The sequence below is a fragment of the Xylanimonas oleitrophica genome (genome assembly GCF_003244315.1).
GTDB lineage: Bacteria > Actinomycetota > Actinomycetes > Actinomycetales > Cellulomonadaceae > Xylanimonas_A > Xylanimonas_A oleitrophica.
Window position 1 is genome coordinate 228,902 of record NZ_QKWH01000003.1, and the last position, 115,343, is coordinate 344,244.

Annotated in this window: 97 protein-coding genes, 6 tRNA genes and 3 pseudogenes (2 of these 106 running past the window's edge); 54 read left to right on the forward strand and 52 right to left on the reverse strand. The window is 73.6% G+C overall.

Annotated features, from left to right (window positions below; genetic code table 11):
- From DNL40_RS06720 to DNL40_RS06740, 5 genes are all read left to right on the forward strand, one after another.
- A protein-coding gene (locus tag DNL40_RS06720) for an S-ribosylhomocysteine lyase (protein WP_111250572.1) crosses the window boundary here: on the forward strand, positions 1-420 show its 3' portion. It extends 33 nt beyond the left edge of the window; 420 of the gene's 453 nt are visible here — the last part of the coding sequence; its start codon lies beyond the left edge, outside the window; the stop codon is at positions 418-420.
- The gene (gene mtnN / locus DNL40_RS06725) at positions 417-1,163 is read left to right on the forward strand and encodes a 5'-methylthioadenosine/S-adenosylhomocysteine nucleosidase (protein WP_245885725.1); all 747 of its coding nucleotides are present in this window, start codon (positions 417-419) and stop codon (positions 1,161-1,163) included. The genes DNL40_RS06720 and mtnN overlap by 4 nt, the downstream gene beginning before the upstream one ends.
- A 115-nt stretch (positions 1,164-1,278) precedes the next feature.
- Positions 1,279-1,647 carry a DUF2200 domain-containing protein gene (locus DNL40_RS06730; RefSeq protein WP_111250474.1) on the forward strand — a complete coding sequence of 123 codons (369 nt, stop codon included), beginning with the start codon at positions 1,279-1,281 and terminating at the stop codon, positions 1,645-1,647.
- A gap of 96 nt (positions 1,648-1,743) precedes the next feature.
- Positions 1,744-2,871 (forward strand): GNAT family N-acetyltransferase, encoded by a 1,128-nt coding sequence (locus DNL40_RS06735; RefSeq protein ID WP_111250475.1) that lies wholly within the window; start codon positions 1,744-1,746, stop codon positions 2,869-2,871.
- Between the two features lie 74 nt (positions 2,872-2,945).
- On the forward strand, positions 2,946-3,695 hold the full coding sequence (locus DNL40_RS06740; RefSeq protein WP_111250574.1) for an alpha/beta fold hydrolase: 750 nt from the start codon (positions 2,946-2,948) through the stop codon (positions 3,693-3,695).
- 122 nt (positions 3,696-3,817) lie between these two features.
- Here the strand turns inward: DNL40_RS06740 and DNL40_RS06745 are convergent, their stop codons facing one another.
- Positions 3,818-6,304 (reverse strand): DNA gyrase/topoisomerase IV subunit A, encoded by a 2,487-nt coding sequence (locus tag DNL40_RS06745; RefSeq protein WP_111250476.1) that lies wholly within the window; start codon positions 6,302-6,304, stop codon positions 3,818-3,820.
- Between the two features lie 109 nt (positions 6,305-6,413).
- Here DNL40_RS06745 and DNL40_RS06750 point away from each other — a divergent pair, with 109 nt between their 5' ends.
- From DNL40_RS06750 to DNL40_RS06765, 4 genes are read left to right on the forward strand one after another with little or no spacing between them, the layout of a single operon-like run.
- Complete coding sequence (locus tag DNL40_RS06750) at positions 6,414-9,179, forward strand: bifunctional acetate--CoA ligase family protein/GNAT family N-acetyltransferase (protein ID WP_245885726.1); 2,766 nt, start codon at positions 6,414-6,416, stop codon at positions 9,177-9,179.
- A 23-nt stretch (positions 9,180-9,202) separates the two neighbouring features.
- Entirely contained in the window at positions 9,203-9,820 is a 618-nt protein-coding gene (locus DNL40_RS06755; protein ID WP_111250478.1) for a DUF5998 family protein, read from the forward strand.
- On the forward strand, positions 9,817-11,040 hold the full coding sequence (locus tag DNL40_RS06760; RefSeq protein WP_111250479.1) for an alkaline phosphatase family protein: 1,224 nt from the start codon (positions 9,817-9,819) through the stop codon (positions 11,038-11,040). The genes DNL40_RS06755 and DNL40_RS06760 overlap by 4 nt, the downstream gene beginning before the upstream one ends.
- Before the next feature lie 9 nt (positions 11,041-11,049).
- A complete protein-coding gene (locus DNL40_RS06765) occupies positions 11,050-11,691 on the forward strand; it encodes a thymidine kinase (RefSeq protein WP_111250480.1) in 642 nt (213 codons plus the stop codon).
- A gap of 28 nt (positions 11,692-11,719) precedes the next feature.
- Here DNL40_RS06765 and sepH read toward each other — a convergent pair whose 3' ends face one another.
- On the reverse strand, positions 11,720-13,078 hold the full coding sequence (sepH, locus tag DNL40_RS06770) for a septation protein SepH (protein WP_179950977.1): 1,359 nt from the start codon (positions 13,076-13,078) through the stop codon (positions 11,720-11,722).
- 132 nt (positions 13,079-13,210) lie between these two features.
- Here sepH and DNL40_RS06775 point away from each other — a divergent pair, with 132 nt between their 5' ends.
- The 3 genes from DNL40_RS06775 (at position 13,211) to DNL40_RS06785 (ending at position 15,289) form a co-directional block, all read left to right on the forward strand.
- Positions 13,211-13,879, forward strand: a complete 669-nt coding sequence (locus DNL40_RS06775) for a trimeric intracellular cation channel family protein (protein ID WP_111250482.1) — start codon at positions 13,211-13,213, stop codon at positions 13,877-13,879.
- A complete protein-coding gene (locus DNL40_RS06780; protein WP_425450766.1) occupies positions 13,876-14,799 on the forward strand; it encodes an inositol monophosphatase family protein in 924 nt (307 codons plus the stop codon). The genes DNL40_RS06775 and DNL40_RS06780 overlap by 4 nt, the downstream gene beginning before the upstream one ends.
- 190 nt (positions 14,800-14,989) lie before the next feature.
- Positions 14,990-15,289, forward strand: a complete 300-nt coding sequence (locus DNL40_RS06785; protein WP_111250483.1) for a DUF4193 domain-containing protein — start codon at positions 14,990-14,992, stop codon at positions 15,287-15,289.
- An 82-nt stretch (positions 15,290-15,371) separates the two neighbouring features.
- On the opposite strand, the gene DNL40_RS06790 is transcribed toward DNL40_RS06785, so the two are convergent.
- Positions 15,372-15,857 (reverse strand): DUF3093 domain-containing protein, encoded by a 486-nt coding sequence (locus DNL40_RS06790; protein ID WP_111250484.1) that lies wholly within the window; start codon positions 15,855-15,857, stop codon positions 15,372-15,374.
- Between the two features lie 128 nt (positions 15,858-15,985).
- Between DNL40_RS06790 and dut the strand changes: the two genes are divergently transcribed.
- The 5 genes from dut to DNL40_RS06815 all read left to right on the forward strand — a co-directional run bounded on the left by dut (position 15,986) and on the right by DNL40_RS06815 (position 19,092).
- Positions 15,986-16,429, forward strand: coding sequence for a dUTP diphosphatase (gene dut / locus DNL40_RS06795; RefSeq protein ID WP_111250576.1), 444 nt, complete (start codon positions 15,986-15,988; stop codon positions 16,427-16,429).
- Positions 16,430-16,577: 148 nt separating this feature from the next.
- Positions 16,578-17,318, forward strand: coding sequence for a DUF3710 domain-containing protein (locus DNL40_RS06800; protein WP_111250485.1), 741 nt, complete (start codon positions 16,578-16,580; stop codon positions 17,316-17,318).
- Between the two features lie 13 nt (positions 17,319-17,331).
- Complete coding sequence (locus DNL40_RS06805; protein ID WP_111250486.1) at positions 17,332-17,700, forward strand: OB-fold nucleic acid binding domain-containing protein; 369 nt, start codon at positions 17,332-17,334, stop codon at positions 17,698-17,700.
- A 38-nt stretch (positions 17,701-17,738) separates the two neighbouring features.
- Complete coding sequence (locus DNL40_RS06810; protein WP_111250577.1) at positions 17,739-18,530, forward strand: DUF3159 domain-containing protein; 792 nt, start codon at positions 17,739-17,741, stop codon at positions 18,528-18,530.
- A gap of 115 nt (positions 18,531-18,645) precedes the next feature.
- A complete protein-coding gene (locus DNL40_RS06815) occupies positions 18,646-19,092 on the forward strand; it encodes a YkvA family protein (RefSeq protein ID WP_111250487.1) in 447 nt (148 codons plus the stop codon).
- Positions 19,093-19,165: 73 nt separating this feature from the next.
- On the opposite strand, the gene DNL40_RS06820 is transcribed toward DNL40_RS06815, so the two are convergent.
- Together DNL40_RS06820 and DNL40_RS06825 are read right to left on the reverse strand one after the other, a co-directional pair.
- Positions 19,166-19,849: a potassium channel family protein gene (locus DNL40_RS06820; RefSeq protein WP_111250488.1), complete on the reverse strand. Its 684-nt coding sequence runs from the start codon at positions 19,847-19,849 to the stop codon at positions 19,166-19,168.
- Between the two features lie 88 nt (positions 19,850-19,937).
- Positions 19,938-20,591 carry a potassium channel family protein gene (locus tag DNL40_RS06825; protein ID WP_111250578.1) on the reverse strand — a complete coding sequence of 218 codons (654 nt, stop codon included), beginning with the start codon at positions 20,589-20,591 and terminating at the stop codon, positions 19,938-19,940.
- A 110-nt stretch (positions 20,592-20,701) separates the two neighbouring features.
- On the opposite strand from DNL40_RS06825, the gene DNL40_RS06830 reads away from it, so the two are divergent.
- Both DNL40_RS06830 and DNL40_RS06835 read left to right on the forward strand, forming a co-directional pair.
- Complete coding sequence (locus tag DNL40_RS06830; RefSeq protein WP_111250579.1) at positions 20,702-22,705, forward strand: APC family permease; 2,004 nt, start codon at positions 20,702-20,704, stop codon at positions 22,703-22,705.
- Between the two features lie 58 nt (positions 22,706-22,763).
- A complete protein-coding gene (locus DNL40_RS06835; protein ID WP_425450767.1) occupies positions 22,764-24,080 on the forward strand; it encodes a class I SAM-dependent RNA methyltransferase in 1,317 nt (438 codons plus the stop codon).
- A gap of 47 nt (positions 24,081-24,127) precedes the next feature.
- Here the strand turns inward: DNL40_RS06835 and DNL40_RS06840 are convergent, their stop codons facing one another.
- The 3 genes from DNL40_RS06840 to DNL40_RS06850 form a co-directional block, all read right to left on the reverse strand.
- Entirely contained in the window at positions 24,128-24,592 is a 465-nt protein-coding gene (locus tag DNL40_RS06840; RefSeq protein ID WP_111250490.1) for a DUF6941 family protein, read from the reverse strand.
- 175 nt (positions 24,593-24,767) lie between these two features.
- Positions 24,768-25,451, reverse strand: coding sequence for a hypothetical protein (locus tag DNL40_RS06845; protein WP_146252037.1), 684 nt, complete (start codon positions 25,449-25,451; stop codon positions 24,768-24,770).
- Complete coding sequence (locus DNL40_RS06850; protein WP_218926007.1) at positions 25,448-26,185, reverse strand: DUF5701 family protein; 738 nt, start codon at positions 26,183-26,185, stop codon at positions 25,448-25,450. Before DNL40_RS06850 ends, DNL40_RS06845 begins: the two co-directional genes overlap by 4 nt.
- A 249-nt stretch (positions 26,186-26,434) precedes the next feature.
- Here DNL40_RS06850 and DNL40_RS06855 point away from each other — a divergent pair, with 249 nt between their 5' ends.
- On the forward strand, positions 26,435-29,251 hold the full coding sequence (locus DNL40_RS06855) for an aconitate hydratase (RefSeq protein ID WP_111250492.1): 2,817 nt from the start codon (positions 26,435-26,437) through the stop codon (positions 29,249-29,251).
- Positions 29,252-29,372: 121 nt separating this feature from the next.
- On the opposite strand, the gene DNL40_RS06860 is transcribed toward DNL40_RS06855, so the two are convergent.
- The 3 genes from DNL40_RS06860 to guaB1 form a co-directional block, all read right to left on the reverse strand.
- Positions 29,373-30,311 (reverse strand): aminoglycoside phosphotransferase family protein, encoded by a 939-nt coding sequence (locus tag DNL40_RS06860; protein ID WP_111250493.1) that lies wholly within the window; start codon positions 30,309-30,311, stop codon positions 29,373-29,375.
- Positions 30,308-31,042: an NUDIX hydrolase gene (locus tag DNL40_RS06865; protein ID WP_111250494.1), complete on the reverse strand. Its 735-nt coding sequence runs from the start codon at positions 31,040-31,042 to the stop codon at positions 30,308-30,310. Before DNL40_RS06865 ends, DNL40_RS06860 begins: the two co-directional genes overlap by 4 nt.
- Positions 31,043-31,141: 99 nt before the next feature.
- Entirely contained in the window at positions 31,142-32,590 is a 1,449-nt protein-coding gene (guaB1, locus tag DNL40_RS06870; RefSeq protein ID WP_111250495.1) for a GMP reductase, read from the reverse strand.
- 303 nt (positions 32,591-32,893) lie between these two features.
- Here guaB1 and dxs point away from each other — a divergent pair, with 303 nt between their 5' ends.
- A complete protein-coding gene (dxs, locus tag DNL40_RS06875) occupies positions 32,894-34,774 on the forward strand; it encodes a 1-deoxy-D-xylulose-5-phosphate synthase (RefSeq protein WP_111250496.1) in 1,881 nt (626 codons plus the stop codon).
- A 97-nt stretch (positions 34,775-34,871) separates the two neighbouring features.
- Here dxs and DNL40_RS06880 read toward each other — a convergent pair whose 3' ends face one another.
- Positions 34,872-35,942 (reverse strand): carboxylate-amine ligase, encoded by a 1,071-nt coding sequence (locus tag DNL40_RS06880; RefSeq protein WP_111250497.1) that lies wholly within the window; start codon positions 35,940-35,942, stop codon positions 34,872-34,874.
- Between the two features lie 185 nt (positions 35,943-36,127).
- Here DNL40_RS06880 and pflB point away from each other — a divergent pair, with 185 nt between their 5' ends.
- Both pflB and pflA read left to right on the forward strand, forming a co-directional pair.
- Positions 36,128-38,401, forward strand: a complete 2,274-nt coding sequence (gene pflB / locus DNL40_RS06885; protein ID WP_111250498.1) for a formate C-acetyltransferase — start codon at positions 36,128-36,130, stop codon at positions 38,399-38,401.
- 133 nt (positions 38,402-38,534) lie between these two features.
- Complete coding sequence (gene pflA / locus DNL40_RS06890; protein ID WP_245885739.1) at positions 38,535-39,440, forward strand: pyruvate formate-lyase-activating protein; 906 nt, start codon at positions 38,535-38,537, stop codon at positions 39,438-39,440.
- Positions 39,441-39,451: 11 nt separating this feature from the next.
- Here pflA and DNL40_RS06895 read toward each other — a convergent pair whose 3' ends face one another.
- The 5 genes from DNL40_RS06895 to DNL40_RS06915 all read right to left on the reverse strand — a co-directional run bounded on the left by DNL40_RS06895 (position 39,452) and on the right by DNL40_RS06915 (position 45,343).
- Positions 39,452-39,664 carry a hypothetical protein gene (locus tag DNL40_RS06895; RefSeq protein WP_111250500.1) on the reverse strand — a complete coding sequence of 71 codons (213 nt, stop codon included), beginning with the start codon at positions 39,662-39,664 and terminating at the stop codon, positions 39,452-39,454.
- Between the two features lie 122 nt (positions 39,665-39,786).
- Positions 39,787-41,925, reverse strand: coding sequence for a 3-hydroxyacyl-CoA dehydrogenase NAD-binding domain-containing protein (locus DNL40_RS06900; RefSeq protein WP_111250501.1), 2,139 nt, complete (start codon positions 41,923-41,925; stop codon positions 39,787-39,789).
- A gap of 6 nt (positions 41,926-41,931) precedes the next feature.
- Positions 41,932-43,236, reverse strand: coding sequence for a thiolase family protein (locus tag DNL40_RS06905; protein WP_111250502.1), 1,305 nt, complete (start codon positions 43,234-43,236; stop codon positions 41,932-41,934).
- A gap of 227 nt (positions 43,237-43,463) precedes the next feature.
- On the reverse strand, positions 43,464-44,651 hold the full coding sequence (locus tag DNL40_RS06910; RefSeq protein WP_245885740.1) for an HRDC domain-containing protein: 1,188 nt from the start codon (positions 44,649-44,651) through the stop codon (positions 43,464-43,466).
- Between the two features lie 110 nt (positions 44,652-44,761).
- Complete coding sequence (locus tag DNL40_RS06915) at positions 44,762-45,343, reverse strand: DUF3000 domain-containing protein (protein ID WP_111250503.1); 582 nt, start codon at positions 45,341-45,343, stop codon at positions 44,762-44,764.
- 172 nt (positions 45,344-45,515) lie between these two features.
- Here DNL40_RS06915 and gndA point away from each other — a divergent pair, with 172 nt between their 5' ends.
- From gndA to DNL40_RS06930, 3 genes are read left to right on the forward strand one after another with little or no spacing between them, the layout of a single operon-like run.
- A complete protein-coding gene (gene gndA, locus DNL40_RS06920) occupies positions 45,516-46,979 on the forward strand; it encodes an NADP-dependent phosphogluconate dehydrogenase (protein WP_111250504.1) in 1,464 nt (487 codons plus the stop codon).
- On the forward strand, positions 46,976-48,319 hold the full coding sequence (locus DNL40_RS06925; protein ID WP_245885729.1) for a carboxylate--amine ligase: 1,344 nt from the start codon (positions 46,976-46,978) through the stop codon (positions 48,317-48,319). The genes gndA and DNL40_RS06925 overlap by 4 nt, the downstream gene beginning before the upstream one ends.
- Positions 48,316-49,584 carry a carboxylate--amine ligase gene (locus DNL40_RS06930; RefSeq protein ID WP_111250506.1) on the forward strand — a complete coding sequence of 423 codons (1,269 nt, stop codon included), beginning with the start codon at positions 48,316-48,318 and terminating at the stop codon, positions 49,582-49,584. Before DNL40_RS06925 ends, DNL40_RS06930 begins: the two co-directional genes overlap by 4 nt.
- A gap of 135 nt (positions 49,585-49,719) precedes the next feature.
- Here the strand turns inward: DNL40_RS06930 and DNL40_RS06935 are convergent, their stop codons facing one another.
- Positions 49,720-50,265 (reverse strand): hypothetical protein, encoded by a 546-nt coding sequence (locus tag DNL40_RS06935; protein WP_111250507.1) that lies wholly within the window; start codon positions 50,263-50,265, stop codon positions 49,720-49,722.
- A gap of 9 nt (positions 50,266-50,274) precedes the next feature.
- Positions 50,275-51,057, reverse strand: a complete 783-nt coding sequence (locus DNL40_RS06940) for a dihydrofolate reductase family protein (RefSeq protein WP_111250508.1) — start codon at positions 51,055-51,057, stop codon at positions 50,275-50,277.
- Between the two features lie 148 nt (positions 51,058-51,205).
- On the opposite strand from DNL40_RS06940, the gene zapE reads away from it, so the two are divergent.
- The gene (gene zapE, locus DNL40_RS06945) at positions 51,206-52,270 is read left to right on the forward strand and encodes a cell division protein ZapE (RefSeq protein ID WP_111250509.1); all 1,065 of its coding nucleotides are present in this window, start codon (positions 51,206-51,208) and stop codon (positions 52,268-52,270) included.
- Positions 52,271-52,276: 6 nt separating this feature from the next.
- Here the strand turns inward: zapE and DNL40_RS06950 are convergent, their stop codons facing one another.
- Positions 52,277-53,902 (reverse strand): alpha-amylase family protein, encoded by a 1,626-nt coding sequence (locus DNL40_RS06950; RefSeq protein ID WP_146252038.1) that lies wholly within the window; start codon positions 53,900-53,902, stop codon positions 52,277-52,279.
- 8 nt (positions 53,903-53,910) lie between these two features.
- Positions 53,911-56,283, reverse strand: coding sequence for a glycogen debranching protein GlgX (gene glgX / locus DNL40_RS06955; RefSeq protein ID WP_111250582.1), 2,373 nt, complete (start codon positions 56,281-56,283; stop codon positions 53,911-53,913).
- Positions 56,284-56,416: 133 nt separating this feature from the next.
- On the opposite strand from glgX, the gene DNL40_RS06960 reads away from it, so the two are divergent.
- Positions 56,417-56,671 (forward strand): hypothetical protein, encoded by a 255-nt coding sequence (locus DNL40_RS06960; protein ID WP_111250511.1) that lies wholly within the window; start codon positions 56,417-56,419, stop codon positions 56,669-56,671.
- Positions 56,672-56,673: 2 nt separating this feature from the next.
- Here DNL40_RS06960 and DNL40_RS06965 read toward each other — a convergent pair whose 3' ends face one another.
- The 6 genes from DNL40_RS06965 to DNL40_RS06990 form a co-directional block, all read right to left on the reverse strand.
- Positions 56,674-56,952 (reverse strand): hypothetical protein, encoded by a 279-nt coding sequence (locus tag DNL40_RS06965; protein WP_179950978.1) that lies wholly within the window; start codon positions 56,950-56,952, stop codon positions 56,674-56,676.
- Positions 56,953-57,076: 124 nt separating this feature from the next.
- Positions 57,077-57,151, reverse strand: a tRNA-Val gene (locus tag DNL40_RS06970).
- 48 nt (positions 57,152-57,199) lie between these two features.
- Positions 57,200-57,272: transfer RNA gene (locus DNL40_RS06975), tRNA-Gly, on the reverse strand.
- A gap of 170 nt (positions 57,273-57,442) precedes the next feature.
- Positions 57,443-57,517: transfer RNA gene (locus DNL40_RS06980), tRNA-Val, on the reverse strand.
- A 22-nt stretch (positions 57,518-57,539) separates the two neighbouring features.
- Positions 57,540-57,610: transfer RNA gene (locus DNL40_RS06985), tRNA-Cys, on the reverse strand.
- A gap of 41 nt (positions 57,611-57,651) precedes the next feature.
- Positions 57,652-57,724 (reverse strand) — tRNA-Gly (locus tag DNL40_RS06990).
- 104 nt (positions 57,725-57,828) lie between these two features.
- On the opposite strand from DNL40_RS06990, the gene DNL40_RS06995 reads away from it, so the two are divergent.
- From DNL40_RS06995 to DNL40_RS07005, 3 genes are all read left to right on the forward strand, one after another.
- Complete coding sequence (locus DNL40_RS06995) at positions 57,829-58,983, forward strand: chorismate-binding protein (protein ID WP_146252039.1); 1,155 nt, start codon at positions 57,829-57,831, stop codon at positions 58,981-58,983.
- 22 nt (positions 58,984-59,005) lie between these two features.
- Positions 59,006-59,860, forward strand: coding sequence for an aminotransferase class IV (locus DNL40_RS07000; protein ID WP_111250514.1), 855 nt, complete (start codon positions 59,006-59,008; stop codon positions 59,858-59,860).
- A 120-nt stretch (positions 59,861-59,980) separates the two neighbouring features.
- Positions 59,981-60,052 (forward strand) — tRNA-Val (locus tag DNL40_RS07005).
- A gap of 34 nt (positions 60,053-60,086) precedes the next feature.
- Here DNL40_RS07005 and DNL40_RS17000 read toward each other — a convergent pair.
- From DNL40_RS17000 to DNL40_RS07025, 5 genes and pseudogenes are all read right to left on the reverse strand, one after another.
- Positions 60,087-60,323 (reverse strand): annotated as a pseudogene (locus tag DNL40_RS17000) (tyrosine-type recombinase/integrase); the annotation flags it as partial.
- Positions 60,314-60,469 (reverse strand): annotated as a pseudogene (locus DNL40_RS17005) (hypothetical protein); the annotation flags it as partial. The pseudogenes DNL40_RS17005 and DNL40_RS17000, both read right to left, overlap by 10 nt.
- 18 nt (positions 60,470-60,487) lie before the next feature.
- Positions 60,488-60,700, reverse strand: a complete 213-nt coding sequence (locus tag DNL40_RS07015; RefSeq protein ID WP_146252040.1) for a hypothetical protein — start codon at positions 60,698-60,700, stop codon at positions 60,488-60,490.
- Positions 60,701-61,395: 695 nt separating this feature from the next.
- Positions 61,396-62,151, reverse strand: a complete 756-nt coding sequence (locus tag DNL40_RS07020) for a PaeR7I family type II restriction endonuclease (RefSeq protein WP_179950979.1) — start codon at positions 62,149-62,151, stop codon at positions 61,396-61,398.
- A 91-nt stretch (positions 62,152-62,242) separates the two neighbouring features.
- The gene (locus tag DNL40_RS07025; RefSeq protein ID WP_218926008.1) at positions 62,243-63,922 is read right to left on the reverse strand and encodes an Eco57I restriction-modification methylase domain-containing protein; all 1,680 of its coding nucleotides are present in this window, start codon (positions 63,920-63,922) and stop codon (positions 62,243-62,245) included.
- A gap of 669 nt (positions 63,923-64,591) precedes the next feature.
- Here DNL40_RS07025 and DNL40_RS07030 point away from each other — a divergent pair.
- Positions 64,592-65,047, forward strand: coding sequence for a hypothetical protein (locus DNL40_RS07030; protein WP_146252041.1), 456 nt, complete (start codon positions 64,592-64,594; stop codon positions 65,045-65,047).
- A 3-nt stretch (positions 65,048-65,050) separates the two neighbouring features.
- Here the strand turns inward: DNL40_RS07030 and DNL40_RS07035 are convergent, their stop codons facing one another.
- Positions 65,051-65,875, reverse strand: a complete 825-nt coding sequence (locus tag DNL40_RS07035; RefSeq protein WP_111250519.1) for a GIY-YIG nuclease family protein — start codon at positions 65,873-65,875, stop codon at positions 65,051-65,053.
- An 856-nt stretch (positions 65,876-66,731) separates the two neighbouring features.
- Here DNL40_RS07035 and DNL40_RS07040 point away from each other — a divergent pair.
- Positions 66,732-68,066, forward strand: a complete 1,335-nt coding sequence (locus DNL40_RS07040; protein WP_111250520.1) for a cytochrome P450 — start codon at positions 66,732-66,734, stop codon at positions 68,064-68,066.
- A gap of 117 nt (positions 68,067-68,183) precedes the next feature.
- Positions 68,184-69,074 carry an SDR family oxidoreductase gene (locus DNL40_RS07045; protein WP_111250521.1) on the forward strand — a complete coding sequence of 297 codons (891 nt, stop codon included), beginning with the start codon at positions 68,184-68,186 and terminating at the stop codon, positions 69,072-69,074.
- 90 nt (positions 69,075-69,164) lie between these two features.
- Here DNL40_RS07045 and DNL40_RS07050 read toward each other — a convergent pair whose 3' ends face one another.
- Positions 69,165-70,529, reverse strand: a complete 1,365-nt coding sequence (locus DNL40_RS07050; RefSeq protein WP_218926009.1) for an MFS transporter — start codon at positions 70,527-70,529, stop codon at positions 69,165-69,167.
- Positions 70,530-70,727: 198 nt separating this feature from the next.
- Between DNL40_RS07050 and DNL40_RS07055 the strand changes: the two genes are divergently transcribed.
- The gene (locus DNL40_RS07055) at positions 70,728-71,135 is read left to right on the forward strand and encodes a hypothetical protein (protein ID WP_111250523.1); all 408 of its coding nucleotides are present in this window, start codon (positions 70,728-70,730) and stop codon (positions 71,133-71,135) included.
- Positions 71,125-71,784, forward strand: a complete 660-nt coding sequence (locus DNL40_RS07060; protein WP_111250524.1) for a hypothetical protein — start codon at positions 71,125-71,127, stop codon at positions 71,782-71,784. Before DNL40_RS07055 ends, DNL40_RS07060 begins: the two co-directional genes overlap by 11 nt.
- A 25-nt stretch (positions 71,785-71,809) precedes the next feature.
- On the opposite strand, the gene DNL40_RS07065 is transcribed toward DNL40_RS07060, so the two are convergent.
- Positions 71,810-72,406: a hypothetical protein gene (locus DNL40_RS07065; RefSeq protein ID WP_111250525.1), complete on the reverse strand. Its 597-nt coding sequence runs from the start codon at positions 72,404-72,406 to the stop codon at positions 71,810-71,812.
- 96 nt (positions 72,407-72,502) lie between these two features.
- On the opposite strand from DNL40_RS07065, the gene DNL40_RS07070 reads away from it, so the two are divergent.
- The 3 genes from DNL40_RS07070 (at position 72,503) to DNL40_RS07080 (ending at position 74,862) form a co-directional block, all read left to right on the forward strand.
- Positions 72,503-72,685, forward strand: coding sequence for a hypothetical protein (locus DNL40_RS07070; protein ID WP_111250526.1), 183 nt, complete (start codon positions 72,503-72,505; stop codon positions 72,683-72,685).
- 111 nt (positions 72,686-72,796) lie between these two features.
- Positions 72,797-73,519, forward strand: a complete 723-nt coding sequence (locus tag DNL40_RS07075; protein ID WP_245885731.1) for a LytR/AlgR family response regulator transcription factor — start codon at positions 72,797-72,799, stop codon at positions 73,517-73,519.
- The gene (locus DNL40_RS07080; protein WP_111250527.1) at positions 73,516-74,862 is read left to right on the forward strand and encodes an ATP-binding protein; all 1,347 of its coding nucleotides are present in this window, start codon (positions 73,516-73,518) and stop codon (positions 74,860-74,862) included. Before DNL40_RS07075 ends, DNL40_RS07080 begins: the two co-directional genes overlap by 4 nt.
- Before the next feature lie 3 nt (positions 74,863-74,865).
- On the opposite strand, the gene DNL40_RS07085 is transcribed toward DNL40_RS07080, so the two are convergent.
- From DNL40_RS07085 to DNL40_RS07100, 4 genes are all read right to left on the reverse strand, one after another.
- Positions 74,866-75,909 carry a glycosyltransferase family 2 protein gene (locus tag DNL40_RS07085; protein WP_111250528.1) on the reverse strand — a complete coding sequence of 348 codons (1,044 nt, stop codon included), beginning with the start codon at positions 75,907-75,909 and terminating at the stop codon, positions 74,866-74,868.
- Positions 75,910-75,915: 6 nt separating this feature from the next.
- Positions 75,916-76,560 carry a hypothetical protein gene (locus DNL40_RS07090; protein WP_111250529.1) on the reverse strand — a complete coding sequence of 215 codons (645 nt, stop codon included), beginning with the start codon at positions 76,558-76,560 and terminating at the stop codon, positions 75,916-75,918.
- An 88-nt stretch (positions 76,561-76,648) separates the two neighbouring features.
- Positions 76,649-79,066 (reverse strand): glycoside hydrolase family 3 C-terminal domain-containing protein, encoded by a 2,418-nt coding sequence (locus tag DNL40_RS07095; protein ID WP_111250530.1) that lies wholly within the window; start codon positions 79,064-79,066, stop codon positions 76,649-76,651.
- A 67-nt stretch (positions 79,067-79,133) separates the two neighbouring features.
- Positions 79,134-82,169 carry a glycoside hydrolase family 3 protein gene (locus tag DNL40_RS07100; protein WP_111250531.1) on the reverse strand — a complete coding sequence of 1,012 codons (3,036 nt, stop codon included), beginning with the start codon at positions 82,167-82,169 and terminating at the stop codon, positions 79,134-79,136.
- A 402-nt stretch (positions 82,170-82,571) separates the two neighbouring features.
- Between DNL40_RS07100 and DNL40_RS07105 the strand changes: the two genes are divergently transcribed.
- On the forward strand, positions 82,572-83,369 hold the full coding sequence (locus DNL40_RS07105; protein WP_111250532.1) for an ABC transporter ATP-binding protein: 798 nt from the start codon (positions 82,572-82,574) through the stop codon (positions 83,367-83,369).
- Complete coding sequence (locus DNL40_RS07110) at positions 83,369-85,969, forward strand: ABC transporter permease (protein WP_111250533.1); 2,601 nt, start codon at positions 83,369-83,371, stop codon at positions 85,967-85,969. The genes DNL40_RS07105 and DNL40_RS07110 overlap by 1 nt, the downstream gene beginning before the upstream one ends.
- A 77-nt stretch (positions 85,970-86,046) precedes the next feature.
- On the opposite strand, the pseudogene DNL40_RS16730 reads toward DNL40_RS07110, so the two are convergent.
- Positions 86,047-86,964: pseudogene (locus DNL40_RS16730) on the reverse strand (cytochrome c oxidase assembly protein); the annotation flags it as partial.
- Positions 86,865-87,347 (reverse strand): DUF2243 domain-containing protein, encoded by a 483-nt coding sequence (locus DNL40_RS07120; protein WP_245885732.1) that lies wholly within the window; start codon positions 87,345-87,347, stop codon positions 86,865-86,867. The pseudogene DNL40_RS16730 and the gene DNL40_RS07120, both read right to left, overlap by 100 nt.
- A 53-nt stretch (positions 87,348-87,400) precedes the next feature.
- Between DNL40_RS07120 and DNL40_RS07125 the strand changes: the two genes are divergently transcribed.
- The gene (locus DNL40_RS07125) at positions 87,401-87,904 is read left to right on the forward strand and encodes a metallophosphoesterase family protein (protein WP_111250534.1); all 504 of its coding nucleotides are present in this window, start codon (positions 87,401-87,403) and stop codon (positions 87,902-87,904) included.
- Positions 87,905-87,909: 5 nt separating this feature from the next.
- Here DNL40_RS07125 and DNL40_RS07130 read toward each other — a convergent pair whose 3' ends face one another.
- The 7 genes from DNL40_RS07130 to DNL40_RS07160 form a co-directional block, all read right to left on the reverse strand.
- Complete coding sequence (locus DNL40_RS07130) at positions 87,910-88,143, reverse strand: CDGSH iron-sulfur domain-containing protein (RefSeq protein ID WP_111250535.1); 234 nt, start codon at positions 88,141-88,143, stop codon at positions 87,910-87,912.
- Entirely contained in the window at positions 88,140-89,240 is a 1,101-nt protein-coding gene (locus tag DNL40_RS07135; RefSeq protein WP_111250536.1) for a glycosyltransferase family 2 protein, read from the reverse strand. Before DNL40_RS07135 ends, DNL40_RS07130 begins: the two co-directional genes overlap by 4 nt.
- Before the next feature lie 10 nt (positions 89,241-89,250).
- Positions 89,251-90,288: an iron-containing redox enzyme family protein gene (locus tag DNL40_RS07140; RefSeq protein ID WP_111250587.1), complete on the reverse strand. Its 1,038-nt coding sequence runs from the start codon at positions 90,286-90,288 to the stop codon at positions 89,251-89,253.
- Positions 90,289-90,538: 250 nt separating this feature from the next.
- Positions 90,539-90,790 carry a DUF2188 domain-containing protein gene (locus DNL40_RS07145; RefSeq protein ID WP_179950981.1) on the reverse strand — a complete coding sequence of 84 codons (252 nt, stop codon included), beginning with the start codon at positions 90,788-90,790 and terminating at the stop codon, positions 90,539-90,541.
- Positions 90,787-91,215: a ChaB family protein gene (locus DNL40_RS07150; protein ID WP_111250537.1), complete on the reverse strand. Its 429-nt coding sequence runs from the start codon at positions 91,213-91,215 to the stop codon at positions 90,787-90,789. The genes DNL40_RS07145 and DNL40_RS07150 overlap by 4 nt, the downstream gene beginning before the upstream one ends.
- Before the next feature lie 127 nt (positions 91,216-91,342).
- Complete coding sequence (locus DNL40_RS07155) at positions 91,343-91,780, reverse strand: ScoMcrA-related endonuclease (protein WP_111250538.1); 438 nt, start codon at positions 91,778-91,780, stop codon at positions 91,343-91,345.
- Positions 91,781-91,894: 114 nt separating this feature from the next.
- Positions 91,895-92,236 (reverse strand): cupin domain-containing protein, encoded by a 342-nt coding sequence (locus tag DNL40_RS07160; protein ID WP_111250539.1) that lies wholly within the window; start codon positions 92,234-92,236, stop codon positions 91,895-91,897.
- Positions 92,237-92,395: 159 nt separating this feature from the next.
- Here DNL40_RS07160 and DNL40_RS07165 point away from each other — a divergent pair, with 159 nt between their 5' ends.
- Positions 92,396-93,142 (forward strand): ZIP family metal transporter, encoded by a 747-nt coding sequence (locus DNL40_RS07165; RefSeq protein ID WP_111250540.1) that lies wholly within the window; start codon positions 92,396-92,398, stop codon positions 93,140-93,142.
- A 46-nt stretch (positions 93,143-93,188) separates the two neighbouring features.
- Here DNL40_RS07165 and DNL40_RS07170 read toward each other — a convergent pair whose 3' ends face one another.
- Together DNL40_RS07170 and DNL40_RS07175 are read right to left on the reverse strand one after the other, a co-directional pair.
- Positions 93,189-93,866 carry an esterase/lipase family protein gene (locus DNL40_RS07170; protein WP_179950982.1) on the reverse strand — a complete coding sequence of 226 codons (678 nt, stop codon included), beginning with the start codon at positions 93,864-93,866 and terminating at the stop codon, positions 93,189-93,191.
- Entirely contained in the window at positions 93,863-94,696 is an 834-nt protein-coding gene (locus tag DNL40_RS07175; RefSeq protein WP_111250542.1) for an alpha/beta fold hydrolase, read from the reverse strand. Before DNL40_RS07175 ends, DNL40_RS07170 begins: the two co-directional genes overlap by 4 nt.
- 141 nt (positions 94,697-94,837) lie before the next feature.
- On the opposite strand from DNL40_RS07175, the gene DNL40_RS07180 reads away from it, so the two are divergent.
- Both DNL40_RS07180 and DNL40_RS07185 read left to right on the forward strand, forming a co-directional pair.
- Positions 94,838-96,178 carry a mannitol dehydrogenase family protein gene (locus DNL40_RS07180; protein WP_245885733.1) on the forward strand — a complete coding sequence of 447 codons (1,341 nt, stop codon included), beginning with the start codon at positions 94,838-94,840 and terminating at the stop codon, positions 96,176-96,178.
- 145 nt (positions 96,179-96,323) lie between these two features.
- Complete coding sequence (locus DNL40_RS07185) at positions 96,324-97,232, forward strand: phosphotransferase (RefSeq protein WP_179950983.1); 909 nt, start codon at positions 96,324-96,326, stop codon at positions 97,230-97,232.
- Between the two features lie 6 nt (positions 97,233-97,238).
- Here the strand turns inward: DNL40_RS07185 and DNL40_RS07190 are convergent, their stop codons facing one another.
- Positions 97,239-98,027 carry a uracil-DNA glycosylase gene (locus tag DNL40_RS07190; RefSeq protein WP_111250544.1) on the reverse strand — a complete coding sequence of 263 codons (789 nt, stop codon included), beginning with the start codon at positions 98,025-98,027 and terminating at the stop codon, positions 97,239-97,241.
- Between the two features lie 151 nt (positions 98,028-98,178).
- The gene (locus tag DNL40_RS07195; protein WP_111250545.1) at positions 98,179-98,655 is read right to left on the reverse strand and encodes an aromatic ring-opening dioxygenase LigA; all 477 of its coding nucleotides are present in this window, start codon (positions 98,653-98,655) and stop codon (positions 98,179-98,181) included.
- A gap of 416 nt (positions 98,656-99,071) precedes the next feature.
- Between DNL40_RS07195 and thrS the strand changes: the two genes are divergently transcribed.
- The 9 genes from thrS to DNL40_RS07240 form a co-directional block, all read left to right on the forward strand.
- Positions 99,072-101,120, forward strand: coding sequence for a threonine--tRNA ligase (thrS, locus tag DNL40_RS07200; RefSeq protein ID WP_218926010.1), 2,049 nt, complete (start codon positions 99,072-99,074; stop codon positions 101,118-101,120).
- A 2-nt stretch (positions 101,121-101,122) separates the two neighbouring features.
- Positions 101,123-101,713 carry an HIT family protein gene (locus DNL40_RS07205; protein ID WP_425450768.1) on the forward strand — a complete coding sequence of 197 codons (591 nt, stop codon included), beginning with the start codon at positions 101,123-101,125 and terminating at the stop codon, positions 101,711-101,713.
- A complete protein-coding gene (gene pgsA, locus DNL40_RS07210) occupies positions 101,713-102,387 on the forward strand; it encodes a phosphatidylinositol phosphate synthase (RefSeq protein WP_111250546.1) in 675 nt (224 codons plus the stop codon). Before DNL40_RS07205 ends, pgsA begins: the two co-directional genes overlap by 1 nt.
- A complete protein-coding gene (locus tag DNL40_RS07215; protein WP_111250547.1) occupies positions 102,377-103,360 on the forward strand; it encodes a phosphatidylinositol mannoside acyltransferase in 984 nt (327 codons plus the stop codon). Before pgsA ends, DNL40_RS07215 begins: the two co-directional genes overlap by 11 nt.
- Before the next feature lie 8 nt (positions 103,361-103,368).
- Complete coding sequence (locus DNL40_RS07220; RefSeq protein WP_111250591.1) at positions 103,369-104,565, forward strand: glycosyltransferase family 4 protein; 1,197 nt, start codon at positions 103,369-103,371, stop codon at positions 104,563-104,565.
- The gene (locus DNL40_RS07225; RefSeq protein WP_111250548.1) at positions 104,562-105,158 is read left to right on the forward strand and encodes a hypothetical protein; all 597 of its coding nucleotides are present in this window, start codon (positions 104,562-104,564) and stop codon (positions 105,156-105,158) included. Before DNL40_RS07220 ends, DNL40_RS07225 begins: the two co-directional genes overlap by 4 nt.
- Before the next feature lie 9 nt (positions 105,159-105,167).
- Positions 105,168-106,073: a pyridoxal 5'-phosphate synthase lyase subunit PdxS gene (pdxS, locus tag DNL40_RS07230; RefSeq protein ID WP_111250549.1), complete on the forward strand. Its 906-nt coding sequence runs from the start codon at positions 105,168-105,170 to the stop codon at positions 106,071-106,073.
- Between the two features lie 38 nt (positions 106,074-106,111).
- Positions 106,112-106,672, forward strand: coding sequence for an NUDIX hydrolase (locus tag DNL40_RS07235; protein ID WP_111250550.1), 561 nt, complete (start codon positions 106,112-106,114; stop codon positions 106,670-106,672).
- Positions 106,673-106,932: 260 nt separating this feature from the next.
- Positions 106,933-115,343, forward strand: part of the annotated coding region (locus tag DNL40_RS07240; protein WP_179950985.1) for a DUF7933 domain-containing protein (this coding region is incomplete at its 3' end). The annotated region continues 3,998 nt past the right edge of the window; 8,411 of its 12,409 annotated nt are in view.

Sequence of the window (115,343 nt, forward strand, 5' to 3'; positions counted from 1 at the left end):
ACCGTCAAGGCGCCGTACATCCGCCTCGCCGACCGCAAGCAGCTGCCGCACGGTGACGTCATCGTCAAGTACGACGTGCGCTTCACGCAGCCCAACTCCGGCCACCTCGACATGAAGACGATCCACTCGGTGGAGCACCTCTTCGCCGAGAAGAGCCGCAACCACAGCGCGCAGGTCATCGACTTCTCGCCGATGGGCTGCCAGACGGGCTTCTACCTCATCCTCCAGGGCGAGCCCGCCTACGACGAGGTGCTCGACCTGGTCGAGAAGACCCTGACGGACATCACCGCCGCCGACGAGGTCCCCGCCGCCAACGAGGTGCAGTGCGGCTGGGGTGCGAACCACTCGCTCGAGGGGGCCCAGGAGGCCGCCGCGCAGTTCCTGGCGCAGCGGGACGAGTGGTCGCAGGTCACGGCGTGAGCGAGGCGCTCCGGCCTCGTGCGGCGGTGCTCGTCGCGATGGACGAGGAGGCCGCGCCGTTCCTCGCCCGGGCCGAGCACGTCGGTGACGAGGTGGCCCGAGGGGGCGGCCTCGCCGTCCGGCGCGACATCGTGCTGGGCGGGGTGCCTGTCGCTCTGGTCCGCGGGGGTATCGGGTTCGCCAACGCCACCGCGGCGGCGGCGTACGCCTTCTACACGCTCGACGGCGCCGTCCCCCTCATCAGCGCCGGCACCGCCGGTGGCCTGGCCCGCGGTGTCGAGGTGGGCCAGGTGGTGGTGGGCCGGCAGTACGTGAACATGAACGCGGACGCCACCGCGTTCGGCTACACGCTCGGTCAGGTGCCCGGCATGCCGGAGCGGTACGACGGCGACGAGGACCTGGTGGCTCTCGCGGTCGACGGCGCACCGGAGGGTGTGAGCACCGGCGTGATCGGCTCTGGCGAGGTGTTCGTCACCGCGGACCACGCGCTGCGCATGCGCGAGGCGTTCCCCGACGTGGTCGCGGTGGACATGGAGTCGGCGGCCGTCGCGCAGTTCGCCCACACGCACGGGCAGCGGTTCGTGTCCGTCCGGGCGATCAGCGATCTGTGCGCCCCCGACGGGACGGAGTTCCTGACGCACCTCGACGGGGCGGCCGACCGGTCGGCGGACGCCGTCGTGCGTCTGCTCGAGCGGCTGACCGGCTCGGAGCCGCGCCAGCCCGAGCTCGCCGCGCAGGCGTAGCCGGCCCATCACCGCGCGTTCGCACGGCCAGGGCCGCCCGCACGTCGTGTGCGGGCGGCCCTGGCCGTCCGGGTGCGAGACTGGTCGGACGACGGTCACCACGACAGGGGGAAACATGGCGGGACACCGCGTCTTCGGGATGAGCTTCGCGAGCATCTACCCGCTCTACCTGCAGAAGGTGGAGCGCAAGGGCCGCACCCGCGAGGACGTCGACCGGGTCATCACCTGGCTGACCGGTTACGACGAGGCCGGCCTCGCGAAGGCGATCGCGGACGAGGTCGACCTCGAGACCTTCTTCGCGCAGGCTCCCGCCCTCAACCCGAACGTCACGCTGATCACGGGTGTGATCTGCGGGTATCGGGTCGAGGAGATCGAGGACCCGTTGATGCAGAAGATCCGCTACATGGACAAGCTCGTCGACGAGGTCGCGCGCGGCAAGAAGATGGAGTCGATCCTGCGCGGGAGCGGCGGAGCAGCGGCCTAGGCCCGCGGGTCCGGAACCTCTCGGGTCTCGTCGCCGGCGTCCTGCACCGTGGGAAATCCGTGGCCGCGCCATGGGGCGTCTGCTTAGCGTGGTCGCATGACCGCCACCGACGACGCCCCCGCCGCCCTCGCCCCGATCGCCGAGCGTGCGGCCGCGCCGGCCACGCTGCCCGCGATCACCGCCGGGGGGCTGAGCTGGCGCGCGGCCACCCGCGACGACGCTCCGGTGGTCTGCGACCTCCTCAACGCCGTTCTTGCCGCGGACCGCGCCACCTACCGCATGACGCCGCAGGAGGTGGCGGAGTCGTTCGACTCGCCGATGCGCGACGACGCCACCGACACGCTGCTCGGGCTCGACGGCGACGGCGTGCCCCGGGCCTTCGGCAGCATCGTCGCCCCGCCCGGCGACACCACCCTCGTGCGCACCTACCTGGAAGGTGGCGTACACCCGGAGCGCCGCGGGGAGGGGATCGGGCGCGAGCTGCTCGCGTGGCAGGTGGCCCGTGCCCGGCAGGTGCTCGCCGCGTCAGGCAAGGACGCCCCCGCCCGGATCGCGGGCTTCGCCGACGACCACGCTCCGGAGTCGAGACACCGCCTGTTCGCCCGCGCGGGCTTCCGTGAGGCGCGGTTCTACCACGATCTGCGCCGGGACCTCACGGGGCCCGACGCCACGCCCGTGCCGGAGGTCTCTCTCGACGCCCCGCTGCGCCTCGTGCCGTGGTCGGCTGACCTCGACGAGGCGACGCGCCTGGCCCACAACGACGCCTTCCGCGACCACTGGGGCAGCCAGCCGCAGTCCCGCGAGCAGTGGGCGCACGGACGCAGCGAGTTCGCCCCGCAGTGGTCGTTCCTCGTCGTCGACGACGCCCCCGACGTGGAGGCGCTGCTGGCCGACCCGCACACCGACGCCGAGACGGCGGCGGCCCTGCGCGCCGGGGAGCCGCTCGTGGTCGGGTACGAGATCGCGGGCCGGTACGACGAGGACTTCCCGGTGCAGGGGTACACCTTCGGCTACACGGAGATCCTCGGGGTGCGTCGCGCCTATCGCGGGCGGCGTGTGGCGGTGGCGGCGCTCGCCGCCGGGATGCGTGCGTTCGCCGCGGACGGCATGCGGTACGCGTGCCTCGACGTCGACACGGCGAACCCGAGCGGTGCGCACGGCCTCTACGCGAGCCTGGGCTACGAGAAGACGACGGGGTCGAGGCTGTACGCCATCGACCTGTGACGGCTCTGGGGCGTGACGGGCGCCGCAGGCGCCCTGGCAGGGGAGTGTCGTAGGTCACGTCTAGCCTCGTGGGCATGAACATCGTGCTGATCCCCGGGGCGTGGCTGGACGCCTCCGCGTGGGACGGTGTGCGCCCGGCGCTCGAGGCTGCCGGCCACACCGTCCACGCGCTGACCCTGCCCGGCAAGGAGTCGGCCGACGCCGACCGCACGGGCATCGGGCTGGCCGACCACGTCGACGCCGTCGTGTCCGTGGTGGACCGGCTCACCGCCGACGGCGGCCAGGTGGTGCTCGTGGGCCACTCCGCGGGCGGCGCCGTCGCGTACGCCGCCAGCGACCGCCGGCCGGAGCGGATCGCCCGCGTCGTCTACGTCGACGCCGGCCCGCTCGCGGACGGCGGCGTGGTCAACGACGAGCTGCCGGTGGTAGGCGACGAGGTGCCGCTGCCCGACTGGTCGGTCTTCGACCCGCCCGACCTGGTGGACCTCACCGACGAGCTCCGTGCCGCCTTCGAGGCCCGCGCGGTCCCCGAGCCGCGGGGCGTCTTGCAGGACCCGGTGCGGCTGACCGACGAGCGGCGGCGCGACGTGCCCAGCACGATCGTCGCCTGCGAGTTCTACGCCGACCGGTACGAGAGCCCCTCGCAGATGTACCAGGCGCTGCTCGACCAGGGCGCCCCGTGGGTGGCCGAGCTCGCGAGCCTGCGCGACCGCGAGATCGTCGACCTGCCCACCGGCCACTGGCCGATGTTCACCCGCCCGGACGACCTCGCCGCGGTGATCCTGGCGGCCGTCGAGCGCACGGGTGGACGTCCGGGCGCTTGACGAGGCACGACGCCCGCCAGCACCCCGGAGGTCCCGTGCCCCGGTGGGAAGGCGACGACGGCCCAGTGGGAGACCTCCCGCCGGGCCGTCGTCGTGCCGGTCGCGACCGTCAGCCGCGACCGTCAGCCGAGGGCGGCGAGCGGTCCGGCGAGCGGCGTACCGGAGCCGTCCCGGCGCTCGTCCACGGGGGGCAGCTCGACAGGCTGCCCGCCGGTGCCGACGGCGCGGGCGGGACCCTCGCCCACCCAGGCCAGGACGAGGGAGTCCTCGCCCTTGAGGAAGCGGTGCGAGCGCACGCCGCCCGTGCCACGCCCCTTGCCGGGGTACAGCTCGTAGGGGGTCACCTTGACGGACCCGCCGCCCACGCCGGGCAGCTGGCCGGCCGACCCGGCCACCGTGACGACGGCGTGCTCCGGGCGTGTGCCCGCACGAGCCACGCCGAAGAACACGACCCGCTGGCCCGCGGCCAGCTTGATGCCCGCCATGCCTCCGGCAGCCCTGCCCTGCGGGCGCACCGCGGAGGCGTCGAAGTGCAGCAGGCTCGCGTCGGACGAGACGAAGACGAGCTCGTCCTCGTCGGTGGCCGGTGCGGCCCCCACGACGCTGTCGCCGTCCTTGAGCGCGATGACGTCCCACTCGTCCTTGTTGCTGGGGGCGTCGCCCGGCGCCACGCGCTTGACCACGCCGTTCGCCGTGCCCAGCGCCAGCGTCGGGGCGTCCGGTGCGAGCGACACGACGGCCAGCACCTCCTCGCCGGGGGCGAGCTCCACCAGCTCGGTCACCGGAACGCCGCCGGACAGCGACGGTGCCCCGTCGGTCACGGGGATGCCCGGCATCTCCAGCACGGACACGCGCAGCAGCCGGCCCGCCGTGGTCACGAGCCCCACGTGGCTGCGGGTGGTGGTCGCGACGTCGCCGCGCAGCGCGTCGTGCGCGTGGCGGCGCCCGGCCCGGCTGACCGGGGCGTCGGCGCCCTCGCCCGACGTGCGTGCCAGCAGGCCCGTGGCCGACAGCAGCACCCGGGTGGGGGAGTCGGCGATCTCGAGGCTGATCGCCTCCGCCTTGCGGCCGCGCGCGGCCGACGCGGAGGCGGCCGACGTCGTCGTGCCGCCCGCGGAGTCCAGCAGCACGGTGCGACGCGGGGTGCCGTACGTGGCGGCGACCTCGCCCATCTCGGTGGACACGACGCGGCGCAGCACCTCGTCGGACCCCAGGATCTCCTGCAGCTCGGCGATCTCCTTCTCCAGCTGCGACTGCTCCTTCTCCAGCTCGATGCGGGAGAACTTGGTCAGTCGGCGCAGCTGCAGGTCGAGGATGTAGTTCGCCTGCGGCTCGCTCAGCTCGAACACGCCCATGAGGCGCTCGCGGGCGGTGCCGGCGTCGTCGGAGGAGCGGATGACCTGGATGACCTCGTCGATGTCGACGATGGCCAGCAGCAGGCCCTCGACCAGGTGCAGGCGCTCCTGCCGCTTGGCGAGCCGGAACGCGGACCGGCGGCGCACCACGTCGATGCGGTGGTCCACCCACACCCGCAGCAGCTCGAGCAGGCCGAGCGTGCGCGGCTGGCCGCCCACGAGAGCCACGTTGTTGATGCCGAAGGAGTCCTCGAGCGGCGTGGTGCGGTACAGCTGCTCCAGCACGGCGTCCGGGTCGAAGCCCGTCTTGACCTCCACCACGAGGCGCAGCCCGTGGGCGCGGTCGGTGAGGTCCTGGACGTTGGAGACGCCCTGGATCTTCTTGTTCTTGACGCCCTCGGCGATCTTCTCGACCACCTTCTCGGGGCCGACGACGTAGGGCAGCTCGGTGATGACGATGCCCCTGCGGCGGGGGGTGAGGTTCTCGACCCGGGCGGTGGCCCGGGTGCGGAACGAGCCGCGGCCCGTGCGGTAGGCGTCACGGATGCCCTCGAGGCCGACGATCTTGCCGCCCGAGGGCAGGTCCGGGCCGGGCACGTACCGCATGACGTCCTCGAGCGTGGCGTCCGGGTTGGCCAGCAGGTGCTGCGCCGCGGCGACCACCTCGACCAGGTTGTGCGGCGGCATGTTGGTGGCCATGCCGACGGCGATGCCCGACGCGCCGTTGACCAGCAGGTTGGGGATCGCGGACGGCAGCACCTCGGGCTGGGTCAGCTTGTTGTCGTAGTTGGGGACGAAGTCGACGACGTCCTCGTCCAGCCCGGCGGTCATCGCGATCGACGACGGCGCCAGCCGGGCCTCGGTGTACCGGGGGGCGGCGGGGCCGTCGTCCAGGGAGCCGAAGTTGCCGTGCCCGTCCACCAGCGGCAGGCGCAGCGAGAAGTCCTGCGCGAGGCGCACCAGGGCGTCGTAGATCGCCGCGTCGCCGTGCGGGTGCAGCTTGCCCATGACCTCGCCCACGACGCGCGAGGACTTCACGTGGGGGCGCTCGGGCCGCAGGCCCATGTCGGCCATCATGTACAGGATCCGGCGCTGCACCGGCTTGAGGCCGTCCCGGGCGTCGGGCAGCGCGCGCGCGTAGATGACGGAGTACGCGTACTCGAGGAACGACGTCTCCATCTCCGACGCGACGTCGATGTCGACGATCTTCTCGTCGATCGGCTCGGGCGGGAGGGCGGCGGGCTTGCGCGCCATGTTCTCTGGGACTCCTGCGGGGTGGCTCGGACGGGCGTTCGAGCCGAACTCTAGCCGTCGCCGCCCACCCTCCCGACGGGCGCGCGCCGAGCGTGGCTACCCTGGGCCTGTGACTGGTGAGGCGACGACGGCGTACCCGGTCGCGTGGGAGGCCGACGTCGTCCTGCGCGACGGCACCACCACGCACGTGCGCCCGATCCGTCCCGAGGACGCCGACGCCCTCCAGCGCTTCCAGATGCGGCAGTCGGAGCGCTCCGCCTACTTCCGGTTCTTCGCACCGGTGCGGCGCCTGACCGACCGCGAGCTGGAGCTGTTCACCCACGTCGACCACGTGCGCCGCGTCGCGCTCGTGGCCGTGCGGCCCAGCACCGAGCCCGACGCCGGCCCGGGGGACGAGGACATCATCGGCGTGGCCCGCTACGACGTCGTCGAGCCCGGGCTGGCCGAGGTCGCCTTCAACATCGGCGACGCGTTCCAGGGGATGGGCCTGGGATCGGTGCTCCTGGAGCACCTGGCCGCCGCGGCGCGCGAGCGCGGCGTGCGCCGCTTCACCGCCGACGTGCTGCCGCAGAACGGCTCCATGCTGGCTGTCTTCCGCGACGCCGGCTACGCCGTGCGCCAGCAGCTCGACGACGGCGTGGTGACCGTCTCCGTGGACCTCGACCCCACCGACCGCTCCCGCGAGGTGATGGCCGACCGCGAGCACCGCGCCGAGGCCCGCAGCATGCAGGGCCTGCTCTCGGCCCGCCGGGTGCTGCTCGTGGGTCCCGGGCACCGGGAGGCCGGCGCCGCCCCCGCCGCAGAGGCGCTCCTGGTCGCCCGGGTGCTGGAGGCCGCCGTCACCGACCCGGGGGACACCGAGCTGTTCGTGCTCGACGCCCCCGGGGGCGTCCCCGACGCCCCGGCCGTGCAGGCCGTCGGCTCCTGGGCCGAGGTGCCCGACGTCGACCTGGCGCTGCTCGCGCTGCCCGCGGCCGACGCCGTCGCCGCCGTGCGCCGCCTGGCCGGCAAGGGCTGCCGCGGCGTCGTCGTCCTCTCGGCAGGGTTCGCCGAGACCGGCCCCGAGGGGCTCGCCCGCCAGCGCGAGCTGCTGCGCGCAGCCCACGGGCTCGGCATGCGCGTCGTCGGGCCCGCGTCCTACGGGCTGCTCACCACCGCGCCCGGCGCCCGCCTGCACGCCAGCCTCGCCGAGCGGCCGCCAGCGGCGGGCGTCGTCGGCGTCTTCTGCCAGTCGGCCCCCGCCGCGGTCACGCTCGGCGCCACCCTCGAGCGGCGCGGCCTCGGCGTCTCCGCCCTCGTCTCCGCCGGGCACCGCGCCGACGTCTCCGGCAACGACCTCATGCAGCACTGGCTCCAGGACGACGCCACCCAGGTGGTGTGCCTCTACCTGGAGTCGATCGGCAACCCGCGCAAGTTCTCCCGCGTGGCCCGACGCCTCGCCGCCGAGAAGCCCGTGGTCGTGGTCGTCGCCGGCCGCTCCGGCCAGGTCGTCCCACCCGGCCACGCCGTGCGCGCCACCCGGGCCCCGCGCGCCATGCTCGACGAGATGCTGCGCCAGTCCGGCGTCATCCGGGCCGACAACACCCACCAGCTCATGGACGTGGCCCAGGTGCTGGCCCACCAGCCGCTGCCCGCCGGCGGGCGCGTCGGCATCCTGGCGAGCTCGGCGGCGCTCGCCGCCCTGGTGGCCGAGGCCGCCGCCGCCCACGGCCTGGTGGTCGCCGCGTCGAGCGACTATCTCTCGGCCGACCGCTCGGCGCAGGAGGTGGTGCGCACCGTCGAGGGCCTGTACGCCGACGGCGCGTGCGACGCCGTCGTCGTCGTGGACGTGCCCGTGGTCATGCCGCGCGGGGACACCCTCGCCCGCGCCGTGGCCGAGGCAGCCGCCCGCACCGGGCGCACCACCGTCGTGTCCATGCTCGGCCTGCACGGCATGCCCGACGAGCTCGCCGCCACCGCGCCCGACGGCGCCGCGGTGCGGGTGCCGGCGTTCTCCACGCCCGAGGACGCCGTCGCGGCGCTCGGAAAGGTCGTCGCCTACGCGGGCTGGCGCACGCGCGAGCGCGGCGCCCCCGTGCGCCCGTCGGGCGTCGACCGCGTGCGGGCCCGCCGCCTCGTCGAGCAGCACCTGCGCGCCGCGAGCTCCGGCAGCGCCGGCAGCGGCGCCCTGGCTCCCGACGGCGAGAACGGCGTCCTGCTCGACGAGGACGCCGTCTCCGAGCTGCTCGCCTGCTACGGCGTCACCGTGTGGCCGGCACGGCGCGTGGCCACCCCCGAGGAGGCCGTGGCCGCGGCCGACGAGCTCGGCTGGCCCGTCGCCCTCAAGAGCGCCAGCCAGGTGCTGCGGCACCGCACCGACCTCGGCGGCGTGCGCCTCGACCTCGGCGACGCCGAGGACCTGCGCGAGAGCGTCGAGCGGATGAGCGCGGTGTCGCGGGCCGCGGGGCTCGAGCCGGCCTTCGAGGTGCAGTCGATGGCACCGCCCGGTGTCGCCTGCGTGGTGCGCTCCGTCGAGGACCCCCTGTTCGGTCCCATCGTCTCCTTCGGCCTCGCCGGCGACGCCGTCGAGCTGCTCGGTGACGTCGCCTACGGCGTGCCGCCCCTGACCGACGTCGACGTCCACGACCTCGTGCGCTCCGTGCGCGCCGCGCCCCGCCTGTTCGGATACCAGGGCGCCCCGCACGCCGACGTCGGCGCCCTCGAGGACGTCGCCGCCCGCGTCTCCGTCCTGGCCGACGACCTGCCCGAGCTCGCCGCCCTCGAGCTCTACCCCGTCGTCGCCGCCGAGCACGGGGCCACCGTGCTGCACGCCACGGCCAGGCTCCGCCCCGCCACCGAGCGGCGCGACCCGCTGCGCCGGGTGCTGCCGGCATGACCGGGCGGTGGAACAATGTCCGGGTGCCGCACGCCGACCGCCCCGACCTCACCGCCGACACGACCCTGCCCGCCGCCCTGCACGAGGAGATCGTGCGCGCCGGGTACTACCCGCAGCTCGTCGAGGACGTGCTCGACGTGGCGCTCGCGGGCGAGACCGTGCAAGCGCACCTCGTGCAGGCCGAGACCACGTTCGACTCCGAGGTGCGCCGCCACCTCACCGTCCTGGTGCTGACGCCCACCCGCCTGGTCACCGCGCACGTGGACGACCACGAGGGCGACCACGCCAACCCGTCCTCCGCCGCGGCGACCACCGAGGCCGTGCCGCTGGAGGAGATCCGCTCGGTGACCCTCACGCACGTGGTCGCGGAGCCGGCGGCCTACGAGTCGGGGCGGGGTGGCAGCGGCCCCAGCGAGCTCAACCTCGTCGTGGGCTGGGGCGCCGTCTCCCGCATCGAGCTCGAGCCCGCCGCGTGCGGGGACCCGCAGTGCGACGCCGACCACGGGCTCACCGGGCAGATGCTGCCCGACGACGTCGTCGTGCGCGTCTCCAGCGCCGCCGAGGGCCGTGACGCCGTCCGGCGCGCCGTCGCGTTCGCGCGCGAGCTGTCCGCGGCCACCACGCGACGGGCGCCGCGGTGACCGCCTCCGCGCTGGCTCTCCCGGAGGACCTCCTCGCCCCCACCTACGGCACGGACTCCCTGGCGGCCGTGCTGCCGGGGGCGGCCGGCGCCCTGGGCGTGGACCTCACGACGGCCACCGGCCTGACGTCGTCGGGGTGCGCGAGCGCGCTCGGGCTGCCCGCCGCCGAGCGTGTCGTCGTGGTGCTGTGCGACGGGCTCGGCCTGCTCAACCTCGCCGAGCGCGCGGGGCACGCGCCCTTCCTGCGCTCGGCTCTGCCCGGTGCCCTGGCGCTGCGCACCACGTTCCCGTCCACGACCGCGGCCGCCGTCAGCACCTTCGGCACCGGCACGGCCCCGGGCCGGACCGGGATGCTCGGCTACACGCAGCGCAATCCCGTCACCGGCGGGCTGGCCAACATGGTGTCGTGGACCGAGCAGTCGGAGCCGTACCGACGCGGACCCGCGATGGCCGGCGTGCTGCCCGTCCCCGCGCACGAGCTCCAGCGTGAGCCCACGGTGTTCGAGGGCCTCGTCGCCGCCGGGACGCGGGTGACCTCCGTCGGTCCCGCCCGCTTCACGGGCTCCGGGATGACGCTGGCCGCGCTGCGCGGCAGCGCGTACGTGGCCGCCGAGTCGCTCGCCCAGCGCGTCGACGGCGTGCTGGGTGTGCTGCGCCAGCCCGGCCTGGCCTACCTCTACTGGGGCGACGTCGACAAGACCGGCCACCACCACGGCTGGCAGTCGTGGCAGTGGGGGGACGAGCTCGAGGCGTTCGACCGGGAGATCGCCCGCCTGGTGCGGTCCCTGCCCGCGGGCACGCTCGTGCTCCTCACCGCCGACCACGGCCAGGTCGAGGTCGACCTCGCCGACCGGGTGGACGTGGCCACCATGCCCGCGCTCGACGAGGGCGTGGCGCTGGTGGGCGGCGAGCCCCGGGCCGTGCACGTCTACGCCGACGACCCGGCGCAGGCACCCGCCGTCGCCGCCCGCTGGCAGGACGTGCTGGGCGAGCGGGCCGTGGTGGCGCTGCGGGACGACGCCGTCGCCGCCGGCTGGCTCGGGCCGGTCGCGGAGCACGTGGCCCCGTGGGTCGGCGACGTGCTCGTGGCGCCCCGCGGCCGGTTCACCGTCGTGGACTCGCGCACGCAGACGCCCGCGTCTCTGCAGCTGCTCGGCGTGCACGGCTCGTTCACGCCCGAGGAGATGACCGTGCCGCTCGTCGCCGCCGTGGCCGGCTGAGGGGATCACGTGGCCGAGCTCGTCTTCTTCAGCGGCACCATGGACTCCGGCAAGTCCACCCTGGCGCTCCAGACCGACTACAACCACGCCGCCCGCGGCCGCACGGGCCTGGTGTTCACGCGTCACGACCGTGCCGGCGCCGCGCGCATCTCCTCCCGCCTGGGGCTGGAGGTCGGAGCCCTCGAGGCCGACGAGTCCACCGACTTCTGGGAGGTGGTCGACGCCGAGCGCCGCCGCGGGCGCCTCGTCGACTACGTGGTGTGCGACGAGGCGCAGTTCTACTCGCCGCAGCAGGTGGAGCAGCTCGCGCGCCTGGTGGACGAGGTCGAGATCGACGTCTTCGCGTTCGGCATCACCACCGACTTCCGCACCCGGCTCTTCCCCGGCTCCGCCCGCCTGCTGGAGCTCGCGGACCGCACCGAGATCCTCCAGGTGCCCGCCCTGTGCTGGTGCGGGCGTCGCGCCACCCACAACGCGCGCACCGTCGACGGAGTCATGGTGGTCGAGGGGGAGCAGGTGGTGGTGGGTGACACCGGGGCGGACGCCGTCGTGGCGTACGAGGTGCTGTGCCGCCGTCACCACATGCGCCGCATGACGGCGACCGCAGCCCGGCAGCACGCCGTGGCGGGGGAGTCGATGCTGGACCTGTGACCCCCGCCCGCCGGCGGGCGGGGCGGGTTCAGTGCTCTGGGCGGGCCCCGAAGACGATCTCGTCCCAGCTCGGCACCTGCGCGCGCCCCTTGCGGCTGCGGCGCGCAGGGACCTCCCTGGTGCCGGAGCGCGACGGCAGGCCGGCGCCCGTGGACGGGTGCGCGGCGGCGGGGTCGTGAGGCCGGTCACCAGCGGGCCCCGGCGTCTCCTCGGAGTGGGAGGTCTGCGCCTCGGTCTGCGACGGGGCCATGTGCCGGCCCTCCACCTCGGGCTGGCTGAGCAAGGTCGGCTGGAGCGCTCCGACCCCTGCGCCGGGGCTCACGGAGCGGTCACGGGTGCGGCGCGGGTTCCAGCGGCCCAGGTCCACGACGCTCGCGCCGGGGCTGTCGTCCGCCTGGGCCACCGGCTCCGGCTCGGGCACCGGCGGGGTGGGCAGGGTGCGGTCCGGCAGGCTGCGCTGGGGCGCGGCTCGCTCGGGCTGCGCGCCGGCGTCGTCCCCGTGGCCCGGGGTGCGCTCGCGGACCGGCAGGTCGCCGAGCGGCGCGGGACCCAGCGTGCCGTCCTCCGTGGTCGGCAGCTGCGGCGGGACGGCGGGCGTGGCACCGGTGACGGGCGCGTCGCCGGCCGCCCCGACGACCGGGGTGGCGCTCGTCGGGGTCGGCTGCCGGCGGGCGCGCGCCGGTCGCTGCCCGCGCCGCCCGGCCAGGTCGTCCAGGAGCAGCGCCGTCTCGTCGTCGGCCGCCGGCGCGGGGCGCCGTGCCGCGAGCGAGGGGACGCCGTGCATCTCCGGGCTCAACGGGTCGTCCGGCTGCCCGAGCCAGCGGGCCTCGTCGTCGAGCGGGGTCACCACGCGCCCGCGCAGGTCGAACGTCCAGCGCGCACGCCGCTCCCGGTCGCCGGCGGAGAACCGCACCTCCACGACCCACGGGGCGTTGCCCTCGCGCCGGGCGGACCACGTCGCGTCGTCCTTGCCCACACCACGCGCCGCCAGCCGGGCGTCGGCGACGTCGCCGAGCGCCGTGGTGCGGTCCAGCCCCACCACCTCGTGCGCGCGCACCATCCCGATGACGTGGTCGCGCTCGGCCATGACCGGCCACTCGTAGCGGCGCACGTGCTCGACGTCGACGCCGGCCTCGGTGGCGAGCTCCTCGGCGGTCGCGCCCGCACGCAGGCGCGCCTGGAGGTCGCGCGGCCGCAGGGCCGGCTCGGGGGCGGCGACGGGGGCGGGCGCGCCGTCGTCCTCGGCCCGGCGCGCGGCGTCCCGGCGGCGCACGACGGCGTCGCGCAGAGCGTCCGTGACGGGCAGGGAGTGCTCCGTGCCGTCCGGGTCGCGCAGGACGAGGTGCTCACCGTCCTCCTGGACCCTCACGAGCTCGAGCTCGGCCATTGCTTCCTCCTCGGCAGGACGGCGCCCTGCACCGGCGTACATGTCGGTTCGAGCGTGCCACCGCGGTGCCGCCGCGCGGCGCAGGCGCGTCGGTGTGCCGCCGATCCGGGCACGCCGGTGCAGGATAGGCCGGTGGACGCGCTCGCCGACCTCCCCGTCGACACCCTCCTGGAGCTCGCCGGGGTGTTCTTCGCCGCGTTGTCCGGCGGGCTGGCCGGCGTGCGCAAGAGCTTCGACGTCTTCGGCGTGCTCGTGCTGGCGTGGGCCACCGGCCTGGGCGGTGGTGTGCTGCGCGACGTGCTCATCGGCGCCACCCCGCCGGTCGGCATCTCCAGCTGGGAGTACGTGGCCACCGCGCTGGCCGCCGGCCTGGTGATCTTCTTCTTCCACCCGGGCGTCGAACGCATGCGCCGCACCGTCATCGCGCTCGACGCGTGGGCGCTCGCCTTCTTCGTGCTGCTGGGCACCACGAAGGGCCTGGAGCACGGCGCTGGCCCGCTGGCGTCGGTGATCGTGGGCGTGCTGACCGGCATCGGCGGCGGCATCCTGCGCGACATCCTCGTGGGCGAGGTGCCCCTCGTGCTGGCCGACCGCCAGCTGTACGCCATCCCGGCCTTCCTCGGCGCGGGCGTCACGGCGGCGCTGTGGAGCGCGGGCCTGCTGGGCGTCGCCACCCAGGCGGGGGTGGTGCTGCTCGTCAGCGGCCTGCGCCTGCTCTCCCTGCGCCTCGGCTGGGTGGTGCCCAGCGCCGCGACCGGGTGGAGCGGGAGGTGGGGGAGCCGGGGCAGGATGGGTCTGTGACCTCTGCGACCCCCGCGACCCCAGCCCCCGGCTCCAGCCCGCAGCCCGAGCGTCCCGCGCTGCCCGACGGCGTCACGCTCCCCGAGGGGGTGACCGTGGCCGGCCTGCGCGCGCTCGCCGTGTCGCTCGCCACGGCGGGCGGTGCTCTCGTGCGCGAGCGCCGCCCCGAACGGGTCACCGTGGCGGCCACGAAGTCCTCTGACGTCGACCCCGTCACCGCGATGGACCGGGCGGTCGAGGAGATGCTGCGCACCCGGCTGGCCGCCGAGCGGCCGGACGACGCGATCCTCGGCGAGGAGGGCGACGACGTCGCCGGGTCGAGCGGGCTGACCTGGGTGGTCGACCCGATCGACGGCACCGTCAACTACCTGTACGGCGTCGCCTCCTACGCCGTCTCGGTCGCCGTGGTGGCAGGTCCGGCCGACCCGGCACGCTGGACGGTGCTGGCGGGGTGCGTGCACTCGGTCGTCGACGGTCGCACCTGGGACGCCGGCCTGGGCGAGGGAGCCACGCGCGACGGCGTGCCGCTGCGTCCCGTCGGCCCCGCACCGCTCGGCCGCAGCCTCGTGGGCACGGGCTTCGGCTACGCCGCCTCCCGCCGTGCCGCCCAGGCCCGCGTCCTGACCGAGGTGCTGCCGCAGGTCCGGGACATCCGGCGCCTGGGGGCCGCGGCGATCGACCTGTGCCTCCTGGCGGAGGGTGCCCTCGACCTCTACTACGAGCGCGGGCTCAACCCGTGGGACATGGCGGCCGGGTCGCTCGTGGCCACCGAGAACGGCGCCCGGGTGACCGGTCTGCGTGGCAGCGGGCCGGGGGAGGGCATGACGGTGGCCGGCCGCGGCGAGGCGCTCGACGAGCTCGTCGCGCTGCTCGAGAGGGCGGGCGCCGACGGCCCGGAGGACACCGCGGCGAGCCGCTGACCGGGGGTGCGCAAGGCCGTCGTCGGGCGGCCTCAGGAGGGGGCGCGGGTGGTTTTGAGCACACCCCGCCACGCCGCCTGGCGTACCGCACCCGCATCGTGCACAATCCGTGGGCCGACCGGGAACAAAACCAGGTCGCCGAGCATTACCAGCGCGTACCGACACCGACTCACGGAGCGTGACCCCACAGATGGCAACCGACTACGACGCACCCCGCAAGAACGACGAGGACGTGGAGCAGGACTCGATCCAGGAGCTCCAGGCCCGTCGTTCCGACAAGTCGTCGGGGGTCGTCGACGAGGACGAGACGGAGGCCGCGGAGGGCTTCGAGCTCCCGGGCGCCGACCTGTCCGGCGAGGAGCTTGCGGTGCGCGTGCTGCCCCGTCAGGCTGACGAGTTCACCTGTACCTCGTGCTTCCTCGTCCACCACCGCAGCCAGCTGGCCTACGAGAAGAACGGTCAGATGGTCTGCACCGAGTGCGCCGCCTGAGGCCGCTCGCACGCACGACCAGGACGGGCCGTCACGCCGTGGGCGTGGCGGCCTTCGTCGTCCCCGGGCAGCGGGGCGCGCCTCAGGCGCGCCCCGCCTCCACGGCCCGCACGAGCTCCTGCGGACGCCGTGTCGAGACCAGCCAGTAGGGCGTCGGGTCCGCCGGGTCCTCCAGGGGCACGCGCACCCCGGTGCGCGCCCAGGTGCGCAGCACCACGTAGGCGCGGGCGTCCAGGCGCGGACCGAGCTCTTCGCGCATCGACTCGCGGTCGGCCAGCGCCACGGGCTCGCCCAGGAGGGACAGCGGCACGTGCGCGCTCCCGGCGCGCAGCTCACCGCCCGCGACCTCCACCACCGGTGCGGTCAGCACGAGCGCCGCGACCGCGGCGGCGGCGACCAGCGCGCCGACGACGTAGGAGGCGCCCGGGTGCAGGGGCCAGACGACCGCGACCGCGACGACGCCGGCCGCCAGGGCAGCCGCCACGGCACCGGGCCCGGGGACGAGGCGCTCGTGGAACGTGGTCGAAGGCTGCGTGACCGGGCGGGCGGGCGAGTCGGGCGTGCTCATGGGCCCATCCTCCCAGGCCCGAGCACGGCTGCGCAGCCGCCGCCGGGGTGCCCTAGGCTGCGGGCGTGCCCGACAACCCCGAGCAGACGCCGCCCCACCCGCAGGCCCCCGCCGACACCACCGTCGACGTGCTGATCCGCCTGCTCGACGACGCGGTGCCGGTGCCCGCCTACGCCCACCCGGGTGACGCGGGCGCCGACCTGGTGACCACCGAGGACGTCGAGATCCCCCCGCAGGGGCGGGTCACGGTGCCCACCGGCGTCGCCATCGCCCTGCCCGACGGCTACGCCGCGTTCATCCACCCGCGCTCGGGGCTCGCCGCGCGGCACGGCCTCACCATCGTCAACGCGCCCGGCACGGTCGACGCCGGGTACCGCGGCGAGATCAAGGTGACGCTCCTCAACACGGACGTCAACGAGCCGGTGCGGCTGCAGCGCGGCGACCGGGTGGCCCAGATGGTGGTCCAGAAGGTCGAGAGGGCGCGCTTCCTGCGGGCCGAGACCTTGCCGGGCTCCCACCGTGGCGAGGGCGGGTTCGGCTCGAGCGGAGGCTGGGCCGCCGCCCACGCCTGACGGCGTCCGCACCGCGCGGACGGGGCGGACCGCACCGTCACGACCGGCGGGGCGACCAGAGCCCCCCGCGCGCGGGCTACTGTGGAGAGGTACGGACCGGACCGCCGCCACGGCGGTACCGGGCGATGGAAGAGTGAAGGAGCGCCCTGTGGGTCTGTTCCGGCGCAACGCGTCGAAGAAGCCGGCCGAGGACACGCCGGCCGCGGTCACCGACGAGGTGAGCGGCGCGGCCGCTGCCCCCGACGGCGGCGAGACGGCCCCGGCGGCCCCCGAGCGCGGGCCGTTCGACGCCTCGCAGGTGTCCTCGATGGGACCCCGCGTCGACCTCGGCGCCATCTGGCTGCCCGTGCTGCCCGGGCTGGAGCTGCGCATGGAGATCGACAAGCGCACCCAGAAGGTCACGGGAGTCTCGGCCACCCTCGGCGCCTCGGGCCTGCAGGTGCAGGCGTTCGCCGCGCCCCGCACCGAGGGCATCTGGGACGAGGTGCGCGCCGAGATCGCCACCTCGGTGACAGGTCAGGGCGGCACCGTCGACGACGTCCCCGGCCCGTTCGGCCGCGAGCTCATCGCCCGGATCCCGGCCCAGACCACCGACGGCCGCCAGGCCGTGCGCCCCGCCCGGTTCGTGGGCGTCGACGGGCCCCGCTGGTTCCTGCGCGGCGTCCTGACGGGCAAGGCTGCCGTCGACGCCGACGCGGCCCGCCAGCTCGAGTCGGTGTTCGCGAACATCGTGGTGGTCCGGGACGGAAACCCGCGCCCCCCGCGGGACCTCCTCACGCTCACCCTGCCGCAGCAGGGCGGCAAGCCCGCCGCGCCGGAGGGCCTGGCGCCCGCGCAGCCCACGTTCGACCCGCTCACCCGCGGGCCGGAGATCACCGAGATCCGCTGAGGGGTCAGCAGTCATGTCGTTGCGTACCGCCGTGAGGCACGCGCTCGCCTCGGCCGAGTCGGTCGAGGCCGGCGAGGAGCGGACCGAGGCCGCCAAGAGCGTCGGCTGCACCGCCGTCTCGTCGCTGGCCGGCCGCCGCCGCGGCAAGGCCGCGGGCGTGCTGCGCTCGGTGGTGCTGCGACCCCGTGAGGGCGTGCCGACCGTCGAGGCCGAGCTGTACGACGGCTCGGGCTCTCTCGACCTCGTCTGGCTGGGCCGGCGCACCATCGCCGGGATCGAGCCGGGCCGCCGGATCCGCGTCGAGGGCATGGTGTGCGAGAACGACGGGCGGCGCACCATGTTCAACCCCCGCTACGAGCTGCGTCCGCGGGCCGGCGAGTGAGCGAGCAGCGCGGCACGCCCGCGACCGAGGAGACCACCGTGCCCCCGACCACCGACCCATCCCCCCAGCGCTCGACGGCGCAGAGCACCTCCGCCGACGGGGGCGCGCCGCAGGCCGCCGCACGGGGTGTCCGGGCCGTCACCGCCGAGGAGTTCTCCTTCGGCGACGCCGTCGGTGGCGTCCGCGGCGTCGTGGAGGCCGTCCTGCCTGGCCTCGTCTTCGTGGTGCTGTTCGTGGCGACCACGAACCTGAGCTGGGCGCTGGTCGCGGCCGTCGCCGCCGCGCTCGTCGCCGTCGCGGTGCGGCTCGCGCAACGCACGCCGGTCACGCAGGCGCTGGGCGGGCTGCTCGGCATCGCCGTCGGCGTCTTCTGGGCGTGGCGCTCGGGGGAGGCGCAGAACTTCTACGCCGTCGGCCTGTGGACCAATGCCGTCTACCTCGTCGGCATGCTCGTGTCGCTCGTCGTGCGCTGGCCCGTGGTCGGGTTCGTGGTCGAGTCGCTCAAGGCCGGATTCTCGCCCGACCGGGCGCGCGACGAGGCCGCCGCCGGAGGCAACCCCCTCGCCGGGCTCACCGCCTGGCGCTCCGACCCTGAGCTGATGCGCCGGTACGCGCTCGCCACGTGGTTCTGGGTCGGTCTGTTCGCTGTGCGCCTGGCGGTCAAGGTGCCGCTGTACCTCAACGACTCCGTCGGCTGGCTCGGCACCGCCCACCTCGTGCTCGGGGTGCCGCTGTGGGGCTTGGTCCTGTGGCTCACCTGGGCCGTGGTGCGCCGTCCGAGGCCCCAGCAGGCCGGAGCCGACGCGCCGAGCGCGAGCGCCGGAACGTGACCTGCGCGGAGCTCGACGAGGCCGCTGCGGACCTCGCCGAGCTCGAGCGCGGCGCCCTGCACGCCGACACGCGCGCTCCAGCACCCGTCGCGCCTCACCTGCCCGCGGTCGACTGATGCCGTGGTGGGTCCAGACGCTGATCGGCGTCGGCATCGCGCTCCTGACCACGTGGCTCGCCCTGCTCGTCACGCTGGCGGTCGCGCGCCCCCGAGGCCCGCTCTTGCAGGAAGCTCTTCGTCTCCTACCCGACCTGCTCCGGCTCCTGCGCCGCCTCGCCGCCGACCCCACCCTGCCCCGCGGCGTCCGGGTCCGGCTCGGTGCGCTGATGGTCTACCTCGCGTCCCCGATCGACCTGGTCCCGGACTTCATCCCGGTGCTGGGCTACGCCGACGACGCCGTCATCGTCACGCTCGTGCTGCGCAGCACCGTCCGTCGAGCCGGCCTCGACGCCGTTCGCGCTCACTGGCCGGGCACCGACGACGGATTCGGAGCCCTCGCACGGCTCACCGGGCTCCAGGCCCAGCGATCCGGACCGACCCCACCGGCCGGCCGGCGGCGCTGACCCCGCACGGCTCGAGCACCGCGCGCTCGCCGACGTCCGCAGCACATCTGTCAGGCGCGGCCAGGCGGCCTTCCTAGGCGACCGGGCCTTGCTCCGGCCCCTCCACGAGGAGGCGCTGCAACGCGGCCTCGTCCGCCTCGCGGCCCGTGACCAGCAGCAGCTCGTCGCCTGCCTCCAGCGTGTCGTCGATCGACGGCGCCAGCGGCAGCGGGCCCCGCACGATGCAGGCGAGCACCGTGTCGGCGGGCCACTCGATTGCCCCCACCCGCGTACCCACCAGCGGCGACTCCGGCGGGAGCGTCAGCTCGAGGATGTCGGCACCTGACTGGTGGAACGTGAAGATCCGCACCAGGTCACCGACCGCCACGGCCTCCTCGACCATCGCCGTCATGATGCGCGGCGTCGAGACCGCGACGTCCACACCCCACGACTGGTCGAACATCCACTCGTTCTTCGGGTTGTTGACACGGGCGACGGTGCGTGGCACCCCGAACTCCGTCTTGCACAGCAGGGAGAAGACCAGGTTCGCCTTGTCGTCGCCCGTGGCGCCCACCACGACGTCCGCCTCGGCGACCTCGGCCGTCTCGAGCGTGGGCAGCTCGCAGGCGTCCGCCAGCAGCCAGTCGGCCTCCGGCACCTGGGCCACGCGCATGGCGGCCGGGTTCTTGTCGATCAGCACCACGTCGTGGTCGTGGCCGAGCAGCTCGCGCGCGATCGACCGGCCCACGGAGCCCGCACCCGCGATGACGACCCTCATCGTTCCTCCTGATCGTGGTCGGTCTGACGCTGCACCGCGCTGCGGCGGGTGCCTCGTGCCTCGGCCCCGGCCTTCGCCGCGCTCCGCATCAGACCTCCTTCGCGTCGGGGGCGTGCGTCAGCCGGCGCTCCACCGTCGCGGCGTCGTCGGAGTGCATCAGCACGTGCAGCACGTCGTTCTCCTGCAGCACCGTGTCGTCCGTGACGAGGATCCCGTCGGTGTACCGGGAGAGGAACGCCACGCGGGCGCCGGTGGCGGCCTCGATGCGGCGCACGGAGGAGCCGGTCCACCCCGGGTGGTAGTCGACCTGGGCGAGCCGCACCTGCCCTGACGGGTCGCGGTACTCGTCGGTGGCGCCGAGGGGCAGCATGCGCCGCAGCACCTGGTCCGCGGTCCAGCGCACGGTGGCCACCGTGGGGATGCCGAGCCGCTGGTAGATCTCCGCGCGCTGGGGGTCGTAGATGCGAGCCACGACGTTGTCGACGCCGAACGTCTCGCGGGCCACGCGCGCGGCCAGCACGTTCGAGTTGTCGCCGTCGGAGACGGCGGCGAAGGCGTACGTGTCCTCGATCCCGGCCTGGCGCAGCGTGTCACGGTCGAACCCGATGCCGGTGACCCGCTGCCCGCCGAACTCGCTGGGAAGACGGCGGAACGAGTCGGGGTTCTGGTCGATGACCGCGACCGAGTGCCCGCGGGACTCGATCTCCTGCGCGAGCGTCGAGCCCACGCGGCCGCAGCCCATGATCACGAAGTGCACGAGCGGAACGCTACAACGCTGCGCTCGCGCCTGCGCCGCCTGCGTCACGCGCCGCCGTGCGTCGCGGCCGGGCGGGCGAGCATAGAGTGACGCTCGTGTCGGACATCGCGGACGTCGCCAAGCGACTCCTCCTCGGCCGCCCCGTCCGGAGCGACCGTCTGGGCAGCACGCTGCTGCCGAAGCGCATCGCGCTCCCCGTCTTCGCCTCGGACGCGCTCTCGTCGGTCGCCTACGCGCCCGACGAGATCCTGCTGACCCTCGCGGTCGCCGGGCTGGCGGCGACGACGATCTCGCCCTGGGTCGGCCTGGGCGTCGTCGTGGTGCTCCTGGTGGTGGTGGCCTCCTACCGGCAGAACGTGCACGCCTACCCGTCGGGCGGCGGCGACTACGAGGTCGCCACCACCAACCTGGGCCCCAAGGCGGGCCTCGGGGTGGCCTCGGCGCTGCTGGTCGACTACGTGCTCACCGTGGCGGTGTCGATCTCCTCGGCGTCGCAGTACGCCTCGTCGGCCATCCCCGCCCTGCGCGGGCACGAGTCGACGGCGGCGGTGGTCGCCGTCGTCCTGCTCACGGTGATCAACCTGCGCGGCGTGCGGGAGTCGGGCACGTTCTTCGCGATCCCCACCTACTGCTTCATGGCGTTGATCGGCCTCATGGTGGTGGTGGGATCGGTGCGGTACTTCGCGGGCACGCTGCCGCAGGCGGAGAGCGCCCAGTTCGAGCTCGTGCCGGCCGCGGCGTTCGACCAGGGCCTGACGGGCATCGCCGGGGCGTTCCTGCTGGCGCGCGCGTTCGCCTCCGGCTGTGCTGCGCTGACCGGTGTCGAGGCGATCAGCAACGGCGTCCCCGCGTTCAAGAAGCCCAAGTCGCGCAACGCGGCCACCACCCTGGCGCTGCTGGGCGGCATCTCGGCCACCATGGTGCTGTCGATCCTGCTGCTGGCGCAGGCCACCGGCGTCCACTACGCGGAGGACCCGCACACCCAGCTCACGCTGAACGGGCAGCCGCTGCCGGAGGGCTACAACCAGCACCCCACCATCGGGCAGCTCGCCGAGGCGGTCTTCCAGGGCTTCCCGGTCGCGTTCTACGCCGTCTCTGCCATCACGGGCCTCATCCTGGTGCTCGCGGCCAACACCGCGTTCAACGGGTTCCCGGTGCTCGGGTCGATCCTCGCCAAGGACGGGTTCCTGCCCCGCCAGCTGCACACCCGCGGCGACCGCCTCGCGTTCTCCAACGGCATCATCACGCTGGCCGTCGCGGCGATCGTGCTGATCGTCGCGTTCGACGCCGAGGTGACCCGCCTCATCCAGCTGTACATCGTGGGCGTCTTCGTCTCCTTCACGCTCTCGCAGCTCGGCATGATCAAGCACTGGACGCGCGAGCTGCGCACCGAGCCGGACCCGGCGAGCCGGGTGCGGATGAAGCGCTCGCGCGTCATCAACGCGGTCGGCTTCGGCTGCACCTCGGTGGTGCTGGTCATCGTGCTCATCACCAAGTTCACGCACGGCGCGTGGATCACCCTGTGCGCCATGGGCGTGCTGTTCGTGCTGATGCGCGGCATCCACATGCACTACGACCGGGTCCGTGACGAGCTGGCCCTGGACGACGTCGCCTCGGCGCGTGCGCTGCCCAGCCGCGTGCACGCCATCGTGCTGGTGTCCAAGGTGCACAAGCCCACCATGCGGGCGCTGGCGTACGCGCGAGCCTCCCGTCCGTCGCAGCTCGAGGCCGTCACCGTGGGCGTCGACCAGGACGACGTGGCGGACCTGACGCGCCAGTGGGAGGCCCTCGACCTCCCGGTGCCGCTCCGTGTGCTGGACTCGCCGTTCCGCGAGATCAGCCGCCCCATCCTCAAGTACGTGCGCTCCGTGCGGCGCGAGTCGCCGCGCGACCTCGTGGTGGTCTACATCCCCGAGTACGTGGTGGGCCACTGGTGGGAGCAGCTCCTGCACAACCAGTCGGCCCTGCGGCTCAAGGGGCGCCTGCTGTTCACCCCCGGCGTCGTCGTGGCGTCCGTGCCGTGGCAGCTCGCCTCCTCCGAGGGCCAGACTGGTCTGGAGGGGGAGTCGTACGTGGACGGGCGCCTGCGCCGGTTCTGACGCCAAGGCCACACCGGCCCGGGCGCGCCGGCCCCTCCGGGCAGGGGAGAATAGGTCGGTGCCCCGACCTCCCCGCAGCTCCGTGCCGCGCCGCTCCGCCCCGCGCCCTCGCCCCGCCGCCGACTACGACGCCGGACGTGAGCTCGAGCTCGTCGTCGGCCCCGTCGCGCACGGCGGCCACGCCGTCGCCCGCCTGGACGGCCGTGTCGTGTTCGTGCGCCACGCCCTCCCGGGCGAGCGCGTGCGCGCCGTCGTCACCGAGGGTGGCCCCAAGTTCTGGCGCGCCGACGCCGTCGAGGTGCTCGACGACGCCTCGCCCGACCGCGTGCCCTCGGCCTGGCCCGAGGCCGGCCCCGACGGCGTGGGTGGCGGCGAGCTCGCGCACGTCTCCCTCGCCGGGCAGCGGCGCTGGAAGGCCGACGTCGTGGCCGAGCAGCTGCAGCGGCTCGCCAAGATCGAGCGCGACGTCGTCGTCGAGGCCGCGCCAGGCGAGGACGAGCGTGGCGGCCTCGCCTACCGCACCCGCGTCGAGCTCGTCGCGGACGCCGAGGGGCGCGCCGGGATGCGCAAGTTCCGCTCCCACGACGTCGTCCCGCTGGACGCGATGCCGCTCGGCACCGAGGCCGTCGCCGCGCTCGCGGACGCCGAGGGCGTCTTCTCGCGCCGCTGGCAACCCGGGGCCCGGCTCGAGCTCGTCGCCCCCGCGGACGGGTCCGAGCCCGTGCTCCTCGTGGACGGCGAGCTGTGGCGCAACGGGCGCGCCGACCGGCGCCCCAACGCCCGCCGGGCCGTGGCCGAGGCCGTGACCGTGGGTGACACCACCTACCGCTACCGCGTGGCGGCCGACGGGTTCTGGCAGGTGCACCGCGAGGCCCCCGGCGTGCTCACCGGTGCCGTCCTGGACGCCGTCGGCGACGTCTCCGGGGCGCGGGTGCTCGACCTGTACTCGGGTGCCGGGCTCTTCACGCTCCCGCTGGCCGACGCCGTCGGCGAGCAGGGCCGGGTCGTCGCCGTCGAGGGGGACGCCCGCGCCGTCAAGGACGCCCGCCGCAACGCCCACGACCGCCCGCAGGTCGAGCTGCACCTGGGCGCCGTCGACCGCGTCCTGGCCGAGGGTGACGCCGGGGGAGCCGGTGTCGGCGCCGCCGACGTCGTCGTCCTGGACCCGCCGCGGGCCGGTGCCGGGCGCACCGTCGTCGACGCGATCGCCGGGCGTGAGCCGAGCCGTGTCGTCTACGTGGCCTGCGACCCTGCGGCCCTGGCCCGCGACGTCGCCTACCTGGGCGACCACGGGTACGCGCTGCGCTCGCTGCGCGCGTTCGACCTCTTCCCGCACACGCACCACGTCGAGGCCGTCGCGGTCCTGGAGAAGTAGGGAAGGAACGCCCCGGCCAGGGCGGGAGCAAGCTCCCTCGACCGCTGCTATGCGGGCGGGAGCGTGCTCGGCCCGGGCGTACCGGGTTGGTGCTGCGCGGCCTGGACGGTGAAGAACTCGCTCCAGTCCTCGTGGTGCTCCCCGTCGATGGTCACCCGCCACTCGTAGCGTCCGGCCTCCAGCGGGATGCCGGGGCCGATGTTGAGGGCCAGGGGAGTCTTGAAGCTGGTACCGGGCGCGACCCCTGCCGGGCGCCCCACCTGCACCTTGGCGTCGAACGAGAGCGACCGTGCGCCCGCCGGGCCGGGCACCGCGACCGGGTGGCCGTCCTGGTCGAGCAGCTCCACGTGCACGGTGATGTCCCGGTTCGTCTCGTCCCAGCCGACGTCGAGCAGCACCACGACCGACTGCGGCGGGGTCGGGGTGGTGGTGATGTTCCAGCCGAACCCGATGCCGTAGACCTTGCCGTTGACCGCCTCGGCGGCGTCGGCGAGCAGCACGGTGGCCCTCATCGGGCGGCCTCCCCGGTGGCAGCCGGGCGGATGGACGGTGAGCAGCGGCGGTGCACGGTCATTCCGACTCCTGATGAGCGGGGGATGGTGCGGACGATTGTGCCGGACGGCGCCGGCGAGGGACAGGGAGGGCGGACGGCGACCGCGCGGCCGACCGTGCCCCAGGGGTGCCCTGTCAGATCCGGGCCAGCAGGCCGGCGAGCGCGGCCGCCACGCCGTCCGGGTCGACGAGCATGTGCAGGTGGCCGCCGTCGAGCACCTGCGTGGGCCAGCCTGCCTCCCGGGCCTGGCTCAGCTCGGCGGCGTAGGTGTCCCCGAAGGCGAGGTAGGCGTTGCGTCCGCCGGCCCACCCGGCGGGGACCGGGACCGAGGCCTCCAGGTAGGCGAGCGGCATCCGCGGCGCACCCGCCTCGACACGGTCCAGGGTCTCGTCGTCGGGAACGAGGGCGCGCACCTGGTCGCGCGGCCACCAGCGCGTCCACGGCGGCAGCGAGCCGTCGTCGTCCGCCAGGCCGCGCACCGCGTCCAGCAGGGTGGGCGGGACCAGCCGGGCCTCGCCCGCCGCCGGGGCGAGCGCGGCGTCCACGAAGACCGTGCCGGCCAGCGGCACCACCGACGCGACCGAGGGCACGTACAGCCCGGCGCCCGAGTGGGGGACCAGCACGGTGGGGCGGTCGTCAGGCAGCGCCTCCTCGAACGAGTCGAGCACCTGCGCCGGCGTGGACCCGCGCACCTGCGCCACCCGGGTGGACCACCCGTGCAGCCGCAGCCGCTCGGCCACGGGCTCCCACACCTCCGGTCCCAGGAACGGGCTGGGCAGGAACGTCACGGGCGGGCGCTCGAGCGTCACCTCGCTCATGCCGCCACCCGCCCCGCCGCGGACGCGAAGCCCAGCCACGTGTGCCTGTTGCCCCACCAGCACCACCCCACCTTGGGCGCGCCGCGGCGCTCGCGGCCGTCGCGTCCGGTGCCGCCGGAGACCCACAGGGCCGGGGTGCGGGAGTCGTACCTGCCGTCGGGCCGGCGCAGGCGTGAGGCGAGCGTCATGTAGCAGGCGTTGCGCTCCAGGACGGCGGGCGTCTGGAGCGCCCAGTGGATGCCCTCGGCGAGCGTCAGCGGCGTGCGGCCGCCCGCCGCGAGGGCGGGTGCGGCCTCCTCGGGCGACCAACCCCGCAGCTCGTCGCCGCGTCGCGGCGCGAGGACGGCGTAGACGTCGGCGGCCGGGAGCTCGACGCCCTCGGTCGGGCCGAAGAGGTCGACGTCGGTCATGTCCTCGACGACGAACCCGGCGCGCTCCTCGCCGGCGGCGCCCGCGCGGCCCGGTGCGGGCAACCGCAGGTGCGGTGCGAGGGACGACGGCGGTGCGACGCGCGGGTGCAGGACCAGCAGGGCGTCCGTGGCCGGGGCGGTGCCCACGGTGCCTACGGTGGCGGCGAGCGCGGCGACGGCGGCGCGCAGCCGTGCGGGCGTGACGGCGGCGTCGGGATGCACCACGCCGAGCCCGACCAGACGTTCCGCCTGCGCGGTCAGGGGCGGTAGCGCCGGCGGCGCCGAGGTCTCCGGGGGAGCAGGCTGCACGGTGGGCGTCGTCACGGGCGGACCTCCGGGTCGTGGGTGGCGGACCTCTGCTCAACGATGGGGCAGCGGTCCGTGTTCCGCCTCCGTGGACGCCACGCGGACGTAAGGGGCGCCTAAGTATCTTGACGTCAAGATATCTGGGATATGCTGGTGCCAGTGCCCGGCCGTAGGCTGGGTGGAGCCCCGAACCCCAGTGCCGGAGTCCCCGCGTGCACGCGCGCGGTGTGTCGTTCGGCGCGCGACAGTTCCGTTGGAGGAGCCGTAGTGAGCAGCGTGGACACGTTCGGATCGAAGGGAACGCTGGAGGTCGGAGGCAACTCCTACGAGATCTTCCGCCTCTCGGCCGTGGAGGGCGTCGAGCGCCTCCCGTACTCCCTGAAGATCCTCGCCGAGAACCTGCTGCGCACCGAGGACGGCGCGAACATCACCGCCGACCACGTGCGCGCCCTCGCCTCGTGGGACCCGCAGGCCCAGCCCGACACGGAGATCCAGTTCACGCCGGCGCGCGTGATCATGCAGGACTTCACGGGCGTGCCCTGCGTGGTCGACCTCGCCACGATGCGCGAGGCCGTCGCCGAGCTCGGCGGCGACCCGTCCAAGATCAACCCGCTGGCCCCCGCCGAGATGGTCATCGACCACTCCGTGCAGATCGACGTGGCCGGCCGCCCCGACGCGTTCGAGCGCAACGTCGAGTTCGAGTACCAGCGCAACCACGAGCGCTACCAGTTCCTGCGCTGGGGCCAGACGGCCTTCGACGACTTCAAGGTCGTGCCGCCGGGCACCGGCATCGTCCACCAGGTCAACATCGAGTACCTGGCCCGCACCGTCATGACCCGCGAGGTCGACGGCGTGCTGCGCGCCTACCCGGACACCTGCGTCGGCACCGACTCGCACACCACCATGGTCAACGGCCTGGGCGTGCTCGGCTGGGGCGTCGGCGGCATCGAGGCCGAGGCCGCCATGCTCGGCCAGCCCGTCTCCATGCTGATCCCGCGCGTCGTGGGCTTCAAGCTCTCGGGCTCCATCCCCGCCGGCGTGACCGCTACCGACGTCGTGCTCACGATCACCCAGATGCTGCGCCAGCACGGCGTCGTCGGGAAGTTCGTCGAGTTCTACGGCGAGGGCGTGGCCCAGGTGCCGCTCGCCAACCGCGCCACCATCGGCAACATGTCGCCCGAGTTCGGCTCGACCGCCGCGATCTTCCCGATCGACCAGGTCACGGTCGACTACCTGCGCCTGACCGGCCGCAGCGACGAGCAGCTCGCGCTCGTCGAGGCCTACGCCAAGGAGCAGGGCCTGTGGCTCGACCCGACGGCCGAGGGCTACACCGAGCCGCAGTTCTCGGAGTACCTCGAGCTCGACCTGTCGACCGTGGTGCCCTCGATCGCCGGCCCCAAGCGCCCGCAGGACCGCATCGAGCTGTCCGCCGCCAAGGGCTCGTTCGCCAAGGCGATCCTCGACTACGTCGGCGAGGACGAGGCCAAGCCGTTCACCGGTCTGGACGAGTCGGTCGAGGAGACCTTCCCGGCCTCCGACCCGATCGCCGCCAGCCACGCGGACGACAACGAGAAGCCGGTGCGGGCCGGTACGGCCGACTCGGCCAAGCGCCCCCACAAGGTGGTCCCCGTGACCCTCGCGGACGGCACCACGACCGAGCTCGACCACGGCCACGTCGTGATCGCCTCGATCACCTCCTGCACCAACACCTCGAACCCGTCGGTCATGCTCGCCGCCGCGCTGCTGGCCAAGAACGCCGTCGACAAGGGCCTGGCCTCCAAGCCGTGGGTCAAGACGTCGATGGCCCCGGGCTCGCAGGTCGTCACCGGCTACTACGAGAAGGCTGGCCTGTGGCCGTACCTCGAGAAGCTCGGCTTCCACCTGGTCGGCTACGGCTGCGCCACCTGCATCGGCAACTCCGGCCCGCTCTCGGACGAGATCTCGGCCGCGGTCAACGAGCACGACCTGTCGGTCGTCTCCGTGCTCTCGGGCAACCGCAACTTCGAGGGCCGCATCAACCCGGACGTCAAGATGAACTATCTGGCGTCGCCGCCGCTGGTCATCGCGTACGCCCTGGCCGGCACCATGGACTTCGACTTCGACGCCGAGCCGCTCGGCACCGACACGGCGGGCAACCCGGTGTTCCTCAAGGACATCTGGCCCACGCCGGAGGAGGTCCAGGCCACGATCGACAGCTCGATCGACCGCGACATGTTCACGCGCGACTACGCCGACGTCTTCGCCGGCGACGAGCGCTGGCGTGCGCTGGAGACCCCCGAGGGCGACACGTTCTCCTGGGACTCCGAGTCGACGTACGTGCGCAAGCCCCCGTACTTCGAGGGCATGGGCATGCAGCCGGAGCCCGTCACGGACATCTCCGGCGCCCGCGTGCTGGCCAAGCTGGGCGACTCGGTCACCACCGACCACATCTCGCCCGCCGGCGCCATCAAGCCCGACAGCCCCGCCGGCCGCTACCTGGCCGAGCACGGCGTCGAGCGTCGTGACTTCAACTCCTACGGTTCGCGCCGCGGCAACCACGAGATCATGATCCGTGGCACGTTCGCGAACATCCGCCTGAAGAACCAGCTCCTGGACGGCGTCGAGGGTGGCTTCACCTACAACTTCGTCAAGGGCGCGCAGGACACGATCTACGACGCCGCGCAGGACTACGCCGCGCAGGGCACCCCGCTGGTGGTGCTCGGCGGCAAGGAGTACGGCTCGGGCTCGTCGCGCGACTGGGCGGCCAAGGGCACCGCGCTCCTGGGCGTCAAGGCCGTCATCACCGAGTCGTTCGAGCGCATCCACCGCTCGAACCTCATCGGCATGGGCGTGCTGCCGCTGCAGTTCCCGGCCGGCGAGAACGCCGCGTCGCTGGGCCTGGACGGCACCGAGACGTTCGACATCGCCGGCATCACGGCGCTGAACGAGGGCACCACGCCCCGCACGGTGCACGTGACCGCCACGAAGCAGGACGGCTCGAAGGTCGAGTTCGACGCCGTCGTCCGCATCGACACCCCCGGTGAGGCGGACTACTACCGCAATGGCGGCATCCTGCAGTACGTGCTGCGCTCCCTGGTGGCCTGAGCCCTGGTAGCGCGGTAGCCGTACGACGACGGCGCCCTGCCCCTCTCGCGAGAGGGGCAGGGCGCCGTCGTCGTGCTCGGGGCCGTGAGGCCCGCGGCTGACCGCTCCGGTCGCCCGGCGGTCAGCGGTCCGTCAGGAGCGCGGCCAGGCCGTGCTCTCCGACGGGAACGAGGGCCGGGTGCTCGTCCGGGTGGCTGAGCATGGCGGTGGCGTAGACCAGTGCCCAGCCGCGGGCCCGTGCCCAGGTGGCGGCGCCCCAGTCGGCGCCGCGGGCTGCGGCGATCGCGGCACGGCAGCCCGCCCGGCCCGCGGCGTCGAAGTGCAGCCACAGGGCTCCGAGGTCGCTCGCCGGGTCCCCTGAGGTGACGTCGCCGAAGTCGACGACGGCGGCGAGCCGGTCGGGGGCGCCGGCGCTGCCGGGCGCCACCACCACGTTGCCGGGGTGCGGGTCGCCGTGCACCCAGACGGGCGTCCCGGTCCAGGGGGCGGCCGAGAGCGCGGCCTCCCACACCTGACCGGCGGTGCCGCGCAGGGCGGGCGGGACGAGCTCGAGGCGCTGAGCGAGGACGTCGGGGTCGCGCGCCTCCGGCCGGGCGTCGAGGGGGACGCCCCGCAGCGGGTTGTCTGGTGCTGGCGCACCGTCGACCGGCCGGTGCAGCGCGGCGAGGAAGGTGCCGAACGCCGCCGCCCAGGCGCTGCGGCGGGAGACGGGCGTGGCGAGGGCGGCCACGCCGTCGGCCCAGTGAGTCACCGACCAGGTCCAGGGGTACCCCAGCGCCGGGCTCGGCCGGCCCGCGCGGACGGGCACCGGCACGCTGACGCCGGGCGCCGCCGTCGCCAGGAACGGGACGAGCCGGGGGAGCGCGGCGCGCTCGTGCTCGACGAGGTGCGCGGCGGCGGCGCGCCGGGGCAGGCGCAGCACGAGGTCGTCGCCCGCCCGGACCATGACGTTGTCCCACCCGTGCGCGGCCACGCGCAGCGGAAGGTGGGCGAGGTCAGGGTGCTGCTCGACCAGGAGGGCGTGCGCGAGCTCGGCGGTGACGTCGAGGTCGGCTCTCACGACCGTTCCGGGGCGGGGATGTCGAGCTCCCGCGAACGGTCCCAGTCCTCGGTCCAGCCGAGGTGCGTGAACATGGCGTCGAGGACGCCGGCGGTGAAGCCCCACACCAGGTGCTCGACGCCGGCCACGGTGACGAGCCACGCGGGTCCGCGCCATGTCTGCCCGGCGTGCCGCAGCACGGACGTGTACCGGTTCGCCGGGTCGATCAGGTCGGCCACGGGGGCGCGGAACACGTGCGCGGACTCCGCCACGTCCACGACGCCCACGGGGGTGGGCCGCGCCCACCAGGCCACCACGGGCGTGACCACGTGGTTGCTGGCGGGCATGGGCAGCGGCGCCAGCGTGCCCAGCACCTCGACGCCGCCGACATCGAGCCCCGTCTCCTCCTCCGCCTCGCGCAGCGCGCCCTCCACCACGCTCTCCCCGGCCTCCAGGCGCCCGCCGGGGAAGGCGACCTGGCCGGCGTGGGAGCGCAGCGTGGTGGCGCGGCGCAGCAGCAGCACGTCCAGGTCGTGGGAGACGGCCAGGGCCTGCGCGTCGTGGTCGGCGGGCAGGCCGTCGAGCACACCGAACAGCACCAGCACGGCGGCGGGCCGGGCTCCGGCGTCGAGCGTGCCACGGGCGTGCGGCCACGGGCCGGGGAACGTGGGATCGGCGGCGAGGCGGGCCAGCTGTGCACGGGCCGACGACGACGGCGTGGCCGCCGTCGTCGGCCAGGAGGGGTCGCTCACCGTCCGAGGCTAGCGCGCGCCGGTCGCCACTCCCTGCAGCTCCGGTCCTGGACTGCCAGAACCGGAGCTGCAGGGGCCCCGCGACGGGGTGGGCCGCGGTCACCAGGACGTGGCGAGCGGCATGCCCTCCTGGTACCCGGCCGCGGACTGGATGCCCACCAGGGCGCGCTCGTGGAACTCGGCCAGCGTGCGGGCGCCCGCGTAGGTGCACGACGAGCGCAGGCCCGAGGTGATGTCGTCCAGCAGGTCCTCCACGCCGGGGCGGGCCGGGTCGAGGTACATCTTGCCGCTGGAGATGCCCTCCTCGTACAGGGCCTTGCGGGCCCGGTCGAACGCCGTGCCCGTCCCTGCCGTCCGGGCGGCGACCGCCCGGGCCGAGGCCATGCCGAAGCTCTCCTTGTAGAGGCGGCCGGTGCCGTCGTCGTGCAGGTCGCCGGGCGACTCGTACGTGCCGGCGAACCAGGAGCCGATCATCACCTGGGAGGCGCCGGCCGCCAGTGCGAGGGCGACGTCGCGCGGGTGCCGCACCCCGCCGTCGGCCCACACGTGCTTGCCGAGCTCGCGCGCGGCGGCGGCGCACTCGAGCACGGCGGAGAACTGGGGCCGCCCGACGGCGGTTTGCATGCGCGTGGTGCACATCGCTCCGGGGCCCACACCGACCTTGAGGATGTCGGCGCCGGCGGCGACCAGGTCGCGCACCCCGTCCGCGGTGACCACGTTGCCGGCCACGACCGGCACGCCCGGGTCCACCGACCGCACGGCCTCCAGGGCCTGCAGCATCTTGGCCTGGTGCCCGTGGGCGGTGTCGACGACGAGCACGTCGACGCCCGCCGCCAGCAGCTCCTTGGCCTTGGTGGCGACGTCGCCGTTGATGCCGACGGCGGCACCCACCCGCAGCCGGCCGGCGGCGTCCAGCGCGGGGGAGTAGACGCTGGAGCGCACGACGCCCTTGCGGGTCAGCACGCCCGCCAGCACGCCGTCGCGAACCACGGTGGCCAGAGACGCCTTGGCGGCGTGCAGCCGCTCGAACGTGGCCTCCAGCCCGGCCGCCTCGACCTCGGCGGCGTCGAGCGTGAGCAGGTCGGTGGCCATGACGCGCCCCACCTGCGTGAAGCGGTCAGTGCCGGCGCAGTCGGCCTCGGTGATCACACCCACCGGGCGGCCGTCCTCGACCACCACGGCAGCGCCGTGCGCGCGCTTGCCCAGCAGCGTCAGCACCGTCGAGACGGTGTCGTGGGGGCCGACGACCACGGGGGTCTCGATCACCGGGTCCTTGGCCTTGACGCCCGCGACGACGTCGGCCACGACGTCGGCGGGGATGTCCTGCGGGATGATCGCGACGCCACCGCGCCGCGCCACCGTCTCGGCCATGCGCCGCCCGGCGACGGCCGTCATGTTCGCCACGACGACGGGCACCGTGGTGCCCGTGCCGTCGTCGGTGGACAGGTCGACGTCGAACCGGCTGGCGACGTCGGAGCGGGACGGGACGAGGAACACGTCGCCGTAGGTGAGGTCCGTGGTGGGCTGCTGCCCGTCGAGAAAGCGCATCGGCGTCTCCGCAAGGTGGGCGCTCCGGCCCGGGCCGGGCGCACGCGTGCCGGCGGTGTGGTTTTCCCGTCGGCAGGCACCGAGCCTACGCGGGGCCCGCGCCTCGTGGGGCACGACGGCGCAGGCTGCCGGGCCGACCTCGCGCGCCGGGTCGCCGGGGACACCGGCTGCCGCCGCACGGTGAGTGGTCCGTGCAGATCACGTGATCGCACGCCCGCAGGTGCTGCGAGCCTCGCCGGAGGTCCTAGAGTGGATCAGCCCGCGGCGCCCCGTGGCGGGCCGTCGTCGAGAGGAAGAGTTCTCATGGGCCTGTTGGCCGGCATCAAGTCGCCCGAGGACGTGCGACGCCTGACGCCCGACCAGACCGTGGCGCTGGCGGACGAGATCCGGCAGTTCCTGGTGAACGAGGTCTCGCGCACCGGCGGTCACCTGGGTCCCAACCTCGGCGTCGTGGAGCTGACGATCGCGCTGCACCGCGTGTTCTCCTCGCCGCGCGACGCCCTCGTCTTCGATACCGGCCACCAGGCGTACGTGCACAAGCTGCTCACCGGGCGCCAGGACTTCTCGGCGCTGCGCAAGCAGGGCGGCCTGTCCGGCTACCCCTCGCGCGCCGAGTCCGAGCACGACGTGGTCGAGAACTCCCACGCCTCCACCGCGCTGTCCTGGGCCGACGGCATCGCCAAGGCCCACCAGGTCAAGGGGGAGCACGACCGCACCGTCGTGGCGGTCATCGGCGACGGTGCCCTGACCGGCGGCATGGCCTGGGAGGCGCTGAACAACATCGCCGCCTGCGAGCGGCGCCTGGTCATCGTCGTCAACGACAACGGCCGTTCCTACTCGCCCACCATCGGTGGGCTCGCCAACCACCTGGACACCCTGCGCACCACGCGCGGCTACGAGCAGTTCCTCGACTGGGGCAAGCGCACCCTGCACCGCTCCGGCGCACCGGGCCGGTTCGCGTACGGCTGGCTCCACGGGCTCAAGAAGGGCCTCAAGGACGTCGTGGCCCCGCAGGGCATGTTCGAGGATCTCGGCATCAAGTACATCGGGCCCATCGACGGTCACGACGAGAGCGCCATGGAGCACGCGCTGCGCCGCGCCCGCGCCTACGGCGGGCCCGTGATCGTGCACGCGATCACCGAGAAGGGCCGCGGCTACAGCCCGGCCGAGCAGGACGTCGCCGACAGGTTCCACGCCGTCGGGCAGATCCACCCCGAGACGGGCCTGCCCGTCGCGCCGTCCCGCTTCGGCTGGACGAGCGTGTTCGCCGACGAGATCGTGCGCATCGGCCGCCGCCGGCCCGACGTCGTGGCCATCACCGCCGCGATGCTGCACCCGGTGGGGCTCGCGCCGTTCCAGGAGGCGTTCCCGGACCGCACGTTCGACGTCGGCATCGCCGAGCAGCACGCCGCCACCTCGGCCGCGGGGATGGCGTTCGCCGGGCTCCACCCGGTCGTGGCCGTGTACGCGACGTTCCTCAACCGCGCCTTCGACCAGGTGCTCATGGACGTCGCCCTGCACAAGGCGGGCGTCACGTTCGTGCTCGACCGCGCGGGCATCACCGGTGACGACGGCGCCAGCCACAACGGCATGTGGGACATGGCGATGCTGCGCATCGTGCCCGGCCTGCGCCTGGCCGCCCCCCGCGACGAGCCCACGCTGCGCGCCGCGCTGAACGAGGCCGTGGACGTCGACGACGCCCCCACCGTGGTCCGTTACCCCAAGGGTGCCCTGGTGGACGCCATCCCGGCCGTCAGCGAGCTCGACGGCGTCGACGTGGTCGCCCGCCACGACGCCGGCGAGGACGGCGCCCGCCGCGTGCTCGTCGTCGGCGTCGGCTCCATGGCCGGCACCGCCATGACCACCGGTGAGGCGCTCGCGGCGCACGGCCTGGACGTCACGGTGGCCTCGCCCACATGGGTGCTGCCGGTCCCCGCCGCCCTCGTCAAGCTCGCGGGCGAGCACGACCTGGTGGTCACCGTCGAGGACGGTGTGGTGGACGGCGGCGTCGGGTCCATGCTCGCGCAGCGCGCCGGGGAGCAGGGCGTGACGACGCCCCAGGTGCACCTCGGCCTGCCGGTGCAGTTCCTCGACCACGCCAGTCGCGACCAGATCACCACGCAGATGCGCCTGACGGCGGCGGACGCCACCCGCGACGCGCTCGCGGCGCTCGCGCTGCTGTAGCGCGGGCCGCCGCTGGAGGCGGACCACGGCGAAGGGCCGCAGCCTCCTGGCTGCGGCCCTTCGTGCGTCCGCCGGGCCGGAGCCCGCGCCCGTGGTGTCAGGAGAGCAGCTCGTCGGCAGCCCGCACGGCGACCTGGCCGAGGTCGCCGTCGGCGCCCGCGTACCAGGCGCGCTGGCGGGCGGCACCGCTGCCGCGCGACCAGAGCGCGCCGAGCAGGTCCGTGACGGCGTCGAGGTCGCCGGCGTCGGCCAGCGCCTCCTTCACGTGCTCCACGAGCGCGCCCACGACGTCGTGCGCGGGTGCGGGCCGCCACGTGCGGGGATCGACGAGGTCGCCGTCGAGGCCGGAGCGGCCGGCCCGCCAGTGAGCCGTGCGCAGGATCTCGGGGTGGACGTCGGGCGCGGCCACGCCGGAGGCGGCGTCGCGCGCCGCCGTCTCCACGAGCCCGCGCGAGAGCGCGGCGAGCAGGGTGGCGGTGTCGGGGTCGAGGCACACGTCCGCGACCCGGATCTCGACGGTCGGGTAGCGGGCCGAGAGGCGGGCGTCGAAGTACACCATCGCCTGGTCCAGCACCGTGCCGGTGGCCACGATCGCCTCGACGGCGGCGTGGTACGCCTCGGGCGTCCCGAACAGGCGGGTGGGGCCGGCGGTGGGCCACCGCGACCACACCTGGGACCGGAAGCTCTCGTAGCCGGTGGGCTGCCCCTGCCAGAACGGCGAGTTGGTGGAGATCGCCAGGAGGGGGGCGAGCCACGGGCCGATGCGGTCCAGGACGGCGACGCCCTCGGCGTCGTCGGAGACCGACACGTGCACGTGGCAGCCGTTGGTCAGCTGCTCCCAGGCGGTGATGCCGAACTCGGCCCGGGCGCGCATGTATCGCAGCTTGGAGACCGTGGTGCCCGTGAAGGCGAGGGGGGAGGTGCCGAGCGCGGCGACGCGCGCGCCCTGGCCGGCGGCGGCCTCCTGCGCCCCGCGTCGGCCGGCACGCAGCGCGTCGGCGAGCTCGGTGAGGGAGCGGGTGGGCGGCGTGGCCGTCTCCAGCTGCTCCTCCATGAACTCGTTCTCGAGAGGGCCGTGGGCCTCCTCGGCGGTGTCGAGCACCGCCTGGGCGCTGGGGGAGGGGGCGCCGTCGTCGGCCACCAGGAGCAGCTCTTCCTCGACACCCATGGATCGCAGCTGTGACGTCACGCCCCGCAGCATGGCAGAAGGTCCGGTGCCACGCCTGGGCGAGATCCGAGGTCAGGCCGCCTGTGAGCAAGCCGACAGCATCGCACCTCGCAGTGGTCAGACCACAGGCGTAACGTAGGGAGCGGAAGCGGGGAAGAACCCCTCCCGGAGGAGAGAAGGTCATCATGACGACGACTTCGGACGCGACGTCCGCCGTGCAGGACACCCTCAGCCCGGCCTGGGCCGGCTTCACGAGCGGGCCGTGGCAGGACTCCGTCGACGTGCGGGACTTCATCCAGCGCAACTACACCCCCTACGAGGGCGACGACGCCTTCCTCACCGGGCCCACCGCCCGCACCACCAGGATCTGGGAGACGCTCTCGGCGATGTTCCCCGCCGAGCGGGAGAAGGGCGTCTACGACGTCTCGACCGACGTCCCGGCCGGCATCACCGCCCACGCCCCCGGCTACATCGCCCAGGACGACGAGGTCATCGTCGGCCTGCAGACCGACGCGCCGCTCAAGCGCGCCATCATGCCCAACGGCGGCTGGCGCATGGTCGAGACCTCCCTCAAGACCTACGGCTACGAGGTGCCCGCCGAGCTGCGGGAGGTCTTCACCAAGTACCGCAAGACCCACAACCAGGGCGTGTTCGACGCCTACTCGCCCGCCGTCCGGGCCGCGCGCAGCTCGCACATCATCACCGGCCTGCCCGACGCCTACGGCCGCGGCCGCATCATCGGCGACTACCGGCGCGTCGCGCTCTACGGGGTCGACCAGCTCGTCGCCGCCAAGAAGCTCGACAAGCTCAGCCTCGACACCCAGCCCTTCAGCGAGAAGGTCGTGCGCGAGCGCGAGGAGCACGCCGAGCAGATCCGCGCCCTGGAGGAGCTCAAGGAGATGGCGGCCTCCTACGGGTTCGACATCTCCCGGCCCGCCGCCACCGCCCAGGAGGCGGTGCAGTGGCTGTACTTCGGCTACCTCGCGGCCGTCAAGGAGCAGAACGGCGCCGCGATGTCGCTGGGCCGCACCTCCACCTTCCTCGACATCTACTTCGAGCGGGACCTCGCCGCCGGCGTCCTCACCGAGGAGCAGGCGCAGGAGATCATGGACGACTTCGTGATCAAGCTGCGCATCGTCCGGTTCCTGCGCACCCCCGAGTACGACGCGCTGTTCTCCGGCGACCCCACCTGGGTCACCGAGTCCATCGCCGGCATGGGCGACGACGGGCGGCCCCTGGTCACCAAGAACTCGTTCCGCATGCTCCAGACCCTCTACAACCTGGGACCTGCCCCCGAGCCCAACATGACGGTGCTGTGGAGCCCCCGCCTGCCGCAGGGCTTCAAGGACTTCTGCGCCAAGGTGTCCATCGACACCTCGGCCGTCCAGTACGAGTCCGACGAGACCATCCGCGCCGCCTGGGGCGACGACGCCGCCATCGCCTGCTGCGTCTCCCCGATGGCCGTGGGCAAGCAGATGCAGTTCTTCGGCGCTCGCGTGAACCTGGCCAAGACCCTCCTGTACGCCATCAACGGCGGCAAGGACGAGGTCAGCGGCAAGCAGGTCTCCCCGGCGTTCGCCCCCGTCGAGCCGGGCGTGCCGCTCGACTACGACGACGTGCGCGCCCGGTTCGAGAAGACGATGGACTGGCTGGCCGCCACGTACGTGGAGGCGCTCAACGTCATCCACTACATGCACGACAAGTACGCCTACGAGCGCATCGAGATGGCGCTGCACGACAAGGACGTGCTGCGCACCATGGCCTGCGGCATCGCGGGGCTCTCCGTGGCCGCCGACTCGCTCTCCGCGATCAGGTACGCCAAGGTCACGCCGGTCTTCGACGAGCGCGGCGTCGTCGTCGACTACGAGACCGTGGGCGACTTCCCCACCTACGGCAACGACGACGACCGGGTGGACTCCATCGCCGTCGAGCTCGTCGAGTCGTTCATGAGCAAGATCCGCTCGCACCACATGTACCGCGACGCGCTGCCCACCCAGTCGGTGCTGACCATCACGTCCAACGTGGTGTACGGCAAGGCGACGGGCAACACGCCCGACGGCCGCCGTGCCGGTGAGCCGTTCTCCCCGGGCGCCAACCCGATGAACGGCCGCGACACGCACGGCATGCTCGCCTCCGCCCTCTCGGTGGCCAAGCTGCCGTACGAGGAGGCGCAGGACGGCATCTCGCTGACCAACACCGTGGTGCCCAGCGGCCTGGGCCGCACGGAGGACGAGCGGGTCGCCAACCTGGTCGGTCTCCTCGACGCCTCCGTGGGCGGCGAGGGCTACCACATGAACGTCAACGTGCTGAACAGGGAGACCCTCGAGGACGCCATGGAGCACCCCGAGAAGTACCCGCAGCTGACGATCCGGGTGTCCGGGTACGCGGTGAACTTCGTCCGCCTCACCCGCGAGCAGCAACTCGACGTGCTCAGCCGCACCTTCCACGGCTCGATGTGACGAGCTGACCATGCCCACCCAGACCTCCGCGGCCGGCGGCACCACCTCTCCCCTCGGTGGTGGCGCCGGCCGCGGTGCCCTCCTCGGAGCGCCGGCCGTGCTCGGCAGCCCGTCGGTCGACGGCGTCGCCGGGATGTTCGGCGCCACCGTCCCCGACGGGCTGGAGGCACCGACCGCCCCCCGTCGCCGCACGGGCGCCGGCCTCGACGGCCTCGCGGTGGCCGACGGCCTCGACCGCGGTGACACGCTCGCCATGATGCGCTCCGGCGAGCTCGGCTCCGTGCACTCGTGGGAGCTCGTCACGGCCGTCGACGGCCCCGGCACCCGCCTGACGGTGTTCCTGTCCGGCTGCCCGCTGCGGTGCCTGTACTGCCACAACCCTGACACCCTCGCGATGCGCGACGGCGAGCCGGTCACCGCCGACGAGCTGCTCGCCCGGGTGCGCCGCTACCTGCCCGTCTTCCGGGCCACCCACGGCGGCCTCACCCTCTCCGGCGGAGAGGTGCTCCAGCAGCCCGCCTTCGCCGCCCGGATCCTGCGCGGGGCCAAGGAGATGGGCGTCCACACCGCGCTCGACACCTCCGGGTTCCTCGGGCGGAACCTCACCGACACGATGCTGCGGGACACCGACCTGGTGCTCCTGGACGTCAAGTCCGGCGACCCGGAGACCTACCTGCGGGTCACGAAGCGGCCGCTGCAGCCCACGCTCGACCTCGGCCGCCGGCTCGCGGCCTCCGGCCTGCCCGACGGGGTCACGGCCGACGCGCCCGTCGAGGTGTGGGTCCGGTTCGTGCTCGTCCCCGGCCTGACCGACGACGAGCGCAACGTCGGGCTGGTGGCCCGCTACGTCGCCGAGCTCGAGGAGATCCGCCCCGGGACGGTGGGAAGGGTCGAGGTGCTGCCGTTCCACCAGATGGGTCGCGACAAGTGGTCGGCCCTCGGCCGCGACTACGCGCTCGCGGACACCGAGCCGCCCTCGCCCGAGCTCACCGAGCGCGTGCGGGAGCAGTTCCGCTCCCACGGCCTCACCACGTACTGACCGTCCCCGGATCAGCCCTCGTGCTGGTCGTCGGCAGGGCCGTCGATCACGTCGGCCACCGAGCCGTACGTCTCTGCCACGACGCGCCAGCAGCCGAGGCCGGCCTCCGCGCGGTGCTTCTCCACGGAGGGCGGCCTCTGCTCGAGGTCCCGGGCCAGCTCCGTCACGAGCATCTCGAGCTCGTGCCGCGCGAGATGGGCCAGCCAGGGCAGCGTCGCCGTCATGCACCGAGTGTGCCGCGCGGCGCCCGGCCGCCGACACCCGCCCCCGGGGTGAAAAGGGCGGCGGCCCACCCCCGGTCTCGACCTCCGGTGGGCGGGCCGCCGTCGCGGTCCCGGGGCGCTGATCAGGCGCCGGGGACGTTCGCCACGCCGTCGGGCAGCAGGCGCCGGCCCAGCACCCTCTCGGTGTACCGGGTGCGGTCCAGGTACGGCGTGATGCCGCCGGTGTGGAAGCCCCACCCGGCGCCGAGGATCATGCACAGGTCGACCTGCTCGGGCGAGGGGACCACGCCCTCCTCGAGCATGTGCCCGATCTCCACCGTGAGGGCCGTGAGCACGGCGTCCAGGACGCCGGCGCCGTCGAGCACCGGGGTGCCGTGCCGGCCCGTCGTGCCGGGCTCCAGCGCCTCGCCGAACACCGCCTGCACCGCCGGGTCGACGGGCTTGTGCAGGCCGGGGGCGGGGGCGTCGAGCACCACACGGGTGCCGTCGGCCACGAGCTTCTCCAGACCCGGTGACGTGGGGAACCGGTCGCCCAGGTCCTCGCGCAGCGAGGTGAGCACGTGCAGGCCCACGGCGGGGCCCACGAGGTCGAACAGCTCGAACGTCGGCATGGGCAGCCCGAGGGGGGCCAGCGCAGAGTCCGCCACCTCCACCGCGGTGCCGTTCTCGACGGCCTCGACCACCTTGCCCATGACGAGCACCAGGAGCCGGTTGACCACGAAGCCCGGGCGGTCCTTGACCAGCACCGCCGTCTTGCGCAGCTTCTTGGTGATCGCGAACGCCGTCGCCAGGGCCTCGTCCGAGGTGCGCCCGGCCTGGACCACCTCGACCAGCGGCATCTGGGCCACCGGGTTGAAGAAGTGGATGCCGACGACACGCTCGGGGTGCTGCAGGTCGGCGGCCATCTCGGTGACCGACAGGGCCGAGGTGTTGGTCGCCAGGATTGTCTCGGGCGAGACGACGCCCTCCAGCTCCGCGAAGACCCTCTTCTTCAGGTCCATGATCTCGGTGACGGCCTCGACCACCACGTCGCAGGAGGCGAACTCGCCGATCTCGGTGGTGCCGTGCACGGAGGCGACGATGCGGGAGGCGGCGTCGGCGGACACGCGCCCGCGGGCGACGAGCTTCTCGACCGTGGCCCGGACGTAGCCCAGGCCCTTCTCGACGCGCTCGGCGTCGAGGTCGCGCATGACCACCGGCACCTGGAGGCGCTGGGCCACGAGCAGGGCGATCTGGGCGGCCATGAGGCCGGCACCCACGATCCCGACGCGTGTGACCGGGCGGGCGAGCTTCGGGTCCGGCGCACCCACCGGCTTCTTGCCGCCCGAGACGAGCTGGAACGCGTACACGCTCGCGCGCATCTCGTCGCTCATCACGAGGTCGGCCAGCGCCTCGTCCTCCGCGGCGAACGCGGTGGCGCGGTCGCTCGTGGCGGCCTGCGCCATGAGGTCCAGCGCCCGGTAGGGCGCCGGGCGCGAACCGGCGATCGTGGCCTCGAGGAAGGCACGGGTGCGGGAGACGACCGTCTCGACGGTCGCGGCGTCGTCCGGCTCACGCCGAGCGACGGTGATCTCGCCGCGCACCACGCGGGCCGCCCACGCCACCGACTGCTCGAGGAAGTCGGCGGCGTCGAGCACGACGTCGACCAGCCCGGCCTCGAGGGCCTCGGCGGCCTTGAAGGGCTTCTGCGCGGCCGGGCGCCGCAGCACCACGTCCACGGCCTTCTCGATGCCGACCAGGCGGGGGACGAGGTAGGCGCCGCCCCAGGCCGGGACGAGCCCCAGCCCCGTCTCGGGCAGGCCGAGCGCGGGGGCGTCGGAGGCCACGGTGCGGTAGTCGCAGTTGAGGGCGACCTCGAGGCCGCCGCCCAGCGCGAGCCCGTTGACGAACGCGAACGTGGGCACGCCGGCGTCGTGCAGCAGCTCGTAGGCACGGTGACCCATGCGGCCCAGCTCGAGGGCCTCCTCGCGCGTGGTGACCGCGCCGATACCGAGCAGGTCGGCGCCCGCGGCGAGGAAGTACGGCTTGCCCGTGACGGCGATCGCGGCGATCTCGCCGGCGGCGGCGCGCTCGCGCAGCTGCGCCAGGCGGGCCTCGAGCTCTGCCATGCCCTGCGGGCCGAGGGTGTTCGGCTTGGTGTGGTCCAGGCCGTTGTCGAGCGTGACCAGGGCGAGGGTGCCGGCGCCGCCGGGCATCTCGACGTCGCGCACCAGGGAGTGCGTGACGCGCTCGGGGCGGGCCTCGGGGGTGATCTGGGACATGGTGGCTCAGCCCTCCTGCACGTCGGCGTGCGCGGTCTGCGTGGTGGTGGCGGGCGCGTGGCCCGAGTAGTCGGCATGGTGCGGGTTCTCCCAGATCACCGTGCCGCCCTGGCCGAGGCCCACGCACATGGTGGTCAGGCCGTAGCGGACCTCGGGCTGCTGCTCGAACTGCCGGGCGAGCTGCATCATCAGGCGCACGCCCGAGGAGGCCAGCGGGTGCCCGACGGCGATCGCGCCGCCGTAGCGGTTGACGCGCTCGTCGTCGTCGGCGATGCCGAAGTGGTCGAGGAACGCGAGCACCTGGACGGCGAAGGCCTCGTTGATCTCGAAGAGGCCGATGTCCTCGATGGTCAGGCCCGCCTTGGCGAGCGCCTTCTCCGTGGCGGGCACGGGGCCGATGCCCATCACCGCCGGGTCGACCCCGGCGAAGGCGGAGGAGACCAGGCGCATGCGCACGGGCAGGCCGAGCTCCTCGGCGACGTCGCCGGCGGCCAGGAGAGACGCGGTCGCACCGTCGGTGAGGGGGGAGGCGTTGCCCGCGGTGACACGGCCGCCCGGCCGGAACGGCGTCTTGAGGTCACGGATGGCCTCGACGGTGGTGCCGGGGCGCGGCAGCTCGTCGGCGGTGGCCAGGCCCCAGCCCTTCTCGGCGGAGCGCACGGCGACGGGCACCAGCTCGGGGCCGATGTCGCCGTTGGCCAGCGCCTTGGCGTACTTGGTCTGGCTCGCCACGGCGTAGGCGTCGGCGCGCTCCTTGGTCAGGTGCGGGAACCGGTCGTGGAGGTTCTCCGCCGTGACGCCCATGTTGAGGGCCTCGGCGTCCACCAGGCGCTCGGCCATGAAGCGGGGGTTGGGGTCGGCGTCGAACCCCATGGGGTGGCGGCCCATGTGCTCGACACCGCCCGCGATGACCACGTCCTGGGCGCCGACGGCGATGCCGGCGGCCGTCGTGGTCACGGCGGTCATGGCGCCCGCGCACATGCGGTCGATGGCGTAGCCGGGCACGGTGCTCGGCAGGCCGGCCAGCATGGCGACGGTGCGGCCGAGGGTCAGGCCCTGGTCGCCCTGCTGGGTGGTGGCGGCGACGGCCACCTCGTCCACCCGCTCGGGCGGAAGCTGCGGGTGGCGGCGCACGAGCTCGCGCACCGCCTTGACGACGAGGTCGTCGGCACGGGTCTCGGCGTAGAGACCGTCGGGGCGGGCCTTGCCGAACGGCGTGCGGACGCCGTCGACGAAGACGACGTCGCGCAGCGCGGGGCGGCGGGCGTCCGTGGCGCGGCCTGCGGGGGCAGCCGTGGTGGCCTGGGTCATGTCAGCTCCATCTGCGACGGATGGTCGGGGACGACGGCGTCCGCGGAGCGACGCCGCTCGGCTGTGCCCCGTCCGTGGCGTGACCCGGGACACAGCAGTACACGCTACCGCGAGTACCACGAAAAGCCCAGCGGCAGGTGAGACCCGGTCTCAGCACGACGCAGCGGGCGGGAGGCTCGGCACCCACCCGGAGGGTGCGCGCCGAGCCTCCCGCCCGGGGAGAGGGGTCAGTCGAGGTCGGCGAAGGCCTTCGCGAGCGGCGCGGCCAGCAGCTCGACCTGCCAGGGCCGCGCCCCGCGGCCGCGCAGGAACTCGGCCACCGTCTCGGCCGTCGCCGGCTCGGGCGGCGTCCAGCACAGGCGGCGCAGGGCCTCCGGCTGCAGCAGGTTCTCGACCGGCACGTCCAGCTCGGCCGAGCGTGCCGCCACCAGCTCGCGCGCCGCCGTCAGGCGCCGCGCGGCCACAGGGTCGCGGTCCGCCCACGTGCGCGGCTGCGGCGGACCCTCGGTGCGCGGGCCGCGCAGGCTCGGGAGCTGGTCGGCGGGCAGCGCCAGCGCCTCGTCGATCGCCCGCTGCCACGCCGCGGCCCGTCGGCGCGTGCCCTTGCCCGCGAACTCCGGCAGCGCCACGAGCTGGCCGGCCGTGCGGGGCATGGCCACGGCGGCCGCCGTGATGGCGCGGTCCGGCAGCACGCGACCGGGAGCGATGTCGCGCGCCCGCGCGGAGGCGTCGCGCGCCTTCCACAGCGACCGCACGACGGCGAGCTGGCGGCGGTCGCGCAGCGTGTGCGTGCCGGACACGCGCCGCCACGGCTCCGGCTTGGGGGCCGGCGGGGGAGCGGTGCGCACGGCCTCGAACTCCTGCGCGGCCCACTCGGCCTTGCCCGCGGCCTCCAGACGCCGGCCCAGCTCTTCGCGCAGCTCCACCAGCACCTCCACGTCCAGCGCGGCGTACCGCAGCCAGTCGGAGGGCAGCGGGCGGGTGGACCAGTCGACGGCGGAGTGCTCCTTCGCCAGGCCCAGGCCCAGCAGCTCCGCCACGACGGCGGCCAGCCCCACGCGCTCGAGGCCCAGCAGACGGGCCGCGAGCTCGGTGTCGAACACCCGTGCCGGGCGCAGGCCGTGCTCCGCCAGCCCGGGCAGGTCCTGCGAGGCCGCGTGCAGCACCCACTCGGCGTCGCCCACGGCCTCGCCGATCGCGGACAGGTCCGGCAGCGCCACCGGGTCGATGAGCGCGGTGCCGGCCCCCCGGCGGCGCAGCTGCACCAGGAACGTCGCCTGCCCGTACCGATAGCCCGAGGCGCGCTCGGCGTCCGCGGCGACCGGGCCCGTGCCGGTGCGGAACGCCTCGACGACCCGGGCGAGGGCCGACGGGGTGGCGACGACCTCGCCCACGCCGTCGGCGGGCTCGGTCAGGGGGACGACGGTGCGGGGCTCGTCGGGACGCGGCTCGTCTGGCGCGGGCTGCGTCGGCCCGCCGTGGGCTGGCCCGGGCTGCAGCGCCCCGGGCGTGTCGGCGCTCTCGGTCACGGCCCTACCGTATGCCGCCGCGAGGTCAGGGCGGTGACGCCGTCGGGCAGGGGCGGGAGCCCTCCGGCCGTGGACATCAGGTCCGTCCAGAGCGTCAGGTGCGTGCCGAGGGCGGTGTCGGTCGGCGTCCACGACGCCCGGATCTCCAGGTCGACGGCGTCGGGCGTGCCCTCCAGGGCACCGAAGCTGCTCGACAGCACGCGCGTCACCGTGCCGCCCAGGGCGAGGACCTGCGCCCCGGCGGCCTCGATCGTCTCGGTCACCCACGACCACGCGACGTCGGCCAGCAGGGGGTCGGCGGCCATCTCCGCCTCGAGGGTCGCGCGCACCAGCGTCACCACGCGGAAGTCGCCCTGCCAGGCGTCCTGGCCCGCCGGGTCGTGCAGCACCACGAAGCGGCCGGTGGCCACCTCGTCGCCGGCGCTGGTGACCTCACCCTCGAGCGCCGCGGTGAACGGCGCGATGCGGGTGGGGCCCGGCACCTCCTGGAGCCGGACCTCGGGGCGATGGCGCGGCCCGCGCATCGAGCGCAGCGCGGCCGCGAACCGGGCGGGAGGTTCCCGCTGCTCGAGCGTCACCCCACCACGCTAGGCCGCGCCAGGGCCGGACCGGCGCAGGCCCGCCGCAGGGCGCCACGGCCGCGACCGGATCGTGATGTTTTGTCCCGTGCTCCCCGCACGGAGCACTAGGCTGGCCGAGGCGCTGTTCGCACCACGCGACGCACGACGCGACGACGAAGGAGCACGCGAGATGACCGAGAGCACGACGGCGCAGGCCACGGCAGGGACCGCGCAGATCGGTGTCACCGGGCTGGCGGTCATGGGCCGCAACCTGGCCCGCAACCTCGCCCGGCACGGGTACACCGTGGCGGTGCACAACCGCTCCTCCTCGCGCACCCGATCGCTGGTCGAGGAGGCCGGACACGAGGGCACGTTCGTGCCCTCGGAGTCGATGGCCGAGTTCGTCGCGTCGCTCGAGCGCCCCCGCAAGGTCGTGATCATGGTCAAGGCCGGCGCCCCCACCGACGCCGTCATCGACGAGCTGGTGCCGCTGCTCGAGGAGGGCGACATCGTCGTCGACGCCGGCAACGCCCACTTCCCGGACACGGTGCGCCGCGAGCGGGCGCTGCGCGCCCACGGCCTGCACTTCGTCGGCACCGGCGTCTCCGGCGGTGAGGAGGGCGCGCTCAACGGCCCGTCGATCATGCCGGGCGGCACCCGGGAGTCGTACGCGTCGCTGGGCCCGATCCTCGAGGACATCTCGGCCAAGGTCGACGGCGTCCCGTGCTGCACGTACGTGGGGCCCGACGGCGCCGGGCACTTCGTCAAGATGGTGCACAACGGCATCGAGTACGCCGACATGCAGCTCATCGCCGAGGCCTACGACCTGCTGCGCCAGGGCCTGGGCGCCTCGGCCCGGGAGATCGGCGAGATCTTCGCGCGGTGGAACACCGGCGACCTGGAGTCGTTCCTCATCGAGATCACCGCCGACGTGCTGCAGCACGTGGACGCCGAGACCGGCCAGGCCTTCGTCGACGTCGTCCTGGACCAGGCCGAGCAGAAGGGCACCGGCCGCTGGACCGTGCAGAACGGCCTCGACCTGGGCGTTCCCATCACGGGCATCGCGGAGGCGACCTTCGCCCGCGCCCTGTCGGGGTCGGTGCCGCAGCGCGAGGCCGCGCGGGCCGTGCTGCCGGCCGACGCCGAGCCGTGGGAGGTCACGGACCGCGAGGCGTTCGTCGAGGACGTGCGCCTGGCGCTGTACGCCTCCAAGGTGGTGGCCTACTCCCAGGGGTTCGACCAGATCGCCGCGGCGTCGGCCGAGAACGGCTGGGACATCGACCGCGGGGCCATGGCTCGGATCTGGCGCGGCGGCTGCATCATCCGCGCCCGGTTCCTGGACCGCATCACCGAGGCGTACGAGCGCGAGCCGGGACTGCCCCTGCTACTCGCCGACGAGTACTTCACCGGGGCCGTGGGCAACGGCCTGGCCGCGTGGCGCCGTGTCGTGGCGCAGGCCGCCACGCACGGCGTGCCGACCCCGGCCTTCTCCTCCTCGCTGGCCTACTACGACGGCGTGCGCGCCCAGCGCCTTCCCGCCGCGCTCGTCCAGGCCCAGCGCGACTTCTTCGGCGCGCACACCTACCGGCGCGTCGACAAGGAAGGCACGTTCCACACCGAGTGGTCCGGCGACCGTAACGAGAGCGAGGCGTGAGCAAACCCGTGAGCAGCAGCGACCAGACGACCGGAGGCGTCCGAGAGGGCGTCCGGCCGGTCATCGTCGGTTCCGACATCGGCGTCTACGCCCTCGCCCGCTCGTTCCACGAGCGCTACGGGGCGCGCACCACCGTGGTGGCGTTCGCCGAGCCCGGCCCGATCGCCCACAGCCGGATCATCGACCTCGTGCTGTCCGGCAGCGAGACGGAGGCCATCGTGGGCACCCTGCTGCGGGTGGCCGCCGAGCACGCCGCCGGGCCGGCGGCGTCCGACCGCCTGGTGCTGCTGACCAACATGGACTGGGTGGTGCGCGACCTCGTGCACCACCGCGAGGCGCTCGAGGCGGCCGGCTACGTGCTGCCGTTCGCCGACGCCGACACCATCGACCGCATCAGCGACAAGGCCGAGTTCCTCGCCGCCTGCGCCGAGATCGGGGTGCCCACGCCGGCCACGGTGGTCCAGGACTTCGCGCGCGCCGGCGAGCCCGGCTGGCAGCCGCAGCCCGTGCCGTTCGAGTTCCCCGTGATCGCCAAGGCCGCGAGCTCGGCCGACTACCACGGCGTGCGGTTCGAGGGGAAGAAGAAGATCTTCGAGATCGCCACCCCCGAGGAGCTCGACAAGCTCTACGCCAGCCTCCGGGAGGCGGGCTACCGCGGCCGGTTCCTGGTGCAGGACATGATCCCCGGCGACGACACCCAGATGCGCTCGGTGACCACCTACACCGACACCTCCGGGCGGGTCACCATGCGCTGCTCGGCCCGCGTGCTGCTCGAGGAGCGCACCCCGGCCGCCCGCGGCAACCCGTCGGCCATGATCGTCGAGGAGATCCCCGAGATCCTCGAGGCCGCAGCACGCCTGCACGAGCACACCGGGTGGCGCGGCTTCGCCAACTTCGACGTCAAGCTCGACCCGCGCGACGGCACCTACCGCTTCTTCGAGCAGAACCCGCGCATCGGCCGCAACAACTACTACGTCACCGCCGGCGGCGTGAACCCCGCCGAGGTGCTGGTCGACGACGTCGTGCACGGCGTGCGCCGCGAGCCGGCCACGGCGCGCGACGAGGTGCTCTACGCCGTCGTGCCGCACGCGATGCTGCGCCGCTACGTGCTGGACCCGGTGCTCAGCAGCCGCGTGGCCGGCCTGATGAAGGCGAAGAAGACCGTGCACCCGCTGCGCTACCGCGCCGACGCCGGGTGGCGCCGCCGCCTCTACGTGCTCCAGGCGCTGGTCAACCACGTGCGCAAGTACCGCACCTACTACCCGTTGTCCGAGCTGCGGCGCGTCCACGCGGGCAACACGGCGGCCACCCCCGCACCGGCTCCGGGGGCGACGGCGTGAGCCGCCCCGCCCAGCCGCGGCCCGAGCTCCTGCCGGTCATCCTCGGTGGTGACATCGGCGTCTACGCCCTGGCGCGCGCCTTCCACGAGGAGTACGGCGTCGGCTCCACGGTGATCTCCGGGCTCGTGCCCGGGCCCATCGCCGACAGCCGGATCATCACCAACGTCACCGTCGCCGACAGCCACGACGAGCGCCAGCTCGTCGACGCCGCCGTGCGCGTGGCCCGCGAGGCGCTCGCGGCCGACCCGGGGCGCCGCCTGGTGCTGCTGGCCAACTCGGACTGGCTGGTGCGCACCGTGGTGCGGGCCCGCGGCGAGCTCGAGGCGGCCGGGTACGTGGTGCCGTTCCTCGACGAGGACCTGCTCGACTCGGTCAGCGACAAGGCCACCTTCGCCGAGGTGGCCGAGAAGGTGGGCCTGGCGGTGCCGCGCACCGTGGTGGTGGACTTCGCGCTGGCCGACGACCCGGCCTGGGCGCCGCCGCTGGTGGACGTGGGCTGGCCGCTGATCGCCAAGGCGGCATCCAGCGCGGACTACCAGGACGTCGAGTTCCCGGGCAAGCGCAAGGTGTTCGAGATCGGTACCCAGGTCGAGCTGGACGATCTGTGGGACCGCCTGCGCAAGGCAGGGTTCCGGGGCCGGTTCGTGGCTCAGGAGCTCATTCCGGGCGACGACACGCAGATGCGTTCCATCACCGCGTACGTGGACGGTCACGGCGAGATCACCCTCATGGCCGGCGCGCACGTGCTCCTGGAGGAGCACACGCCCAACGGGCTCGGGAACCCCGCCGCGATGATCACGGGCGACCTGGGGGAGATGTTCGACCAGGCGCGCGCGTTCCTCACGGCCACGGGCTACCGGGGCTTCGCGAACTTCGACGTCAAGGTGGACCCGCGCGACGGGCGCTTCGCGTTCTTCGAGGTCAACCCGCGGATCGGCCGCAACAACTACTACGTCACCGCCGCCGGGGCGAACGTGGCCCGGTTCGTGGTGGCCGACCATGTGGACGGCGTGCGGCTGGAGCCGGTACGGGTCGCCACCGAGGTGCTCTACTCGGTGCTGCCCACGGGTCTGCTGCTGCACTACGTGCTCGACGCGGGGCTGCGGGACAAGGTCAAGCGCCTGGCCCGCGACACCCACCACCCGCTGGCGTACTGGGCGGCTGACGGCGGCCCCAAGCGCCGTGCGTACGTGGCGGCCGCCAAGCTGAACCAGCGCCGCAAGTTCCGCCGCTGGTACCCGAACCCCACCCAGACGGGGTTCTGAGCCGGACACCGGCACGGGCCGGCTCACGGCGCTCGGGCCCGGTCCTCCTCGCGGGAGACCGGGCCCGAGGTGTTTCTCGCACGGCGAGGCCGCATCACCCGGCCCGCCGGCGCTCCTGCTCGTCGCTGCCGGGACTCAGCCCAGCTCGCTGGTGCCCGCGTACAGGTGCAGCACCGGCACGTGCAGGTCGTCGCGGGCGCGCGAGGCCCAGTCGGAGTGGAACGTGTCCTCCACGGCGTGCGGGTACGTCACGACGACGACCTCCCGCACGTCACCCTGGCCCACCACGGTGCGCAGGGCGGGCAGCGGGTCGTCCTCGATGACCTCGCCGTCGGCCTGGGCCCCCGCGGCGCGCAGCGCGGCGACAGAGCCCGCCAGCTGCTCGGCCGCCGTCGCCGTCGCCTCGCGGGCGTCCGGCTCCTTGCCCAGCAGCTCGTCCCACGCGGCGCGCAGATCCCCGGCCCCCAGGTGGTCCACGAGGGACGTGACGAGGTTGCGTTCGGTGTCGGCGGGGACGAGCACGTGGAACCGCACCGGGTCGGGCACGCCGTCGCCGTCGGGGTCGCGGTGCAGGGCCAGGACGTGCTCGACGTCGGCGTCGGTCAGCGTGTCCTCGGTGAGGACGACGACGGTGGTGCCGGCCAGGACGGCCGGGGCGGGGTCGTTGCTCTCGGTGGTCATGGCGCGAATCTAGCCAGCATCCCGGGTGCCCGCCGGGTCGAGCCGCCACCGGGCGAGCAGCGTGCCCGCCTGCGGGTCGTGCAGCAGGTGCCCCAGGCGCGCACGGCGCTGCCCGGCCGTCCGTCCCCCGGGCACGTCGGCCCCGGCGACGACCCGCCCCGGCGCCGGCCCCTCCAGGAGGGCGGTGGTGGTCAGGCACAGCTCGTCCACGAGATCGGCGGCCAGCAGCGACCCGAGCAGGTGCGGCCCCCCCTCGGTGAGCACGCGCGACAGGCCGCGAGCCGCGAGGTCGGCGAGCGCAGCCGCCAGGTCCGGGGCCTGGTCGCCGTGCACCAGCACGTTCTCCGCCGGGACCACCGTCCGGGCCAGGGCCGCTCCGGCCTCTCCCGTGACCACCAGGGGCGGCACCTCGCCGGGGAGGCACGACGGCGGCACCTGGCCGGTGCGGGTCACCAGCGCCAGCCGCAGCGGCGCCGAGCCCGCCGGGGCCAGGTGCTCCAGCCCCGCCGGGCGCCCGATCTGGTCGTACCCCTCCGCCCGGGCCGTGCCCGCCCCGACGAGCACGACGTCGGCGACGGCACGCAGCAGGCGGAACACCCGGAAGTCGGCGTCGTCGTTGATCGATCCGGAACGGTGGTCGGGCCCCCACGCGGCCCCGTCCACCGACGCCACCATGTTGGCCCGCAGCATGCCGGGCTCGTGGGAGTACAGGGCGGCCAGCTCCTCCTCCCCGTCGTCGGCGGGCAGAGGACGAACCTGCGGGACGAGCTGCGTCAGGTCGGGGAGAACCATGCGCGCAGCCTCCCAGGCCGCGGCGGGAGCCGCAGCACGGGCACGACCGCCACGGGCAGCCCGAGGACGCGACTGACCGCCCTGCCAGCAACCCGCCCTCCCCGGGCCAGGCGTCCCGCGGGTGGCGCGGAGCGTAATCTTGACCCCCGTGACGAGCGCCCCGACCCCCTCGCCGGCCCACGAGACGCAGGCCGCCCCCGCCTCCCTGACCGCGGTGCGGCCGTCGGTGCCCCCCGAGCGTCTCCTGGCCGACCTGGTGCCCCCGCGGCACTTCGCCGAGGCGCGGTTCTCCACCTACCGGGCCAACCCGGCGTACCCGAGCCAGGCGGCCACGCTGGCCCGCCTCGAGGAGGTGGCGCGCGAGATCGCCGCCCCGCCCCGCCGCGGCCTGTTCTCCCGCAAGAGGCCCACGGCGTCGGCTGTCTACATGGACGGAGGGTTCGGCGTCGGCAAGACGCACCTGCTGACGTCGCTCGCCCACGCCGTCGGCGTGCAGGACTCCGCCTTCGGCACGTTCGTCGAGTACACGAACCTCGTGGGCGCACTCGGCTTCATGCCCACCGTCGAGGCGCTGGCCGCCAAGAAGCTCGTCTGCATCGACGAGTTCGAGCTCGACGACGCCGGCGACACCACCCTGATGTCCCGCCTGCTGCGCGAGCTGACCGATCGCGGCGTGGCGCTCGCGGCGACGTCGAACACGCTGCCGGAGGCGCTGGGGGAGGGGCGGTTCGCCGCCGAGGACTTCCTGCGGGAGATCCAGGCGCTCGCGGCGCGCTTCGAGGTGCTGCGCGTGGACGGCGAGGACTACCGGCACCGTGCCGTGGTGACCGAGTCCCGGCCCCTGCCGGCCGAGACGGTGCGGGCGGTCGCGGCCTCGCGCACCGACGCGACCCTCGACGACTTCGACGCTCTCCTGGAGCACCTGGGCTCGGTGCACCCCAGCCGCTACGGGGCCCTGCTCGACGGCGTGGGTCTCGTGGCGCTGACGGACGTGCACCCGGTGCGGCGCCAGGAGGTGGCGCTGCGCCTGGTGGTGCTGGTCGACCGCCTGTACGACCGTGACGTGCCGGTGCTGCTCAGCGGGTCCGGCGAGGCGTCGCTGTTCACCGAGGAGATGCTGCGCGGCGGGTACCGGAAGAAGTACTACCGGGCGCTGTCGCGGCTCGGCGCGCTGGCGGAGGAGGGCCGGACCGTCGCCCAGGCGGCTGCCTGAGCGACGTCACGCCTCGGCGCGCAGCACCGCCGTGGTGCGCGCCGGCAGCGTGAGCACGGCGCCGTCGACCGCAGCGCGAGGGCTCCAGCCGGCCACGAGCGACCAGGCGCTCGGCGCGCCCGGCAGGAGCTCCTCGAGGGGCACGCGGGCGTCGTCGGGGCCGGTCGCGACGACGACGGCCGACCGCCCGCGCCGCAGGGTCAGCGCCGACCCTGCCGCGCGTACGTCCACCTCGAGCGCGAGGTCGCGCATGGCGTCCTCGCGCAGCGCCGTGAGCCGGGTGCACCACTCGACGAGCCGCGCCGAGCCGTCGTCGCCGGTGTCGCTCGTGTCCCGGTGCGGTGCGGTCAGCGGCAGGTGGTCGGTGTCCAGCACAGCCGCCGTGCCCACCAGCACCGCCAGGGTCAGCAGGCTGGATCGCACGTCGAGGTCGGCGGCCGCGGCGCTCTCACGGACGGGGCGCTGCGGGCCGTGCACGCGCGGGGCGGCGTCCGCGGCCCAGGGCATGCCGGCCCGTGCCCCGGGGAGCCGGGTGAGGTCGCCGACGACGAGGGACGCCGCCCGGGCGGTCGCCGCGTGCGAGCGACGGCTGTCGCGCTCGGCGCGCAGGGGCAGCCGGGCCGCGGGGGTCAGGCTGGCGGCGAGGTGCCGAACGTCCACCACGGCGTCTGGATCTCTGGGGGAGCCGGGCGCGCCGAGCACTCGCCGGAGCACGCCGGCGAGCCGGTCGCTGCGGCCGGGCCCGTCGACGAACAGGGTCGTGGGTCGCTGCAGCCGCTCGGACGCGGCCACGGCGGTGTCGGCGAGCTCCGAGAGCGTGACGGGGGTGCGGTGCTCCAGCGCATCGACGTCGAGCTGCAACCCGTCGACGTGGAACTCCTCGAACCAGCGCTGGGCGTCGGTGGTGAGCAGGTCCCGCAGCCCGCGTGCACCGCTGCCCTCGCGGGGAGTCCTGCCGTCGACGGCGTGGCGGCCGTAGGCGCCGAGCCCCAGGTCCTCGACGACGGCCCAGCGGTGGGGCAGGGTCAGCACCACGGCGAGCCCGAGGGCGTGCGCGGCGTCGACGAAGCGCTGCAGGGCCCGGGGGCCGCCGTAGGGCTCGTGCACGGCCGACAGGCGCACGCCCGCCTCGGGGCCGGCGTCAGGGTCGAACGCGCTGAGGGGTGCGAGCTCGACGCCGTCCACGCCGCAGGCGGCGACCCGGGGCAGCAGGCGTGCCGCGGCGTCCAGGGTGCCCTCCGGCGTGGCGTGCGGCACGTCGAGGTGCAGCAGCACCCCGGCGCCGAGGTCCGGCGCCTGCCAGCCGTCGTCCGTCCACGAGAAGTACGGGTCGAACGCCCGGGGCAGCTCGTGGACGCCGTCGGGGAACCAGGCGCCGGCGGGGTCGGCGACGAGAGGGCCGTCGTCGACCCGGAAGCCGTAGGGCGTGCCGTACGGCACCCGCTGGTCGGCGCCCCAGTACCCGGGCCGCTGGGCACCGAGCAGCCGCAAGGGGCTCGTGCGCAGCTCGCCGTCGACGCGCGAGACGAGGTCGACCGTGCCGGCGTCGGGAGCCCACACCACCGGGCGCGCACCCGGCCAGCGGGTGTGCAGCGGCACACCGACCTGGGGTGCGCGGGGGCGGGCGCTCACCGCGGGCATCAGGCCCGGCCCGAGGGGTCGGACGGGCGGGTGCCACGCTGCGGGGCCGCAGCCTGGCTGCCCGGTGCCGCGACGGCCGGGTCGGGGGTGGAGTCCGCAGCCGGTGCGGTCTCGGACGCCGCCGTGGCCGCGCCGGTCTCCGGGGCGGGCAGCGCCGTCGCAGCACGCGCTGCGCGGGCGGCGGCACGGGACCGCGCGGCCTCCTCGCGGCGCAGGGACGGGCGGGTGAGCACGACGACGCTGCGGCTCGTGACCGTCAGGGTCGTGCCCGCCTCGTGCCGCTCGCCGGTCGTGGTGGTGGCGTCGGTGTCCAGCACCGTGGTCCACACGCGGCCGTACGCCGCCGGGGGCAGCGTGAACTCCAGGGACTCGGAGTGGGCGTTGAAGAGCAGGAGGAACGCGTCGTCGACCAGGGCGTTGCCCCGGATGTCGACCTCCGGCATGGCGTCACCGTTGAGGAACACCATCAGGGAGCGCGCGTACCCGTTGGACCAGTCCTCGCCGTCCATGCGTGCGCCGGACAGGTCGAGCCAGTCGATCTCCGGCAGCTCGCCGTCACCCTCGGCCGCAGGGGAGGTGGCGCCGTCGCCGGCCCCGCCGAAGAAGGCACGCCGGTGCAGGACGGGGTGCTCGAGGCGCAGGCGCACCAGCCGGCGCGTGAACTCCAGCAGGTCTTCCTCGTCCTCGTCGAGGTCCCAGTCCATCCAGGTGATCTCGTTGTCCTGGCAGTAGCCGTTGTTGTTGCCGCCCTGGGTGCGCCCGATCTCGTCGCCGTGGGCCAGCATCGGCACGCCCTGGCTCAGCAGCAGCGTGGCCAGGAAGTTGCGACGCTGACGCTGGCGCAGCGCGAGCACGTCCGGGTCGTCGGTGGGGCCCTCGACGCCGCCGTTCCACGAGCGGTTGAAGCTCTCGCCGTCGTTGCCGTCCTCGCCGTTGGCCTCGTTGTGCTTCTCGTTGTAGGAGACGAGGTCGTTGAGCGTGAAGCCGTCGTGCGCGACGACGAAGTTGATGCTCGCGATCGGCTTGCGGCCGCTGTGCTCGTACAGGTCGCTCGAACCGGTCAGGCGCGAGGCGAACTCGGGCAGGGTGGCGGGCTCGCCGCGCCAGAAGTCGCGCACCGTGTCGCGGTAGCGGCCGTTCCACTCCGTCCACAGCGGGGGGAACCCGCCCACCTGGTATCCGCCGTCGCCCAGGTCCCACGGCTCGGCGATGAGCTTGACCTGGGAGATGACCGGGTCCTGGTGGACAATGTCGAAGAACGCGCTCAGCCGGTCCACCTCGTGGAACTGGCGGGCCAGGGTGGCCGCGAGGTCGAACCGGAAGCCGTCGACGTGCATCTCCTCGACCCAGTACCGCAGCGAGTCCATGATGAGCTGCAGCACGGCGGGGGAGCGCATGAGCAGGGAGTTGCCCGTGCCGGTGGTGTCGAAGTAGTGCGCCTCGTCGCCGTCGACCAGACGGTAGTACGCGGCGTTGTCGATGCCCTTGAAGGAGAGGGTGGGGCCCAGGTGGTTGCCCTCGGCCGTGTGGTTGTAGACGACGTCGAGGATGACCTCGATGCCGGCCTCGTGGAGGGCCGCGACCATCGTCTTGAACTCCAGCACCTGCTGGCCGCGCGTCCCGTACGCCGCGTACCCGTTGTGGGGCGCGAAGAACCCGACGGTGTTGTAGCCCCAGTAGTTGCTCAGGCCCTTGGCGCTCAGCGTGGTGTCCTGGACGAACTGGTGGACGGGCATGAGCTCGACGGCGGTGACGCCCAGGCGTACCAGGTGGTCGATCATCGCGGGGTGGCCCATGCCTGCGTAGGTTCCGCGCAGCTCCTGCGGGATGCCGGGGTGACGCATGGTCATGCCCTTGACGTGGGCCTCGTAGAGCACGGTGTCGTGGTAGTCGATCTGCGGCGGGCGGTCGTGGCCCCAGTCGAAGAACGGGTTGACGACGACGGAGGTCATCGTGTGCGGGGCCGAGTCGGCCGCAGGGGTGCCCGCCGCGTGCGGGGTCTCGCCGTGGACGGCGGCCTCCGGGTCCTCGAACGGGTAGGAGAACAGGGACTGGTCGCCGTCGATCTGGCCGTCGACGGCCTTGGCGTAGGGGTCGAGCAGCAGCTTGGAGGGGTCGCAGCGGTGGCCACCGGCGGGGTCCCACGGGCCGTGGACGCGGTACCCGTACCGGGTGCCGGGGCCGACGCCGGGCAGGTAGACGTGCCAGACGTGCGCGTCGACCTCCTGCACCTCGACGCGCTCCTCGGTGCCGTCGTCGGCGAGGAGGCACAGCTCGACGCGCTCGGCCACGGAGGAGAACAGCGCGAAGTTGGTGCCGCGGCCGTCGAACGTGGCACCCAGCGGATAAGACCGTCCTGGCCAGGTCTGCATGCCGCCGATCATCACACTGTCGGGCCGAACCGGCGCGTCGAACGGGCGCTCTGCCTGCGGTTTTGCCCGAATCTCACCGAATAGTGTGCCAGGCGCCCGAGCGAACGGACCGACCCGGGCGGAAGATGGACCCATGAGCACCGAAGGGAACCCTGCCTCCCGCGCCGACGCCTCCGAGCCCGACGAGGAGACCCGGCAGCGCGTCCGCCGTCTCCTCGCCGCCTCCTCCGGGAGGGTCTCGCAGCCCCGCCCGCCCCGCCACCCCGAGGGAGACCCGCGGGTCGGCGGCGACCCGAGCAAGGCACCGACCTCGCTCTCGGCGGCGGAACTGCACCCGATCGAGGGCGACTCGAGCGGGACCTCCTGGGACGACCCCCGGGAGCTCTAGCCCTACCGCGGGAACCTGTCGGCCGTGACGGGGATCAGGCGCGGCATCCCGGCAGGCGCGACCTCGCTGAGCGCCAGGTAGCGCGCCTCGGCACGGTGCAGGCGGATGTGCTCGTCCAGCGACCACTCCGGGCCGTTGGTCAGCACCATGCCGCACGAGCAGTCGATCTCGACGCGCCCGTCCTCCAGATGGCGCACCTGGCCCACGGTCACGTGGGAGGCGCGGGCGTGCGCCTTGGCCCGGCGCATGCTGGCGCTGACGGCCGGCTCGTGAGGATCCACCCCGGGAGCCTAACCGCCGCCCACGGCGGCCGGGTGTTGCGCGGCGCAGCGCGGCGGCGTCGTGCCCGGGGTGCGCACGGGGCACGCGAAAGGCCCCGGACCGTGGGGTCCGGGGCCTCGACGCTGGTGGGCGATACTGGGATCGAACCAGTGACCTCTTCCGTGTCAGGGAAGCGCGCTACCGCTGCGCCAATCGCCCGAGGGCTGCCCTGAACGTCCCGGGGGACTGGTTCGAAGGCGAACCGAGAGCGGATGACGGGACTCGAACCCGCGACCCTCACCTTGGCAAGGTGATGCTCTACCAACTGAGCCACATCCGCGCGGCCGGTGCTGAGGATCTTGTCCCCGTCTCCGGCGCCTGTGGAACATTAGTCGACCGTTGGCCCGCTGGTCCAATCGCGGCGCTGTGACCTGCGCCAAAGCCGGCCCGCTGGGACCCCGGGGGGAGACGCCGAAGGCCCCGGACCACATGGTCCGGGGCCTTCGCGCGTGGTGGGCGATACTGGGATCGAACCAGTGACCTCTTCCGTGTCAGGGAAGCGCGCTACCGCTGCGCCAATCGCCCGTGCCTGATCGCTCAGGGTGCGAGGTGGGTACGGGATTCGAACCCGTGTATACGGCTTTGCAGGCCGCTGCCTCGCCTCTCGGCCAACCCACCTTGAGACGTGCTCTCCCTGGCGTGCAGAGAGTGGGCCTCCGAGCGGATGACGGGACTCGAACCCGCGACCCTCACCTTGGCAAGGTGATGCTCTACCAACTGAGCCACATCCGCGCGGCCGGTGCTTCGGGATCGTTCCCGGGGCGTCCGGCGCGTACCGAACAGTAGTTCACCGGTGGCGGGGTCGTCCAATCGCTCGTGGTCAGTACCGTTCGCACGTGCACACCTGCGTCGACCGCTCGAGCTCCTGGGCCCGGTTCTCCGGCCGCCTGGCCACCCGGGCGGTCGAGTGCGTCGACATCGAGGCGCAGCCGGAGCGGCTGCGCAGCGGCCTGTGGTTCGTCGTCGTCGACTTCGAGGCGGCGATCGGCGGTGCCGCTGGCGGCTCCACGGGGCGAGCGGGGCGGGCGCGCGCCTGGCGGTTCGCCGAGGTGCGCGACGACGACGGCACCGCCGCCGGCCCAGGGTGGGCTGGACCGGCCGTCGGCACGTGGCGCAGCTCCCTCGACCAGGCCGCCTACGAGGCGGCCGTGCGTCGCGTGCGCGAGCACGTGCGCGCGGGGGACGTCTACCAGGCCAACGTCTGCCGCGTCCTGGAGGCCCCTCTGCCCGTGGCGGCCGACGGCCGCGAGCCCGACGCCGCAGGGCTGGCCCGCGTCCTGGCCGCCGGGAACCCCGCGCCGCACGCCGCGGCCGTGCACGTGCCGGGCGGCGGTGGCGTCGACCCCGTGTGGGTGGTCAGCGCATCCCCGGAGCTGTACCTCTCGCTGCGCACCGACGCGGGCCGAGGGGTGCTCGGCTCCGGGCCCATCAAGGGCACCGCCCGCACGCCGGAGGGGCTGACGGAGAAGGACCGCACCGAGAACGTCATGATCACGGACCTGGTGCGCAACGACCTGCAGCGCGTGTGCCGGCCCGGCACCGTCGAGGTCACCGACCTGCTGGCCGTGGAAGAGCACCCCGGGCTCGTGCACCTGGTCTCCCGCGTGCGCGGCGTGGTGGCCGGCGACGTCGCGGGCGCGCCCGACCTCTGGCGCCGCCTCCTGGACGGCACCTTCCCGCCCGGGTCCGTCTCGGGCGCACCGAAGTCTTCGGCGCTGCGCCTCATCGGCGAGCTCGAGCCCGTGCCCCGCGGCCCCTACTGCGGGGCCGTCGGGTGGGTCGACGCCGACGCCGGGACGGCGGAGCTCGCCGTCGGCATCCGCACGTTCTGGTGGGAGCGCACCGGGACCGAGGGCGAGGGGGTGCTGCGGTTCGGCACCGGCGCCGGCATCACCTGGGGCAGCGACCCCCGGTCCGAGTGGCACGAGACGGAGCTCAAGGCCGCCCGCCTCGTCGGTCTCGCCAGCAGGCAGGCGCTCCCGCAGGGGTGAGACGTGCGGCACACTGGCCCGCATGACGTTGGTGATCTGGGCGGACGGACGGTTCGTCGAGGAGGGTGAGGGCGCGCTCAGCGCGGTGGACCACGGCATCACCGTGGGGGACGGCGCGTTCGAGACGTGCACGATCGTGGACGGGCAGGCCTTCGCGCTGAGCCGGCACCTGCGCCGCCTCGGGCGCTCCCTGGCGGGCCTCGGCCTCGCCGCCGTCGACGAGGGCCTGGTGCGCGAGGGTGTCACCGCCGTGCTGGGCCGCGCCGGCCGCATCGACGGGCGCCTGCGCATCACCGTCACCGCAGGGGTCGGGCCGCTCGGCTCCGGGCGCACGGGCGCTGCCGCCACCCTCGTCGTCGCCGCCGCGCCCTCCGAGATCGCCGCCGAGGGGCGCGCGGCGCGCTCGCCCTGGACCCGCAACGAGCGCTCCGCCGTCGCCGGGCTCAAGACGACGTCGTACGCGGAGAACGTCGTCGCCCTGGCCGAGGCGGTGGCCAAGGGCGCCGACGAGGCGCTGCTCGCCAACACCACAGGTGATCTCTGCGAGGGCACCGGCTCCAACGTGTTCGTGGAGAGGGGCGGCGAGCTGGTCACCCCGAGGCTCGACTCGGGCTGCCTCGCCGGCATCACCCGCGAGCTGCTGCTCGAGTGGGGGCAGGAGGCGGGCCTGCCCGTGCGCGAGGCCAGGGCGGGGGAGCTGCCCTTCTCCGTGCTCGACGGGGTCGAGCGCGGCCGGGCGCGGCTCCTCCTGACCTCCTCGGGCCGCAACGTGCAGCCCGTCACCTGGCTGGACGGCACCGAGCTGCCCGCCGGGGAGCTCTCGCTCGCCGCGCAGGAGCTGTTCGCCCGGCTGCAGCGCGAGCGCCTCGACCCCTGAACCAGCCCCTGAGCAGTGCTGCCGCCTGCCAAGATCGGCAGGAACTCGCGGGTGGCGCAAGGGGGCGGGGAGCCGGTTTGGTCCCAGGTCCGATCTGTGGCTAATATCGTCCACGCACTCGGGCGATTGGCGCAGTGGTAGCGCGCTTCGTTCACACCGAAGAGGTCACTGGTTCGAACCCAGTATCGCCCACGCGAGGAAAAGGCCCGGTGACCTGGGCGGATGCTCAGGTCACCGGGCCTTCGTCATGCGGCCAGTTCCGGCTTTGGATAGTTCTTGGACAGTGACTCCGCGAAACGTGCGGCATGCAGAGGGGTCGCCACGGGTCGAGGTCGTGGTCGAAGTCGAGAGTCATCGCCGCGGAGGCGTGACCGAGCATCCGTTGTAGCGCCTTGATGTGCGCGCCAGCGGAGAAGGCGAGCGAGGCCGTGGTGTGCCGTAGGTCGTGCGGAGTCAGCCTGGGGAAGTCCCGGTCGCCGTCCACCCGAGCCCGGCGTTGACCCAGTCGGCGAGGTCGAGTGCGCCTTGCACCGCGCCGAGCGAACTCCAAGTCTCGGCGTCGGCGATCCCCGTCGCCGGCTGATCGATGTAGCGCTGCCATGCCTCGACCGCCCGGACGGTCCTGTGTCAAAACACACCGTTCTGCGCCGCGGGCGACAGGTGGAGCGCGCGCTGGAGCGTGGACGCCGCGGCGCCGGCGAAGTTGACGGCCGGGGTGAAGGTGCGGCCGCACGTGGTGTCTTGCTGCAAAATGCCGCCCTTGGGGCCGATGAAGACGAGTGCGTCGGGTCCTTGGCCTTCGATGGCCTTGGCGAGCACGTCGGTGAGGAACTCGGGCAAGGGCGCCTGCCGCGACTCGTGGCTCTTCGGAGTGCCCCACATGAGGGTTCCGTTGAGGTCGACGAAGTTCTCGACGACGGCCAGGCGCGGCGGGCCAGGTCAACGCGGCCCACCTGGAGCGCGGCCATCTCTCCCACCACAGGCCCGTGTAGGCGAGCAGCAGGACCTCGGGTGCGAACCACCCCGCCGCGTCGGCCAGTCGGGACTCCTGCCTGTGGGTCAGGTAGACCCGAGGTTTGTGGACTCGTCGGGGCAGCGGCACGCCCTTGGCCGGGTTGGTGACGATGCGCCGGTCGCGGACCGCGTCGTCAGGATGAGCGAGAGCATGTTGTGTGCGCGCCCGACGGTGGCTGCTCCTCGCTTGGCCGCGAGCTGTGCAACCCACTCGCGGATCACGGTGTGCTGGATGTCGGCGACATAGATGTCCGGCGTCGTCTCCTAGGACACTTGAGGTGTCGCCCAGGAAGCGTCCATGCGTGTCCATACCGATCACGGCATGTTTCTGGACACGTAGGACACTTCGGGACGGTTCGCCCGCTGGTCGCGCGTGCGTTGCTGGGCGGCGTAGCACTCGGCGAACTCTCGACGGCTACGTTCAGGCTCGGCTCGAATCGAAGAGGTCGACGGGCACGGATACGGCGGTAGCGGCTCATGTCCAGGCGTTCAACTTCCCGGTTTGAAGGTCGCGTCTCGTGTTACCGACGAGGCAGCAGACCCGGAACGGGCTCCGGGAACGACTGGTCAGGGATGCGCTTCAGTTCTTCGAGGCGGCCGTAGATCTTCGCCTCGAAGGTCGCGAACGACAGCTCAGGTACCGGCTCGTCGTAGACCCCTTGACCTCGCTCAGATGCAGCGACGACGGCGCCGTCATACATGCGCTCCTTCAGGAGTCGCTGGTAGGTCACGCGGTATCGGTCGAGGTAGGAGATGCCGTCGAACTCCGGGTCGGTGGGGAACAGTGCTGACCCACCGCGTAGCGGTGTCGTGGACTTGGGCGACTTCTCCAGGATCAGGACGTAGCCGAGCCACGGCCTATGCCCGCCGAACGCTTCCGCCTCGTGCGCACGCCACAAGTCCGTAGCGTTCCCCAGGGACTCTTCGGTGCGGTTGTTGTGGTTGTTGCCGATGGACCCAACCTGTGACTTGAACTCGATGGCAGCGATGAGGAGACCGCGGTACGTGACGACCAGGTCCCAGTTCTTCGCCCTGCGGTACCAGCCGGGCAGGGTGTGGTTCCCGCCACGCAGCACCGTCAGGTCTTCGCCGATTCCGGGGTGCTCCTCGAAGACGGAGGCGACGGCCTCCTCCAGCGGCACGAGGTGCTTGCCACCGGTCACGTCGGAGCGGGTTCCGGCGTCCTGGATGATGCCTGCCGCCGCTTGCCGGGCACCTTGTGCGTCTCGAATGGCCCAGTGCTCCCGGACTGCGTCGTCGTAGATCTCCCGCGTCACTAGTGCCGGCGCTCCTTGGATTGTTGTTTTACCTGTTCAGTCGCACACTACCGAACCCCAGGATCGGCCTGTGACAAGTCGACGTCCCGGGTCAGAGTTCACCCTCGGGCAGTCCGTACGCCGCCTCGGCGGCGCGGGTGGCAGCATCCCGATCACGGGTCCGGAACGCCGCGCGAAGCTGGCCCTGCACATCGTCTGAGATGGACTCCGGAGCGGGGACTCGGATCTTGCGCAGGTACTGGGCCTGGAACCGGAGGGTGCCACCACGCATCTTCACGCCGAACGCCTCGATGAACGTCTCGGCGATACGCGATAGCAGTAGCCCGCCGAGAACTTCAAGGTCCCAGCCAGTGGAGACGATGTAGTACAGGTTGTGGTGTGGGTAGTAGCCGCCTGGCTCGTACACCGGCGTGATCTGTGCCTTCATGTCCTGCAGCAACAGCTTCGGACGCTTCGCAAGGCCCGGATAGACCCTATCGATCGTCCGATGCCAGGCGGCGGGGTTGCGGCGTGCGACGAACCGCTTCCGAACGTCCTCGTGTGACGAGAGTGCCTTTTCCATCCTCGGGTAGTCGGTGAGATTGACCAGTGCGCCCGTCTCGTCCCACGGGTTGATGAGCACCTTCTTCGGTGGCGTGAGCACCCCGGAGCGGATGTCATCAGCCATGACGATCGGCAGCAACCGGTCTGGCTCGACGTCCGCGTCGGGCGCCACGACGTACGCCTTGTCGGCGCCGGTGGCGACACCAATCGAGATCTTCGTTGTCCCGCCGGTCTGTTCCAGAACCGGGAAATGCTCCTGCAGGTACTCGAGGAGTCGGATGCGATCGGGGCCGCCCGCGGGCCACAGGTCTTCACCTTCGAACCAGGAGGCGAGTCGTGCGCCCTTCCAGCCGCTTCCCTCGGCTTCGTCTTCACCCGAGCGTACGAACGCCACGGCTTGCTTTGCGCCTGGTGCGCCGAAGGTCGCTTTGGTGTCCAGGACCGTGACCGAACCCTGAGGCCTGTTCGCCAGCACAGTGATGGCCGGATACGCGGAGACCTCGGCGTGGAAGGCGTCCACGTCGTGCATCTGCCACAGGGTGTCGACGGCGTACCGCTTGGCAATCAGTCCCCGTAGCTTGGCGCCGTACGCATTGCGCATCCATCGGTCCGCGCAGATGAACCCCAGCATCCCGCTAGGCTTCAGCATCGCCAGGGAGCGCTCGAAGAACCCGACGTAGATGTCGGAGCGTCCGACCATGGTCGGGTACTTTGCCCGGTAGGCAGCGACGGTTGCGCGGTCCAGGTCGTCGAACCGGATGTAGGGCGGATTGCCGACGACGAAGTCGGCCGGAGAGTCCTTGCTCACGGACGTGCCGGCGCTGAGGGCCTCACCGAGGCTCAGGAGATCGGTGTCATCGAGCAGGAAGTCCCCGACGTGGAGCCACGACTCGGCCAGCATCCGCGCGGTCGCTTCATCGCCGCCGGTGGCGGTCAGCCGTTCGACCACTAGGGCGCGGGACGTCTCGACATGGGAGCGCTGGAGGTCATACCCGCGGATCGCTCCGGTCAAGCTCTCCAACGGCACACCGCGGGCGGCGGCTGAAGCGGTGAGCCGATCAACGACGGGGCCGAGAAAGGCGCCCGACCCTACGGACGGCTCTACCAGCGTAGTGGCGGCCAGGTCGCGGTCCGCCGTGTAGCCAACGAGGTCAAGGATCGTGTCGACCACCCACCGGCGCGTGAATACCTCGCCATACTCAATCTCCCCCTTGGGTGACACTGCCATGCCGCGCATCCTCGCATGGGCCACCGACGACAGCCTCGATCCCCTGTGGAGGACGCCTCCGACGGCCCGCGTGCACCGCCCTGACCGCAGCGGCGTGAGCGTCGTAGAGCGTGGACCTACGCAAATCCACTCCGGCGGACCGCTGATTGACCAACCCTCACGTGCGAAGAGCCCCGTGTGGCGAGCCTCCACCGTCAGTATCGCCACTTCGAACTTATGCCGACCGGGGTCCGCGGCAGCAAACGAGAAACCGGAGTCCGAGGGCACGGATCCCGCGTCTTTCACTTGGTCGTGAGCCACAAGATCACCGTTGGCGCAAACCACCTATGGCCACTTGCGCTCCTCGGCCAAGGCACGTTCAGATGTAGCCGAGGTGGAGCGCCTCGAGCTGTTGCGCAAAGACGCCGGCACGTTCGTGCGGCTCTATGATCTAATGAGCCAGGTCGTCGACTACGGGTCGACATCGCTGGAGAAGCTCAGCGTGTTCCCGCGCCAGCTCGTACGGGTCATCGCCGTTGACCGGGTCAGCGGCGAGGTTGACCTCTCCGACGCCGTACTCAGGCGCGTCCAGCAGTTCGACGGCGGACGGGTCGACCTAGGACCCGTCCAGAGACGCGGTGCTCACCCCGGCCAGCGGTGCTGGTTCGGGCGCGAAGCGGGATCCAAAACATGGTCGCGCTCAACGAGATTATCGCGCGCATCAATACCCTGGCCGCCGGCGGCTTCGAGCCTGGCACCGTCGAAGAGTTCGTTCGGTCGGCCGCCGCCGAGGCGTCTCGTGATCCCCAGGTGGTCGAGGAGATCGAGGCCAACGAGATCGATCAGTTCCGCGAGAGCCCCACCGTGCCGAACGAGGTCGTCGCAGCAGTCATCGACGTGCCCGGCCTCGTGGAGAGGATGACCGGCGGCGCCATCGGAAACCCCGCGATCCTCGCCGCCGTCGCCGGGGGCGTACCTGCTTCACAAGGTCCCCAGCGCTGCGTAGGCGCCGTGACCCTCACGCAGCACTGTGCGGCCGTCACGGTTCTGGGCGCCCGGAGGGCGACGGCCACCCCCGCAACCCAAGCTGGCCGACTGCAGAGCGGGTTGCGGCACTCCGCTTGGGCCCAACGGCAAATGATGTGATGGTCAGCTCCAAAAGAGATACGATCGGTCCTGAGTTCGCTGGACCGGCTTCCCGTCGATCGTCGCGATGTTCCCCAGCAGCCGGTGGCGCTGACTCACAAGCCAGTCCGACTCGACCGCGGACTTGACGTACTCCCATCCGGGCTGTCCGCTCTCCTTCGTCGAGCCCTCCTGCTCGCGGGCGTCGACCAACTCCCAGAGACCGACAACCAAGGGCTTACGTCCGTCTCTGGGATTCGGTGCGAGAGCGATCAGGACGACGCGCTCGTCGTGGCCAGCGGCGCGGATCTCGTCTACGCGTCGCCGTGCGGTCTTGCTCCATAGTTGCCGAGAGTTCTCCCAGACGGCACTGTCGCTCGCGGAGATCAGGGTCCCGGTGAGGTCGGTGCCGCCCCACAGTCCGTCAACCGGGACGCGAATGTATCGGCGCTTCTCGTCGAGCTCCTGCTCGGTGGCGTTGGCAATCCGTTCAAAAGCCGTGCCGTCGATCGCTCGGATGCGGTGTCCGTCCACCTCGTTTCCGCGGCCCTTCATGCCGAGCGCGGCGATTATGCCTGCCTCGATATCGAACGCGCGAGCCTCTGACAGGAGTCCCTGGTCGGCGTCCGCGAGCACCGTAATTTGGACGCTAGCGCCGAGCTCCCGGATCTTGTGCAGGGTCCGCTCCTTGACGGACGCATTGACGTCGTCGGCCAGCACGGCCCAGGCGTTGAGCTCGTGGTCGAGCGCCCGCTGTCGCTTTCCTTTTCCGACGTAGAAGATCGAGCTCCGTGGGTCTGCTATGCGGGGGTCGCGGAGCAGGTATACGTAGTACGCGCTTTCGGGCATGGCAGTAAGCGTGGCACAGAAAGTGCGATGAAGATGTTACGAACACAGTACGACTTGCTGGTGCGCGCGGGAGGATCCCTCGCGCGTCGGTCACGGGCGGAACGGGAAACCGGGACTGGTGCCGACGCTCGAGACCGACCATGCACGATCTGGCGACAAGCAGAGGACCCGGCAGAGTGCGGCGGTGTGTCCGCGCAATCTGGGCTGCGCACGTCGCCACCCGCACACGGCTGACCGGGGCGGACGTAGTCGGTGAGCTATGCACTTCGGGGCCGCGCCACTCCTTCGCCCTGGACGTCCTGTGTGACGCAGATGAGAACGCGTCGGGCGGACGATTCCTGGCAGGCTGCGCGAACGTTGAGGCGCGCCGTTCACAGCCCTGATGTCGGTGGCTTCGAACCGCTTCGACCGTCACACCGGTCGGTTCGATCTGGGCGTTATGATCCTGCCCCCGCGCGCGCCACAGCCCCAATCCTTGTCATGGACAGTTTGTGGACAGTGGGAGCAGGCATCCCCATCCATCTTGAGCCACGTCGAGAGGACTTGGTCGTTGGGCTTTGGGACGCCAAGCCCCTGGCCTCGGGCTTGAAGCGAGTTCACACCGAAGAGGTCACTGGTTCGAACCCAGTATCGCCCACCGATGCTAGAGAGCCCCTGGACTGCACACCAGGTCAGGGGCTCTGTCGTGCGTCCAGCGCTGGTCGGCCGCGGGAATCCGGGCCGCAGGTCTGCACGGCGCCGGCGGCAGTGCGCGGTGGATCACGGGTCCGGTGCTCGGCACGAACGGTGGCGCGCCCCTGGGCCGGTCGCTGGTGCTCGGGAGGCGACCGGGAGGCGGCGTCCATACGCTCGGCAGATGGAGCAGCCACTGACTCGTTCAAGTGACAGCGCGGCCCAGGTCCCCGTCGCCTCCCCGGTGGACGTCGCCCGCGCCGTGGCCAACGTCCTGCTGCCGATGGCGGCGAGCGGCGCCATCGTGCGGCGGCCGCGCGTGATGGCGCTGCGGCAGCGCCTGCAGCTCGACGCGCGGGCGGTCAAGGAGATGCAGCGTCTGCGGGAGCGGTACGGGCCCGGCCCCGTGCAGGTGATCCCGGGCCGGCGCATCAGTCTCGTGTTCGAGCCGCAGGACGTGCACCGGGTCCTGAACGGCTCCCCGGAGCCGTTCACCCCGGCGAGCCTGGAGAAGCGGGGGGCGCTCGGCCACTTCCAGCCCGCCGGCGTGCTCGTCTCGTCGGCCGAGGAGCGGGCGCACCGGCGGCCCTTCAACGAGAAGGTGCTCGAGCAGGGCCGCCCCGTGCACCACCACGGCGAGAAGATGGCCGCTGCGATCGCCGAGGAGGTCGAGGCCCTCCTGGGCCACGTCGAGTTCACCGGGACTCTCACGTGGGACGACTTCGCGGTGATGTGGTGGCGCATGGTGCGGCGCATCGTGCTGGGGGACAGCGCCCGGGACGACGAGCGCGTCACCGACGACCTGCTGCGGCTGCGCAAGGACGCCAACATGTCCTACCTCAAGCCGCGACGCGTGCTGCGGCGGCGCCGCTTCCTCGAGGGCCTGCAGAAGTACGTGGACCGTGCCGAGCCGGGGAGCCTGGCCGAGATGGTGGCCACGACGCCCGCCCACCCGGACACCCAGCCCGTCCAGCAGATCCCGCAGTGGCTGTTCGCGTCCGACGCCGCGGCGTGGGCGAGCTTCCGGGCGCTGGCGATGCTGTCCGCCTACCCGGACGCCGGTGCGCGCGCCCGCGAGGAGGTGCCCTCCGCCCCGGACCTGCCCTACCTGCGCTCGTGCGTGCTGGAGTCGCTGCGCCTGTGGCCCACGACGCCGCTGATCTTGCGCGACACCACCGAGGACACGAGGTGGGAGAACGGCACGCTGCCCGCCGGGTCCTCCATCGTGATCTTCGCCCCGTTCTTCCACCGCGACGAGACCCGGGTCCCGGAGGCTCACCGGTTCGAGCCGGAGCTGTGGCTGCGGGAGCGCACCGACGAGGACTGGCCCTTCGTGCCGTTCAGCGGCGGGCCGGCGATGTGCCCGGGCCGGAACGTGGCGCTGCTGATGGCGAGCAACGTGCTCGCGCACCTCGTGAAGGACCGCCGCTGGACGGTGAGCGGCGCGCCGCCCCTGGGGCCGGAGCGGCCCGTGCCGGCGTCGTTCAGCCCCTTCGGCCTGACGTTCACGCCCGCCTGAGCCGCACGCGCCGCCCTGACCTCGGGCCGCTGTGTCCAGGCGCCGGCTGCGGCGCTGCGAGCGGCGCCAGGCACGGCCATGCTGGAGACGGCCCTGACCACGAGACAGGAGAACCACATGTCGGACCAGACCACCCCGCAGGACCCCACGACGCAGCACCCGGAGCCGGAGCAGCCCGCCGACGACCTGCAGCCTCCGGGCCGCACCGGTGAGATGTCGCAGGAGCCGGACCACGGCGAGCACACGTACGAGGGCTCCGGGCGGCTCGAGGGCAAGCGTGCGTTGATCACGGGCGGCGACTCCGGCATCGGCCGTGCCGTGGCGATCGCGTTCGCCCGCGAGGGGGCCGACGTCGCGATCTCCTACCTCCCGGAGGAAGAGGAGGACGCGCGCACGACGGCGCACTGGGTCGAGGACGCGGGCCGCCGCGCGGTGCTGCTGCCCGGTGACATCAGGGACGAGGAGTTCTGCACGAGGCTCGTCGCGGACGCCGTGGAGGGGCTGGGCGGACTCGACGTGCTGGTGAACAACGCCGCCTACCAGATGGCGCAGCCCGACGGGCTGCGGGGCATCACCACCGAGCAGCTCGACCGCGTGCTCAAGACGAACGTCTACGCGCTGTTCTGGATCACCAAGGCCGCGCTGGACCACCTGCCGCGCGGTGGCGCGATCATCAACACGACGTCGGTGCAGGCGTTCGAGCCGAGCCCGCCGCTCCTGGACTACGCCTCGACCAAGGCGGCCATCCTCAACTTCACCAAGGGCCTGTCCCAGCAGCTCGCCGAGGAGGGCATCCGCGTCAACGCGGTGGCCCCGGGGCCCATCTGGACGCCGCTCATCCCCGCGACGATGCCGGACGAGAAGGTCGAGCAGTTCGGTGGGGACACGCCGCTGGGCCGTGCGGGCCAGCCCGCCGAGCTCGCCCCCGCGTACGTGTTCTTCGCCTCCCAGGAGTCGAGCTACATCACCGGGGACCGCATCGGCGTGACGGGTGGCCGGCTGCTGTGAGCGGCCGTTCCTGAGCCCGGCCCCACGCGCAGCCCCACGCGCAGGCCCTCGCCGCGACCGGTCGCGGCGAGGGCCTGCGTCGTCGTGCGCTCACGCGGCGAGCGCGAGCTCCCGCGCCCGCGCGTGGCGGCGCGCTGCCGACCGGCGCTGGTGCAGGGCCCCGGCGGCGACGACGGCCAGGACCGCCAGCCCTCCGCCGACGAGCGTGGCGCGCGGTCCCACCACCTCCATGAGCAGGCCGAGCAGCGGGGGCCCGGCCAGCGCCCAGGCGGTGCTGGCGCTGCGCCACACCCCGAGCACGCGCCCACGCATCGCGGGCGGGGGGTCGGTCTGCAGCACGGTGGCCCCGGCGGTGTCGGAGAGCGACTCGAGCACCGCCATGGGGGCCACGACGACGACCAGGACCAGGAGGGTGGGGGAGAGCCCCGCCGCCACCTGGAGCGCCGCACCGGCGGCGGCGAGGGCGGTCACGAGCCGGACCGAGGGGCGGCGCAGGCGCCCGGCGAGGAACGCCCCCACGATGCCGCCGACGGCGAGCACGGACGCCACCGTGGCGAAGTCCTGGGCGCTGCCGGCGAGCGCCCCGGTGACGAGCACCGTCAGCGTGAGGGTGTAGTTGCGGCCGAGGACGGCGCTGACGGCCGTCACGACGAGGAGCGCCACGAGGCGGGGGCGGCCGCAGAAGTAGCGCAGCCCGCCGGTCGGGGCGGGGTTCTCCTCCCGAGGATGCTCCTGCCCAGCATCCTCCTGCAGTGCAGCGCGGCCCGGGGCTGGAGCGTCTGCCGGTGCGGCTGCGGCCGGGCGGTGCAGGCGCAGGAACGGGACGACGGCGGCGACCATCAGGAACGAGCAGCCGTTGACGAGGTAGGCGGGAGCCGGGCCGGCGACGGCGAGGGCGGCACCGGCCAGCGCGACGCCCACGAGGCGGCCTGCGCTGTTGACCACGGACCCGATGCCGATCGCGGACGGCACGTCGTCCACGGGCACGAGGTCGTTGCCGAGCAGGGCGGTGGCGGGGCCGTCGATGGTGGCGACGACGCCGGTGAGGGCGGAGAGCGCGAGCAGCAGCGGGAGGGTGAGCAGGTCGAGGCCGACGAGCGCGGCGGTGGTCAGGCCGACGACGCCGAGGACGGTCTGGCTGGTGGCGACCACCACCTTGCGGGGCCAGCGGTCGACGACGGCGCCGCCGGCGAGGCCGAGCAGCAGGCCGGGGGCGGCCTGGACGGCGAGCGAGAGTCCGGTGGCGGCGGGGGAGCCGGTGATCTGCAGGACGAGGAGGTTCTGGACGGTCATCTGCATCCAGGTGCCGGTGCTCGAGACGGCGTTCGCCCCGGTCCACCAGCGCATGGCGGGGTGGCGCAGCGCCCGCCAGGGGGAGCGGCCGGTGTCCGGGCGGCGGTGGAGGAGGGCGGTGCGGGGTGCGCGCAGGCGCACGCGGAGGTCAGGCAGGTGCACGGGGGGCTTTCGACGAGGCAGGCGGCCACCGGCGGAGCGTTCACGCGGGCGGCGAGGAGCCCGCATTCAACCAACCGTCTCCGTGGTCGATCCACCTGCGGGATGCGATCGTGACCAAGGTCCTAGGCGGCCGAGGGTGCGCGCCCGGGTCGTCAACAGGGGGTTGACGATGGTGTCAACCCCCTGTTGACTGTGGGTGTGTCGTCGGACCTGGCGTGGCGCAGCGCCCTTCCCCACCGTGAGGGGGCGGAGCTGGCCGCTGCTCAGGACCGGCTCGAGGCCGCTGGTCTCGCGCCCGAGGACGTCACGCACGTGCTGGCCGACCTGGGCGACGAGCTCCACGGGCAGGGCGAGTCCGGCGACCCCCTGCGGGCGGCGCTCCTGTGGGGCGAGCTGGGCGCGTACCTCGCCTACGCCCAGGAGCGGGCGGCGTCCGGTCGGCGGTCCTCGTACGCCAGGCTCGCGCAGACCGCGAGCCTGGCCCGGGTGGCCGCGCAGCTCGGCGTCTCCCGCCAGGCCGTGCACAAGACAATGGGGGCGCGCGACAGCCAGGACTCCTACGTCGCGACGCTCAGCATGAGAGGACGGAGGCCCCATGGTGGCTAGCACTGGTGGGGCATCGCTGGACGGCCGCCCGGCCGACGCACGCCCCTTCCTGCTGCGGCTCGGCCTGGCCTTCGGCCTCTACCGGGTCGCCGCCGTCGGCGGCGCGCTCCTGCTCGGCGGCACGTTGCGCATGACGGGCGAGGCCCGCGTCGTGGGCACCGGCCTCGTCGTCGCCGCGGTGGTCGCCGGGGTCCTCGCCGCGCGCGAGGCCCGCAAGCGAGCGCACTGGCACCGCGAGCCGGGGGACGGCGTACCGATCCCCGCGTCCGTCGCGGGCGCCCTGGTCGACGCCGGCCTCGTCATCGCCCTGGCCTGGCAGCTGCCGCTCGGGGTCGGCACCTCCGGGGTGTTCCCGGGTGCCGCCGTGGCCAAGACGGCCGCGCTGGTGCTCACGGGCGTGTCCGTCGCGCTCGTCGTGCGCAGCCGCAGGCCCCACGCCCTCGTCGGCGAGACCATCACCTGGCTGTGCACCGTGGTGCGGGTCGCCGCCGCCGGCGGTGCGTGGGTCCTGGCCGACCGCGTGGTCCCGCCCACCTGGCGGGTGCAGCAGGCGGTCGAGATCCTCGTCGTCGCCGCGGTGCTCGCCGTGCTCGTCACCGTGACCGCGGTGATGGTGCGCCGCCTCGTCCAGGGGCGGGACGATGACTGAGCGTCCCACGCCCCGCGGTGTGCCCTCAGGGGTGGCGGACCGTGCCCGAGGCCGCGTGCGCGCGGTAGGCGTCGCCCGAGTCCGGGTCCCACAGCTGGAAGCGGTAGGTGCCCTGCGCGACGCCGCGCCAGACGTAGCTGCCGCCCCCGCAGCTGACCGTGCGGACCGTCCCCACCTGGCTCCAGCCCACCGCACCCTGGCGGTACAGGGCCAGGCGGTGCGTCTTGCCGCCGCAGTTGCTGATCGAGGCGATGTCCACCCACACGTCACCGGCCGCACCGGTCGTCCACGTGCGCGAGTAGACGCTCACGTCGTACGTCGAGCTCCAGCCGAACGAGCCGGCCGCCAGGACCGAGACGCGGGACTGCGCCGAGGCTGCGGCGACCGGGTCCTGGGAGGTGAAGGTGGCGCCGTCGGAGTACACCAGCGTGGTCGAGCCGTCCTCGTGGGTCACGACGCGATCGGGCTCCGACGTCGCGGGGGTCTCGCCGGCACCGCTCGTCGCGCTCGTCGAGCCGTCCGAGGAGCCTGGGTCGGCGCTCGCGGGCCCCGTGCCCAGCGGGCCGGCGACCAGCGCCGCCGCCGCGAGGAGGGTGATCGTGCGTAGCGACAGTGCTCTCATGACTGCTCCCTCGTGCCGTCTTGACGTCCAGCGTGACGCCAGCAGGAGGCTACCGCCCAGCTGTACCGCCGGTGCAACGACGAAAGCGAGCTGCCGATGAACGGTCGACGTGAGCTCAGCCTCGAGGAGGAGCTGGACCGGGCCGTGCTGCTGGAACGGTTGCGCCGGGTCCAGGCGGCGCGCCGCGCCTCCACGCTCCAGCCGTCGCCCCGCCGTGCTCGCGCCACGAGCGCGCTGGCCGGGCAGCCCGAGCCCCGCGAGCCGCGGGCCGAAGACTGACGCGTCCGCCGTCCGGGGCTGCCCCTGCCTTTCCGGGCGGCGGACGTGTCGCACCCACGCGCCCTCGCGCTTGATACCTTGGCACCCGCAGAGCGGGACGAAGGTGCAGGCGTGACAGAGGCGATCAACGTCGCGGTCGTCGACGACGAGGAGACGAGCCGCAGGCTGCTGGCGTCCCACCTGGAGCGCTACGAGCAGGAGCACGGCACGCCGCTGCGCGTCACCACGTTCGAGGACGGGGCCCGCATCGCCGAGCCCTACCGGCCCGAGTTCGACGTCGTGTTCCTCGACGTGCAGATGCCCGGCATGGACGGGTTCGAGACGGCGCGCCGCATCCGCGAGCTCGACACCGACGTCGTGCTCGTCTTCGTCACCAACATGGCCCAGCACGCGATCCGCGGCTACGAGGTCGAGGCCCTCAGCTACCTCGTCAAGCCCGTGCCGTACTTCGCGTTCTCCCAGGAGCTGCGCCGCAGCGTCCGGCGCGTGCGCCGGGGCGACCGCGACTCGATCATGCTGCCCGCCGGTGGCTCGACCGCCCGTGTGGACCTCGCGGACGTCCTGTACGTCGAGAGCGACAAGCACCGGATCACCGTGCACGCCCGCGACCGGGCCTACACCCTCACCGGCACGCTCAAGTCCTTCGAGACCGAGCTCGCGGGCAAGGGGTTCTTCCGGTCCAACAGCTGCTACCTGGTGAACCTGCGCCACGTGGTGGGCGTGCACCCCACGAGCTGCGTGATGCGCGGCGGTATCGAGCTCCAGGTCAGCCGTCCGCGCCGGCGCGCGTTCCTCGACGCGCTCACCGACCACGTGGGCGGACGCCTGCCGTGATCACCGAGGTGCTGCCGGACATCCCGCGGGCGTACACGGCGGTCGCGGAGTGGGCGGCCTGCATGACGTACGTGCTCCTGGTGCGGGGCCCGGTGCGGGGCCGGCGCTCCCCGGTGCTGGTCGGTGCGGTCTCGGTCGCCGGCCTCGGCGTGCTCCTGGCGGTGCAGGAGGCCGCCGGGAGGCTGCCGATCTCGCTGTGGACCCTCGGCATGGGCGTCGCCGTCGCGGTGATGTTCGCGTGCATCCGGCTGAGCACCGACGTCTCGCTGCGGGACGCCGGGTACCTGACCGCCCGGGCGTTCGTGCTCGCCGAGCTCGTGGCCTCGCTGCACTGGCAGCTCCACAGCTACTTCCTGGCACCGGCGGGGTCGCCGTCACCCGTGGTCGAGGGCGTGCTGCTGGTGGGCGTGGAGGGCGCGGCGTTCACGGTGGCGTACCTGCTGGAGCGGCGGCACTTCGAGGCGGGACGCCCGCCCGAGGTGGACCTGCGCAGCCTGGCGGGAGCGGTGGCCATCGCGGCCGCCACCTTCTTCATGAGCAACCTCAGCTTCGTCAGCGCCAACACGCCGTTCAGCGGCCGCCCGGGCCGCGAGGTGTTCTACATCCGCACCCTCGTGGACCTCGCCGGCTACGTGGCCCTCTACGCCCAGCAGGGCCACCGGCGGGAGGTGCAGCGGGCCACGGAGGTCGAGGCGATGCGCCGCATGCTCGTCTCCCAGCACGAGCAGTACCTGCGCTCCAAGCGCAGCATCGACGTCGTCAACCGCAAGTACCACGACATGAAGCACTACGTGGCGGCGATCCGGGCCGAGACGGACCCCGTGGCCAAGGCGTCCTACCTGGACCAGCTCGAGGAGTCGATCAGCGGGTACGGCGTCCAGGCGCAGACGGGCAACGCCGTGCTGGACACGATCATCACGGCCAAGACCGCCGAGTGCGGCGAGCGGGGGATCACCCTCACCAGCGTCGTGGACGGCACCGCCCTGTCCTTCATGTCCCCGATGGACCTGAGCGCGCTGTTCGGCAACGCCCTCGACAACGCCGTCGAGTCCGTCAGCGCCCTGCCCTCCCCGGAGAAGCGGCTCATCCGGGTGGCCGTCTACACCCAGGACATGCTCGTCCTGGTGCGCTTCGAGAACTACCACGAGGGCGAGCTCGAGATGGAGGACGGCCTGCCCCGCACCACCAAGGCCGACCGGACCCACCACGGGTACGGCCTGCGCAACATGCGTCAGGTCGCCGAGCGGTACGGGGGCTCGCTCACCGTCCGCGCCGAGGACGGGTGGTTCGTGGTGCGCGTGCTGTTCCCCGTGCCCGCCGCGGGCGCGCAGCAGCGGGGCTGAGGCTCAGTTGAACCCCAGCGCCCGCTGGGCAGCCTTGTAGGCGAGCACCGAGACCTCGCGGCCGGGCCGCCCGGGCAGGTTCACCAGCTGGCCCATGACGCTCAGGCGCAGGCGCCAGTACAGGGCCTCGTCCGCCTGGCGCAGCTCGCGCCAGAACCGGTCCTTCTGCGCGATGGCGTCCCGCGTGCCCGCACGGATCAGCAGCATGGACGAGACCACGCACACGATCCCGACGTAGTGCAGCAGGTAGCGGCGCAGCGCCCGAGGTACGCGAGGGTCGGAGCGCACCGCCGACAGGTGCTCCATCATCATCCGGTTGACCCGCAGCTGCTGGTCGACCCGGGAGATCATCACCGTCTCGTTGACCGACTGGTCCGAGCGGCCGATGAAGTACCGGTACAGGTCCACGTCCAGGTAGTGCAGCCGGCGCACGTGGACCAGCGGCACGAACGCGTACAGGTTGTCCACGTAGAACGTGTGCTCCGGCAGGCGCAGGCCGCTCTCGCGCAGCAGTCCCGTGCGGTACACGAGGGAGTGCATCAGCATGTACTGCGACTTGCGGAACCGGCCCACCTGGTCCCACGTGACGGTGCGGCCCGGCACGAGCGCCTCGGTGTAGCGCACGGCCGCGCGCCGGCGGCGGTCGACGTTCTCGTAGACGTAGTTGGTGACCACCATGTCCGGGGCCTGCGGGTCCCCGGCGAAGCCGCGCAGGGCCTCCCGCAGGCGGGCGAACGCCGCGGCGTCCAGCCAGTCGTCGGAGTCGACCACCTTCAGGTACAGCCCCTGGGCGTGGTCGACGCCCGTGTTGACCGCCGAGCCGTGGCCGCCGTTGGGCTTGCTGACGACCCGCACCACCCCCGGGTACCGCTCGGCGTAGCGGGCGCCGATCGCGGGCGTCTCGTCCCACGACCCGTCGTCCACGATGAGCACCTCGACGTCGGCCACGTCTGTGCCGTCCCCCACGAGGGAGTCGAGGCAGCGGTGCAGGTAGGCGGCGGAGTTGTAGCTGGGGACGACGACCGTCAGCAGCTTGGCAGGGTTCATCGTCGCTCAGCCGAGCCGCTCGGGAGCGGTCGGCGCCGGCGGCACGGGGCCGGGCTCGTCGGTCTCGGGAACACGCTTGAAGATCACCTTGAAGATCGGGAAGAAGACCCAGAACGACAGGGCGGCGTTGATGATCATCGTGACGACGTCGGCGATCGTCTCGCCGGTGCCGCCCAGGCCCCATCCCTCGATGAGGAGATCGTAGATGGGAGCCTTGTAGAACCCCTGCAGCGCCGCGGCGGCGAACGTGATCACGACGTAGGCGACCAGGTACCAGAACGCCGCCCGCCAGATGCTCGTGTTCGACTTGAACGTCACGTTGCGCTGGGCGAAGAAGTTGATCACCTGCGCGATGAGCAGCGTCACCTGCACTGCCAGGAAGTACGCCAGGCCCCCGCCGCCGCCCGGCAGCGGGCCCGCGGCGTAGTCGAACACGAAGTACTGCGACCCGTCGACGTTGGAGCCGACCGGCAGCACCTGGAACGTGGTGTCCACCAGGGCGGTCTGGCCGAAGACCCACTTGAAGGCAGGCATCAGCGCCAGCTGCAGCACCGTCACGCCGTTGCTCAGCATGAAGAACACCAGGAACTGGGCCGTGCCGGGCCGCCGCTCGGCGAACGCGGCCCAGTACTCGCGGATCCGTCGGAACATCGTGTCTCTCTTCGTGGGCCCGTGGGCGCAGCCGCGGGCGGGGAGGTCCGCGCGAGCTGCGCGGCGGGGAGCAGGGGGGGAGCGGCGCCTAGGGCTCGCTGCGGGTCGGAGCGGCCAGCTCGGCACGGGCGCGGCGCTCGGCGCGCGCGGAGCGCACCGCCGCGGACACGAGAGCCCCGGTGCCGCGCAGGAACCGCCCGTTGACGATCGTCAGCACCGCCTCGGCCATCTGGAGGCTCACCCTGCCGTTGGTCATCTTCGCGATGGCCCGGAACGGCATCCCGTAGAGGAACAGCAGATTGAGGTCCGGCTTGCCCTTGGCGCTCGACCGGGCGATCAGGCGGGCCAGGACGGCGTGAGCCGCCCGAGCGAGCGGGCTGCGTGCCCGGCGCATCGCCCCGAGGGGGTCGTTGAGGCGCAGGGACCGGCCCGGCGCCTGCGCCGGCGGCAGATCCCGTCCGAGCAGGACGGCGAACTCCTCGTCCGGCACGTCCGTCACGTCCGCCGCCCGGTAGTGCGGCAGACCGGGCTCGCCCGCCACGGCCGGACCGGTACCGGTGACCACGTGGTCGGCCTGGAGCCGGACGTCCTCGGCGCTCGCCGCGACCATGACCTGCCACGTGCCGCCCTCGACCTCCCAGCGCCCGGAGGCGGTGCTGAAGTGCCGGAACGTCGTGTCGTCGAAGGGGATGGAGACCCGCGAGCTCTCGCCCGGCGCCAGGTGCACCTTGGCGAAGCCGCGCAGCTCGCGCACCGGCCGGTGGACGCCGTCCGAGCCCGCGCGGCCCACGTAGAGCTGGGGCACCTCGGCCCCCGCCACGGCGCCCGTGTTCGTCACGGTGAACGTGACGCCGTCCTCGCGCACCTCGAGGTCGGCGTAGTCGAACGTGGTGTAGCTCAACCCGAACCCGAACGGGAACCGCACCGGGACCCCGGCGGACGTGTAGTAGCGGTAGCCCACGAACAGTCCCTCGCGGTACTCGGCCGTGTCCGCGTCGCTCGGGTGGTAGCGGTGGGCGGGCGTGCTCTCCAGGCGCACGGGGTAGGTCTCCGCGAGCCGCCCGGCGGGCGTGACCGCGCCCGTGACGACGTCGAGCACGCCTTCGGCGCCCGCCTGACCCCCCAGGTAGCCGTGGACGAGCGCGCGGCAGTGCCCCAGCCACGGCATCTCGACCACGGACCCGGCGCTGAGGACCACGACCACCGGGGTGCCGGTGCCGGCGAGCGCCTCCAGCAGGCGCACCTGCGCGTCCGGCAGGCGCAGGTGGCTGCGGTCCTGCCCCTCGGACTCGCTCACCTCGTCGAGGCCCAGGTACAGCAGCACCACCTCCGCCTCGTGCGCCAGCCGCACCGCCTGGTCCACGAGCGCCGGGTCGGGCGCGCCGCCACGGACGAACCCCTGCGCGAAGCCCACCTCGGTGAGGTCCGTCCCGGCGAGCGCGTCCAGCGCCGAGGGCAGCCGGGTCGGGTTGACCAGCGAGGAGCCCGCGCCCTGGTAGCGCGGGGTGCGAGCGAAGTCGCCCACCACGGCCACCCGGGTACCGGGCGCCAGCGGCAGCACGGCGTCGTCGTTCTTGAGCAGGACGGCGCTCGCGGCCGCCGCCTCGCGGGCCAGGCGGTGGTGGGCGTCGGCGTCGGCCGGGGTGCCGCTGCGGCTCCCCACGCGCTCGGCGAGCCGCACCATCTCGGCCACGCGGGCGTCGACGTCGGCCTCCGCCAGCTCGCCGTCCGCCATCGCCGCGACGATGCGCCGGGCGGAGTCGAGACCGGGGGAGGGCATCTCCAGGGTGCCACCGGCACGGACGGCGGCGACCGGGTCGTTCCCGCCGCCCCAGTCGGAGACGACAGCACCGTCGAAGCCCCACTCGTCGCGCAGCACCTGCTGCAGCAGGAACGGGTTCTCGTGGGCGTAGGTGCCGTTGACCTTGTTGTAGCTGGACATGACCGCCCAGGGGGCGGCCTCGCGCACCACGATCTCGAAGCCGGTGAGGTAGATCTCGCGCAGCGTGCGCTCGTCGACCACCGAGTCGCTCGTCATGCGGCGCAGCTCCTGGCTGTTGGCCGCGAAGTGCTTGGGGCACGCGGCCACGCCGCGAGACTGGATGCCGCGCACGTAGGCGGCGGCCAGCCGGCCGGACAGGTGCGGGTCCTCGGAGAAGTACTCGAAGTTGCGGCCGCACAGCGGGCTGCGCTTGATGTTCAGGCCGGGGCCGAGGACGACGTCGACCCCCTGCGCGTCGGCCTCCGCCCCGAGGGCCTCGCCGATGCGCCGGGCCAGGTCCAGGTCCCAGCTGTTGGCCACGGACGCGGCCGTGGGGAAGCAGGTGGCGGGCGCCGACTCTGCGATGCCCAGGTGGTCGGAGGCCCCGACCTGCTTGCGGATGCCGTGCGGGCCGTCCGACAGGAAGAGCGAGCGGATGCCGGCGTGGGCGAGGGCCCGCGTCTCGAACGTGGTGGCGCCGCTGAGCAGCGCCGCCTTCTCCAGGGGTGTCATCGGGTGGGTCATGCGAGGTGCTGCTTCCTGCGGTCGGGGAGGTGCTGGGCCGGCCCGCGGGCCGGCCCAGCACCAGGGGTCACGCGCGGGGCGAGGTGCGGTCGTCGTCCTCGGGCGCGCCGGCGCCCTCGGTCTCCTGCTCCGCAGCGCCCTGCTCGGCGGCACCGGTCTCGAGGGCCTCGTCGGCCTCCGCCTGCGCGGCCTCGGCGGACCGGTGACGGCGCACGCGCCGCACCACCCACACCACGGCCGCAGCGAGCAGCAGGCCGAGCAGCACGTCGACCGCGATCTGCACGAACCGCCAGGTCGGCGGGGTGTAGCTGATCTCGGCACCGGTGGCGACGCCGTTCATGGCGTTGGAGTTGGCGACGGCGAACAGGATGTTGTGCGTCGCCTTGCGGATGTTGCTGACGCCCTCGGCGCTCGTGGTGTCCGCGAGCGACTTCATCGGCTGGAACGTCAGCATCAGGTCCGAGCCGGCCTTGATGCCCTGGTCGGGGTACATGTACCCGTACAGGTTGAAGTCCGTGATGACGATGCCGCGGAAGCCCCACTCGTCACGGAGCACGGTGTCCATGAGCGGCACGGAGCCGCCCGCCCAGGTGGCGCCGACCCGGTTGAAGGAGCTCATGATCGCGGTCGCGCCGATCTCCTTCTCCGCCACGGTGCCCTGGTCGTCGGCGATGTAGCGCATCGGCGCCGAAGCCGTCTTGACCGTGATCTCGAACGGCTTCAGGTACAGCTCGCGGATGGCCTGCTCGTTGGCCCAGGTGGCCACGCCGTTGTTGACGCGGTTGGTCTCCTGGTCGTTGAGGGCGTAGTGCTTGACGTAGGAGTACACGCCCTTGCTGGCGGCACCGCTGACAACGGCCGCGCCGATCTTGCCGGAGAGCACGCCGTCCTCCGAGTAGTACTCGAAGTTGCGGCCCGCGAACGGCGAGCGGTGCAGGTTCATCGCCGGGGCGTACCAGCCGGACGCCCCGAGGAAGATCGCCTCGTTGCCGATCGACACGCCCATGTCGTGCGCCAGGTCCTTGCTCCACGTCTGCGCGACGAGCACCGCGGACGGGTAGGCCATGCCGGAGACGGCGTCGTTGATGAACGAGCTGAAGCCGGCCGGGCCGTCGTAGTCGCCCGTGACCTCCTTGGCGATCGAGTTGATCGCGCCGGTGTTGTAGGCGCCGTTGAGGATGACGTTGGTCATCTCGCCGACGGTGAGCTGGTCGAGCAGGGCGTCCCACCGGGGGTCGTCGTACTCCAGGCCGCGCACGTCGATCAGGCCGAGGTCGCCGTCCTGGCCGGTGGCCGGCATGGTGGCGTCGGACTGGGCGGCGGCCGCCGCGGCGTCGTACTCGCCGAACGCGGCGACGACCTCGGGGGAGGCGGTGGCGTCGGCGGCGGTCGGGGCCGTGGGGAACGTGCCGGCGAAGTCGGCCCGCGACATGTTGAGGATCTTGCCGTCCTGCGGCGCGTCCACGAACGCGGCGCTGACGTCGTCGAACTGGTTGGTCACCGGGGCCTGGTCGGAGGCGCGGTGGTCGTCACCGGAGTAGACGACGGTGCTCTCGACCGTGTAGGGGATCGGCGCGACGCCGGCCTTGAGGGAGTGGGAGTCGGTCTGCACGCGCAGCTCGTAGGTGCCCTGCTCCAGCACGTAGGCCCGGTCGCCGCGGTAGTCGTAGGAGGCCATCTCCTCGACGGGCAGCGTCAGCGTGACCGTCTCGGACTCGCCCGGCGCCAGCAGGCCCGTCTTGGCGAAGTCGCCGAGAACCACCGAGGACTTCTCGATGCCGCCGGGGGTGTACGGCGCGGAGTAGTAGAGCTGGACGACGTCCTTGCCCGCGACGGCGCCGGTGTTGGTCACCTGCACGTCGACGCTGATCTCGCCGTCGACGTCGCCGAGCTGGGTGCCCGCGACGGCCCAGTCGAACGTGGTGTAGCTCAGGCCGTGCCCGAACGGGTAGACGACGGCCTGGTCGTAGTCGATGAAGCCCTCGACGGCCGCGGTCTCGTAGTACCGGTAGCCGACGTAGATGCCCTCCTCGTAGTGGACGAAGTAGCCGTTGCCGTCCACGCCGAGCGAGCCGTCCGACCACAGGCCGGAGATGTTCGAGTAGGCGAAGCTGCCGAAGTTGACGAAGGTCGGGTCCTGCGTGAAGTCCGCGGCGTACAGGTCCACGGTGCGGCCCGAGGGGTTGACGTCACCGGTCAGGATGCGGCCGAGCGCGTTGAGCCCGGACTGGCCGGGCGAGCCCACCTGCAGGACGGCGTCCACGCCGGCGTCGTGCTGGACGGTGCCGAGCTCCATGCTCGTGGAGGCGTTGACGACCACCACGACGGTCTCGAAGCTCTCCTTGGCCAGGGCGATCGTGTCGAGCTCGTCCTTGTTGAGCTCGAGCTGGTGCTGGCCGTCCACGTAGTTGTCGTCCCAGCCCGTCATGTCCTGGGCGAGGTCGCCGCCCTCGCCGCCACCGCGGCCGATCACGACCACGGCCGCGTCGGCGTAGTCCGCGAAGCTCGCGCGGGCCTCGTCGGAGTACTGCGCAACGGGCATCTCACCGACGTCGTAGCGGGACTCCTCCGGCTTGTCCATCACGATGTCGGCGCGCGGCGCCTCCTGCGCGAAGGCGTCCAGGAGCGAGTACACGGTCTCGTTGACCTCGATGCCGGCGTTCTGCAGGCCGGACCGGAAGTCGACCGCGGACGAGGTGTCCACCGAGCCCGAGCCGGCGCCGCCGTAGACCGGGTCGGCCGCGCCGCGGCCCAGCAGGGTGACCCGCGGGGCGTCGGCCGTCAGGGGTAGGGCGCCGGCCGTGTTCTTCAGGAGCACGATGCCCTCGGCGGCGATCTCCTCGACGAGGGCCTCGGCCGCGGCCTCGGTCTCCTCCAGGGTGGCGTGGTCGGCCTCGTTGTAGGTGGTGTCCCACCCCTCGGCGTCCTCGGTGTTGGTGAGCGTGTAGGTGCCCGTGCCGAGCTGGGAGGAGACCCAGTTGCTGAAGATGCCGAGGGCGATGTTGGCGCCCACGGCCAGGACGAGGACGAAGGACAGGACCGGGACCCAGACGGCCAGGAACTTCCTGTTCGACATCGGCGGCTTTGCCGTGCGTGTGCTCACTGCGCGTTGCTCCTTGCGAACGGGGTGCGCCCGGGCGTCCGTGCGCTGACCCATCGACGATGGTGGGTGGAGGCGCCCCGCGCTGTTGCGGCGCCCTCCGTTCTCTGCTCGGCAGGGGTGCTCCCGAGCGTCGAGCTTGAGGGCAGCCAAGCACCCGGCGTGGTGCGGCCGGGCTCGCTGCGCACAACCTGTCACGAGGCGTGCACGATCTGTCGTCCGGCGCGGCCGACGACGGACCCGCCGTGAGCGGTCGCACACCCGCGGTCCAGGGTCGAGCGCAGGGGACGACCTGAGAGGAGTCAGGGCCGAACCAGGGTTTTCTCAGGGAGACACCTCGTGTCCTCGGGGCCGGCGCCGGTGGGACGCTCGCCGCGAACCGTCGCCCAGACCAGGAGCACCTCCATGTCCCACGCAACGCCTGCACCCTCGGCCCCGCGCCCCGCGAGCCCCATCGCCTCCGCACGCGGCCTGCGCAAGGTCTACGGCGACGGCCCCGCGGCCGTCGTCGCCCTCGACGACGTGGACGTCGACTTCGCCCGCGGTGCGCTCACCGCCATCATGGGCCCCTCCGGGTCCGGCAAGTCCACCCTCATGCACTGCATGGCCGGTCTCGACCGTCCCACCTCCGGGCGCGCCGTCGTCGACGGGCAGGAGATCGGCGGGCTGTCGGAGAAGCACCTGACGCGCCTGCGCCGCACCCGCCTCGGCTTCGTCTTCCAGGCGTTCAACCTGGTGCCCACCCTCACGGCCCGGGAGAACATCACCCTTCCCGTCGACCTCGCCCGCGGACGGCTCGACGAGGACTGGTTCGAGGAGGTCGTGGATGCCGTCGGCCTCGGCCACCGCCTCGACCACCGGCCCGCCGAGCTGTCGGGCGGCCAGCAGCAGCGCGTGGCCTGCGCCCGCGCCCTGATCACGCGCCCCTCCGTCGTGTTCGCCGACGAGCCCACCGGCAACCTCGACTCCGTGAGCTCCGCCGAGGTGCTCGGGTTCCTGCGCCGCTCCGTGGACCGCCTCGGCCAGTCGGTCGTGATGGTCACCCACGACCCGGCCACCGCCGCCTACGCCGACCGCGTCCTGTTCCTGGCCGACGGCCGGTTCGTGCGCGACCTCGAGGCGCCCACGGCCGACTCGGTCATCGAGGCCCTGCGCACCCTGTCGGCCCCGCAGGTGCCCGCCGGTGCGGGAGGCGTGCGCTGATGCTCAAGGTCACCTGGCGCGGGGTCGTCGAGCACCCCGTGCGCTTCGCCATGTCGCTGCTCGCCGTCGTCCTCGGCGTCGCGTTCGTCACGGGCACGTTCGCCCTGCGCACCGTGCTCGCGGACACGTTCCACGACATCGTGGGCTCCTCGATGGCCGCCGACGCCTACGTCCGCGGCCCCGAGCTCGGGGACGGAGCGTCCTCGGGCCCCGTCCCCGGGACGGCGGCACGGGCCGCCGTCCCCCTCGCCCTGGCCGACGACGCCGCGGCGGCTCCAGGTGTCTCCGTCGCGCTGCCGGACGTCCAGGGCGACGTCGTCCTCGTCGGCGCCGACGGCACCGCCGTCGCCACCACCGGTGCGCCGAGCCTCGGGCTGTCCGCCGACCCGCGCGACCCGCTCGTCCAGGTCGGAGCCGGACGGCTGCCGCAGGGCCCCGACGAGGTGATCGTCGAGACCTCCGGCCTGGACCGTGCCGGCCTCGCAGTGGGGGACACCACCCGTGTCGTCGCCGGGGGCGAGCTGCACGACGTCACGGTCGTGGGCGAGATGCGCTTCGGCGCACCCGTCTCCGGGGCCGTCATCGTCGGCTTCGAGCCCGACACCGCACGAGACCTGTTCGCGCCCGACGCCACCGTGGGAGCCGTCGCGGTCCACGGCGAGCCGGGCATCTCCGAGGAGGCGCTCGCCGACGCCGTCCGGGCGCACCTGGCCGCCGCAGGCGGAGCCGGGGACGTCGAGGTGGCCACCGGCGCCGACGTGCGCGCCGAGGCCACCCGGGCCGTCGACGAGCAGGTCGGCTTCATCGGGGCGTTCTTGCTCGCCTTCGCCCTGGTGGCCCTGTTCGTGGGCGGGTTCATCATCGCCAACACGTTCGCCATGTCGGTGCGCCAGCGCCTGCGAGAGATCGCCGTGATGCGCGCCCTGGGGGCATCGCCCGTGCAGGTGTTCGGCTCCGTGGTGGGCCAGGCCGCGATCGTCGGGCTCGTGGGGTCGGTGCTCGGTGCGGTGGCCGGCGCCGGCCTGGTCCAGGTCCTGCGGCGGGTGCTCGTGGGGATCGGGATGGAGCTCGGCGGCTCGGTGCCCGTGACGACCGGCGTCGTGGTCCTCGCCCTGGTGACGGGCGTGGGGGTCAGCGTGCTGGCCGCCGCGGTGCCTGCCCGCCGCGCGGCGAAGATCCCGCCGCTCGACGCGATGACCGACCACGCCGGCCGCTCGGAGCGGCCGCTGCGGCTGCGCGCCGCGCTGGGGGGTGCCCTCAGCGCTCTGGGGGTCGCCGGGCTGGCGGCGGCCCCGCACCTGCGGGTGGGGGAGACGGTGCTGGGCGTGAGCGCCGGGGCGCTGCTGGTCGGCGTCCTGGTGCTCGGGCCGGTGCTCGTGGCCCCGGTGGCCCGTGCCCTGGCATGGCCGTTCGTGCGGGCCGGGCGGCCGGTGGTCGCCCTGGCCCGCGAGAACGTGGCGCGCGCGCCACGCCGAGCGGCGGCCACCACCAGCGCGCTCGTGGTGGGCATGGCGCTGGTGGGCGCGGCCGCCACGGTCGCGGCCTCGACCCAGGCGTCGCTCGCGGCCGTGGTCGAGGACTCCGTGCGCACCGACCTGGTGGTCAGCGGCGCCCAGGGCGTCGTGCCCACCGGTGCCGCCACGGCGGCCGGACAGGTCGACGGCGTCGCCGCGAGCGTGCCGCTGATCGTGGGACCCGTGCTCGTCTCGTCCGACGCCGACGCCGACGCCGACGCCGACGCCGGGGCGGGCCCTCGGTACACCGAGCTCGTGACGGCCGACAGGCTGTTCGACCGCCTCATGGCGGCCGAGCCGGTGGCGGGCGACCTGACCGCCACCGACCGCGGCCAGGCGCTGGTGTCCGAGGCCGCGGCCCAGGAGCACGGGTGGCAGCTCGGCTCCACCCTCACGTTCCGCGCCGTCGCGCCGTCTGCGGACGGCACCACGGCCACACGCTCCGTCCCCGTCGGCGGGATCTACCCGACCTGCGGCCTGGGCGCCGAGGTGGTCGTCGACGGAGACGTGTTCGACGACGTGGTGCCCGGGCAGGCCCAGTACGTGAACATGCTGTTCGTGACCGTGGCGCCCGGCGCCGACGTCGCCGACGTGCGGGCCGGGCTCGTGGACGCCGTGCGCCCCTACCTCGTCGCCTCCGTGCAGGACAAGGACGACCTGGCCGCCGACCTCGCCCGTCAGGTGGACCAGGTGCTCGCCGTCCTCTACGCGCTGCTGGCCCTCTCGGTGGTCATCGCGGTGCTCGGCATCGTCAACACCCTCGCGCTGTCCGTCATGGAGCGGACCCGGGAGATCGGCCTGCAGCGGGCCGTGGGTCTCAGCCGCCTCCAGCTCGCCGGCACCACCGTGGTCGAGTCCGTGCTGACCACGGTGCTCGGCACCGTGGTGGGGCTGGGCGTCGGCGTGGGGGCCGCCGCCGCGACCCGCTACGTGTTCGAGGACGAGGGCATGACCGAGCTCGTCGTCCCGGCCGGGCAGGTGGGCGTGATGCTTGCCGTGGCAGCCCTGGTGGGGGTGCTGGCCGCGCTGTGGCCCGCCGTGCGGGCCGCCCGGCTGCCGGTGCTGCGGTCGGTGCGGGTCGAGTGAGACGGTGCCGGGCCCGGTCCGCCGGGCCCGGCACGTCCCGTCCGCCTGGCCCCGTGACGCCGCGCACGCCGCCAGCCGGCGAACAGCGCGCAGGCCAGGAGCACCTCGGCGACGTCGCCGCCGTAGTACATCCACTGCGCGGCGCGCTCGGTCGCCGCCGGTGTGTGACCGGCACCGGGCGGCAGCGTGCCGGCGTGGGCGTAGAGCCACTTGGCCAGGACGGCGTGCGCCGCGGCCGTGAGCACGAGCACGACGGCGCGCGTGGCCGTGGAAGGGCGCCGCGGCACCGGGTCGGGGCCGGCCACGGCCGAGGCGAACAGGCAGCCGGACGCCACGAAGTGCACGCTGACGAGCGCGTGCAGCCAGGGACGGTGGAGCGACGCCGCGTACAGGCTCGTGAGATAGAGGACGGCGAGGCCGCCCGAGGTCAGCAGCCCGGCGGTGACGGGGTGCGACAGCACGTGCACCGGCCGTGACCCCAGCAGCCGCGCGGTGCGGCGCCGCCAGGCCGGGCTCGCTGCCCCCAGCAGCAGGGTCACCGGGGCGGCCAGGACCAGCCCGAGCGGGGCGTACATGCCCAGCAGCAGGTGCTGGACCATGTGGCCGGCGGGGTCGGCGTGGGCCGTGGAGACGAGCGGCGGGCTGACCGCGACGGCGAGCAGCAGCGCGCCCGCGCACCAGGCGGCGGTGCGCCAGCCGCTCCACGGGCGGCCCAGGGCGCCCCGCCGTCGCACGAGGCCCACGGCGTACGCCCCCACGAGGAGCACCAGGGTGACGACAGCCGGCAGCCAGGCCAGGACCTCGGCGGGGAGGGCGGTAGCCGAGGACCCCGGGTGGTGCCCATGGCCTCCCGGGTGCGCCGCGCGCAGGGCGAGCGGCTCCCAGCCCGCGGTGCTCACGGTGCCGGCGCAGACCCGGCAGCGGCGCCCTCGTGCCGGCTGCGCACCGCCAGGACCACCCCGACGGCCAGCAGCACCAGCGCGGCGCCGTTCCACGCCAGGTCGTAGGGCAGCAGGTCGACGTCGTACCGGATCTGGTGGACCCGCAGCACCTTGTGGTCCACGACGCCGTCGAAGAGCTGGAACCCGCCGAGCCCGAGGAACGCGCCGGCCCAGGCCGAGCGTGGGGCGAGGACGTGGCGGTGGCGCAGGTCGGCGAAGAGGAAGAACCCGGCGACGATCAGGACGAGCTCGGCCGCGTGCAGCAGCCCGTCCGAGACGAGCCCGACGGCAGGGGTGGAGCGGTCGTAGAACGAGTGCCAGCCCAGCAGCTGGTGGAAGACGATCTCGTCCACCGCCGCCATGACGCCCACACCGATCATCGCGGCGACCAGGACCGACCGGCGCCGCTCGAGCGGAGGCCGTCCCGGCGCCGTCACGCTCGCCCTCCCCAGGACGGGTCGGTGGGGTGCGGTGCTCCTAGGGTGGCCGGGTGCCCACGCGACTCCTCCTGCTGAGCGACACCCACGTCCCCACCCGGGCGCGCGACCTGCCCCCGCAGGTCTGGCACGCCATCGAGGCTGCCGATGTCGTGGTGCACGCAGGGGACTGGACCACCCCGGAGATCGCCGACGCGGTCGAGGCCCGCGCCGCCTGCCTGGTCGGGGTGGCCGGCAACAACGACGGCCCGCAGCTCCACGCACGGTTCGGCGAGGTGGCCCGCACCACGATCGAGGGCCTGCGGGTCGCCGTCGTGCACGAGACGGGGCCCAAGCAGGGCCGCGAGCTCCGTGCTGACGCGGCGTTCCCCGAGACGGACCTGCTCGTGTTCGGGCACAGCCACATCCCGTGGGACACGGTCTCGCCGGCCGGGATGCGGCTGCTGAACCCCGGCTCGCCGACGGACCGTCGCCGGCAGCCGGTGGGGACGGTGATGACGGTGACGGTCACGGACGGCCGGCTGCACGACGTCGTGCTGGTGCCGGTGGCGCGCTGAGCCGTTCACGAGAGGCTGCCGTCCTGCGGCTCGGGCCCGGAGCGGTAGCCGTTGACCTTGTGGGTGCCGTCGCACCAGGGCGGGACGGCGGTGCCGCCGCAGCGGCACAGGGCCACGGTGGCGCGGCGGCGGGGCACGGGGCGGCCGTCGGCGTCGAGGATGGTGGCGGGTCCGCGCACGAGGAGCGGGCCGTCGGGGCAGGCGGTGACGGTGACCTGCGGGGTGCGCTCGTCGGTCATGCTGCCTCCTGGTCGGGGTGACTGTCGGGGTGACCGTCGGGATGATCGCCGGGGCGATCGTCGGGCTGGTGGTCCGGTTCGTGATCCGGGCTCCGGTCGGGGCGGTGCCGTGGTGCGGGCGCGCCGCGGTGCAGCCGACGGAGGTGATGGACGCTGTGGGCGGCCGTGCGCAGACGGGTGCCGGCGTAGGGGACCCCGCCGCGCAGGCGCCACCCGAGGGCGAGCCAGGAGCAGACGGCACGCTCGGCCACCCACAGCGGCGCCCAGAGGGCGGCGGTGGCGGGGAAGCGGGAGCGTCCGCCGGCGCGCCGGCGCCCGGCCTCGGCGAGGACGACGGCGGTGAGGGCGAGCAGCGCGGGCACGGTGGTGCGGGGCCGGCCGGGCGCCGGTCGTGCCAGAGCGGCGGCGAGCACGGGAAGGATCGAGAGCTCGACGGCGAGGCGGCCCGGCTGGGCGAACGAGTCGTACGCCTGGCGCACCCGCTGCTCGGCCGCCTTGCGCACGGTGGGCGGCCGCCGGGTCACGTACAGGTCCAGGGCGTGGTGCACCCGCCCGCCGCGCGCGGTGACGGTGCGCAGCAGCTCGAGGTTCTCGAACAGCACCCGGGGGTCGTAGCCGCCGGGCCCCAGGGCGCTGCGCCGGAACGCGAGGGTGCCGGGGTAGTCGCTGCCGAGGGCGCGGTTGAGCAGGCTGCGAGAGGTGTCCCAGCGTGCCTGCCAGGGCAGCGGGTCGTAGACGTTCTGCGGCACGACGGCGTCGGCGCAGGCCAGGAGCGCCACCGCGCGCCGCAGCGTCTCGCCGTCGTGACGCACGTCGTCGTCCGCCACGACGACGTGCTCGGCGGTGGTGGCGGCCAGGCCGGCGAGCACGCCCACGACCTTGCCGTTGGCGCCGGGCAGCGGGGCGGGCACCGGCACCACGCGGACACGCGGCCCCCAGACGGCGGCGTGCGCGGCACGCACCGACGGAGGGGAGCCGTCGGCCACCACCACGGGCAGCACGTCGGCCACCTGGGCCAGGTAGGCACCGAGCTCGGCGACGTCGGTCTCGAGCGCGGTGCGTCGCAGCGGCAGCAGGTAGACGGCGTCGGGCAGCACGGTGTCCTCCTCACGCGCCGGCGAGCGGGACGCGCAGGGCGCTGGCGCCGCGCTGCCACCGCTCCAGCACCCAGGCGGCGACGTCGCCCTCGACGGCGAGGCACACCGCCGCGCCCCACAGCACGTCGTCACGCAGCCCTGGCTCCTCCTCGGCCAGGCGGCCGGCCAGGTCGCGGCCCGCGATCTGCTCGTGCACGGCGTCGGCCTCGACGTGCTCGTCGAAGTACCACGTGGTGCCCTCGTCGTGGCCCAGACGGCGGAACCCGTTGCCGTACAGGCGGCTGGGGATCGACGACGTCATCTCGAACGCGGCCAGGTGGCCCACGATCGCGCCGCGCAGCCGGCGGTGCAGCCCCAGCAGCGACATCGTGTTGACGGCCACCAGGGAGACGGCAGGCACCGCGTCGACGTACCGGCCGTAGCAGTCCTCCAGCCCCACCCCGCGCATCGCCCGGGCGAACAGCTCGGCGTGCATGCGCCCGGCCTGACCGCCGCCGTACTCGTCCGCCTGGATCTCCACCAGCGCCGCCTTGGGCGCCCCCGACAGCCGCGGGATGGCCCACGTGTGCGGGTCGGCCTCCTTGAGCTGGTACACCGACTTGAGGGCCAGGAGCTCGCGCGCCTGCTCGGCGTCGGCCTTCTTGGCCACGTACCGCGACAGGCTCGGGCCGTCGTCCTGCGCCGCCAGCGCGAACAGCCGCTCGGCCACCCCCGCGGCGTCGGTCGCCTCACAGGCGGGCTGGGGCACGCGTGCCCGCAGCGACGCCTCGAAGGGCCGCTCCACGCGTGCCCGCAGCGCCAGGAGCCCCGGGTGCCACTCCCACGCGTCGTCCACGCCGTCGACACCCCGGTAGTGCAGCTCGTACATCACCAGCAGAGCGAGCTGGACGTCCTCGGACAGCACCGCCTCCACCGCCTCAGGGCCCTCGAGTCCCGCCTGCGCCAGCGCGCCCGTGACCGGGGCCAGGAGCGCGTCGTCCGGGCCGCCCGCCCGCAGCGCCCCCAGCAGGGCCTCGCTCACCGGGCCGCGCGGCGCCGGCGCCGGCATGCGGCCGGTCGGCCCGTGCGGGGCGTCCGAGGCCGAGGTCTTCGGCCGCAGGGCGTGCGGCGCCGGTTGGGGGACAGGGTGCGGGACAGGGTTGGCAGGCAGGGACGTGGTGGTCATGAGGTCTCCCGGTCACGGGGCGGAGAGGTCCGCCCAGGCGCCCTCGCGGACGCCGGCTGCTGTGGTGCCCGGTCATGCTGCGGCAGGTCGGTCCCGCTCGCCCGGTGACCAGCAGCGCCCGCGAGGAACCGGGTCAGGCCTCGCCGTCGTGCGCCAGGCCCTGACCCCTCAGGCCGCCGCGGGCGCTCGTGCCGTACACGGCCGACTCGTCCTCGACATGGTGGGCCACCCCGCGCTGCGCGGCCTCGGCACGGCCCGCCTCGACGGCGTCCTCGAGCGTGGCGAACGACCCGCCCACCACGTGGCCGCGCACCTCGTTGACCCACGCGCCGTCCCGCGGCACCGTGCGCACGTCCCCGTCGACGGGGTAGCCGGCGTCGTTCACGAGCCCTTCTCCCGCGAGCGGCGCGACTCCTTGTCGTTGGCCTTGCCGATCGCGTCGACCAGCTCGTCCTTCGACATCGAGGAACGGCCCGGCACGTCGAGCCGCTTCGCCACGTCGTACAGGTGCTCCTTGGAGGCGTTGGCGTCCACGCCGCCCGCCGTCTCGCGGTCCGTGCCCGCGCCGCCCTCGGCCTGCCGGTCCGAGGGGCCTGCCTCGTCCTTGGCCTCCCAGCGGTCACCCACCTTCTCGTGGGTGTGCTTCAGCGCGGAGTAGGCGACGCGGTGCGCACGCTCCTCGTCGCCGTACTCGTCCATCGCCGAGTCGTACGCCTTGGCGAACGTCCGCTGCGCCTTGTCGTCCGAGCGCTGCAGCGTCGAGGGCAGCTCGTCCTCGCGGGGCTTGCCGCTCCTGGTGGTCTTCGGCATCGGGTGCCTCCTTCCGTCTCACCCACCGTGCCCCTGACGGGGCGGGCTCGCAGGGCGGACGGCGCACGCCGAGCGCCGAGCGCCGAGCGCTGGAGACGGCGGGGGCGGCGGGGCGGTGCCGGGCGGCTCAGCCGCAGTCGTCGCAGATGCCCGTGGCCGGCAGCGTCATCGCGCAGGTGGGGCAGATGACCTCGACCCGCTCGGGCACGGCCTGACGGCGCGGGGCCGCCGTCGTGGACGGGGTGCGGCGGCGGGCGGGGGCCTTCGCAGCACCCTTGGCGGCAGCGGTGGCCGGGCCGGAGACCTCGAACCCGCGCTTGCTCAGCAGGACGTCGGCGCCCAGCGGGCTGTTGTCCACCTCCTGGGCGGTGGCCGCGCGGCCGGTGGCGTACCGGTGCGCGACGCCCAGGATGGCGCGCGAGTCGTACGTGGAGCCCTCGTGGCGCACGGTGTGCCCGGACGGCGCGAAGCCGTAGACGCCGAGGAAGGACTCGGCGCCGCGGTCGTCGTGCTCCGCGATCGCCTGGAGGACGTGCTGCCGGGTGACGGAGGAGAACGTAGCCACGGCACGAGGGTAGTCGCGCTCGTGGCCGCCCCCGGCCGCCGGGCCCGCGAGGAACCTCACACCCCCGGCGGCAGCGGCCGGGCAGCAGCCGCGCAGCAGCCGGGCAGAGGCGCCCTACTCGTTGCTGTCGCGCCCCGGGATGCCCGTCACCGTGGTCAGCAGGAACGCGGCGTCGGTGAGCGCCGTCACGGCGTGACGCCGGTGCGTGAGCACCCGCAGCTGGCCGGCGTCGAGCTCCTCGTCGCCCTCCAGCGCCGTCACCCGCACCCGCCCGTGCAGCACCTGCACCGACGCCGCCGGCGGGGAGTTGTGCTCCCCGAGCTCCACGCCCGCCACCAGCGCGATGATCGACTGCCGCAGCGGGCCGTCATGGACGACGATCTCGGTGGAGCGGCCGTTCTCCGCGGTACGGGCCCTGGAAAGGTGCGCCTCGGTCAGCAGGTCGATGTCGGTCATGCGCCGGCAGGTCCTCTCGTCGTCGCTCCTGTGCGCCCCCACCGTGCCATCCGGGCCACGTGCAGGCACGCGGGGCGCCGGCCTGGGTGCGCGGGCCGGCGCCCCGGCCTAGCGTCGCCAGGCAGGTGGCGCACGCGGACGACGAGAGGGGCGGGGCGCATGCCGGTGTGGCTCGAGGCGGGGGCGTGGGCGCTGGTCGGTGGCCTGGCGCTGGTGGTCGGCGCCGCCGTCGCCTGGTTCGTCCGCGTGCCGCAGCGGGTGGTCGCCGGCGTCATGGCGTTCGGTGCCGGCGTGCTCGTCTCGGCGCTCGCGTTCGAGCTCGTCGACGAGGCGGAGCGCACCGGCGGTCTGCCGGCCACAGTGCTGGGATTCCTGGGCGGTGCGGTCGTGTACGTCCTGGCCGACCTGGTGCTCGCCCGCCGCGGGGCGCGTCACCGCAAGCGTTCCACGGGCCAGCCCTCGGAGCAGCAGGCCGCGGGCAGCGGTACGGCGATCGCCCTGGGTGCGCTGCTGGACGGCGTGCCGGAGTCGGTGGTGCTGGGGGCCTCTCTGCTCGGCGGGGGCGGCGTGGGCGTCGGGGTCCTGGCCGCCGTGTTCATCTCCAACCTGCCCGAGGGGCTGTCCAGCGCGGCCGGCATGAAGCAGGCGGGCCGCTCGGCCCGCTACGTGTTCGGTGTCTGGGCCGGCATCGCCGTGGCCAGCGGCCTCGCGGGACTCCTCGGTGCCCTGCTCCTGGAGGGTGCCCCGCCGCAGGCCGTCGCCGCCATCACGGCGGTGGCGGCCGGGGCCATCCTCGCCATGCTCGCCGACACGATGATCCCCGAGGCGTTCGAGCGGGCTCACCTGCTCACAGGGCTGGTCATGGCGCTCGGCTTCCTCAGCGCCTTCGTCATCGACCGTGCCTGACCGGTGCCCGCTCGTGCCCCCTGCCGCCCGGCCGCGCAGCCGCGGCTCAGCGCGAGGCGTCCTCGATGCGATCGACCTCCGCCACCACCAGCCGCACCAGCGCGGGCTGTCCCAGCGGCCGGAAGTGGCCGTCCAGGGCCACCTCCACGTTCCGCCCGCCCGGCAGGTGCACCGTCTGGGGGATGTGCGGGTCGAAGCGCGGGTACACGGCCGTGATCCGCGGGTTGACCTCGTCCTGCGCCGCGAGCGCCAGGAGCCCCGGGTCGTCCGGGGAGAACGAGCGCAGGCCGCGACCCACCATGTAGCGGGCCCACCGTGAGCCGGCGAACGGGGTGGCCACCGTGACCATGCCGGCCACGCGGGTGCCGGCGGCGGACAGCATGACGTGCTTGCCCACCAGGCCGCCCTTGCTGTGCGCCACGAGCACCGCACCGTGCAGGTCGGCATCCTCCAGGTATCCGGCCGCCACCTCGGCGGCCTCGGCGACGGGCCGCCGGTTGTGGCGCAGCGCCCGCACCGGGTGCACGGGGTGGCCGGCGGCGGCGAGCGCCGTCGCCACGGGCCGCAGGAACTCCCACGTCTCGTACACGCCCGGCAGCAGCACCACCGGGGCCCGCCCGCCAGGGCCGCTCGGCAGCGGGCGCCGGCGGCGCAGGGCCCGTGCCTGACGGTCCAGCGCCCACAGGTAGTCGGCTGCCCACGCCCGCAGGCGGGACGCGGTCACGGCACCTCCTGGCGGGCGAGCCGCGCGGCCTCCCGCACCACGGCGGCCAGCCCCCACGGGTCCTGGTCCATCGCGTGGTGACGGCCCCGCACGGTGCGCGAGATCCCGCGGGGGGCGCTCGCGGCCAGGAGCGCCGTCCACGACGACGGTGCCACGGGGTCGCGGTCGCCCCGCACGACGACGACGGGCACCTCGACGCGTGGCAGCACCTGCTCCAGGTGGTGCTCGACGACGTGCCGCAGCTGTGCCACGTAGTACGGCGGGCCGGAGCGCACCAGGGTGTCGACCAGGAGGTTGCCGACGGCGCCGGGCGCCTCCCCGAGGGCGTCGAGGCCCAGGCGCAGCGCCTGCTGGGGGAGCGTGCGGGCGCGCGGGTCCGACGTCGGGCCGAGCAGCACGCCGGCGCCGACGGCGTCCGGGTGGTCGGCGAGCAGCTGGCCCACCACCTGGGCGCCCATGGAGTGCCCCACCACGACCGGTCGCGGCCGTCCGCCGACGTGCTGGCGCAGGTACGCGGCCAGGGCTGCGGCGTGCGCGGCGACGGTGACGTCCCGGCGGGGCCGGGGCGAGGCCCCGAACCCGGGCAGGTCGACGGCGTGCACCTCGGCGTCCTGCGACAGCGGTCCCACCAGGTGGCGGTAGGCGCGTGCGGACGACCCGAGGCCGTGCACGAGCACCACGGCGGGTGCGGCGGGTGCGGCGGTCTCGCTCCGGGGTGCGTCCTGGTGCGGGGGCGGCACCTTCGAGGGGGCGGCTGAGGTGACGTGCCCGACGACGGTCAGGCCGTCGGTCGTGGTGCGGCGGGTCTCGGGCAGGGGGCGGTCCGGCATCCCGACAGGATGGGGCAGACGGCGCGCGCACGCCCGTGTGAGCGGACCGATACCCCGCCGGGGCCTGTCTCGGATAGCCTCGGCTCGCCAGCTCGTGCCCCGGCGACGTCGCCGGGCCGTCCGACGGAGGACAGCGCCATCGTGAACAGTCACGTCCGCCCGCTCAACCGCAGCACGCACCCGGGAGACGGGAGGGGGCCGGCACCGGCCCGCATCGTCCACCTCGGCCTCGGGGCCTTCCACCGTGCGCACCAGGCCTGGTACACCGACGTCGTGGACGCCGCCGGCGAGTGGGGCATCGCCGCCTTCACCGGCCGCAGCCCCGCGGCGGCCGAGGAGCTCGGGCCGCAGGACGGGCTGTTCACCCTGGTCGAGCGCGGGGGCGGTGGAGACGGCGTGCGCGTGGTGCGCAGCATCGTCGAGGCGTGGGACGGCGCCCGCGTCGACCGCCTCGTCGCGCTGCTCGCCCACCCCGAGACCGCCGTGGTGACCCTGACGATCACCGAGGCGGGCTACCGGCTCGCCGCCGACGGCGGCCCCGACCTGACCGACCCCGCGGTGGCCGCCGACGTCGCGCTGCTCCGCGCCCTCCCGGACGGCGACCTGGCGGCGCACGCTCCCGCTGCCGTGACCGCCCTGGGCCGGCTGGTGGTGGGCCTGGAGGCACGCCGTCGGGCCGGTGGCGCCCCGATCGCCGTCGTGCCGTGCGACAACCTGGCCTCCAACGGGAGGCTCGTGCGCGCCGTGCTCCTGCGGCTGGCCGCCGAGGTCGGCCCCGAGACGGAGGCGTGGTTCGCCTCCGACGTCTCGTGCGTGTCCACCTCGGTGGACCGCATCACCCCCCGCACCACCGACGCCGACCGCGAGCTGGTGCGGCAGAGCACCGGGTTCGACGACGCGGCGCCCGTGATCACCGAGCCGTTCACCGACTGGGTCCTCTCGGGCGACTTCCCCGCAGGCCGCCCGGCCTGGGAGCAGGCCGGCGCACGGTTCGTGGCAGACGTCGAGCCGTTCGAGCGGCGCAAGCTGTGGCTGCTCAACGGGGCGCACACCCTGCTCGCCCTGCTCGGCCCGGCCCGCGGGCACACCACGGTGGCGCAGGCGATCGGCGACCCCGCCCTGCGGGCCGCCGTCGAGCGGCTGTGGGACGAGGCGCAGCGGCACCTGCCAGCCGAGGGGCTCGACCTGCCCGCCTACCGCGCCGCCCTGGTGGAACGGTTCGAGAACTCGCGCATCGAGCACCTGCTGGAGCAGATCCTGCTCGACACCGACAAGAAGCTCGTCTACCGCATCGTGCCCGTGGCCGTCGCCGAGCGGGCAGCCGGGCGGGACGCCTCGGCCTGCGCCGTTCCGGTGGCAGCCTGGGTCGAGCGGCAGGGCGAGCCCGCCGTGGACGTGCTGGAGCGTCTCGACCCCGCCCTCGCCCAGGACGAGCAGTTCGTCGCCCTCGTCGAGTCGCTGGTGGGCGCTCCCGTCGCCTGACCGCCCGCCGCGGGGCCGGGCTGGGCCGGGCTGAGTCACGATCCGACGACCTGGTGCCCCGGCAGAGTTAAGACGTGGAATCCCACGGCCCGCCCGTGCCAGGGTCGGCCTGTGCCTACGGCCACCCCGCCCAGGCTGGGACGAGGTGCCCGTCGCCCTGAGACGGACCGTCGAGCACCGCCTGGGCGGGCGCGTCGTGCGGTGGTGGTCGCAGGACGGCGGCTACTCGCCCGGGCTCGCCGCCGTGCTCGAGACGGAGGCCGGCGAGCGCGTCTTCGTCAAGGCAGTCGGGGCGGACGGCGGCTCTACCCAGCAGCTCTACCGCGAGGAGGCACGCCGGGCGGCGCTGCTGCCCGACGGCGTCCCGACGCCGGCCCTCCGCTGGGCGCAGGCCGTGCCCGACGTGCCGGGCGGCCCCTGGGAGGTGCTCGCGTTCGACGCCGGCGCGGGGCGCCCACCGCGCACGCCGTGGGACTCCGCCGAGCTGGACGCCGTCGTGCGGCTGTCGCAGCGGATCGCCGGGCACGACGTCGCGCCCGGCGTGCTGCCCGAGGCGGCGGACGAGCTGCCCGCCGTCGACTGGGACGAGCTGGCCCAGCACCCCGGCCTGGCCGGCGTCGATCCGTGGCTCGTCGCCCGTACCGACCGGCTCCGGGCGCTCGCGGTCGACGCTCCGCAGGCCGTGCGGGGCGGAAGCCTGGTGCACGGCGACCTGCGCGGCGACAACACGCTCGTCTCGCGCGGCCCTGACGGCCTCGAGGCGGTCGCGGTCGACTGGCCGTACGCCGTGCGGGGCGCCGCGTTCGTCGACGCCGTGGGCCTGGCGCCGGCGGTGCGCCTCGAGGGCGGCCCCGAGCCCGAGGACCTGCTGGCGAGAGCGGCCTGCGGGGCCGACCCCGACGCCGTCACCAGCTTCCTCGCGCTGCTGACCGGGTACTTCGTCGGTGCGTCGCTGCAGCCGCCGCCGCCCGGCATCCCGCACCTGCGGGCCTTCCAGCGCGCCCAGGGCGAGGTGTGCGTGCGGTGGCTGCGCCGTCGGCTGGGCGCGCGCTAGGCGCCGTCAGCCGATGCCGGCGAGCTGCTTCGCGTCCTCGAGCACGGCGTCGATCATCGCGGGCGTCAGGCGTCCGGTGAAGGTGTTCTGCTGCGAGACGTGGAACGCCCCCACCATCTGGAGGTCAGGGCGCTCGGGGTCCGAGCCGTGGCGCAGGGCCACCCGGGCCCCGTGGCCGAAGCGCGGCCGGGGCCGGGGGACGGCCCAGCCCTGCTCGCCGAGGGTGCGCAGCGCGGCGTCCCAGCCGACGGCTCCGAGGGCGAGCACCACGCGTACCGTCGGCGCGAGCAGCTCGAGCTCGCGGGCCAGGTACGGTCCGCACCGGCGCCGCTCGTCCGGCGTCGGCTTGTTCGCCGGGGGCGCGCAGCGCACCGGCGCGGTCACCCGGACCCCGCGCAGGGTGAGCCCGTCGTGGGCCGAGACCGACGTCGGCCGGTCGGCGAGCCCGGCCCGGTGCAGGGCGGCGAAGAGGAAGTCGCCGCTGCGGTCGCCGGTGAACATGCGTCCCGTCCGGTTCGCGCCGTGCGCGGCGGGCGCGAGGCCGACGACGGCGATGCGGGCGGCATCGTCCCCGAATCCCGGTACCGGACGCGCCCAGTAGGTCTGGTCACGGAAGGCGGCCCGGCGCTCGGTGGCCGTCTGCTCGCGCCAGGCGACGAGGCGCGGGCACGCCCGGCACCGCACGAGGTGGGCGTCCAGGGAGGCGAGGTCGGCGGCGTCCCGGGCGGCAGCGGGGTAGTCCGGGTCGTCGGGCGGGAGGGGATCTGACGAGAGGGGATCGGCCGGGGCGGTCACCTCGTCATCCTGCCTGGCAGGTTCCGGGCTGGCACGGTCTGGGCTGGGCGGGGTCACTGGCAGGGCCTGACCGCAGGGTCGCGGCGCACGACGACGCCCCGCCCGCGGTGCGGACGGGGCGTGGGCGCCGGTGCGAGCAGCTCGCCGCGGGTCACGCGGTGGCGAGGGCGGGCGCCGTCGCGGTGCGGACGGCCTTGGCGTCGGTCGCGGCGGCGGGGGCGGTGCCGAGGCTGCGCAGGGTCCAGCCGATCAGGCCGACCAGCACGCCCATGCCCATCACGAGCGCCGAGACGCCGTAGGCGATCACCGAGGTGAAGAGCGAGGCCCGCAGGAACGAGGCGTTCATCGCGGTGGCCCGCAGGGGGTCGTCCTTGTCCATCTCGGCGTAGGTCTTGCCGTCGGTGGCTGCCATCGCGTGGTGGTCGATGATCTGCGCCTGGGCGAGGGCCGAGAAGGGGCCGTCCACCTTGTCGCCGGCCAGGAAGCTGGCGTCGTCGGCGACGGTGACGTTCTGGGCCGAGAGCTGCGAGGTGACGATGCCCCAGGTGGTGGCGCCGACGGCGATCATCAGGATGCCGGCCACCAGGGCGACGAGGCCGACGGTGCGGGCGGTGCGGTTGGTGCTCATGGTTCCCCTCCGGTGCGGAGCCGCTCGTGGCGGCGATTCCCGAGGCCCTGTGGTCTGACCTCTTGATGATGACGATAGACCTGTGGTCAGACCACAAGCAAGGCTGGGGTGTGTGACCTGCGTCATGCCGGTGCGAGCACCCCTGGCCGGCGCCACGGCGCAGCAGGCGCCGGGGGAGGTGGCGCGCGGCCTGACGAGGGGAGCGGCCCGGCGGGCGGCCGAGCGGACCGGCCGGGCCCCGCCGCGAAAGTCGTCGGCCAGGGCACGTGCCGGTCGGTACGATCGAGGGGCGCCACCACCAGGTGGCGCCCCTCGGCGTGTCGAGACGGGGCCACCGCCCCGCTCGCGTGCCGGGCACCGCACACGCAGCCCGGGCGGCCTTCGTACGTCGTCCGGCAGGAACCAAGGAGCAGCACGTGGCCGACGCCGCCTCGCCGCAGGACACCACCCCGAACGGAGCGGCCCCGGCCCCTGAGCCGATCGTGACGCAGGTGCCGACCACGGGCGCCGAGCTGTTCGCCGACCGCAAGGACGTCGTCGTCGTGCGGGTGCTCCTCGCGGACGCCGCCGGCGCCGGCGAGCTGTGGGACCTGGACCGGGAGATCCCGGCGGGGGCCGCCGTCGAGCCCGTCACCATCGACTCCGAGGACGGTCTGAACGTGCTGCGCCACAGCGCCGCCCACGTGCTGGCCCAGGCGGTGCAGCAGGTCAACCCCAGCGCACGGCTGGGCATCGGGCCGCCGGTCAAGGACGGCTTCTACTACGACTTCGACATCGAGACCCCGTTCACCCCCGAGGACCTCAAGGCCCTCGACAAGGCCATGGCGCGCATCATCAAGGAGGGCCAGACCTTCCGCCGCCGCGTGGTCACCGAGGAGGAGGCCCGCGCCGAGCTGGCCGACGAGCCCTACAAGCTGGAGCTCATCGGCCTCAAGGGTGGTGCGGGCGACACCGAGGGCGCCGACGTCGAGGTGGGTGGCGCCGAGCTGACGATCTACGACAACGTGCGCGGCGCCGGGCGCGAGAGCGAGACGGTGGTCTGGAAGGACCTGTGCCGTGGCCCGCACCTGCCCAGCACCCGCCTCATCGGCCAGGGCGTGCAGCTCATGCGCTCGGCGGCCGCCTACTGGCGGGGCGACCAGGCCAACGCGCAGCTCCAGCGCGTCTACGGCACGGCGTGGCCCTCCAAGGACGAGCTGAAGGCGTACCTCGAGCGCCTGGCCGAGGCCGAGCGCCGTGACCACCGCCGCATCGGCACCGAGATGGACCTGTTCTCGTTCCGCGACGAGGTGGGCTCCGGCCTGCCCCTGTTCCACCCCAAGGGTGGCGTCATCAAGCGGGTCATGGAGGACTACGTCCGCCAGCGGCACATCGAGGAGGGGTTCTCCTACGTGGGCACCCCGCACATCTCGAAGGAAGAGCTGTTCTACACCTCGGGCCACCTGCCCTACTACGCGGACACGATGTTCCCGCCGCTGGAGTTCAAGGACGACGAGGGCGAGGTCGCGCAGCAGTACCGCCTCAAGGCGATGAACTGCCCGATGCACAACCTCATCTTCTCCAGCCGGGGCCGCTCCTACCGTGAGCTGCCGATCCGCCTGTTCGAGTTCGGCTCGGTGTACCGCTACGAGAAGGGCGGCGTGGTCCAGGGCCTGACCCGCGTGCGCGGCCTGACGCAGGACGACTCGCACTCCTACGTCACTCCCGAGCAGGCACCCGGAGAGGTCAAGCACCTGCTCGACTTCATGCTCAGCGTGCTCAAGGACTTCGGCCTGGACGACTTCTACCTCGAGCTGTCGACGCGCGACGACAAGAAGAAGGACAAGTTCGTCGGCTCCGACGAGGACTGGGACAAGGCGACCGCCGTGCTGGAGCAGGTCGCCCGCGAGTCGGGGCTCGAGCTCGTCGCCGACCCGGGCGGCGCCGCGTTCTACGGGCCCAAGATCTCCGTCCAGGCCAAGGACGCCATCGGTCGCACCTGGCAGATGGGCACCGTCCAGTACGACTTCAACCAGCCGGCCCGGTTCGGCCTGGAGTACACGGCCCCGGACGGCACCAAGCAGCGACCGGTGATGATCCACTCGGCCAAGTTCGGCTCCATCGAGCGGTTCATGGGTGTGCTCATCGAGCACTACGCGGGGCAGTTCCCGGCATGGCTGGCTCCGGTCCAGGTGCTGGCGGTCCCGGTGGCCGAGGCGTTCGACGACTACCTCAAGGACGTCGTGGCCCAGCTCAAGGCCGCGGGCATCCGTGCGGAGATCGACCTGTCGGACGACCGGTTCGGCAAGAAGATCCGCAACGCCTCCAAGGAGAGGGTGCCGTTCGTGCTCATCGCGGGCGGGGAGGACGCCGAGGCCGGCGCCGTCTCGTTCCGCTACCGGGACGGCAGCCAGGAGAACGGCGTGCCGGTGGCCGAGGCGATCGAGCGCATCGTGACGGCGGTGCGCGACCGGGTGCAGGTGTGAGCGTGCCGTCGCCCGGGTCCGGTGAGCAGCCGTCGGTCGAGCCGGCGTCGGCGTTCCCGCCGCCGGAGGACGACCTGCAGCGGCTGTGGACCCCGCACCGCATGGTGTACATCGGCGGGCAGGACAAGCCGGCGGACGCCACCGCGTCGTCCTGCCCGTTCTGCCGAGCCGTGGCGGGCGACGACGAGGAGCACCTCGTCGTCGCCCGCGGGCGGCGCTGCTTCGTGCTGCTCAACCTGTACCCGTACAACTCCGGGCACCTCATGGTGCTGCCGAACCGGCACGTCTCGGACTACGTGGACCTGACGCCCGAGGAGACCGTCGAGCTCGCCGGGCTCACGCAGACGGCGGTGCGGGTGCTGCGGGACGTGTACGGGCCGGCGGGCTTCAACCTGGGCATGAACCAGGGCGAGGTGGCGGGTGCGGGGATCGCCGCCCACCTGCACCAGCACGTGGTGCCCCGCTGGCTGGGTGACGCGAACTTCCTGCCCGTGGTGGGGCGGACCAAGGCCCTGCCCGAGCTGCTGGCCGACACCCGTGCCCGCCTGGCCGCCGCGTGGCCGGGCGAGGCCGGCGACGGAGAGGGGGCCTGATGTTCTCGGGTCTGCGCTCGACCATGCAGGCGGTCTTCACGCCGCTCGCCAAGGCCCTCATGCGCCTGGGCGTGACGCCCGACGCCGTCACGGTGGCGGGCACGGTGGTGGTGACCGCCCTGGCGCTCGGTCTCCTGCCCACCGGGCACCTGTTCCTCGGTGCGGCGCTGATCGGGTTCTTCGCCCTGTTCGACTCGCTCGACGGCGTCCTCGCCCGCCTCTCGGGCCGCTCGGGCCCGTGGGGGGCGTTCCTCGACTCGACGCTCGACCGTGTCTCCGACGGCGCGGTGTTCGCCGGGATCACCCTGTGGTTCGTGCTGCACCCGCAGGTGCCGCACCAGCAGTGGGGGGTGGCTGCGTCGCTGGCCTGCCTGGTGCTGGGCGGGGTGGTGCCCTACGCCCGCGCCCGGGCCGAGTCCGTGGGCGCGGACGCGCACGTGGGGATCGCCGAGCGGACCGACCGGCTCGTGATCGCCCTGGTGCCCCTCGGGTTCGTCCAGCTCGGGCTGCCCGTGGTGGTGCTCGTCGTCGTGCTGACCCTGCTGGCCGCGGCGAGCCTCGTCACGGTGGCCCAGCGCATTGGGACGGTGCGGCGCCAGCTCGCCCCGGGCGCCGCCGACCCGACCGGGGACGCCACCGGGGACGCCGCCGGGGAGGCGTCGCGTGGGGCTTGACGTCGCGCGGGCGTACACGTTCGCGTGGCGTCACGCCCCGAAGGTTCCCGAGCCTCTGCTGCGCGCGGTGTTCACGCTCGTGGCCGACGTGACCTGGCTGCGGCGCGGTGAGGGCGTGCGCCGGCTGGAGGCCAACTACGCGCGCCTGCGGCCCGAGCTGGACGCGCACGGCCTGCGCCGGCTGAGCCGGGCGGGGATGCGCTCCTACATGCGGTACTTCCGCGAGGCGTTCACCCTGCAGGGCTCCACCCCGGACCAGGTGCGCGCGCGGGTGCGCCTGGTGGACGAGCGCCACGTGCGCCCGGCCGTGGAGGCGGGCCAGGCGATCTCTCTCGCTCTCGGGCACCTGGGCAACTGGGACCTCGCGGGGGCGTGGGCGACGCCGAACCTGGCCCCGGTGCTCACGGTGGCGGAGAAGCTGCGGCCGCCCGAGCTGTACGAGGAGTTCGTCGGGTTCCGGCGCTCGATCGGGATCGAGGTGCTCGGCCTGGGCGACGCCGACGTCTTCCGCAGGCTGGTGCGCGGCGCGCTGGAGGGCGGCCGCGTCGTGCCGCTGCTGGCCGACCGCGACCTGGCTGCCACCGGCGTCGAGGTGGACCTGGCCGGGCACCGTGCCCGCGTGGCCGCGGGGCCCGCCGCCCTCGCCCTGGCGGCGGGCGTGCCGCTGGTGCCCGCCGCGATCACCTACGAGCGGCTCAGGGGCGAGCGCCGGCGCGCCGCCGGGACCCCGTGGGGCATCGTGGTCAGGTTCTTCGCGCCCGTGCCGGTGCCGCCGGCCGACCCGGCCCTGTCCGCGCCGCAGCGCCGCCGGGCACAGGTCGAGGCCATGACCCAGGGCTGGGTGGACGCGCTGGCCGTCACGCTGCGCGAGCGCACGGAGGACTGGCACATGCTCCAGCGGGTGTTCGTCGACGATCTCGACCCGGCGCGGTACGCCCGGACCCGTGCCGAGGCGGGAGAGGTGCCGGCGTGAGCCGCCCGCTGCGCGTGGGCATCGTCTGCCCGTACAGCTTCGACGCCCCCGGAGGCGTGCAGTTCCACGTCCGCGACCTCGCCCAGGCGCTGCAGGCGCGTGGGCACGAGGTGTCCGTGCTCGCCCCGGCCGACGACGACACGCCGGTGCCCGACGTCGTCACGCCCGCAGGCAAGGCCGTGGCGGTGCGCTACAACGGCTCGGTGGCCCGGCTGACGTTCGGTCCGCGTGCCGCCGCGCGGGTGCGGCGCTGGGTCGACGCCGGGCGGTTCGACGTCCTGCACCTGCACGAGCCCATGACCCCGAGCCTGTCGATGCTCGCGCTGTGGATCGCCGAGGGACCGGTCGTCTCCACGTTCCACACGGCCCAGGTGCGCTCGCGGGCGCTGCAGGTGGCCTACCCGCTGCTGCGGCAGAGCCTGGAGAAGATCGCCGCGCGCATCGCGGTCTCGGAGGACGCGCGGCGCATGCTGGTCGACCACGTGGGCGGGGACGCCGTCGTGATCCCGAACGGCGTGTACGTGGACACGTTCGCCGCGGCGGCACCGAGCCGCCAGTGGCAGGGCACGCCCGAGGCCCCGACGATCGCGTTCCTGGGGCGGCTCGACGAGCCGCGCAAGGGGCTGCACGTGCTGGTGGCCGCCGTGCCGGAGATCGTGCGCCACCACCCGGGGGTGCGGGTGCTGGTGGCGGGCAAGGGGGACGCGGGGAGGGACGAGGCGCTGGCGGCGCTCGGGCCGCTGGCGTCCAACGTCACGTTCCTGGGCGGCATCAGCGACGAGGACAAGGCCGCCCTGCTGTCCTCCGTGGACCTGTACGTGGCCCCGCAGACGGGCGGCGAGAGCTTCGGCATCGTGCTCGTGGAGGCCATGAGCGCCGGCGCCGGGGTCGTGGCCAGCGACCTGGGGGCGTTCCGCCGTGTGCTCGACGAGGGCGCCGCGGGCGCGCTGTTCCGCAACGGCGACCCGGCAGACCTCGCCCGCGTGGTGGTGGACGCGCTCGCCGACCGTGAGGCCACGGCTGCCCGGCGTGCACGCGCCGCCGAGTGGGTGCGCCGGTACGACTGGTCCACGGTGACCGACCAGGTGCTGGCCGTCTACGAGATGGCCGTGGCGGCGGGCGAGGCCATGCCCGTGCGCGAGGACGGCGCGGCCTGGCGTGCGCCGCGCGCCCTGTGGGGCGCGGGCGAGAGGGAGAGCCGATGAGCTGGTCGGAGGTCGCCCTCCTGGTGCTGGTCGTGGTGGCGGTGGGCGTGTGGGTGTCGTGGGTGTCCGCCTCGCGGCTCGACCGGTTGCACCGCAAGGTCGCCGCCTCGCGCATCGCCCTCGACGCCCAGCTCGTGCGGCGCGCCAGCGCGTCGGTGGACCTGGCGACGTCGGGCCTCCTCGACCCTGCGTCGAGCGTGCTGGTCGCGGAGGCCGCCTACGCCGTCGTCGACGACGCGGGGCCGGTGACGGCGCCGGAGCGCGCCTTGGCGATGGACGGGCTCGGGGTGGCGCGGGAGCAGGCCGAGAGCGAGCTCTCCGCCACGCTGCGCTCGGCCCTGGAGGAGCCAGGCACGGTCACCGAGCTGCGGGCGGTGCCACCGGGCGACGAGCTCCTGGCGAGCCTGGGCGCGAGCTGGTACCGCGCCCAGCTCGCTCGGCGCTTCCACAACGAGGCCGTGGCACAGGCGCAGCGGGCCCGGCGGCACTGGTACGTGCGCTGGCTCCACCTGGCGGGCCGCGCGCCGGTGCCGCAGACGGTCGAGCTGGACGACCAGATGCCGGACGGCCTGGTCGCTCCTGCGCGACCGTAGGATGACCCCGTGACCCAGAACACCCCAGGAGCCGGCGAGGTCGGCACGGCCCGAGTCAAGCGCGGCATGGCCGAGATGCTCAAGGGCGGCGTCATCATGGATGTCGTCACCCCGGAGCAGGCGAGGATCGCCGAGGACGCGGGAGCCGTGGCCGTCATGGCGCTCGAGCGCGTGCCGGCGGACATCCGCGCCCAGGGCGGCGTGGCCCGGATGAGCGACCCCGACATGATCGAGGGCATCATCGACGCCGTCTCGATCCCCGTCATGGCGAAGGCGCGCATCGGCCACTTCGTCGAGGCGCAGGTGCTGCAGTCGCTGGGTGTGGACTACGTGGACGAGTCGGAGGTTCTCACCCCGGCGGACTACGAGCACCACATCGACAAGTGGGCGTTCACGGTGCCGTTCGTCTGCGGTGCCACGAACCTGGGCGAGGCGCTGCGCCGCATCACCGAGGGCGCGGCGATGATCCGCTCGAAGGGCGAGGCGGGCACCGGGGACGTCTCCAACGCGACGACGCACATGCGCCGGATCCGTCAGGAGGTGCGCCGGCTCACCTCCCTGCCGCAGGACGAGCTGTTCGTCGCCGCCAAGGAGCTGCAGGCGCCGTACGAGCTGGTGGCGGAGGTCGCGCGCACGGGGAAGCTGCCCGTGGTGCTGTTCACGGCCGGGGGGATCGCGACCCCGGCGGACGCCGCGATGATGATGCAGCTCGGCGCCGAGGGCGTGTTCGTGGGCTCGGGCATCTTCAAGTCGGGCGACCCGGCCGCGCGGGCGCGGGCGATCGTGCAGGCCACGACCTTCCATGACGACCCGGACGTGATCGCGAAGGTCTCGCGCGGGCTCGGCGAGGCGATGGTGGGGATCAACGTCGAGGCGGAGCCGGCGCCGGTGCGCCTGGCCGATCGCGGCTGGTGACCCGTCGGTGAGCTCGACGCCTCGGGGATGGTGAGCCGATGGTCCCGGAGGAGGGCCTGACCTCCACCACGTCGCTGGGCCCGGACTGGGTGCTGGGGCCGGACGGGCTGCGCCACCGGCGGGCGGCCCGGGTGATCGTGCTCGACGACGCCGGGCGGGTGCTGGTGGTGCGGGGGCACGACGCCGACCAGCCGGACCGCTCGTGGTGGTTCACCGTGGGCGGCGGGATCGACGCGGGCGAGTCCGACGTCGAGGCAGCCCTGCGCGAGCTGCGCGAGGAGGCCGGGCTGGAGCTCGCGCCTGCCGACCTCGAGGGTCCGGTCATGACGAGGGCCGGCTACTTCCACTTCTACGCGGAGACGTGCCGGCAGGACGAGGTGTTCTTCGTGGCGCGCGTTCCGGCGGGGCACGTGCCGACGGACGCGGGGTGGACGGACGTCGAGCGGGAGGTGCTCGACGAGATGCGGTGGTTGAGCGCGGCGGAGCTGCGGTCCCAGCCGTACGAGGTCTTCCCCACGGCGCTGCCCGACGTGGTGGAGCAGCTCGCCGGGGGCTGGGACGGCACGGTGCGGCACCTGGGGGAGGAGCACGACGACTGACCCGGGGCTTCTCCCACCGGGTGAGCGCCCGTACGGACGACGACGTCCGTGCGGGCGCTCTGTCGTGTTCGTCCCTTTGCTCACGGTGGCGCGGGCGACGAGCACGGCTGTCGGAGGCGGGTCGGTGGCGCATTCCCGTCACCGCGGAGAGGTCTCACAGCGAGCGTCCATCCGAGACCCATGTCACATTGGCAACCGTCACCCTTCGTCGCCCAGCTGGGGGAACAATGCGGCACTGGCGTTGGACGCGACCAGGTTCGGTGGTCGCCGCACTCGGACTCGTGCTCGGCTCGCTCATGCTCGTGGTGCCGGTGACGCCTGTCGCGGCAGCGCCGGCCGAAGGCACCGTCACGAACGTGATGATCCGTCCGAGCGCTGCCACGAACCTGTGCTGGACGGCGGTCGACCGCACGGTCCAGGGGCGGATCGTGCTGGCGAACTGCGACACGAACAACCGCAACCAGCGGTGGAACGTGCTCAACGACAACCGGATCTTCCTGGTCAACGTGGGCGACAACAACAGCAGCCAGTTCTGCGTCGACAACTTCGGCAACCAGACCACCAACCAGGACCTGCGCCTGACGGTCACCTGCGGCACGGGCGACCGCAACGCCATCTGGGACTACCACCGCACGGCGAACGGATCCGTGCCGCAAGGCGCGTTCCAGAACCCCTCGGCGAACGTCTGTATCAACATCGACGGGGCTGCCGGTGGCGACCCGATCACCTCGGGTTCCCGGCTCATCAACTGGGGCTGCGCCGGCGGGACCAACGGCAACCGCTACCAGTCCTTCTCGATCGGCCAGTCCGACATCGCCGTCGCCGCCGCCCCCGCGACCACGAGCGTCACGCCGGGCACCACGGTGAGCATCACGTACAACCTCACCACCACGGCCAACGCGCTCCAGACGTCGTACTTCAACAGCTTCGACGTGCGCACCACGACCACCTCCGGCAGCGGGACGTTCCAGCTCTCGTCCAGCACCGGCCGCACCGGTGAGGCGCAGAACGCCTACCAGGCAGGCAGCCTCTCCAACAACGTGCTGACATTCGCTACCCGCGGTCAGGAGGACCGCGTCGGCATCTGGCGGCCGGGCATCAGCGGCGCCGTGACCGTCAGCGGCACCGTGCCGGCCAACGCCATGCCCGGCACCACCTACCAGGTGTGCGGCACGCAGACGAGCGCGATCACCTACGACGCCAACGCGGCGAACAACAGCTCCTGCACCACCATCACGGTGGCGGCGTTCCAGGCGGACCTGGCGATGACCACGTCGGGCTCGCAGAACCTCACCCGCCTCGTGACCTCGGGCCAGCAGATCAGCCTGCCGTACACGCTGACCAACAACGGCCCCAGCTCGGTCAACGCCCCCACGGTGACCTTCCAGCTCCCCGCGACCCTCACTGGCGCGGCGGTCTCCCCGCCGACGGGGTGGACGTGCACCGGCTCCGCCACCACGCAGACCTGCACCGGGCCCGCCGGGTTCGCGAACGCGGCCACGGCGCTGTTCACCGTCACCGGCACCGTGGCGTCGGGCCAGACGGCGGGCGCCACCATCGGCGCGGTGACCGCGACCGCCGGCGTCTCGGGACAGTTCGCCGACCCGACGCCTGCGAACAACGCGTCGACCAACACGCTGCAGGTGCGCAACGAGGTCACGGTCAGCGTCGACAAGGCCAGGCCGGGGGCAGGCGTCGTCAACCCCGGCGACCAGGTCACCTTCACCGTCACGGTGACGAACGAGGGCACCAACCGGGCCACCGGGGTCACGATGACGGACAACGTGCCCACCTCTCTCACCGGGGTGACGTGGACCTGCGCCGCGTCGAGCGGCGCGACGTGCGGCGCCGCCTCCGGGTCGGGCAACGCGATCAGCACCACGCTCGACATCTCGCCCGGCGCCACGGTCACGTACACCATCACCGGCACCGTGGCCCCCGCTGCGGCCGGCACCACGATCACCAACACCGCGTCGGTGTCGACCTCGGGCACCAACTCCGGCACGGCGACCGACTCCGACTCGGTCCAGGTGCGGGCCACCACGGACCTGGCCATCACCGCGCAGCCCGTGGAGCTGCCGCCGGGCGGCACCGCCACGATGACGGTGACCGTCACCAACAACGGACCGGCGGCGCTGACCCAGAACGCGACCGTCGTCCTGACCCCGCCCACGGGGATCACGTTCGGCACGGCCCCGGACGCCTGCGCCCCGGGGTCGGGCGGCACCCTCGTGTGCACCCTGACCACGCTGGCCGCCGGCTCCTCCACGAACCTCCAGGTGCAGGTGGCCTCCGACCCGGGCATGGCTCCGGGAACCACGCTCGACGGGACCGGCGTCGTGAACTACACGCTCGACCCGGTTCCCGCCAACAACACCGTGGCGCTGCCCTTCGCCATCACCGACGTGGCGAGCAACTTCGCCGTCCAGTCGGTGACGACGACCCCGAACGTGACGCCGGGCCAGACCGGCACGCTCACCGCGACGATCATCAACCACGGTCCGTCGACGTCGACAGCCGCCACCCAGGTCACGGTCCTGGTCAGCGCCGCCCAGAACGCCGCCCTCACGTCGGCGGGCCTGCCGGAGCAGTGCGCCTTCGTCTCGGCCGACGAGATCACCTGCGGGGTGCCCGCCGGGGTCACGCCGGGACAGACGATCACCTACACCTTCACCTACGCGGTGCCCGCGTCCGCGTCGGAGAACGCCACGTACGGCGGCGGCACCGTCTCGGTGCTCAACGAGGACGACCCGGTGCCGTCGGACGACTCGCAGCCCTGGACCCTCACCACCGGTGGCCGCTCGGCCGACATGTCCATCACCAAGACCGGCCCCGCGGACGCGGTCACCCCGGGCCAGACCTTCCCGTACACCCTGACGGTGACGAACGCCGGCCCCTCCTACGCCACGGGTCCGGTCAGCGTCGTCGACCAGCTCCCGCCCGGCCTCACGTTCGTCTCCTACACGCACGGCGGAGCGCTGGACAAGACGTGCGTGGCCGACGGGCAGGTCGTCACCTGCACCATCAGCGGTGACTTCCCCGTCGGCGTCACGGGCACGATCGAGCTGACCGTGCAGCTCGACCCGGCCTACACCGGAGACGGCTCCGACATCGTCAACTCGGCGACGGTCGCCTCCCAGAGCACCGACCCGAACCCGGCCAACAACCAGACCTCGGCCGGCCTGGCGGCAGGAGCGCCCGACGCGACGCTCACCCTGACCAAGGCGCCGACCTCCGAGACGCCCGTCGCGCCCGGCGGCACCTTCGCCTACGAGATCGTGGTTTCCAACGCGGGGCCGTCCGCGGCGCGGGACGTCGTGGTGACCGACCCGCTGCCTGCCCAGCTCGCGTTCGTCGGCTCGACGCAGTGCGCCGGGCCCGTAGGTGAGTACGGCGCCACCGTCACCTGCGGTCTGGGAACGGTGGCGCCCGGCTCCAGCCAGGTCGTGGTCGTCAACGTCCAGCTCGACCCGTCCTACGCGGGAGACGGCACCGACGTCGCCAACGTCGCCACCGCGACCTCCCCCGACGCCGACCCGGCCACCAACGAGGAGACCCCGGCGGGCCTGCCCGGCGGGAGCGTCGCCGAGGCGTCGGCCGACGTGCTGATCGAGAAGCACCTGGCCACCACGGGCGCCGTGTCGCCCGGCCAGCAGGTCACCTACCGGCTCAACGTCTCCAACCAGGGTCCGTCGACCGCGGCCGGCATCACGGTGACCGACGTCCTGCCCGCGGGGATGGTCCTGGTCTCGGCCGAGGGGTGCACCGCCGACGGCCAGACGCTCACGTGCGGTCCCGTCGAGACCCTCGCACCCTCGGACACCCTCGCGTACGAGATCGTCGCCCAGATCGACCCGGGCTACACCGGCGACGGCTCAGAGATGATCAACAGCGCCTCCGTCACGTCCACCACGCCCGACCCGGAGACCGGGAACAACACCGCCTCGGCTCCGGCGCCCAGCGTGACCGACGCGCAGTCCGACCTGGCGGTGCACAAGGACCTCGCCACCACCACCGAGATCGAGCCCGGCGAGGCCTTCGACTACGTCGTCACGGTCACCAACTACGGCCCCTCGACGGCGACCGGCGTGGTGGTCACCGACGCGCTCCCGGCCCAGCTCGCGTTCGTGCCGAGCGGCGCGACGGGCTCGGCCACCAGCCCCGAGTGCGCCCTCGGTGACGGCGGTGCGGTGCAGTGCGCGGTGCCGGGCTCGCTCGCCGTGGGCGACCAGGCGACGTTCACCATCACGGCGCAGCTCGACCAGGCCTACCCGCCGGGCGGCGATGCCCAGGACATCTCCAACACGGTGACCGTCGCGGCCGCGACCGCCGACCCCGAGCCCGCCAACAACTCCCACACCCTCGTCGGCCTGCCCGTGGGGGAGGGCTTCAACCACCTCCAGCTCTCCAAGACGGTCGTCCAGGAGGGTGGCGCCCCGCCCACCGTGGCACCCGGCGAGACGTTCCAGTACGTCATCACCGTGGTCAACGGAGGCCCGTCCGTGGCCCCCAACCCGGTGCTCACCGAGAACCTGGGGGCCGGGCTCACCTTCGTCTCCTACCCGGACGGTTGCGCGCCCAGCAGCGGCAACCCGCAGCAGCTCGTCTGCTCCGGTGCCGCGTTCGGGTACGGAGCCCTCCCGGTCGACGTCCCGGTCGAGCTCCTGGTCACCGTGCGGCTCGACCCGGACTTCACCGGGACCGCGGACGACCTGACCAACCAGGCCGAGGTCATCTCCGAGTACGAGCACTACACCGAGGAGAACGAGGAGGACCGGCAGGACACCATCACCGGTGGCATCGTCATCGGCAGCCCGACGTCCGACCTCGCCCTCGACAAGCGCCTGGCCACCACCGGGCCCGTCGTCGCCGGCAACATGCTCGACTACGAGCTGACGGTCACCAACAACGGGCCGTCGATCTCGGAGGGCGTGAGCGTCACCGACACGCTCCCCGCCGGTCTGACCTACGTCGGCGGCAACACCGAGTGCGCCGTGTCCGGCCAGGAGCTCACCTGCGCCTACCCCGACCTGGCCCCGGGCGCGTCGACCACCTACTACTTCCGCGCCCAGATCGACTCGGACTACACCGGGGACGCGGCAGGGCTCGTCAACGAGGCCACCGTGACCTCGGCGACCACCGACCCCGACCTGTCGAACAACACCTCGACGGCGCAGGCGCCCGACCTCGGCGCCCCGCAGGCCGACCTCACGATCGCCAAGCAGCTCTTCACCACCGGCGACCCCGTCGTGCCCGGCGAGACGTTCCAGTACCTGGTGCGCCTGATCAACAACGGTCCCTCCGACGCGCAGGACGTCACCATCACGGAGAACCTGCCCGCCGAGCTCGAGTTCGTGGCCGACGGCACCGGCGTCTACGACCCGGCGACCCACTCGGTGACCTACTCCTGGGACGACCTCGGCCCGAGCGAGCTGGTCCAGCTCGTCACCGTGCGCCTCGCCGAGGACTACACCGGCACGGGCGACCAGACCCCGCCGGGGGAGATCGCGAACAACGTGGTCATCACGTCGAGCACCGCGGACCCGGACGAGACCAACAACTCCGCCACCGTCACCGGTATCCCCGTGGCCGACCCCAGCGCCGACCTGAGCGTCGACAAGTTCACCGACGCCACCGCCGTCGCCCCCGGGCAGACCTTCGACTACTCCATCACCGTCGCCAACGCGGGCCCGTCCACCTCCACCGGCGTGACCGTCACCGACACGCTGCCCGCCGAGCTCGCCCTCGTCGCCTCCGAGCAGTGCACCGGTCCCACCGGCGAGTACGGCGCGGAGGTCACCTGTGACGTGGGCACCCTCGCCAGCGGCACCGAGACGACGCTGACCGTCACCGTCCAGCTCAGCCCCGACTACGTCGGCGACGGCGAGGACGTCGTCAACACCGCGACCGTCACGGCCGACACCGCCGACCCGGAGCCGGGCAACGACAGCGACGACGCCCCCGTGCCCGCCACGCAGCCCACCGCCTCCCTGACGTTCACCAAGACGGCGAACGTCACCGGGCCCATCGCCCCGGGTGAGACCTTCACCTACACCCTCAGCGTCACGAACGACGGCCCGTCGGTCGCCCGCAACGTGCTGGTCACCGACCAGCTCCCCGCCGCCCTCGCGCTCGCCGAGGCGGCGACGTGCACCGGCGACATCGGCGTCTACGGCGGCCTCGTGACCTGTGGCCCGGTGGAGGCGCTCGCGGTGGACGAGACGGTCACCTACACCATCGAGGTACAGATCGACCCGGCCTACACGGGCGACGGGTCCGACATCGTCAACAGCGCGAGCGTGAGCTCGGACACCGCGATGCCCGAGGGCAGCGACACCGGTGCGCAGGCCCCCCTGCCCGACGGCGCGACCGTCGAGCGGCAGGCCGACCTCGCGCTGACGAAGACCGGGCCGGCCACCGTGGTGGCCGGCGGCCAGGCCACCTTCACCCTGAACGTCGCCAACGCCGGCCCGTCCGACGCGACCGACGTCGTCGTCACCGACACGCTGCCCGACGGCATGACGTACTACGACGCCGACGGCGCCACGTGCTCGGCCGACGGCCAGACGGTCACCTGCCAGGTCGGCTCGGTGCCCCAGGGCCAGAGCGTGGACGTGACCCTCGACGTCCAGGTGGACGCGGGCGTGGCTGACGGCACGACGCTGACCAACACCGCCGTCGTCTCGCTGCCCGAGGGCATCACGGACCCGGTGAGCGACAACGACGAGGCGTCGGCGTCGGTCACCGTCAGCACCGAGGCGGCGGTGACCGTCACCGAGACCCCGCCGTCGTCGCTCACCGCGGGCACGGACGCGACGTACCAGCTCGTCGTGCGCAACGACGGCCCCTCGGACGCCCAGGACGTCGTCATCACCTACGAGCTCGACCCGAACCTGACGTTCGTGGCCGACCCCGACGGCTACTGCACCGCCGACGGGCAGACGGTCACCTGCACCATCCCCAGCGTGCCGGCCGGCCAGACGGTCACCGTGCCGATCACCGTGGCCGTCGACCCGGCCACCCCGGCCGGCCACCAGCCGGTGAACACCGGTGCGGTGACCACCGGGACCACGAACACCGTGCCGGCGGACGAGCAGTTCGTGCCCGCCGACCCGGCGAGCATCCCGGCCGTCGCCGTGCTGGCCGACGTCGTGGTGACCAAGGAACCGGTGGGCGACGAGGCCCCGACGCCAGGCGGCGAGGTCCAGTACGTCGTCACCGTGACGAACGCGGGTCCCTCCACCGCCACCGACGTGGTGCTGGTGGACGACGTCCCCGCCGTGCTGCGCCTGCTGGCGGCGGAGTCCGACGCGGGCGGCGCGTGCACGCCGGCCGGCGACGCGTTCGGAGACGACGTGACCTGCGACGTCGCCGCGGCGCTCGCTCCGGGGGACACGGTGACGTACACGCTCACCACCGAGCTGGACCCCGCCTACGCCGGGGACGGGGCCGCCGTGCTCAACGTCGCCCGGGCCGACGCCGCCACCCCGGACCCCGACGAGTCCAACAACGACGCCAGCGCCGGCCTGCCCGGTGGGGGCGCGGGCGCGCCGCAGGCAGACCTGAGCCTGACCAAGTCCCTCGCGAGCACCGACCCGGTCACGCCCGGCGAGACGTTCGTCTACCTCCTGCAGATCGCGAACGCCGGCCCCTCCGCCGCGGTCAACCCGCGCGTGGTGGACACGCTGCCGGCGGGTCTGGAGTTCGTGGCCGGGCGCGAGGCGGGAGCCCCGGCGGGTGAGGCCCCGCAGTGGCCCTGCTCGGCCAACGGCACGACCATCACGTGCTCGTACGAGGGCGCGGCGGACAGCACCTGGCCGCCTGGCAGCACGACCACGCTCGAGATCGAGGTGCGCCTGGACCCGGCCTACACCGGTGACGGCAGCGACCTGGTGAACTCCGCCGTGATCGAGTCGGACACCGCGGACCCGGTCCCGGGCAACAGCGGCGGCACGGTCGACGGCGCTCCGGCAGGCGACCCGCAGGCAGAGCTGATGCTCCGCAAGACGATGGACCCGCCGCAGGGCGCGTCCGCGATCGTCCCCGGCGGCATCGTCGAGATGGACCTGCTGATCGAGAACCTCGGCCCGTCGGCCGCCACCGGGCTGGCGCTGACCGACGCGCTCCCCGCCCAGCTCGCGTTCGTCGACTCCGACACCTGCACGGGGACCGCCGGGCAGTACGGTGGCACGGTCACGTGCGCCGCGGACGGGTCTCTGGGCCTGGGTGACAGGCAGCAGCACCGCGTGCTGCTGCGCCTCGACCCCGCCTACACCGGGGACGGCTCGGACGTCGAGAACTCGGCCGACCTCACCTGGTACACCGGCGAGCCGTACGAGGGCCAGACCACCGCCACCGCCACCCTCGACGGTTGGGTGTCGGACGCCTCGGCCGACCTCGCGCTGGACAAGTCCACGACGGCCGCCGACGTCGCGCCCGGCGGCGAGCTGGTCTATGACCTGACCGTCACCAACGCAGGGCCGTCCGCCGCGGCCGGGACCCAGGTCGTCGACACGCTGCCGGCCGAGCTGACCTTCGTCTCGGCGGAGCCGGACGTCTGCACCGCCGACGGCCAGGTCGTCACGTGCGCCCTCGGAGAGGTCGCACCGGGAGGCACGCAGGGCATCGCCCTGACGGTGCAGCTCGACCCGGGCTACACCGGCGACGGCGC

Excerpts from the sequence above, each read along its gene's own strand:
- DNL40_RS06745 (WP_111250476.1), bottom strand. The coding sequence starts at position 6,304 with ATGGCGCGCAAGCCCGCCGCCCTCCCGCCCGAGCCGATCGACGAGAAG.
- pflA (WP_245885739.1), top strand. The coding sequence starts at position 38,535 with ATGTTCGGCGCCACCGTCCCCGACGGGCTGGAGGCACCGACCGCCCCC.
- pgsA (WP_111250546.1), top strand. The coding sequence starts at position 101,713 with ATGTTCTCGGGTCTGCGCTCGACCATGCAGGCGGTCTTCACGCCGCTC.
- DNL40_RS07065 (WP_111250525.1), bottom strand. The coding sequence starts at position 72,406 with ATGAGAGCACTGTCGCTACGCACGATCACCCTCCTCGCGGCGGCGGCG.
- DNL40_RS07150 (WP_111250537.1), bottom strand. The coding sequence starts at position 91,215 with ATGCCGAAGACCACCAGGAGCGGCAAGCCCCGCGAGGACGAGCTGCCC.
- DNL40_RS07195 (WP_111250545.1), bottom strand. The coding sequence starts at position 98,655 with ATGAGCACCAACCGCACCGCCCGCACCGTCGGCCTCGTCGCCCTGGTG.
- DNL40_RS06785 (WP_111250483.1), top strand. The coding sequence starts at position 14,990 with ATGGCAACCGACTACGACGCACCCCGCAAGAACGACGAGGACGTGGAG.
- DNL40_RS07040 (WP_111250520.1), top strand. The coding sequence starts at position 66,732 with ATGGAGCAGCCACTGACTCGTTCAAGTGACAGCGCGGCCCAGGTCCCC.
- DNL40_RS07035 (WP_111250519.1), bottom strand. The coding sequence starts at position 65,875 with ATGCCCGAAAGCGCGTACTACGTATACCTGCTCCGCGACCCCCGCATA.
- DNL40_RS07030 (WP_146252041.1), top strand. The coding sequence starts at position 64,592 with ATGGTCGCGCTCAACGAGATTATCGCGCGCATCAATACCCTGGCCGCC.
- DNL40_RS06900 (WP_111250501.1), bottom strand. The coding sequence starts at position 41,925 with ATGTCCCAGATCACCCCCGAGGCCCGCCCCGAGCGCGTCACGCACTCC.
- DNL40_RS06825 (WP_111250578.1), bottom strand. The coding sequence starts at position 20,591 with ATGGGCTGCGGCCGCGTGGGCTCGACGCTCGCGCAGGAGATCGAGTCC.
- DNL40_RS07165 (WP_111250540.1), top strand. The coding sequence starts at position 92,396 with ATGCCGGTGTGGCTCGAGGCGGGGGCGTGGGCGCTGGTCGGTGGCCTG.
- pflB (WP_111250498.1), top strand. The coding sequence starts at position 36,128 with ATGACGACGACTTCGGACGCGACGTCCGCCGTGCAGGACACCCTCAGC.
- DNL40_RS06820 (WP_111250488.1), bottom strand. The coding sequence starts at position 19,849 with ATGAGGGTCGTCATCGCGGGTGCGGGCTCCGTGGGCCGGTCGATCGCG.
- DNL40_RS06960 (WP_111250511.1), top strand. The coding sequence starts at position 56,417 with ATGAGCACCGAAGGGAACCCTGCCTCCCGCGCCGACGCCTCCGAGCCC.
- DNL40_RS07235 (WP_111250550.1), top strand. The coding sequence starts at position 106,112 with ATGGTCCCGGAGGAGGGCCTGACCTCCACCACGTCGCTGGGCCCGGAC.
- DNL40_RS07175 (WP_111250542.1), bottom strand. The coding sequence starts at position 94,696 with ATGCCGGACCGCCCCCTGCCCGAGACCCGCCGCACCACGACCGACGGC.
- DNL40_RS06740 (WP_111250574.1), top strand. The coding sequence starts at position 2,946 with ATGAACATCGTGCTGATCCCCGGGGCGTGGCTGGACGCCTCCGCGTGG.
- DNL40_RS07090 (WP_111250529.1), bottom strand. The coding sequence starts at position 76,560 with ATGTTCCGACGGATCCGCGAGTACTGGGCCGCGTTCGCCGAGCGGCGG.
- DNL40_RS06845 (WP_146252037.1), bottom strand. The coding sequence starts at position 25,451 with ATGAGCGAGGTGACGCTCGAGCGCCCGCCCGTGACGTTCCTGCCCAGC.
- dxs (WP_111250496.1), top strand. The coding sequence starts at position 32,894 with ATGGGCCTGTTGGCCGGCATCAAGTCGCCCGAGGACGTGCGACGCCTG.
- DNL40_RS06880 (WP_111250497.1), bottom strand. The coding sequence starts at position 35,942 with ATGGGTGTCGAGGAAGAGCTGCTCCTGGTGGCCGACGACGGCGCCCCC.
- DNL40_RS06730 (WP_111250474.1), top strand. The coding sequence starts at position 1,279 with ATGGCGGGACACCGCGTCTTCGGGATGAGCTTCGCGAGCATCTACCCG.
- gndA (WP_111250504.1), top strand. The coding sequence starts at position 45,516 with ATGACCGAGAGCACGACGGCGCAGGCCACGGCAGGGACCGCGCAGATC.
- DNL40_RS07070 (WP_111250526.1), top strand. The coding sequence starts at position 72,503 with ATGAACGGTCGACGTGAGCTCAGCCTCGAGGAGGAGCTGGACCGGGCC.
- DNL40_RS06735 (WP_111250475.1), top strand. The coding sequence starts at position 1,744 with ATGACCGCCACCGACGACGCCCCCGCCGCCCTCGCCCCGATCGCCGAG.
- DNL40_RS06815 (WP_111250487.1), top strand. The coding sequence starts at position 18,646 with ATGCCGTGGTGGGTCCAGACGCTGATCGGCGTCGGCATCGCGCTCCTG.
- DNL40_RS07110 (WP_111250533.1), top strand. The coding sequence starts at position 83,369 with ATGCTCAAGGTCACCTGGCGCGGGGTCGTCGAGCACCCCGTGCGCTTC.
- DNL40_RS07160 (WP_111250539.1), bottom strand. The coding sequence starts at position 92,236 with ATGACCGACATCGACCTGCTGACCGAGGCGCACCTTTCCAGGGCCCGT.
- DNL40_RS07085 (WP_111250528.1), bottom strand. The coding sequence starts at position 75,909 with ATGAACCCTGCCAAGCTGCTGACGGTCGTCGTCCCCAGCTACAACTCC.
- DNL40_RS07225 (WP_111250548.1), top strand. The coding sequence starts at position 104,562 with ATGAGCTGGTCGGAGGTCGCCCTCCTGGTGCTGGTCGTGGTGGCGGTG.
- sepH (WP_179950977.1), bottom strand. The coding sequence starts at position 13,078 with ATGGCCGAGCTCGAGCTCGTGAGGGTCCAGGAGGACGGTGAGCACCTC.
- glgX (WP_111250582.1), bottom strand. The coding sequence starts at position 56,283 with ATGCAGACCTGGCCAGGACGGTCTTATCCGCTGGGTGCCACGTTCGAC.
- DNL40_RS06940 (WP_111250508.1), bottom strand. The coding sequence starts at position 51,057 with ATGGTTCTCCCCGACCTGACGCAGCTCGTCCCGCAGGTTCGTCCTCTG.
- DNL40_RS06895 (WP_111250500.1), bottom strand. The coding sequence starts at position 39,664 with ATGACGGCGACGCTGCCCTGGCTGGCCCATCTCGCGCGGCACGAGCTC.
- DNL40_RS06790 (WP_111250484.1), bottom strand. The coding sequence starts at position 15,857 with ATGAGCACGCCCGACTCGCCCGCCCGCCCGGTCACGCAGCCTTCGACC.
- DNL40_RS06935 (WP_111250507.1), bottom strand. The coding sequence starts at position 50,265 with ATGACCACCGAGAGCAACGACCCCGCCCCGGCCGTCCTGGCCGGCACC.
- DNL40_RS07130 (WP_111250535.1), bottom strand. The coding sequence starts at position 88,143 with ATGACCGACGAGCGCACCCCGCAGGTCACCGTCACCGCCTGCCCCGAC.
- DNL40_RS07095 (WP_111250530.1), bottom strand. The coding sequence starts at position 79,066 with ATGACCCACCCGATGACACCCCTGGAGAAGGCGGCGCTGCTCAGCGGC.
- DNL40_RS07025 (WP_218926008.1), bottom strand. The coding sequence starts at position 63,922 with ATGGCAGTGTCACCCAAGGGGGAGATTGAGTATGGCGAGGTATTCACG.
- guaB1 (WP_111250495.1), bottom strand. The coding sequence starts at position 32,590 with ATGCGCTTTCTCGACGGGCAGCAGCCCACCACGGACCTCACCTACGGC.
- DNL40_RS07060 (WP_111250524.1), top strand. The coding sequence starts at position 71,125 with ATGGTGGCTAGCACTGGTGGGGCATCGCTGGACGGCCGCCCGGCCGAC.
- DNL40_RS06805 (WP_111250486.1), top strand. The coding sequence starts at position 17,332 with ATGTCGTTGCGTACCGCCGTGAGGCACGCGCTCGCCTCGGCCGAGTCG.
- DNL40_RS06840 (WP_111250490.1), bottom strand. The coding sequence starts at position 24,592 with ATGAGGGCCACCGTGCTGCTCGCCGACGCCGCCGAGGCGGTCAACGGC.
- DNL40_RS07045 (WP_111250521.1), top strand. The coding sequence starts at position 68,184 with ATGTCGGACCAGACCACCCCGCAGGACCCCACGACGCAGCACCCGGAG.
- DNL40_RS07105 (WP_111250532.1), top strand. The coding sequence starts at position 82,572 with ATGTCCCACGCAACGCCTGCACCCTCGGCCCCGCGCCCCGCGAGCCCC.
- DNL40_RS06905 (WP_111250502.1), bottom strand. The coding sequence starts at position 43,236 with ATGACCCAGGCCACCACGGCTGCCCCCGCAGGCCGCGCCACGGACGCC.
- DNL40_RS07140 (WP_111250587.1), bottom strand. The coding sequence starts at position 90,288 with ATGCCGGCGCCGGCGCCGCGCGGCCCGGTGAGCGAGGCCCTGCTGGGG.
- DNL40_RS07000 (WP_111250514.1), top strand. The coding sequence starts at position 59,006 with ATGACGTTGGTGATCTGGGCGGACGGACGGTTCGTCGAGGAGGGTGAG.